This window comes from Mesorhizobium sp. B2-4-3 (assembly GCF_006442815.1).
GTDB lineage: Bacteria > Pseudomonadota > Alphaproteobacteria > Rhizobiales > Rhizobiaceae > Mesorhizobium.
This window is the reverse complement of sequence record NZ_VFVL01000004.1, coordinates 1-110,820: the sequence shown is the minus strand read 5'-3', so window position 1 is coordinate 110,820 and position 110,820 is coordinate 1. Positions and strand designations below refer to the sequence as shown.

Here is a 110,820-nt window from a genome sequence, read left to right as displayed (position 1 = left end):
TGGCGAATGTCAGCGCCTGATGTAGCGCCTTTTCCAGGCCTTGGGAGAAAGCCGGCATGTTACCTCACTTCTTCTCCATCACGCATTGCAGCGGATGCTGATTCTGTCGGGCGAAATCCATGACCTGGGACACTTTGGTCTCGGCCACCTCGAATGTGTAGACACCGCACTCGCCCACTCCATGATTGTGAACATGAAGCATGATGCGTGTGGCGGCCTCGCGGTCCTTTTGGAAAAACCGCTCCAGGACGTGAACGACGAACTCCATCGGCGTGTAGTCGTCGTTCAGAATGAGGACCCGGTAGAGACTGGGCTTCTTGGTCTTGGTTTTGGTGCGCGTGATGACAGCGGTGCCGCGACCGGGATCATTGCGGTCTCCGTCACTTTGCATTCGCACCACGTCTGCCGTGGCAGTCAAACCGATCGTCACGTAGTCCAGCCTTTTCGAATCCTCATGCGAGTTCAACATGTAGGTTCTCGATGAACGATTTTAAGCCCTTCTGTTTAGCTGACAATATGGCTAGGTGGGCAAACCTCAGCGAATTTCTCAATCGTGAATGCGGTAATGTGCATCGAGTTGCGATCGCGCATGAAAAAACCCGGCCGCGTTTCCGCGACCGGGCCTTTTCGACTGGCCGGCTGGCCGTGTCGGGTGTGATCGGGCGAAATTACTTCGCCTTGGCGACCACCGATTCGAAGGGCTTGTAAGCCTCCTTGGCGAGCTCGGCATAGAGATTGCCGATCTTGCTGGCCTCGGCCACGAAGCTCTCATAGCTCTGCTTGGCGTAATCGGTCTGGATCTCGACGGCCTTCTCGATCGACTTGGCCGCGAACAGCTTCTCGAAGGCGGCGCTGCCGGCTTCGAAGCTCTTCTTGGTGTATTCGCCGGCTTCGGTGGCGATCGCCTGCGCGCCCTTGGTGAGCGAGGCAAAGCTCTTCAGCCCGGTGTCGGCAAATTCCTTGCCGTATTTCGTGAAGTCCTCATGGGTCTGGGTCATTTCATGCTTCCCTTTGGTTGAAACGCCCTTTTTGGCCCCGGGCGCCCTTGTGCAATGCACCTCAATATATTGTGCGATGCACAAAAGTCAAGAATCCCCTTGGTAAGCAGGGGGTCCAGCGCCGGCGGCCGGTAAAATTCGATTAAAGAGAAGCTCGATTTGCCGAAAAATGGTGAACGCTACGGTTACCATAAACGGATTGGTAACGCTGAGCGCGATAGCTTGGCTGGAAGCGAGGCAGGCACTCCCTCAGCCGCCTCCGGGGCAACGAAAATTCAGGGTAAGTAACGGTGCGTCAGGCGTTGTCGGGCTTCGTCTCCAAATCTTCTCTCTCCTTCAAGGCGATCATGGTTGCCGCGCTCGCGGTGACGATTGTCGCCGCCGATGTCGCTTCGGCCCTTGCGGCAAGGTCCGCGGCCATCGTCGTCGACGCCAAGACCGGCAAGGTGCTTTATTCGGCCGATGCCAATGGCCGGCGCTATCCGGCTTCGCTCACCAAGATGATGACGCTCTACCTCACCTTCGAGGCATTGGCGAAAGGCAGGATCGGCAAGAACACGCCGGTGCCGTATTCGGCGCATGCCGCCGCCCAGCCGCCGACCAAGCTTGGCGTGCGCGCCGGCGGCTCGGTTCCGGTCGAGACCGCGATCCTGTCGATGGTGACGAAATCGGCCAACGACTCAGCCACCGCGCTTGGCGAGATGCTCGGCGGCAGCGAAGACAATTTCGCACGCATGATGACGGCCAAGGCGCGCCAGCTCGGCATGAACGGCACTGTCTTCCGCAACGCCAACGGCCTGCCCGATCCCGGCCAGTTCACCACGGCGCATGACATGGCGATGCTTGGCATCGCGCTGCGCGAGCACTACCCGCAATATTACGGCTATTTCTCGCAGCGCTCGTTCCTGTATGGCCGCCAACGCATCAACGGCCACAATCGCCTGCTTGGCCGCATCAAGGGCGTCGACGGCATCAAGACCGGCTACACCCGCGCCTCGGGCTACAACCTCGTCTCCTCTGTTGCCGATGGCGATCGCCGCCTCGTCGCCGTGGTGATGGGCGGCGCTTCCGGCCGCAGCCGCGACAACCAGATGGCGGCGCTGATCAACACTTACATGCCGCGCGCTTCGACGCGCGGCGGCGGCGATCTCATCGCCAAGGGCAATGACAATCCGATCAAGACGCTGGCCAAGGTCTTTTTGCCCAAGCATGACGCGCCGACTCCGGACGCCAAGCCGGCAACGGATGACACTGTCGTTGCCTCAGCCGACGATGACGTCCAGGACGACGCCCAGCAGGTCGCCGAGGAGACCAAGCCTGTCATCAAGGTCAAGAAGGTGAAGACGGTTGCCGTCGCCGCCATGGCGCCTGCCCCTAAATCCCAAGAGACCTCGCCCCAGGTCGTCACCGCCTATGCCGAACCCGCGCCGGCCGCGCCCGCGATCGATCCGGTCAAGACGTCGTCGGTGCCGTCCGGCTGGGTGGTTCAGGTCGCTTCCTCGCCCACCAAATCGGGAGCTCAGAGCCTGCTCGACCAGACCGCCAAGCAGGCGCCCAAGATCCTGGCCGACGCTTCGGGCTTCACCGTCGCCTTCGACAAGGACGGCACCACCTACTACCGCGCCCGCTTCGGCGGCTTCGGCTCGAAGGGCGCCGCCTGGAAGGCCTGCGATGCCCTGAAGCGCAAGAAAATCTCGTGCTACGCCGTCGAGCAATAGGCGGCTGTTGAATCTCCCGGAAGGTACCGGCGTCGAAGGAGACTAATCGTGATTGGAGAGCAAGACGTCCTTGGCTTCATTGATCCGCGCCGCCAGGACAGACGTGCCGCCGACATCGGCGTTCAGGCGCTGCATCAGGCGGCGGTGCGCCTTGCGGATATCCGCCGCGGCAGCCCCCGCTTCAAGACCAAGGACCTTGTAGGCCTCCTCCTTAGTCATGGCGCCCGCACCTGGCGCAACACCCAGCCCTTCGCCACCGTGAGGCTGCGCGTCCTTGCGCCAGACGGGAAAACGGCCGTCAAGATACGTCTCTAGGAGCTGGCGGCTCTCCGGATCGGGACTGAGCTCGCCATGAAGCTGGCGGAGATCCGTCAGCCCCATGGCTCCCAGCATCTTGCCTTCATAGCGCCCGGCCAGGACAAGCCCCTCGAGTTTGCCGCTGTCATGGTCGAGGTCCATTTCGAGCGCAGCGGTGCGCACCGTCGAATGCTGGGACGCGGCAGGGCGCGCCGGCGGCCGCCTCGTGCGTATCCAGCCGACCCAGGCCAGCGCCGCAAGCAAAAGCAGTCCGCCGATAAGGCTGCGGCCGAAAATCAGCATGGGCGCGCCGACCAGCCCCAGGAGGGCCGGTCCAAGCGATCTCAGGCTGTCGGCCATCCTCGCCGCATCCGTGCGCACAAAGAGCACCGCGGCGCCGAAAAGCACCACGAGCACCGCTGCCAAAGCAAGGATCACGCCCATCGATTAGCACCGCCATAGGGACGACCGAGCATAGAAATAGGATGGGACCAAGGTCCGGCGCTTGCAAGTCCCACACCGGGCGAGCCGAAGGGCCAGCGCCGCGGGCGATAAACAAAGCCGCGCTAGAGCAGACCGAGCTCGGCGAGTTCGAGCCTCAGCTTCGGCGGCATCTCGGCCAACGCCGCCCTGCCCTTGCCGAGATCGGCCGGCGCATCGGCGGGCTTGAGATAACGCCAGCCCTGGAAGGCGCGGCGCGGCTGCCAGTCGGTGCGCACGACCGCAGGATCGAGCATTAGATGACAGCGGCCGATACCTTCATCGTCAGTGAAGGGCCGGATCTCGGTGATCAGTTGCCGGCACTGCACGCTGCCCTTGATCACCCAATAGAGCGAGCCGCCATCGGTGATCTCGCTGCCGCGCGTCGGCACCATTCGGGTGGTGTGCCAGTGTTCGGCCGGCTCGCCGGCGCGTCGCCGCTCGTCGAGACGGAAGGCGATCCACTCCTCGAGGTCCTCGACGCTGTCGCAACCGACGCAGAGTTTTAGGAGATTGAGCATGGTCGCAATCTAGCGACGGCGTAGCGGGGGTTCAACGCCTCGGGCGGTTTTGCACAGGCAAGAAAGGCTGTCGGCTCAAGAGGCTTGCATCGCCGTCGCGAGGCCCTTCTCCCTGCAAATTTCGTGAAAGATCGCCAAAGATTTCGCCCCTTCGACGTAGAGCTGCTCGACATCCTGCGCATAGAAGTCGGCGCCCCCGGCAAGTCCGAGAAACTCGCCTCTCAACATCCCTATTTTAGGGTCGAACGCCACGGTAGCCTTATAACCGTCGATCTCAATGATGTTCTTCATCGTCTGACTCCATGGCTTTCCAGCCATTTTCTGATGGTTTCTTAGCATAGAAGGTGACGGATCGGATGATGGTTGCGCGGGTAGTCGGCCTTGGAGGTCAGCCGAAACACCCATCGCTCGTCATCCACGGGCAGAGCAAGGAGCGAAGCGACGCGCGCAGACCCGAGGATCCATGCCGTAACGCAGACCGTAGAACGCAGCGGTCGCGAATAGCTTTCGCCAGGCACCCTCGTCGAACTTCGAGTCTGCACCGTGGTGGCGCGTGCAGGTAACGGCATGGATTCCAGGGTCTGCGCGCGTCGCTTCGCTCCTTGCTCCGCCCTAGAATGACGACATTGGGAGCGACTTGACCAATCTCGAGCGTCTTCAAAGACGCAGGGAAACCGTGGGAAATCTTGGCTGCGAAGCCTGCTCAGCACTCCACCACATTGACCGCGAGGCCGCCGAGGCTGGTTTCCTTGTATTTCTCGTTCATGTCGAGGCCGGTCTGGCGCATGGTCTCGATCGCGGCGTCGAGCGGCACGAAATGCGTGCCGTCGCCCTTGATGGCCAGGGAAGCGGCCGTCACAGCCTTCACCGCGCCAAGCGCGTTGCGCTCGATGCAGGGCACCTGCACAAGGCCGCCGACCGGATCGCAGGTCATGCCGAGATGATGCTCGAGCGCGATCTCGGCGGCGTTCTCGACCTGCTCGGGCGTGCCGCCCATGACGGCGCACAGCCCGGCGGCGGCCATCGCCGAAGCGGAACCCACCTCGCCCTGGCAACCAACCTCGGCGCCCGAGATCGAGGCGTTGGACTTGATGATGCCACCGACAGCGGCGGCCGTCAGCAGGAAATCGCGGATGCTTGGCTGGTCGGCTTCGGGATGGAAATGCAGCCAGTAGCGCAGCACCGCCGGCAGCGTGCCGGCAGCGCCGTTGGTCGGCGCCGTCACCACGCGCCCGCCGGCGGCATTCTCCTCGTTGACCGCCATCGCATAGATCGACAGCCAGTCATTGGCGAGCAAGGGATTGGGCCTGTTCTGCTGCCACTGTTCCTGCAGCTTGTCGTGCAGCTGCCGCGCCCGGCGGCGCACCTTCAAACCGCCCGGCATGATGCCGTCCTGCGACAGGCCCCGATCGATGCAGCCCTTCATCGCTCCCCAGATCGCGTCGAGGCCTTCATCGAGCTCCTCGCGCGACATATGCTTTTCCTCGTTGGCGCGCTTCATCTCGGCGATCGAAAGCCCGCTCTTGGCCGCCATCGCCAGCATTTCGACGGCGTTCTTGAAGGGGTACGGCACGTTCTTGCCCTCGGTCGTCACCGAGCCCTTTGCCTTCATGCGCTGCAGCTCTTCCTCGGAGACGACGAAACCGCCGCCGATCGAATAATAGATGCGCTTGAGCAGCAGCCGGTCGGATGCGTCATAGGCATAGAAGGCCATGCCGTTGGCGTGGCCGGTCAGCGGCGTCTTGCGGTCGAGCACGAGGTCCCTGGCGGGATCGAAGCGGTATGCCGGATGCCCGGGCGGCGAGATGCGCTTCTCCGCGCCGATGCGGGCGACGATGCCGTCGGCCTCGTCCGGATCGACCGTCTGCGGCGTCTGGCCGGCCAGGCCCAGGATGACGGCGCGGTCCGAGCCATGGCCGATACCGGTATAGGCAAGCGAGCCGTGCAGGCTGGCGCCGATGCGGTCGACCTTGACGCCGGCGGGACGAGGCCAGTCACCGGCCAGGATCTCATCGAGGAACCGGCGCGCGGCCGTCATCGGCCCCATCGTGTGCGAGCTCGACGGGCCGATGCCGATCTTGAACAGGTCGAAAACCGAAAGGAACACTAGGGCGTTGTCTCCTGAGGACCGCTCAAACTTACATATAGGAATTCCCGGGATGTTTCCGCTCTTTTGCACGGCGCGGCCCGGCGACTGCCGACCTTGTTTGCTCCGCCAGCGACATCGCTTGCCGCCTGTCGAAGTGCCGGCACCCCTTGTGTTAAAAGCAATGGATGGGCGACTCGCTTCATCTTTCGGCGGCCGATCTGGCGGCGCTGGCCTTCTTCCTGGTCGTCTGGGTTGCGCACACGCTCGCCTCGGACGGCAAGCTGGTCCGTCGCATGTCGCTGACCACGGCGATGAATGCCCAGCGCGAGGCCTGGATGCGCAACATGGCCGAACGTGAGATCCGCATCGTCGACACCGCCATCATGGGCGGCCTGCAACAAGGCACCGCCTTCTTCGCTTCCTCGTCCCTGATCGCGCTCGGCGGCTGCTTTGCCCTGCTCGGCGCCTCCGACCGCGTGCTTCAAGTGTTGGCCGACTTGCCCTTCGGCGCGGCTCCGTCGCGCGAAGCCTTCCAGACCAAGGTGTTCGGCCTGGTGCTGATCCTCGCCTTCGCCTTCTTCAAATTCGGCTGGGCCTACCGCCTGTTCAACTATTGCTCGATCCTGATCGGCGCGGTGCCGACCCCGCATGGCCCGGCTTCGCGCAACCCGGTCAGCGAAACGGCGGTGTGGCGGGCGACGCGCATGAACGTGCTTGCCGGCAAGCACTTCAACTCAGGCCTGCGCGCCGTCTTCTTCTCGATCGGCTATCTCGGCTGGTTCGTCGACCCGGTGGTGTTCGTGGTGTCGACGCTGGTGCTGTTTGCCGTGCTGGTGCGCCGCCAGTTCTTCTCCGCGGCGCGGCAGGCGGTGATCGGTCAGCCGCCCGGCCCGGGGAAGAACTGATCGATCCTCCCGGACAGCCTGTAGGCGAAAAGACCGATCCACTCGCGCACCGCGATGGTGGTCGCCTGCACCGAATCGACGGGGTTGTCGCGGTAGAAGCCGACGCCTTCCCTGCCCGAGGTGCGATAGTCGACCGGCCACGGAATGGTCGCAAAACCTGCCTTGTCGAACAGCGCCTTGGCGCGCGGCATGTGGAAAGCCGAGGTTACCAACAGCCAGGTCTCGCCCGGCTTCGGCTCAACTAATTTTCGCGAGAGCACCGCGTTCTCATAAGTGTTGCGGGACTTGTCCTCGAGGATCAGGCGATCGGCCGAAACGCCGAGCGCCCCGAGCAGCCGCGGCGCCGTGTCGGCGTCGCCCTCGCCGTCGAGGAAAAGCGAGCCGTTGCCGCCGGACACGACGACCTTTGCTTGCGCAAAGCGCCTCGCCAGGATCGCGGTCTCCACCATGCGGTCGCCGCCGCTGTTCAGCTCATAGCCGCCGCGCGCCAGATTGATGGCGCCCTCAAAGCCGCCGCCAAGCACGACGATGCCGTCGACCTTTTCCGGTAGCGGCGGCTTGGGGAAGCGTTCTTCGAGCGGATTGAGCATCATCGCGCCGACCGACGTCCAGGCCGAAAGAACCAGGATCGCGATGCCCAGCACGCTGCCCGTCGCCGCCAGCCGGCACCGCCCGAGCAGCGCTGCCAAAAGGCCGGCGAGCAACAGGAAGATCGCGAGGTTGACCGGCTGGATGAAGAACCAGAGAATCTTGGAAAGATAGTAGAACATGCATCGCCCCTTGTCAGATGAGGGGCGACGCTACCACCACTTCTCCGGCTGGAATCTGCCCGCCGCCTGCTCGATCACATGCGCCGTCTGGAATAGCGTTTCCTCGTCGAACGGGCGGCCGATGAGCTGCAGGCCGAGCGGCAGGCCCTTGCCGTCGAGGCCGGCCGGCACGGAAATGCCGGGAAGGCCCGCCATGTTCACCGTCACGGTGAAGATGTCGTTGAGATACATCTTGACCGGATCGGAAGCCATGTCCTCGTCGGCGATGCCGAAGGCGGCCGACGGCGTGGCCGGCGTCAGGATGACGTCGACGCCGGCGGCAAAGACGTTCTCGAAGTCGCGCTTGATCAGGGTGCGCACCTTCTGCGCCTGCAGATAGTAGGCGTCGTAATAGCCGGCCGACAGCACATAGGTGCCGATCATGATCCGGCGTTTGACCTCGCGGCCGAAACCGGCGGCGCGGGTCTTCTCATACATTTCGACGATGTCCTTGCCGGGCACGCGCAGGCCGTAGCGCACGCCGTCGTAGCGGGCGAGGTTCGACGAAGCCTCGGCGGGCGCCACGATATAGTAGGCCGGCAAGGCGTATTTGGTGTGCGGCAGCGAGATGTCGACAATCTCGGCGCCGGCATCCTTCAGCCAGGCAATGCCCTTTTGCCAGAGCGCCTCGATGTCTTCCGGCATGCCGTCGACACGGTATTCCTTCGGAATGCCGACCTTCATGCCCTTGATCGGCTTGCCGATCGCCGCTTCATAGTCCGGCACCGGCCGGTCGACCGAGGTCGTGTCCTTCGGATCGACGGAGGCCATCGACTTCAACAGGATCGCGGCGTCGCGCACGTCGCGCGCGATCGGCCCGGCCTGGTCGAGCGAGGAAGCGAAGGCGACGATGCCCCAGCGCGAGCAGCGGCCGTAGGTCGGCTTGATGCCGACCGTGCCGGTCAAGGCGGCGGGCTGGCGGATCGAGCCGCCGGTGTCGGTGGCGGTGGCGCCCGCGCAGAGGAAGGCGGCCACGGACGATGCCGAGCCGCCGGACGAGCCGCCCGGCACCAACTGGGCATTGTCCAAGGTCCGCGCCGTCTTCGTGCCGCCGGCGGAAACAAAGCCGCCGTCGCCCTGATGCGTCGTCGGCATGACGACCGTATCGAGGCGCGAACGCCGCCACGGATTGATGACCGGGCCGTAATAGGAGGTCTCGTTCGACGAGCCCATGGCGAACTCGTCCATGTTGAGCTTGCCGAGCATCACCGCGCCGTCGGCCCACAGATTGGTGGTCACGGTCGACTCGTAGTGCGGCTTGAAGCCGTCCAGCACATGGCTGCAGGCCTGGGTGTGGATGCCTTGGGTGGCGAACAGGTCCTTGATGCCGAGCGGAATGCCTTCCAGCGCGCCGCCCTCGCCCGTGGCCAGCCTGGCATCGGAAGCATTGGCCATGTCGCGCGCCTTCTCGGCGGTGACAGCCACATAGGCATTGAGCACGGGATTGGCGCGCTCGATCGCCGCGAGATAGGCCTCGGTGATCTCGGCCGCGGTGATCTCTTTGCCGCGCAGCTTGGCGCGGGCCTCGGAAATGGTGAGATGTGTGAGTTCGCTCATCAGGCAAGGCTCTTTTCGTAAAACACCGACCACTCAGAATCGGGATAATCCAGCACCGGTCCGCAACGCGAGAATCCGGCGCGCTCATAGACGGTCCAGGCGGCGGGGTGCCGGTCGCCGGTTTCAAGGACCAGGCGCGTCAGCCCTTCCTGCCGGGCAAGCGCCTCGACCCGTCCGACGATCTCGGCGCCGATCTTTCTGCCGCGATGCGAAGGCCGCGTATACATGCGCTTGACCTCGCCAGTGGCATCGTCATGGCGCTTGAGCGCGCCGCAGCCGACGGCCAGGCCGTGGTCGCGGGCGATGAATACGGTCGTATCCTCGCCCGCCATCTGCTCGACGGTGAGATGATAGCAATGCTCAGGCGGCGTCAGCTCGAGCAACGCGGCGTTGAGCTCGGCGACCAGCACGCGCACGTCGTCCTGCAAAGGCGTCTCGACGGCGATCTCGACAGCCACAGCCTACTCCACCACCTTCGGAACGAGGAAGAAGTTCTCTTCCGTCGCCGGCGCGTTGGCGACGATGTCGGCCGCCTTGTTGCCGTCGGTGACGGCATCCTGGCGCTTCTTCATCTCCATCGGCGTGACCGAGGTCATCGGCTCGACGCCCGAGACATCGACTTCGTTCAATTGCTCGACGAAGCCGAGGATGGCGTTCAATTCGCCGGTCATGCGCTCGGCGTCCTCCTCGCTCACCGCTATGCGGGCAAGGTGCGCGACGCGCTTCACGGTCTGAAGATCAACGGACATGTTCTTTTCGCCTCGGGAAAACCAGTGCGGGCTATAGCGGCGCCGCGCTCAGCGCGCAACATGGATGATGCCGGAGCGGTCGGCACGCGGCCGCCCGCTCCGCTACTGAGGCAGCGCCACGCCTTCGCAATGATAGTAGCTGCCGCCGTTGCTGGACTGCTCGCCCTCATCGTCGACCGGCCGGCGCCGGCGTTGCCGCGACCGGCATCGAAACGCAAAGAGTCTATCTCAAGGCCATGGTTTCATTCCAGATTCCTGACGGAGCAACCTAGATCGTGATCGCCTTGCCTATTTCCGGCAACGCTACATTGACGCCTGAGCCCTCCATGCCCGCGACGAACTTGTCGGCGGTCTGGTCGATCATCGAGAAAGTGCCGAAATGGCAGGGAACGACTGTATCGAAGCCGAAGAAGCGGCGGCAGGCAAGCGCCGCCACCGCGCCGCCCATGGTGAAGCGGTCGCCGATCGGCACGATGCCGATCTTCGGCTCGTGCAGCTCGTTGATCAGCCCCATGTCGGAGAAGATGTCGGTGTCGCCCATGTGGTAGAGCGTCTTGTCCTCGGGGAAGTGCAGGACAAGCCCGCCCGGATTGCCAAGATAGGTGTTCGTGCCGCCTTCGCCGCCGAAGGAGGACGAGTGCAGCGCCTGGACGAAGGTCGTGGTGAAAGGGCCGCAATCGACGGTGCCGCCGATATTGCCCGGATTGATCTTGTCGCCGCTGACGCCCTGGCCGACGAGATACATGCAGATCTCGAAATTGGCGACCAGCATGGCGCCGCTTTTCTTCAGCACTTCGACCGCGCCGCTGACATGGTCGTTGTGGCCGTGGGTCAGGAGCACGTGGGTCGCGCCCTCCGCCGGTCCTTCCCAGCCGCCCGTCCAGGATGGATTGCCGACCAGATAGGGGTCGATGAGAATGGTGGCGTCCTTGGTCTCGACGCGGAACGCCGAATGTCCATACCAGGTCAGTTTCATGAATGCTTCCTCGATTTTTCCGTTGCCGGAAGATAGAACGCTGGCGCCAAATTGAAAGTAGCGCGGCGCTTCCCACCGTCAAAAGCATGTGTGACGCCCTTGAGCAGTTCCAGGAAAAGTGCGATCGGTTTTCCGTCCGGAACTGCGTAAAAACAAAGAGATAGAGCGGTTCACCGTTTCCGTGAAACGGTGCAATGCTCTAACGTCAGGAAAAGCCGTTGGGCATTATTTCAATCGAGGAGCTGCCGGAGCGGCTTGCCGTCGGCAAGACGCTCGCCGGGCTCGATCTCGGCGACAAGACGATCGGCGTGGCGGTTGCCGATCGCCGGCTGTCCTTCGCCCATCCGCGCCCGGTCATCCTGCGTAAGAAGTTTTCGCTCGATGCTGCCCAGTTGCTCGCTCAGCTCGAGAAGGACAATGTCGGCGCCGTCGTGCTCGGCCTGCCGGTCAACATGGACGGCTCGGAAGGACCGCGGGCCCAGAAATCGCGTGCCTTCGTCCGCAACATGGCGTCGCTGTCGGATCTGCCCTTCGTGCTGTGGGACGAGCGGCTGTCGACGGTCGCTGCTGAACGCACGCTGATCGAGATGGATTTCTCGCGCAAGAAGCGCGCCGGCAAGATCGATTCGGCGGCCGCCGCCTTTATTCTGCAGGGAGCGTTGGACCGGCTTCAGTCGCTGGGCCGAGCCGATCGGAGCTGATATCGCCGTGCCGGCGCTGCCTGATCCATTCGGCGATGTTGCGCCGGCGGCGGAAGGCCCAAAGCCCCATCAGCAGGAAAAAGTCGAAAACGCAGGTCCGCGCCACCATGCCGGGGATAATGGCCGGATCGATGCCGAGCATCTGGCCGTAGAGCTGGAAAGCGAAATCGTGCACCTGTCGGCTCAGCATCACATAGCCGAAATTCATGTCGTTGGCCGACAGGAAGAACCAACCCCAGAAGATGGCCATCGGAGCGGCCCAGAGAGCGAATATCGTGCGCATCAGCGGCTGCCTCCAGGCTTGCCTTCCGGGCGGCCGGATATGCGGGAAAGGAGCGAGCTGTGCGCGGCGCCCATCGCCATGCGCGAGGCGGCGCGAACATCGCCCTCCGGCAGATTCATCGCGGCGAAGGTGGAACGGCGTTCGGCCAGCACGGCGACGTAGGAAGCGAGCAGCGCCGTCATCTGGATGGCGACGATCATGAGCAGGCCGTCTATGCCTTGCGCCACGCCGACGATGAGGATCAGCGAGAGCAGGAAGGACGCCGAGATGAAGGCGATCCGCGCCACGCTCTCGCCCGCGTCCGGCCTTGCCGCCGCATTGAGCAACGTTTCGACGAAGGTCCAGCAGAACAGCACCGCGACGGTCAACAGCGCGACCGAAAGCGGCGCGACCACGACGGCATTTTCAAACTGCGGAAACCGGTTGCCCTGGACTGAGAGGCCGAGCACGCCAAGCGCCGCCGCTATGCCGCGGCTGCCGTCCAAGCAGATATAGGCAAGCAGGGCGAAAACCACCGCCCAATGCAAGGCCAGAACTGAGCTCAACACGTGCCGCATACGCTTCCCGCTGGCGGAGCTCGGGGGTCATGGTTAACCGATCCCTACTCCAGCAAAGCGGAGAGTGGGCTTTGCAGCGGTTCGCCGCAACGGAAACCATTTGTTAAGGTTAACAGCTATCCACAGATCGGCAATCTGCCGTTAATGCATATCCCCCAGAAGTTCACCTGCAGCTATCGAAGGGAAATGCCTGTCAGCACGGTGTCCTCACGAGGCCGTATCGATACTCCTTCGAAACATCCACGAGGGTGAGCACCCCCATACTCCGTAATGGGCCAAAGTTAGAAGTATCTAATATTGCCGCCGCCTAAACTTCAATATCAGTTGTTTTTAACATACCACTCTCTCTTTTGCTAAGTTATTTCGTTGCGCCACAAGTCGAATCCATCTACCAACACTGGAAATTAATGATTTTTTATTGGCTAAAGGCGAAACCTAAGTTTGTGACGCATGAAGTCGTCACGCATTGACATCGAACGCCTATGACGGCGGCAAATGTCTGGGGAGCCAAAGATGGTGTCTGTCAACGCGAGTGCGGCGACTGCGCTTGCCACGCTCAATCTGATCAAATCCCGCATCAATGTAAGCCAGGCTACGCAGTTGGCGGGTACACCGAGCATTGATCCGAAGACAAGCGTGCGGCTGTCGCCCGCTGTATCTGACGCGATCCTGAAGATCGGGCAGCTGGTACGGGGTTCACAGCTTTCGGACCTACCGGCCGAACATGCAGAGCGCCTGCGATCACTTGGAGCTGATAGTGCCACACGGGTGCAGAAACCGGTGGTCAGCGATGCAGAGTTCCAGAAGACCGTGATGTCCTACGTAAAGGATGCCTGGACCGGCCTCGACGGTTTCAATGAAGCGCTCGCCAGCGGCAACGTGAAGATACAAAGGGCCAGCGACGTCAAGGACCTCGGCTACGAGACGATTCAGTACGATCTGTACAAAGATGGCAGCCTGATTGGTGGTGCCGGCTGGGACACGATTAACCGGAGCTTCTATGACGCTCAGGCCGCGGCGGGTGTTCGTCAAGGCGTGGGGTCGATCGATGGTCTGGATTACTACGTGACCTGGTAGGCGGAGAACACACCTCTTCTGCTTTCTGAGGTGATTTTCTTGAGAGATTTTAGAGCCGGATCAGGTCACCGGCGGATAGAGCGTGTCGATGATCATGCGCGCGTCGTGGCGCGAATCGAGCATGCCGTAGGTGGTGCGCCACTGGCCGCCGAGCCGCGTTTCGACGAAAGCGTCGGCGATCCGCCCTGCCCCCAGCCTGCGAAGCTCCGCCGCGGCGGCCGAAAGCGCCAGCTGTTCGGTGAGCAGGCGCGCCGAACCCTGGTCGGTCGCGGCGACCTGCATGGCAGCTTTCAGCACGCCGATGGTGCCGCGCCCGCCGGTGCCGAGATCGCGGTCGATGCCGGTCAGCACCTCCTCGAACAGGCCGGGCGCGCGGCCAAGCACGCGCAGCACGTCGAGCGCCATGACATTGCCAGAGCCCTCCCAGATCGCATTGACCGGCGCCTCCCGGTAGTAGCGGGCAAGCGGCGCTTCCTCGACATAGCCGTTGCCGCCAAGGCATTCCATCGCCTCGTAAAGCAGCTGCGGCGCGATCTTGCAGACCCAGTATTTGACGACAGGCGTCATGGCGCGGGCAAAGGCCGCCTCGCCGCGATCGCTTGCCGCCTCGTCGAAAGAACGCGCCAGCCGGAACGACAGCGCCGTGGCCGCGGCGACATCGAGCGCCATGTCGGCCAGAACCCGCTGCATCAGCGGCTGGTCGATCAGGTTGGAACCGGACACCTGGCGATGACGCGTGTGATGGACGGCCTCGGCGAGGCCCGCCCGCATCAGCGCCGACGAAGCGACCGCGCAGTCGAGCCTGGTCAGCGTCACCATGTCCATGATCGTCTTGACGCCGGCGCCCGGGTCGCCGACCATCTCGCCGATCGCGTTGACGAACTCCACCTCCGACGACGCGTTCGAGCGGTTGCCGAGCTTGTCCTTCAGACGCTGGAAGCGGAAGCCGTTGCCGGAGCCGTCGCCCAGGATGCGCGGCACGAGAAAGCAGGACAGCCCCTCCGGCGCCTGACCGAGCACCAGGAAGGCATCCGACATCGGCGCCGACATGAACCATTTGTGGCCGGTCAACCGGTAGAAGCCGCTTCCCGTACGCTCCGCCCTGGTGGTGTTGGCGCGCACATCGGTGCCGCCCTGCTTCTCGGTCATGCCCATGCCGAGCGTCAGTCCGGTCTTTTGCACCGGAGGCTTCTGCGTCTGGTCGTATTTGCGCGTCGTCACGCGCGGCGCCCATTCGCGGAAAAGCTTCGGACTTGCCATCAAGGCCGCCAGCGAGGCGCTGGTCATGGTGATAGGGCAAAGATGCCCGGTCTCGAGCTCGGCGGTCAGATAAAAGCGCGCCGCCCTCACCTGATGGCGACGGCCGATCTCGGCATCGCCGTTTTCCCACACGGAAGAATGCAGCCCGCCGGCGACCGAGCGGCGCATCAAGGCGTGATAGGCCGGATGGTATTCGACCAGGTCGAGGCGGCGGCCCTGGCGGTCATGGGTCCGCAATTTCGGCGTGTCGGTGTTGGCGAGGCGGGCGAGCTCCTGCGCCTCCTGCGTCATGACGAACCGGCCAAGGCCGTCGAGATCCTTGCGTACGGGGTCGGAAAAACGCTCGGCAAGCTGGATGAGCAACGGATCGCCCCGCCATGCGTTGCCGCCCGTCAGCGGCGGCGGCTGGTTGATCACCTCGTCGGTCAAGCCCAATCCTTCGTTTGGCAGGGAGGTTCTTATCATTTTCAAGGCCGCGGTCGCGAATCCGAAGCCACGGGGCCTTATAGCCCAAGCCATGCAAGGCGCGCGACGAAAATACCGGGGAGAACGCTCGCAATGCAAAGCTGGCGCTTGCGGCAGGCCGGACCGCACCCTATAGCAGCGCCTTGAGATGACCGACGCTTCGTCCCTGCCGCTCTTTCCCCACCGCCATCTTCTGGGCATCCGCGATCTTTCCCCCGCCGATATCGAGCTGCTGCTCGATCGGGCGGACCAGGCCGTGGCGATCTCGCGGCAATCGGAAAAGAAGACCTCGACGCTGCGCGGCCGAACCCAGATCAACCTGTTCTATGAGGCGTCGACCCGCACACAATCGTCCTTCGAGCTGGCCGGGAAAAGGCTTGGCGCCGACGTCATGAACATGTCGGTGGCAAGCTCTTCGGTGAAGAAGGGCGAGACGCTGATCGATACGGCGATGACGCTCAACGCCATGCGGCCGGACATCCTGATCATCCGCCACCAGTCGGCCGGGGCGGCGGCGCTCTTGGCGCAGAAGGTCGGCTGCTCGGTGGTCAATGCCGGCGACGGCGCGCACGAGCATCCGACGCAGGCGCTGCTCGATGCGCTGACCATCCGCCGCGCCAAGGGGCCGTTGTCGAAGCTGATCGTGGCGATCTGCGGCGACATCCTGCATTCGCGCGTCGCCCGCTCCAACATCATGCTTCTGAACGCGCTTGGCGCGCAGGTGCGCGTCGTCGCGCCCTCGACATTGCTGCCGTCCGGCATCGACAGGATGGGCGTGATCGTCGCGCGCTCGATGGCCGAGGGCCTGAAGGATGCCGACGTCGTCATGATGCTGCGCCTGCAGCGCGAGCGCATGGAAGGCGCCTTCGTGCCCTCGATCCGCGAATATTTCCATTATTTCGGCCTGGATGCCGAAAAGCTGAAAGCCGCCAAGGACGATGCGCTGGTCATGCATCCCGGTCCGATGAACCGTGGCGTGGAAATCGCCTCCGAAATCGCCGATGGGCCGCAAAGCGTCATCCAGGAACAGGTGGAGATGGGGGTCGCCGTACGCATGGCGGTCATGGAAGCTCTGCTCGACCCGCGCCGCAACCACGAGGGGCGCGGCGCATGAGCGTGACCGTCTTCAGCAAGGCGCACATTGTCGACCCGTCGCGCGGCGTCGACGAGATCGGCAGCGTCATCGTCGACGGCCGCAGAATCGTCGCGGCCGGAAAGGCGGCATTGAACCAGGGCGTGCCGGAAGGCGCCACCGTCGTCGACTGCGCCGGCAAGACGATCATTCCGGGCCTTGTCGACGCGCGCGTCTTCATCGGCGAACCAGGCGGCGAGCATCGCGAGACCATCGCCTCGGCAAGCGTCGCGGCGGCGGCGGGCGGCGTCACCTCCATCGTCATGATGCCGGACACCGATCCGGTGATCGACAATGTGGCGCTGGTCGAATTCGTGCTGCGCACCGCGAGGGACACCGCAAGCGTCAACATCTTCCCGGCGGCCGCGATCACCAAGGGCCTCGAAGGCCGCGAGATGACCGAATTCGGCCTGCTGCGCGCAGCCGGCGCCGTTGCCTACACCGACGGCCGCCACACGATCGCCAATGCGCTGGTGATGCGCCGCGCGCTCACCTACGCCCGCGATTTCGGCGGTGTGATCGCCCACGAAACCCAGGATGCCGACCTCGCCTCGTCCGGCGTGATGAACGAAGGACTTTATGCAAGCTGGCTTGGCCTCTCTGGCATCCCGCGCGAGGCCGAGCTCATTCCTCTTGAACGCGACCTGGCACTGGCCCGGCTGACCGGTGGCGCCTATCACGCCGCAAAAATCTCGTCCGCGATGGCGGCCGGCGCGGTGAACAGGGCCAAGACCGACGGCGCCAATGTCACGGCCGGCGTCGCCATCCACAACCTGTCGCTCAACGAGAACGACGTCGGCGAATACCGCACCTTCTTCCGGCTGACCCCGCCCTTGCGTGCCGAGGACGACCGGCTGGCGATGATCGAGGCGATCAAGGACGGCACGATCGACATCATCGTCTCCTCGCACGACCCTCAGGACGTCGACACCAAGCGCCTGCCCTTTGCCGATGCCGCCGCCGGCGCCATCGGGCTGGAGACGCTGCTTGGCGTAGCACTTCGGCTCTACCACAATGCCGACGTGCCGTTGCTGAGGCTGATCGAGACGCTGTCCACGGCGCCGGCAAGACTGTTCGGCCTGCCGGGCGGCACCTTGAAGCCGGGCGCGCCGGCCGATCTCGCGCTTGTCGACGTCGACGAGCCGTGGATCGTCAGCGAAAGCGGTCTGCGCTCGCGCTCGAAGAACAGCTGTTTCGAAGGCGCGCGGCTGCAGGGCAAGGTCTTGCAAACGATGGTTGCGGGACGCACGGTGTTTTCCGCATAGACCACCCATCGCTTTGAGCCCTGCCTGGCCTGCCCCTGCACAGAGTTACTTGGCGAACCCTCCCGACTCTACCATTATGAATGACCAACTGATGCCTGAGCAGGCCTAGCTCTTGCAAACCATGGTTGCATAACGCACAGTACCTCAATCCTGGAGCGAGCAACCGGAACGACAGGAAATAAGGGGGAAACAATGGGTTACGCGGTCGCGCTCGTCTTCGGCTATCTGCTCGGTTCGATCCCGTTCGGCCTCCTGATCACCCGCGCGGCCGGGCTCGGCGACGTCCGCAAGATCGGCTCCGGCAATATCGGCGCGACCAATGTGCTGAGGACGGGCAATAAGGGGCTCGCTGCCGCCACGCTGCTGCTCGATGCGCTGAAAGGTACGGCCGCGGTGCTGGTCGCCGGGCATTTTTCGCCGGACTTCGGCCTGTTGGCCGGCTTCGGCGCTTTCCTCGGCCATCTTTTCCCGGTCTGGCTCGGCTTCAAGGGCGGCAAGGGCGTCGCCACCTATCTGGGCGTGCTGCTCGGCCTTGCCTGGCAAGGCATGCTCGTCTTCGCCGTCGTCTGGCTCGCTATGGCCTTCCTGTTTCGCTATTCCTCCCTGGCGGCGCTGGCGGCCGCGGTGGTCGTGCCGATCGCGCTCTATTTCATAAGCACGCCGCAGATCGCCGGCCTGTTCGCCGTGATGAGCCTGATCGTCATCGTCAAGCATCGTGCCAACATCTCGCGTCTGCTGGCCGGCACCGAGGGCAAGATCGGGGCGAACGGATGAGCGCGCCGGCCGCCGGCCCGCGCCTCAGCGACCGGCAGCGGCTTGCCTGGCTTCGCCTGATCCGCACGCCCAATGTCGGCCCTGCTTCGTTTCGCGAGTTGATCAACCGCTTCGGCTCGGCCGAAGCCGCGCTTGAAATGCTGCCCGAGCTGATGATCTCCGGCGGCGCCAACCGTATCGTCCGCATCCCTTCCGTCGCCGAGGCCGAAGCCGAGCTGGACGCAGCCCGGCGTGCCGGCGCCCGCTTCGTCGGTATCGGCGAAGCCGATTATCCACCCTTGCTGAGGATGCTGGACAACCCGCCGCCGCTGCTGGCGGTGAAAGGCGAAGGCGCGGTCTTCCGCTTGCCGGCGGTGGCGATCGTCGGCGCCCGCAACGCCTCGCTGGCCGGCATCAAGATGGCGCGCCTGCTGGCAGCCGATCTCGGCAGCGAAGGCTACGCCATCGTTTCCGGTCTGGCGCGCGGCATCGACACGGCCGCGCATAAGGGCAGTGTTTCGACCGGAACCGTCGGCGTACTGGCCGGCGGGCTCGATGTCCCCTACCCGCCCGAAAATGCCGGCCTTTGCGACGAGATCGCCGATCGCGGCGGCGCTATCGTTTCGGAAATGCCGTTCGGCTGGCAGCCTCGCGCCCAGGATTTCCCGCGCCGCAACCGCTTGGTCGCAGGCATGGCGCTTGGACTGGTGGTGGTCGAGGCCGCACAGCGCTCCGGCTCGCTGATCAGCGCGCGCCTCGCCAATGAAATGGGCCGGCTCGTCTTCGCCGTGCCGGGCTCGCCGCTCGATCCGCGCGCCGCCGGCTGCAACGCGCTGCTCAAGGACGGCGTCACGCTCGTCACCGAGGCCGCCGATGTGCTCGGTGCGCTGGCGCCGCTTGCCGGCACCCGGGCTCCAAGAACCGCGCCAGTTGCCGAGGCGCCCGACATATCCGCCATGCCGCCGCCCGGCGAAAACGACCGCGCCGATGTGCTGGAAGCGCTTGGGCCGACGCCGACAGGCATAGACGAGATCATCCGCCACACGGGATTGAGCGCCGCGCAGATCGCGATGGTGCTTCTAGAACTCGACCTCGCCGGCCGGCTCGAGCGCCACGCCGGCGGAAATGTGTCGCTGATCGCGTGACCCGGCGCGTCCGCTTGCAAGTCAGATTTCACTACCGGAACAGATATTTGGACACTTCCGGATTGCCGCGGCGCCACATCACGTTGTCGAGGAAATAATGGTGCACGTTGATGAAGATCAGCACGATGAAGAAGAACAGCGAGGAACCGAGGACCTGGCTGTCGTATGGGATCAGGGCGGTCAGCACGAAGGGGATCAGCCAGAAGCCGAGATAGCCCAGGGCGCCGCCCCCGATGATGAACCCCAGCACCCGCAACCGGTAGCGGGGCCCAAGCACGGATAGTATCTTCGGCTCCGGATCCCGCGCGGCGTCCGAGACGTCACGCTCGACATTGGTCTGATAGCGCCACACCACGGCCAGATATTGGAGCGAGTGAAGCGCCGGCACCACGAGAAGCCAGAGCGGGTTTATCCTGGCGATCAGGATCCAGAGATAGAGCGATGCGACATAGGCCACGATCCCGTTGTAAGGCAGTCCGCCGCCATTCCTTCGCCAGCGGTTGACCAGCATCAGGAGCGTGACCGCCGTCGATCCGACGGCCGCCAGCACGGCAATGTCGGTGATCCAGGACGGCGCCGCGAAGGTGTAATATTGAAGACCGTAATATTGCCCCTGCGTCACGGCCGTGTTCGTCTGCAGCCAGGCCAGGATCCACACCGCGTAGCTGTTGACGAGCAGCACCTTCTTGTCCCGGTCGTCGAAGAATTTGCGTTTCAGGACGGCGTCGACCATCAGCATGCCGTAGCCTTGCTTGACGTAGTGCCAGCCGACGAAGAAGAACATCGCGTTGGCCGCGAAGCCCAGCAGCCGCGTGTTCGACGTCGCCGCGCCATAGGCAAAGAACAGGGCCATGACCACTGGCACGACGACGCCGGCGAAAATATAGCGAAGCTGCAGGCTCCTGTCGTAGCCCTCGCCACGCGCCTTGCGGCCGAAATTGCGGTAGAAAATCTGGTAGGAATGGGCGAAGTGCGGATAATTCACCAGATAGGCCACGACGACCATCGTCGCGGCTAGCGGACCTTCATAGGCGCGCGGCACGAAGAACAGCACCGGCAGGATCAGAAACGCGCTGCCGCCCAGCATGAGGAAATCGGCGACCGGGCCGAAAAGATATTTGCCAGGCTTGGGCGCGGCCTTGGGAACCTGAGCGTCTACCGAAAGGTCGAGTGTCATCCTGGAGCCTCCTTCGGAGGCGCCGAGTTTAACCACGACCTTATCCAGGGACAAGGCAACGCGGCAGGATCACCCTTGTCTTGGGGAAAGTCACCCCGTCAGGCTGAGGCGGTCGAAGCGATATTCATCAGCCGCTTTCTGGCCTCCGCCACTCGCTTCTTCTCCGACCTTATGCGGTCGCACAGCACGAGATTGATCCCGACGCCGCATTCTTCATCCAGCATTTCTTTTGCATGATTGAGCGAAATCTCTGCGCGCTTTACGCTCTGCCTGGCCCTGGCCAGTTCCAAGTTCAGTACGTCCACTGTATCCGCATCCCGAATTGCAGTCCCTTCGGGAGGGAAACAGCCGCGCATAAGTTTTTGTTCCGATTGCCGGGGGAGCAGAGACTTGTGGGAGCGGATTGCCGGGCTTAATCGTCCCGGAAAGGTCCGCCTGTCAGCCTGAACAGGGTCTCGCTGTATGGCAGTCGCGCGACAATGTAGCCTTGGTTGACGATCCGTGCCGCCACCATGCCCCGGCATAGCAAAGACACCCCGCCCATAGTTCTGTTGCAGATCGCGTCTGGACTATCCACGAAGTTGGGGCCCTCAACGCCGGCGATGATTGCTGTCACGCCGTCAGGTATTGCGCCGATCGGTTGGATCACGATGATCCGAACGCCGCCAAGCCACACACCAAGCACCGCCACGCAGACCGCAAGGGCCGCCGCTATAGACCACTTCATCTTGTCCCCGGGCTCTACACTGCGTTGTGGCAGTAGCGGCAAATCTTCGCCTCGCTTTTGATGAGCTCGGCACACTGCGGACATTTCTTCATCCCGCTGGAGATGGCGCGGCCTTCAATTGCTCGTTGATCCGAGCGCATTATGAGCGCGTGCGGCAGCGCTACGATGAACAGTGCCGCCCCATAGATCCACCACAATACAAACGATCGGCCCTTCGAACTTGCGATTGCAGCCGGCAACAGCCCGATAAGAACTGCTACTATAAGAATTCCCATCACAACCCTCCACCCGTCGCCACAATTGCGCGGGCAAGGCGAGACAGTCAATCCAGGTATCCATCGGTCCACTCTTTTTTAGCCTACACCGCGCTCAGGAAAGTGGGCTTGCACATTAGCCAAATGCCCAACGCATTGATTTTGTTACGAGGGAACACGCAGCTTTTATTTGCGCAGAGAGGCGAAACGCATATCGGGTCCGGGTTATCATTTCTCCGCAAACTTCAACATCGGCGGAGACGCAACATAACCAACCGAACAACAGATGAGCGCATACAGGCTGCTGCGAGGGAATTCATGGCCGCGGCCAAGGAACATCTCATAGCGGCCGAGCTGTTTCCAGCCTGGCACAACCGCGGCCACGATGACGGCATAGACCTGTCGCTGCATTTCGGCGGCCCGATCCCTATACTCGGAATCGCGTGCGCCGTCGTTCCTCTCGAACAAGGCTGACATTTCGGGACAAGTTTCGTCAGGCGAGGCGTAGCCCCTACCCTCGCTTGTCGAAACCCTCTCGGAACCCCGTGCGAAAAGCAGCCGATTTCGTCAGCAGGGCTTTCCACTATCTATTTGATTTTACGGTGTTTTTTGGTGAGCGCGATGGGATTCGAACCCATGACCTACTGATTAAAAGTCAGTTGCTCTACCGGCTGAGCTACGCGCTCCCGTGGGCTCGGAACGCCGCCCTCGAAATTGCGCGGAACATAGGGAGAGTGCCGCGGCCGGTCAACCGGAAAAAGACAGGCTTCCAAGGTGGATTTTTTGAACAGATTTCGAGGGGCGCCGAGGGTGTTTGCGAGCGGCTTGCCCGCGCCAATGGCCCGTGTCCGTATTGCTTCAGAAAGCTCCACAACAAGGGGTTGATATTGAAACGGGAACAATTTGCAACCCGGACCCGTTTCGCAAAACAGGGACGTCGATCAACCTCTAGGAGAAGATTAATGAACAAGATCGCATCGGGACTGCTGGCAACCGCTCTCTCGGCGTCGTTCATCGCGGCCGAGATGGTGCCGGTCAACGCTCAGCCGGCCTATGTGCCGCAACCCCAGGGCCTGTCGTCAGATGTCCAGACCGTGCAGTATCGGGATTGGAGAAGGCACCGCGGCTTCAACCGCGATTTCTCGCGTCGCGGTGGCGGCGCCTACTGGAACGGCCATCGCGGCTATCGTGAATATCGCCGCGGCTATCGCCGTCATGGCGACTACTGGTTCCCGCTGGCTGCTTTCGCCACCGGCGCGCTGATCACCGGCGCCATCGTCAACAGCGAGAACAACCGCGTCTATCGCGGCAACTCGCATGTGCAGTGGTGCTACGACCGTTACCGCTCGTATCGCGCCTCGGACAACACCTTCCAGCCTTACAACGGCCCGCGTCAGCAGTGCATGTCGCCCTACTGACGGCCTCCAGTCAGTACCCAGGGTCGTTGACTGAGCCCGTGCCTCGAGAGGCACGGGCTCTCTCGTTTTCCACTATGCCTTACAGCGAAGGACCGTGTCAGGCCGCCCATCTTATAGTCTTGAGGACCAGATATAGCGCTCCGCCTTCACCCCGCGGGGAGCGGTAAGCTCCAAGCGCATTGCAAGCCCGAACCATCGCCGCCGTCAGCTCCCAGCCGAGTGCTTCCAGGTCGCCGCCCGTATCGTCCACATAGGCCCGGGCCAGGTCGTCCACGCCCTTTTCCTCACCGAAGGATCGCACCAGCTTCGCGTCGCTGAGGAGGTCGCCAGGCAAGTTCGAATTGGCCCACGCCCAGAGCCAATTGCCGGCCTTGGCGCTGGTGGAGCCCGCAATCTGGATTTCCGAAACGACCTTGACGCCACTCTGGTCGGAAAACACCAGCGTTCCGGCCGTCAAGTCGTAGTCATAACGCGACCAGCTGCCGAGGCGGAAATCCTTCTCCAGGCGCGCGTTCTTGGCCGTGAGCTGTTGGAAGGCCTCATCGCGCCAAGCAGGATACCAATCCGGCTGCATTTCCCCTCGCCCAATCCCGTAAATCGCTATCGCACGCTTAGCGTCCTGCGCACCGCTTCGCGCCATCCGGCCAGTTTCGCCGCGCGCGCGGCCGCATCCATCTGCGGCATGAAGCGCCGTTCAAGCGCCCAGCTCTCAGCAAATTCCTTTGCTTTCGGCCATACGCCGGCCTTCGAACCGGCGAGCCAGGCGGCGCCCAGCGCCGTCGTCTCCAGGATCGTCGGGCGGTCGACCGGCGCGTCGAGAATGTCGGCGAGCCGCTGCATGGTCCAGTCGGACGCCACCATGCCGCCGTCGACGCGAAGCACCGTCTTGGCGGAAGCGCCCTTCCAGTCCTTGCGCATGGCGTCGAGCAGGTCGCGGGTCTGGAAGGCGACCGATTCAAGTGCGGCGCGCGCGAGCTCGGCTGGGCCGGAGTTGCGCGTCAGGCCGAAGATGGCGCCGCGCGCGTCCGCGTCCCAATGTGGCGCGCCAAGCCCGACGAAGGCCGGCACCAGATAGACCTGCTGCGCCGGGTCCGCGGCCGCCGCCAAGGCGCCGCTTTGCTCGGCCTTGCCGATAACCTTGATGCCGTCGCGCAGCCACTGCACGGCGGCGCCCGCGATGAAGATCGAACCTTCCAGCGCATAGGTGGTTTTGCCGTTCAGCCGATAGGCGATCGTCGTGAGCAGGCGGTTCCTCGAGCGCACAAGGTCGGCGCCCGTGTTTAGCAGCGCGAAGCAGCCGGTGCCGTAGGTGGATTTCATCATGCCGGGTTCGAAGCAGGCCTGGCCGATGGTCGCCGCATGCTGGTCGCCGGCCACGCCGAGGATCCGCATCTCGGCCCCAAAGAGGCTCTTCTCGGTGACGCCGAAATCGTCGGCGCAATCCTTCACCCGCGGCAGGATCGCGGCCGGGATATTCAGAATCGAAAGCAGCTCGTCGTCCCAGACATTCTTCTCGATGTTGTAGACCAAAGTGCGCGAGGCGTTGGTCGCGTCGGTGGCGTGTACTTGGCCGCCGGTCAGCCGCCAGATCAGGAAACTGTCGATAGTGCCGGCGAGGAGTTCGCCCTTCTCGGCGCGCTTCCTGGCGCCTTTCACCTTGTCCAGCATCCAGGCGATCTTGGTGCCGGAGAAATAGGGATCGAGCAGCAGGCCGGTCTTCTTCGTGAATGTCTTCTCCAATCCCTGCTTCTTCAGCTTCTGGCAGAGCGGCGCCGTGCGCCTGTCCTGCCAGACGATCGCATTGTGGATCGGCTTGCCGGTCGCCTTGTCCCAGATAACGACCGTCTCGCGCTGGTTGGTGATGCCGATCGCGGCCACATCCGATGCCGTGCGGCCGGCGGCCTTGAGCGCGGCCTTCACCGTGGCGAGAACGCTGGCCCATATGTCTTCCGGATCATGCTCGACCCAGCCGGAGGCCGGATAATGCTGCGTGAATTCCTGCTGGCCAGTGCCGGCGACTTTCATCTTGTCGTCGAACAGGATCGCCCTGGTCGACGTCGTCCCCTGGTCGATGGCCAGCACAAAACCGCTCATTCCGCATCCTCCACGTCTCATGCAACAGGGGAGACGGCAAAGCCGCCTCCCCTGCACTTCCTACATGGGCAAACGCGCCCGCGTCATGCAGTTACTGCTGCTGCCAGCTCTTCACCAGTTCGTCGTAGTTGATGGTGATCGGCTTTTCCTTCTCGTTCTCGATCTTCAACTGAGGAGCGAGATTGCCTTTCTTGACCGCGTCGGCATTCCAGTAGGCAAGATCGTGCTCTTCGGCCATCTTCGGGCCAATATCGCCCTGGACGCCCGACTTCTCGATGCGGCTCATGACCTTTTCCTGCTCGGCGCAGAGCGAGTCCATTGCTTCCTGGGCCGACTTCGCGCCGGACGAGGCATCGCCGATCGCTTGCCACCAGAGCTGCGCCAGCTTCGGATAGTCAGGCACGTTGGTGCCGGTCGGCGACCACTGGACGCGGGCCGGCGAGCGATAGAACTCGATCAGCCCGCCGAGCTTCGGAGCGCGCTCGGTGAAGCTCTTGTCGTGGATCGTGCTCTCGCGGATGAAGGTCAAGCCGACATGGCTCTTCTTCACGTCGACCGTCTTCGAGGTGACGAACTGCGCGTAGAGCCAGGCGGCCTTGGCGCGATCGTCAGGCGTCGACTTCATCAGCGTCCAGGAACCCACGTCCTGGTAACCGAGCTTCATGCCGTCCTTCCAGTAGACGCCGTGCGGCGACGGCGCCATGCGCCACTTGGGCGTGCCGTCGTCGTTCAGCACCGCCTTGGCGCCGGCGTCGACCATCGAAGCGGTGAAGGCGGTGTACCAGAAGATCTGCTGCGCGACCGCGCCCTGCGCCGGCACCGGGCCGGATTCGGAGAAGGTCATGCCCTGGGCTTCCGCCGGAGCGTAGGCCTTCAGCCAGTCGAGATATTTCTGGATCGAGTAGACCGCCGCCGGGCCGTTGGTGTCGCCGCCACGCGCCGTGCAGGAGCCGACAGGACGCGAATTCTCGTCGACCTTGATGCCCCATTCGTCGACGGGCAGGCCGTTCGGAATGCCCTTGTCGCCATTGCCGGCCATGGACAGCCAGGCGTCGGTGAACCGCCAGCCGAGCGACGGGTCCTTCTTGCCGTAGTCCATATGGCCGTAGACCTTCTTGCCGTCGATCTCGCGGCCGGTAAAGAACTCGGCGATGTCCTCATAAGCCGACCAGTTGACGGGAACGCCGAGGTCGTAGCCGTACTTCGCCTTGAAGTCGGCCTTGTTCTTCTCGTCGTTGAACCAGTCGTAGCGGAACCAGTAGAGGTTCGCGAACTGCTGGTCGGGGAGCTGATAGAGCTTCTTGTCGGGCGCCGTCGTGAACGAGGTGCCAATGAAGTCCTTCAGGTCGAGGTTCGGATTGGTGACATCCTTGCCCTCGTTCGCCATCCAGTCGGTCAGGTTGCGCACCTGCTGGTAGCGCCAGTGCGTGCCGATCAGGTCGGAATCGTTCACCCAGCCGTCATAGAGGTTCTGGCCGGTCTGCATCTGGGTCTGGATCTTCTCGACGACGTCGCCTTCCTGGATGACGTCATGTGTGATCTTGATACCTGTGATGGCGGAAAAGGCCGGTGCCAGCACCTGTGACTCGTATTGGTGCGTGGCGATGGTTTCCGAAACGACCTTGATGTCCATGCCGGCGAACGGCTTGGCGGCGTCGATGAACCACTGCATTTCCTTTTCCTGGTCGGCGCGTGAAAGCGTCGACAGGTCGCCTATCTCCTTGTCGAGAAAGGCTTTTGCTTCGTCCATTCCGGCATAGGCATGGCCCGCTCCCAGCAAAAGGACAAGGGCGGTCGTCGATGTTAGAAATTGCCGTCGCATGTGTCTCCTCCAGTCTTAAGTTGCAAGTGCGATCCGGGCGGCCGCCAGCACGCGGCCGCTCCGGCTATTCCCCCTCTATACGTATCGGAACACGCCAACGGCGTAGACCACGGAGAGAGCGAGAGCCCACCACAGGTTGGGTCCAACCAGACCCAGCCAAGCGAGATGGATAAATGCGCTGCCAAGCAGCGACAGGAACAAACGATCGCCACGTGTCGTCTCGAAGCGCAGCACCCCGACGCGCGGATGACCGCCGGGCGAGGCATATTCCCAGACGCCCATGCCGAAGAGCATCAGCGCGATGACGATAAAGAAGGCGGCCGTAGGCCACGTCCACGCCATCCAGGAGAAGTCGAGGTTCATGGCTTAGACCCTCCCCAGGGCAAAGCCCTTGGCGATATAATTTCGCACGAACCAGATGACCAAGGCGCCGGGGATCAGCGTCAGCACGCCGGCGGCGGCGAGCAGGCCCCAATCCATTCCGGCCGCAGAGACCGTGCGGGTCATGGTGGCGGCGATCGGCTTGGCGTCGGTCGTGGTCAGCGTGCGGGCGATCAGGAGCTCCACCCACGAGAACATGAAGCAAAAGAAGCAGGCGACGCCGATGCCGCTCGCGATCAGCGGCATGAAAATCTTCAGAAAGAAGCGCGGGAAGGAATAGCCGTCGATATAGGCGGTCTCGTCGATCTCCTTCGGCACGCCGGACATGAAGCCTTCGAGGATCCACACCGCGAGCGGCACGTTGAACAGGCAGTGCGCCAGCGCCACGGCGATATGGGTATCGATCAGGCCGAACGCCGAATAGAGCTGGAAGAACGGCAGCGCGAACACCGCCGGCGGCGCCATGCGGTTGGTCAAAAGCCAGAAGAACAAATGCTTGTCGCCAAGGAAGCGGTAGCGCGAGAAGGCGTAGGCCGCCGGCAGCGCCACCGCCACCGATATCACCATGTTCATCACCACATAGGTGATCGAATTGATGTAGCCCGAATACCAGGACGGGTCGGTGAAGATGGTGCGATAGTTCGCCAGTGTCGGATTATGCGGGAACAGCGTCAGGGACGACACGATCTCCGCATTGGTCTTGAAGCTCATGTTGATGAGCCAGTAGATCGGCAGCAGGATAACGATGATGTAGACCGTCGGCACGATCCACCACCAGCGCGATTCCTCGCCGCGGCGGCGCATCAGCTTCGCCACCTCGTCCTGCGACAGCGTGCTTCCCACTTCGGTGACCGCCGTATCGCTCACGCGTGTCGTCTCGTTGGCGCCCGCCATCTCTCAGCGCTCCGCGTCGTAGTTGGTCATCACGGTGTAGAACACCCACGACAACAACAGGATGATCAGGAAGTAGACCAGCGACATTGCCGCCGCCGGACCGAGGTCGAACTGGCCGAGCGCAGTCTTGACCAGGTCGATCGACAGGAAAGTGGTCGAATTGCCGGGACCGCCGCCGGTGACGACGAAGGGCTCGGTATAGATCATGAAACTGTCCATGAAGCGCAACAGCACGGCGATCAGCAACACGCGCTGCATCTTGGGCAGCTGGATGTAGCGGAACACCGCCCAGCGCGACGCGCCGTCGATCTTGGCCGCCTGGTAGAAGGCATCGGGAATCGAGACCAGGCCAGCATAACAAAGCAGCACGACCAGGCTGGTCCAGTGCCAGACATCCATGATGATGACGGTGACCCAGGCATCGATCGGATCCTGGACGTAGTTGTAGTCGATGCCGAGCGCATTGACGTAATAGCCGAGCAGGCCGATGTCGTTGCGCCCGAAGACCTGCCAGATCGTGCCGACGACGTTCCACGGAACGAGCAGCGGCAGCGCCATCAGCACCAGGCAGACCGGCACCCCCCAGCCCTTCTTCGGCATGTTGAGCGCGATGAAGATGCCGAGCGGCACCTCGATCGCCAGGATGATGAAGGAGAAGATCAGGTTGCGCACCATCGCTTCCCAGAAGCGGTCGGAGTGCAGCAGCTCCTCGAACCATTCGGTGCCGGCCCAGAAGAAGACGTTGTTGCCGAACGTGTCCTGCACCGAATAGTTGACGACGGTCATCAGCGGGATGACGGCAGAGAACGCCACCAGCACCAGCACCGGCAGGACAAGGAACCAGGCCTTGTTGTTCCAGGTCTTGTCCATCTATGCCCCCATCTCGACGCGCCAGGAATCGGCATAGATGTTGATGCCAGCGGGATCGAAGCGGACTTTTGGTTCGGCAGGCACCTCGTCGTCCTCGCCGATCACCGCCGCAATTTCCTTGCCTTCCAGGTTGGCGCGCACGACCTTGTGGCGGCCGACGTCCTCGACCTTGGAGACCTGCACCGCCATGCCCTCGCGGCCGAGCCGCACATATTCGGGACGGATGCCGAGCTCGACGGCGCCGGCTTCGGCCTTGGGCACGCCGGGCAGTTCGATGCGCTGCGCGCCGAGCCTCGCCGTACTGCCTTCCAGCGCAACCGGCAGCACGTTCATGCCCGGCGAGCCGATGAAATAGCCGACGAAAGTGTGGCGCGGCCGCTCGAAAAGTTCGGCCGGCGTGCCGATCTGCACGATCTCGCCGTCATACATGACCACGACACGGTCGGCGAAAGTCAGCGCTTCGGTCTGGTCATGCGTGACGTAGACCATGGTGTAGCCGAAGCGGCGGTGCAGCTGCTTCAGCTGCGAGCGCAGCACCCACTTCATATGCGGGTCGATCACGGTGAGCGGCTCGTCGAACAGGATGGCGTTGACGTCGGAGCGCACCAGGCCGCGTCCAAGCGAGATCTTCTGCTTCTGGTCTGCGGTGAGCCGGCGCGCCTTCCTGTTCGCCATCGAAGCAAGATCGATCATGTCGAGCGTCTCGCGCACCTTGCGGTCGACGTCGGCTTCCGGCACGCGCCGGTTGCGCAGCGGGAAGGCCAGATTGTCGTAGACGGTCATGGTGTCGTAAATGACCGGAAACTGGAACACCTGCGCGATGTTGCGCTCCTGCGTCGACAGCCTGGTCACGTCCCGGCCGTTGAACAGCAATTTGCCGTGCGAGGGGTGCAGCAGTCCCGAGATGATGTTGAGCAAGGTGGTCTTGCCGCAGCCCGATGGCCCGAGCAGCGCATAAGCGCCGCCATCCTCGAAAGTGTGGTGGACTTCCTTCAGAGCGAAGTCGGAATCCTTCTGCGGATTGGACAGGTAGGAGTGGCGGATGTGGTTGACCTCGATGCGCGCCATCGTTTTCTCCTCAGGCCGCCAGCTTCGAAGCCGTCACGGCGCGGCCGTTATGGTCGAATACCATGATGTGGCGCGGGTCAATGAACACTTCGACCTCGTCGTCCGTCTCGAAATCGAGAATGCCATGCGCCAGCATGACCCAGCGCGCATCGGCGAAATCGAGATGGACGAAGCTCTCCGAGCCGGTGATCTCCGTGATGGTGACCTTGGCCCGCACCGGCACGGCGCTGGCGTTCGGCCGCTCCAGCGACAAATGATGCGGCTGGAAGCCGATCGTGTAGCTGGCATCCGCAATACCGGCGAGTTCGGTCGGCACCGGCAGCTTGACGCCGCCTTCGAGCAGGAAATCCGACCCCTTCTTGGAGAGCACGATGGTGTTGAGCGGCGGATCGGCGAAAGTCCGCGCCGTCACCAGATCGACCGGCTTGCGGAACACCTCGACCGTCGGGCCAAATTGCGTGACGCGGCCTTCCGAAAGCGTTGCCGTGTTGCCGCCGAGCAAAAGCGCCTCGTGCGGCTCGGTCGTCGCATAGACGAAGATGGTGCCGGCCGCGGCGAAGATCTTCGGCAATTCGGCGCGCAACTCCTCGCGCAGCTTGTAGTCGAGATTGGCCAAAGGCTCGTCGAGCAGCACCAGGCTGGCATTCTTGACGATGGCTCGGGCAAGCGCGGTGCGCTGCTGCTGGCCGCCGGACAGGCTGAGCGGCGTGCGGTCGAGATAGGGCGTGAGCTTCAAGAGCGCCGCCGCGTTGCGCACCTCCTTGTCGATCTTCGCCTGCTCGACACCGGCCACCCGCAGCGGCGAGGCGATGTTCTCGTAGACGGTCATCGCCGGGTAGTTGATGAACTGCTGGTAGACCATGGCGACGTTGCGCTTCTGCACCTTCTGTCCGGTGACGTCCTTGCCGTCGAACCAGACCGAGCCGGAAGTCGGCGCGTCGAGGCCTGCCATCAGCCGCATCAGGCTGGTCTTGCCGGAAAGCGTCGGCCCAAGCAGGACGTTCAACGAGCCGTGCTGAAGCGTCAGCGACACGTCGCGGATATGCTCCTGCGCGCCGACCGTCTTCGTCACGTTCCTCAGTTCCAGCATCACGCCTCCTCCCAGGCCTTGCGCATCAGCGGTCGATCCTCATTCCGCCGCAGCGACATGGCGGCTGCTCAGTCCGCGCATGAATTCTTCCAGTGCCGCCGTCTGCTCGCGGCTGAAATGCAGGCCGCGCTTGGTGCGGCGCCACAGCACGTCCTCGGCGGTGACCGCCCATTCGTTTTCGGCCAGATAGCGAACTTCCGCCTCGAAAAGGTCGGCGCCGAAATTGCGGCCGAGATCGGCATTCGACTTGGCGAGCCCGAGCAGCCTTTCCGCCCGCGTGCCATAAAGCCGGGTGAAGCGGCGCGCCAGCCGCTGGTCAAGGAACGGATAGGCGCTCTTCAGCCTGGCGACCTGGGCATCGAAGCCGGTCGCGGCGAAATCGCCGCCGGGCAGCGGCGCATCATGCGTCCATGCTCTGCCGCGCTTGCCGAGAAAACCTTCGATCTTCTCCAGCATCGATTCCGCCAGCCGGCGGAAGGTCGTGATCTTGCCGCCGAAGGCATTGACGAGCGGGGCGGCACCCTCCCCGCCATCGGCCTTCAGCACATAGTCGCGCGTTGCTTCCTGCGCCTTGGAGGCGCCGTCGTCATAGAGCGGGCGCACCGCCGAATAGGTCCAGACGATATCGGAGCGCTTCACCGGCTGCGCGAAATATTCGCTTGCCGCGGCGCACAGATAGTCGATCTCGGTGTCGGAGATCTTCACCTCACGCGGATCGCCGGGATAGTCGCGGTCGGTGGTGCCGATCAGCGTGAACTCTTCCTCGTAAGGAATAGCGAAGATGATGCGGCCGTCCTTGTTCTGGAAGAAATAGGCGCGCGGGTCGTCGAACTTCTTGTTGATGACGATGTGGCTGCCCTGCACGAGGCGGACATTGTGGACGTCGTTCTGGCCGACGGCGGTCGAGAGCACGTGATCGACCCAGGGGCCGGCGGCGTTGACGAGAAGCCGCGCGCGAACCTCTTCGATTTCACCGGTAAGCACATTCTGCACTTTCACGGTCCAAAGCGCACCGTTACGCCGCGCGCTGGCAACCCTGGTGCGGGTGCGGACAATGGCGCCCCGGTCGGCGGCGTCGCGGGCGTTCAGCACCACCAGGCGCGCGTCGTTGACCCAACCATCCGAATACTCGAAAGCCTTGCGGAACAATGGTTTGAGCGGTTTGCCTGCCGGATCGCGCGCCATATCCAGCGTCTTCGTCGCCGGCAGCAGCTTGCGCCCGCCGATATGATCGTAAAGGAACAATCCCAGCCGGATCAGCCAGGCGGGCCTGAGGCCCTCGGCATAAGGCAGCACGAAGCGCATCGGCCAGATGATGTGCGGCGCGTTCTTCCACAGAACCTCGCGCTCCATCAGCGCTTCGCGCACCAGCCGGAACTCATAAAATTCTAGATAGCGCAGGCCGCCATGGATGAGCTTGGTGGAGCCCGACGAGGTTCCGCTGGCGAGATCGTTCATCTCGGCAAGGTATACCGAAAATCCGCGGCCAACGGCGTCGCGGGCTATGCCGCAGCCATTGATGCCGCCGCCGATGACGAAAATGTCATGGATCGGAGATGCGTCCAAAGATTCCTCCAACGATTTCGCATTGCACCATTTTTGTGTTTTACGAAACCGCGGCGGAATTATTTCGAACTCAAAGCGAATGTCAAACGAAATATCATGGCCGCCTGAGTAAGCCGTGACACGCGCCTATTCGAACGCTGTCTCGATCAGCCGGACTTCGGTTTCCTCGCAAATCCGGCGGATTGACGGAATCTCGCAACGATCGGTGATGAAGGTATTCACCTGCGAAAGATGGCCGATCCGAACCGGCGCCGTGCGTTCGAATTTCGTCCGGTCGGAGACCAGAATGACGTGGCGGGCATTTGCGATGATGGCCTGCGCAACCTTCACCTCGCGGAAATCGAAGTCGAGCAGCGCGCCGTCATGGTCGATCGCCGAGGCACCGATGACGGCGTAATCAACCTTGAACTGGCGGATGAAATCGACGGCCGCCTCGCCGACAATGCCGCCGTCAGAACCGCGCACGACGCCGCCGGCGATCACCACCTCGATCGTCGGATAGATGCGCATCCTATTGGCAACGTTGATGTTATTGGTGATTACCATAAGCCCGTTATGGTCGAGCAGCGCTTTGCTGACGGCCTCGGTGGTGGTGCCGATATTGATGAACAGCGAGGCATTGTCAGGAATCAGCCGCGCCGCCGCGCGGCCGATCGCCTCCTTCTCATCGGCGGCAATCTTGCGCCGTGCCTCGTACTCCATGTTCTCGATACCGGACGGGAACAGCGCGCCGCCATGGATGCGGGTCAGCAGGCGCTGATCGCACAGATCGTTGAGGTCCTTGCGGATGGTCTGCGGCGTCACATTGAAATGCGTCGCCAGGTTGTCGACCAGCACCCGGCCATGGTCTTTCGCCATCTGGATGATCTCGGCATGGCGTGGCGAAAGAAACATCGCGCGTCCTCCATTTTCGTTTTTTCCGTGTATATCGGAAAACGAAAGCGAAGAAAAGGCATAAGCCGGCTAACGAAAATCACCTGATTGCAAAAGGCAAACCAGTGCGGAACACGCCTGCCGCCTCAGGATCGACGCCGGGCAATCTCGGTTATGACGTCGAACGCGGCGTCGACATCGGCCGCCGTCGACTCGAACTGCCCCGCCTGAAAGCGGATCGCCACGCGCCCATCGACCCGCGTTTGCGTAAGATAGATCCGGCCATCGGCATTGATGGCGTCGACCAGACGCAGATTGTGCTCGTCAGGATCGATGCCTGCCGCCGCGCGATGCCGGAACGAGAAAAGCGACAGCATCGGCTCGCTGCTGAGCTCGAAATCCGCTTCCCTGGCCAGCCGCGCGGCAAGCCCTTCGCTCCAAGCGACATGGTTGCGGATCATGGCGCGCAAGCCTTCGAGACCGTGGGCACGAAGCAGGAACCACAGTTTCAGCGCGCGGAAGCGGCGGCCGAGCGGCACCGACCATTCCGAGTAGTTGATGATGCCGTCATGGCCTCGGGTCTTCAGATAGTCCGGCTTGATCGCCAGCGTGCGCACCAGGTCTTCCGGCTGACGTACGAACTGGATCGAGCAGTCGAACTGCGCGCCCAGCCACTTATGCGGATTGAAGACGATGGAATCGGCGCCTTCGACGCCGGTCCAGAAATTCCGGTATTCCGGGCAAATCATCGCCGACCCGGCCCAGGCGGCGTCGACGTGCAGGTAGAGCCCGTGCCGCTTCGCGACAGCGGCTACCGCCGCGATGTCGTCAGTGCCGCCGGTGCTGGTGCCGCCGACGCAAGCGATGATGCCCACGGGCAGCAGCCCCGCTTCTCCATCGGCAACGATCGCCGCTTCGAGCGCCGCCGTGTCCATGGCGCGAAAACGTCCGCTGACCGGGATGCGGACGAGGTTTTCCTCGCCGATGCCGGAGACCCAGATGGCGCGATCGATCGAGGTATGGACCTGGTCGGAGGAATAGACGCGCAGCTTGCCCTGCCCGGCCAGCCCCTTTTTGTTGCCCTGCCAGTCGAGCGCGCGCTCTCGCATGGTCAGCACCGCTGCAAGCGTCGCCGACGAGGCCGAATCCTGGATGACGCCGGAAAAGCCCTCGGGCAGGCCGAGCGCCTGGCGCATCCAGTCGACGATGCGCGTCTCGAGCTCGGTCGCCGCCGGCGAGGTCTGCCACAGCATGCACTGCGCGGCCATCGCTGAGACCAGATACTCCGCCACGACCGACACCGGCGCCGCATTGGCCGGGAAATAGGCGAAGAAACGCGGGTGCTGCCAATGCGTCATGCCCGGCACGATCTTTTCTTCGAAGTCGGCGAAGATCTTGTCCATCGGCTCGGGCATTTCGGGCGGCGAGGCCTCGATGCTCCTGAAAATCTCGCCCGGCGCGATCGCCGGCCGCACCGGACGCTCGCGCAGGCCGGCGCGGTAATCGGCGCCCCAATCGGCTGCCCGCCGCGACCAGTCGCGGAATTCCTCATTGTCCATAATTCCCTCCCAGCAGCCGCCCATGTCGGCTAAACCGAACCGCCCTCAACGTTTGATTAACATGTTAAATATGTTGAGGCAACGGCTGGATCGAAAGGCCTCACCCCGGAAAATCCGGCAGGTTTGAAAAGGCCAATTTCAGCGCGCTGGACCAGCCATCCGAAATGGTGCGGTAGTAAGGATCGTCATGGCCGATCCGCCGGTTCAGCCCCACCTTGAACGCATCCTGTTCCATGAACAGAAGATCGAGCGGCAGCCCGACCGAAAGGTTGGATTTCAGCGTCGAGTCGAAGGATACCAGCAGCAGCTTCACCGTCTCCGCCAGGCTCATTGTCCGGTCATAGGCGCGGATGATGATCGGCTTGCCGTATTTCGTCTCGCCGATCTGGAAGAAGGGCGTGTCGTCGGTCGATTCGATGAAATTGCCTTCCGGATAGATCATGAACAGCCTGGGCGGGCTGCCCTTGATCTGGCCGCCGAGGATGAAGGAAGCATTGAAATAGGAGTCCGCCTTCTCGCCGTCGGGCGACGCATGCGCGATCGCTTCCTTGACCGTATCGCCGACCAGCCGCACCGTCTGGTACATGGACGGGGTCTCAAGCAGCTTCTCATGGCGGTCGCCGACCGCCTTGTTGCGCTCGTCGAGCAGGCTGACCACGGCCTGCGTCGTGGCAAGGTTGCCCGCCGACATCAGCACGATGACGCGCTCGCCGGGTTGTTCCCATACATGCATCTTCTTGAAGGTCGAGATCGAATCCATGCCGGCATTGGTGCGCGTGTCCGACATGAACACGAGCCCGCGATCGATCTTGAGGCCGACGCAATAGGTCATGATTGCTCTTCTGCTAACGATTCCGGCGCAGATTACTGCTCTACCGTGACTATCACGGCAAGCTTCTCTTGCGCCTGCCCCAGCAATATCCCCGACACCGGCGAGGCATCGCGATAGTCGCGCCCCGTCGCTACCCGCACATAGCGTTCGTCGGGAGAGATACCGTTCGCCGGGTCGAAGGCAACCCATCCGAGCCCGACGACATAGGCCTCGGCCCAGGCATGGCTTGCCGCCTGCTCGACGGCAGCATCCATCATCAGGTAGCCGCTGATATAGCGGGCGGGAAAACCAAGCGCGCCCGCCGCGGCGATGAAGATATGGCTGTGGTCCTGGCAGACGCCGGATTTCAACGCGAGCGCCTCCTCCGCCGGCGTCACGACGCTGGTGGTGCCCGGCCTGTAGGCGACGCGTTCGCTGATAGCGCCCATCAGCCGGTGCAGTCGCTCGATCTCGGTGCCCTGTCCGACCGCGCCGGCCAATTCGCGGATGCGCTCGCCGGCAGTGGTGAGCTGCGTCTGCTGACCGAACAGCCAGAGCGGCGCAAAGCCCTGATGCGGGCCCGTCACGCCCGCCGTGTCATGCGTGGTCACGTCTCCGGCGGCCTCGACGGTGATCGAGTTCTGGCCGCTCTCGGCGCTCACCAGCCGCGTGTCGTTGCCGAAATGGTCGGTGAACCGCACCTCCTCGCGCGCGCCTTCGACCTTGATCGCCCAGGAGCCGACGGTCTGCGTACGCCCGTTGGAAGGCAAAAGGCGCAGCCGTTGCAGCAGATACTGCACGGGCTGATCGTAGCGGTACTCGGTGCGATGGGTGATCTTGAGCCGCATAGCGCTCGCCCTCGGCTGTGCTCAATAGAACCGGTAGTCCTGGGCGATCTCGTCGCCCAGCCTGGTGTTGTCGCGAATGAACTCGGCCAGGAACTCGTGCAGGCCGTGGTCGAATATGTCCTTGATCGACCCTCTCTTGAGCAATGCCTGGATCTTCTCGGCCGTGCCATGGCAGGCATGGCGCTCGCCGTAATCATCGGCGAGGAATTTCAGATGCTCGCCGAGGAAGCGGTAGCAGAAGGTCAGCGAGCGCGGCATGCGCACGTTGAGGATCAGATAGTCGGCGATATTGGTCGGCTTATAGTCGGCTTCATAAACCCAGCGATAGGAGCGGTGCGCCGACACCGAGCGCAGGATCGACTCCCACTGATAGTTGTCCAGCGTCGAGCCGACCCAGGACAGCGACGGCAGCAACACATAATATTTCACGTCGAGGATGCGCGCCGTGTTGTCGGCGCGCTCGACATAGGTGCCGAGCTGCGAGAAGTCGAAAATCTCGTTGCGCAGCATCGTGCCGTAGAACGAACCGCGGATCAGCGCCGTCTCGCGCTTGATGGCGTCGAGCACCGTCGGCAGGTCGCGTTCGTCGATCGGTCTCGCCAGCATGCGCTTCAGCGACATCCAGGCTTCGTTGATGCTTTCCCAGGTCTCGCGCGTCAGCGCCGTGCGAACCATGCGGGCATTGTTGCGCGCCGTCTCGATCGACGACATCGTGCTCGACGGGTTCGAGGTGTCGCGCAGCAGGAAATCCGAGACGTTGGCGGCGGTGTAGTCCTGGTACTTCTGGCTGAAGGCGATGTCCGAGCCGGCGCTGAGCAGGACCGAGTTCCATTCCTCCGAAGCGCTCTGCGTGCGCGTCAGCGCCATGCGAAGACCGGCATCGACGAGGCGCGCCATGTTTTCGGCCCGCTCGATATAGCGGTTCATCCAGTAGAGACCGTTTGCGGTGCGGCCGAGAAGCATGTCAGGCCCTTCGGGTTAGCGAATAAGAAATAGTGAGTAGTGAGCAGTGAATTTTCGAACTTCGACCGAATGTGGCATTGCTCTTTCCCCTACTGACTACTGACTACTCACTACTCACTATTCCCTCACTCGTCTCAATCATCCAGCACCCACGTATCCTTCGTCCCGCCCCCCTGTGAGGAATTGACCACCAAGGATCCTTCCTTGAGCGCGACACGCGTCAGGCCGCCCGGCACGATCTGGATACGGTCGGAAACCAGCACGTAAGGCCTGAGATCGACATGGCGCGGCGCCAGGCCCTTCTCGGTCAGGATCGGGCAGGTCGACAGCGCGAGCGTCGGCTGGGCGATGTAGTTCGAGGGCTTCGTCTGCAGCTTCTTGGCAAACTCCTGGCATTCCTTCTTGGTCGCCGCCGGGCCGACCAGCATGCCGTAGCCACCGGAGCCGTGCACTTCCTTGATGACGAGCTCGCCAATGTGCTCGAGCACATATTTGAGGCTGTCCGGCTCCGAGCAGCGCCAGGTCGGAATGTTGCCGAGGATCGCCTTCCGGCCGGTGTAGAACTCGACGATCTCCGGCATGTAGGAATAGATCGCCTTGTCGTCGGCGATGCCGGTTCCCGGAGCGTTGGCGATGGTGATGTTGCCGGCGCGGTAGACATCCATGATGCCGGGCACGCCGAGCGCGGAATCCGGCCGGAAGGTCAGCGGATCGAGGAAGTTGTCGTCGACGCGCCGGTAGAGCACGTCGATCTGCTTGTAGCCCTCGGTCGTGCGCATCGCCACATGGCCGTCGACGACGCGCAGATCCTGCCCTTCGACGAGTTGCACGCCCATCTGGTCGGCGAGGAAGGCGTGTTCGAAATAGGCCGAGTTGTAGGAGCCAGGCGTCAGCACCGCGATGGTCGGCGCGCCCTTGCTGCTTTGCGGCCGCACCGCTGCGAGCGACTGGCGCAAAAGCTGTGGGTAGTTTTCGACCGGCCGCACCTTGATCTTCTGGAACAGCTCCGGAAAGAGCTGCATCATCGTCTCGCGGTTCTCCAGCATGTAGGAGACGCCGGACGGCGTGCGGGCATTGTCCTCCAGCACATAGAACTCGTTCTCCGAGATGCGGACGATGTCGACGCCGATGATGTGGGTGTAGACGCCGGCCGGCGGCCTCACCCCGATCATCTCAGGCAGGAAGGCCTCATTCTTCGCGACAAGCTCCCTCGGCACGCGCCCGGCGCGCAGGATCTCCTGGCGGTGGTAGATGTCGTCGAGAAAGGCGTTCAGCGCCTGCACGCGCTGTTCGATGCCTTGCGTCAGCCGGCGCCATTCCTGGCCCGAGAGGATGCGCGGGACGATGTCGAAAGGGATCAGCCGCTCGGAAGCTTCCTGCTCGCCATAGACGGCAAAGGTGATGCCGGTCTTGCGGAAGACGCGCTCGGCGTCCTGCATTTTCTGGGTAAGCCTGGCCGGGTCCTGCTCCTTCAGCCAGCGATCGTAAGCCTCATAAGGTCTTCTCAATCCGGAGACTTCCGGAAGCATTTCGTCGAACGCTGCCAATCGCGTACTCCCCTCTGGACCATTTCACTGGCCTCGCCGGAGAAAATCAAGCGCAATCGGTGATTTAAGACGCGATGGTGGCCGCTCTATGCGAATTGCCTAAATTTAAGGCATGAGCGGCAAGGCCGGGTCAGTTGCTGCTTCCCGGCGGGGCATCGCCAGGTCCGTCAAAACGCCCGGAAGGTCACGATCGTGAAGGTGTCCTTGATTCCAGGCAGAATCTGCACCCGCTCGTTGACGAAGTGGCCAACGTCTTCCTCGTCGTCGATATAGAATTTGGCGAGCAGGTCGTAATTGCCGGCGGTCGAGTAGATTTCCGAGGCGATCTCGGCATCGGCAAGCGCGCTGGCGACCTCATAGGACTTGCCCAGGTCGCACTTGATCTGCACGAAAAATGCCTTCATTGCCCGGTCCTGCCAGCCTGCTGCACGATTAAGCGGCCCTTGTGGCAGACTGCCGCCCGGCTTTCAAGCATCAGCCGGCGCGCGCCGTGGCGACGGCTTGCCGCAATTCGGCAACCGGCATGCCGCGCCGGTAGAGCTTGCCGCCGATAACGAGCGCGGGCGTGCCTCTCAATTCGAAAGCGCTGGCCTGCGCCTGGGTGCGGGCAAGAAGCGCGCCGAGCTTCGGCTCGCGGCCCGCCAATTCGGCTCGCAACCCGGCCGAATTGGCGCCGGCGGCGTCGAGGATGGCGTCGGTTCGGTGCGGCGAGAGCGCTCTTCGGTTGGCCATCAGCGCGTCCACCGCCGCCGCGTAGCGCGAGCCCGAGGACAGCGCCATCAACGCCGCGTCGCGCGAAGCATCGCCGAATATCGGCCAGTCCTTCATCACCAGGCGGATGCCCCTGTCCTCGGCCATCAGTTTCCGGAGTTCGATGAAGACGAGCTTGCAGACCGGACACTGGTAATCGACGAACTCGGCGATGGTGACGTCGCCGTTCGGATTGCCGAGCGCCGGAATGGCCGGATCGAAGGTGACTTCCTTTATGGAGGGTGCGGCGAAGGCCGGGCCTAGGTTGGCGACCATCACCGCGAGGCTGGCGGCACCCTTCATGAGCACGCGGCGATCGATTGGACGTCCGAACATTTCCATTCCCCGGAAGATGCGCCCTGCCCGCCATCACGATGCGCGTTCCTTCTTAACGACTGCCTAAAGGCCGATCGGGCGTCGAAACGGCGAAATCTTGCGAATGGATGAAACCGCCGGGCATCGAAGCGCGTATGTTAGACTGCATTCGCCAAGCGAGTTCCGGGAGGCAGGCCATGCGCCGCGCATTGTTCGCACTAGCTCTTGTTCCGATGTTGATAGCCTCGCTTGCCTTTGCCGGCGATGCCGAGATCAAGACCGCGCAGGCAGTCATCGACAGCCAGTTGAAAGCCTTCATCGCCGATGACGGCGCCACCGCCTACAGCTTCGCCGCGCCGAATGTGAAGCAGATCTTTCCGACCGTGGATACCTTCATGAACATGGTGACGAACGGCTACGCGCCGGTGCGCAAGCCCCAGTCCTATTCCTTCGGCAAGGTCGAGCAGACCGGGCCGGGTTCGATCGTCCAGCAGGTGCTGATCGTCGGGCCCGACGGCAAGGATTATGAGGCGGTCTATACGCTGCAGCAGCAGGCGGACGGCAGCTTCAAGATCACCGGCTGCAGCCTGCGCGCCTCGACTTCGGTCAGCACCTGAGCAATCAAGGAAAAGCGCGCGACGTCCGGAATTTCGACCGGGCCCGCACTCAATCCCGGCGCTGATACAGGGTCCAGCCCAGGCCTGAAAGACCCCAGCTCGTCGAGGCGTCGACACGCTCATAGGTCGACATGCAATCCGGCACGGCATCGACATATTGCGGCTGCCGATCGATGGCGCCTTCGAGGATCAGCCAGGACGGACGTTCGTCACATATTTTGTCCTCCGCGACAAACGATGCCTGGCGCCCCAGGCGTTTGGCAAAATAGTCGACGATCATGACGGTCCGGAATTCCTGGTTGGTGGCGTAGTCCGCCGGGCCGTCACGCGTCATTTTGTCGACCATCGTGGCGTAGGATCCCCGTCCATATTCGTAGAATGGCAGCAGAAGCGTCGTCGTGCCGGCAAGGATTGCCACCATCGCGGCCGCCGCCAACACTCGATACTTGCCCCCAGCGGCGAAACCACGCCCAAGCAACTCGCCCGCCCACAGCAACATAAATGTTGCAGGAACGAGGAAGTAACGCTGGAATTCGGCATTGGGCAGTCGTGCCGCAGCCATGACAATGGGCAGCCCGACGATCCCGATGACATAGAGGCTGGCCCGACGGTCGCGCCATATGGCGGCGCAGACGCAAACGAGGCCGCATGCGGTGGCAATGCAGACCCAGTCGCCGATCCAATCCGGCACGCCGAACAGATAGCGGATCATTCCGCCATAGCCCTGCGCGAAGGCCTGAAGCGAGAATGGCAAGGCGCCGCCGATCCTGAAGCCAAACAGCAGTCTGCCAATGAGCATGCAGGCGGCGATCGGCAGGACGGCCAGGAAGGCAGGCGCGAAAATCTGGCCGAGCTCGACATTGATCCGATCGAAGCTGCCGGTGCGTCGCCAGATGAGCCAGGCGGTCCAGGCCACCAGGACAGCCACGGTTTCCACCATGATGAGATGAGACAGAAAACCGAGGAGGACGATCGCCCCGAACGCGACGCCCGAACCCCGTTTGTCGAGCCAGCGCTCCAGGAACACGACGGCAAGAAGCGTGAACAACACCAGGCCGGCATAACCTCTCGCTTCCGAGCCGTAGTGAACCATCGGATAGCTGATGGCGAACAGCAGGCTTGTGGCGACAGCGGCCCACCGGCCGCGAGCAGCAGCCCCTGCGGCAACGACAGCGCCGGCACCAAGCGCTATCGACAGCCCGCGCTGAAGCAATGGCGAAGCATCCGGGCCGATCAGGTAGAGGTAGATCGAATTGAGGAAATGATTGTTGTCGTGATTTATGCGCCAGAATATCTGGTCGATCGAGGTGAGCGGTTCAAGCAGCACCAAGCTCCAGATCTCGTCCATCCAGAGATCGCCACGCGCGCCGAGCAGCCGCAGGACGAGGCCGGCCACCCCGATGGCGGCGACAGCCAGCAATACCGCTCCTGTCCACTGTTGGACGGCAGCAACAGGCTCAGAAGAGCCACTTTTGCGGTTGGTTTGTGCCTCGCCTGACGCTGCGGCTTGTCCCGAGATGAGCAAGGTCTCCGCCTTTGCCTGATATCATCCCGGCAATCTGTACAGTCGCAGTCGTTTCAAAATAGTTCGTACATGCTCAGCGGAGGCCTGCAGCCACTCAGCGGGCGGGGATATCGCCCCTCGCCCAGCCTTCAGCGATCTCGGCGGCCCGCGCTTCAAAGGCCTGCGCCTCGATGGCCGCCCGGATGTCCTGCATCAGCTTCTGATAATAGGACAGGTTGTTCCAGGTCAGCAGCATGGCGCCGAGCGCTTCCTGCGAGCGCACGAGGTGATGCAGGTAGGCGCGCGAATAATCGCGCGCGGCCGGGCAGTCGCTTTCCTCGTCGAGCGGCCGCGGATCGTCGGCATGGCGGGCGTTCCTGAGATTGACCTTGCCGCGGCGCGTGTAGGCGAGGCCGTGGCGGCCGGCCCGCGTCGGCATCACGCAGTCGAACATGTCGATGCCGCGCGCCACCGATTTCAGGATATCGTCCGGCGTGCCGACGCCCATCAGGTAGCGCGGTCTGTCGGCCGGCAGCTCCGGGCAGGTGATGTCGAGCATCTCCAGCATCACCGGCTGCGGCTCCCCGACCGCCAGCCCGCCGACCGCATAGCCTTTCAGATCCATCGCCTTCAGCGCCTGGGCGGAGCGCACGCGCAAGGCCGCGCTGTCGCCGCCCTGGACGATGCCGAACATCGCCTTGCCCGGCTGGTCCCCAAACGCCGTCTTGCACCGCTCAGCCCAGCGCAGCGACAATTCCATCGCGCGCTCGATCTCCCTGGGCTTGGCCGGAAGTGCGGTGCATTCGTCGAGCTGCATCTGGATGTCGGAATCGAGCAGCCCCTGGATCTCGATCGACCGTTCCGGCGACATCTCGTAAGGCGCGCCGTCGATATGCGAGCGGAAGGTGACGCCCTGTTCGGTCAGCTTCCGGAGCTTCGATAGCGACATCACCTGGAAGCCGCCGCTGTCGGTCAGGATCGGATATGGCCAGCGCGCGAACTCATGCAGCCCGCCGAGCCTGGCCACGCGCTCGGCGCCCGGCCGCAGCATCAGATGGTAGGTGTTGCCGAGGATGATGTCGGCGCCGACGCCGCGCACCTGGTCCATATACATGGTCTTGACCGTGCCGCCGGTGCCGACCGGCATGAAGGCCGGCGTGCGGATCGCGCCGCGCGGCATCGAAACCAGGCCGCGCCGCGCCTTGCCGTCGCTGGCAAGCACCTCGAATGAAAAAGTCTCAGCCATTGAATTCCTTGTCGTGCACCGGCGCGCCGGGCGCCTGCTCGTCGAGCGACTGCCGGTAGCGGATGCAGCCGCGCATGAATTTGGGCCATGGCGGCACGGCGATCGACGGCTCGGTCTTTTCCGGCAAAAGGTCCCATAGGTCAGGGTGATGCCAGCACAGATCATGTCCGGTCGTGTCGCGATGCGCGCGGATGCCGGCGCGCAACTTCTTCACTTCCGCGATCAGCACATCGCGGTCCATGCCGTCGAGGTCATCGTCCATCGCTCGTCTCCGCTCGAGAAAGCAGGCTTGCGTCTCCATAGGAGTAGAACCTGTAACGGTTCTCGATGGCGTGCGCATAGGCCGAACGCATCGTCTCCAGCCCGCTGAAGGCCGAGACCAGCATGAACAGCGTCGAGCGCGGCAGATGGAAATTGGTCATCAGCATATCGGCCGTGCGAAAGCGATGGCCGGGCGTGATGAAGATGTCTGTAGGTCCGGACCAGGGCTCGATTCTGCCGTCGCTGTGCGCAGCACTTTCCAAAAGCCGCAGCGATGTCGTGCCGACGCAGATGATCCGCCCTCCCCGAGCCTTCGCCGCGTTGAGCGCAGTCGCCGTCTCCGGGCTCACCGAGCCGGTCTCGGCATGCATCTTGTGATCGGCCGTGTCGTCCGCTTTCACTGGCAAGAAGGTGCCGGCGCCGACATGCAGCGTGACGAAGCGGCGCTCGATGCCCTTGGCGTCCAGCGCCGCAAACAATTCCGGCGTGAAATGCAGGCCGGCGGTGGGGGCAGCGACCGCGCCCTCTTCCCGGGCATAGATGGTCTGGTAGTCGGCGCGGTCGCGCTCGTCGTCGTCGCGCTTCGACGCGATATAGGGAGGCAGCGGAATGTGGCCGACAGCGTGCAGCGCCTCGTCGAGGAACGGCCCGGAAAGATCGAAGCCGAGCAGCGCCTCGCCCGCCTCGCCCTTTTCGAGCACCGTGGCGTCGAGCTGACCGAGGAAGCAGGAATTGCCGTCATGGCCGAAATGGATGCGGTCGCCGGCGGCGATGCGTTTTCCCGGCCGCATGAAGGCCTGCCAGCGGTCCGGCGCCACCCGCATATGCAGCGTCGCCTCGACCTGCGCCACCGCCTCGCCGCGCTTGCGCATGCCCTTGAGCTGCGCCGGAATAACCTTGGTGTCGTTGAACACCAGCACGTCGCCTTCGCGAAGCAGCGACGGCAGATCGGAGACGACGCGGTCCTGCAATGGTTCGCCCGGTTTGACGACCAGCAGCCGGGCGCTGTCGCGCGGCTCTGCCGGGCGAAGCGCGATGCGCTCTTCCGGCAAGTCGAAGTCGAACAGGTCGACGCGCATCAATAGAGCCGGATGAGCAGCGCCCCGGCAAGCAGAAGCACGGCGCCGGCGACGCGGCCAAGCGAGATTTCGCGCACCGCCACGCCAAGGAAGCCGGCGCGGTCGATCAGCATGCCGGCGATCAGCTGGCCGGCGACCAGGAAGGCCATCAGCGCCGCGGCGCCGATACGTGGCGTGAGGATCGTCGACAGCGTCACATAGAAGCCGCCGAGCATGCCGCCGGCGATGAACAGCCAGGGCGCCGGCGCTTTCCAGTCGAGCGAGATGCCCTGCAGCTTCACCACCGAAATCGAGATGATGCCGAGCACGATGGCACCGGACAGGAAGGAAAAGGCGGCCGCCGCGACCGGAAGGCCGAGGCCCTTAGCCAATTGCGAATTGATCGGCGCCTGGATGGCGATGAAGGCGCCGGACAGGATGCCGAGCAGGGACCAGACAGCGCCCATCATCATCCCGCCTTTACTTGACGTCTGCCGCGACTTTCAGCGACACGATCTTGTCGGGATCCTGCACCGGCTCGCCGCGCTTGATCTTGTCGACATTCTCCATGCCTTCGATGACCTGGCCCCAAACCGTGTACTGGCGGTTGAGGAAGGCCGCGTCGTCGAAGCAGATGAAGAACTGCGAATTCGCCGAATTCGGGTTCTGGGCCCTGGCCATCGAGCAGGCGCCGCGGCCGTGATTGGCGTTGGAGAACTCGGCCTTGAGGTCCGGCTTGTCGGAGCCGCCCATGCCAGCGCGCGACGGCGCATAGGTGGGCTTCGAGGAATTGCCGAACTTGACGTCGCCGGTCTGCGCCATGAAGCCGTCGATGACGCGGTGGAACACCACGCCGTCATAGGCGCCTTCGCGCGCCAGCTCCTTGATGCGGGCAACGTGCCCGGGCGCCAATTCAGGGTACATTTCGATGACGACCTGTCCCTTGGTCGTTTCCATGATGAGCGCGTTCTCGCGGTCCTTGATCTCAGCCATGTCACAAAATCCTTTTGAAAATGAGGAGGTTATTTGCCGTCGGCGGCGATGCGAACCTTGATCATGCGGTCGGGGTCGGCGACCGTGCCGTTGTCGGCCTCGTCGCCCTTCTTGATCTTGTCGACGAGGTCCATGCCGCCGACGACCTTGCCGACGATGGTGTACTGGCCGTCGAGGTTCGGCGCCGGCGCGAACATGATGAAGAATTGCGAGTTCGCCGAGTTCGGATCCTGCGAGCGGGCCATGCCGATCACACCGCGCGCGAACTGCTCGCTCTTCGAGAACTCGGCCGGCAGATCGGGCAGATCGGAACCGCCGGTGCCGACGGCTTCGGGATTGAAGCCCTTCTTCATATTGCCGAATTTGACGTCACCGGTCTGCGCCATGAAGCCGTCGATGACACGGTGGAAGGCGACGTTGTCATAGGCGCCGTCGCGCGCCAGCTTCTTGATCTGCGCGACGTGCTTGGGCGCCAGATCGGGACGCAGCGCGATGGTCACGTCGCCGTCCTTGAGCGTGATGATCATGGTGTTTTCCTTGTCGGCGGCGACGGCAGGCAAGGACGCCGCGAAAAGGCCGGCAAGCACGACAAGGAACGAAGCGAGCTTCTTCAGCTGCATGGGTATCTCCGGGAAAGCCTATTTGGTGAACTTGGCGGTGAGCGCGCCGGCAACGGCCGTAGGCACGAATGGGCGGATGTCGCCGCCCATCGAGGCAATCTGGCGCACAAGTGTGGCGGTAATGGTGCGCACCGAAGGGCTGGCGGGCAGAAAAACCGTCTGCAATTCCGGCGCCATCGTCTCGTTCATGCCGGCCATCTGCATTTCATAATCGAGGTCGGTGCCGTCGCGCAGCCCCCGGATCATGATCGAGGCGCTGTGCTTGCGGGCCGCGTCGATGACCAGCCCGTCGAAGGAGACGACCTTGATACGATCGCTGTCGCGTCCGAATTCGGCCTTGGTTGCGGCCTCGATCAACTCAACGCGTTCCTCGAAGGAAAACAACGGCTTCTTGCCCGGGTGAATACCGATCGCCGCATAGACGATGTCGGCCACCGCCAGCGACGCTTTCAGCACATCGAGATGGCCGTTGGTCAGCGGGTCGAAGGAGCCGGCATAAAGGGCGGTGCGTTCGGTCATGGCAGGCTTCTAGCGGGCGGGCGGGCGGAAGGCAAATCCGATTGATGAGGCGTGCGTGAACCTTTTCGCGCCGATGAACGACAGATGAATGCGACGATCACGAACGTTTCACGCAGCGTTCACTAGGTTGACGCTTCAAGGGATGAAACCAAATCCCCATGTCACCGTTGTAAGTGCAGGAGAACACGCAAATGCTGATCTACATGCTCGCCACTGCAATGACCATCGTGATGATGATCGCGACCGCATTCGGGTTGCATCAGGAAGCAGCGCGGGTGCGCGTCAAGGCCAACACCAAGCGGCTCGATGGTTTTGCCCATCGCAACGTCTACCGCCGCCACTGATCCCCACCATGACCGAGCCGGCCCAAAGGGCCGGTTAAGCCGGACGAAAGACTATTCGCTCCCGCCCGTGTCGTCCGCGCCAGTCTCGCTCGAAGACACGTCCTCGACCTCATCGTCGGCCTGCGGCTCCGAAATCCGCTCCACCGACACGACCTTCTCGCCTTCGGCCGTGTTGAAGATCGTCACGCCCTTGGTGGCGCGGCTGGCGAAGCGTATGCCGTTGACCGGCACGCGGATGACAGTGCCGCCGTCCGAAACCAGCATGATCTGATCGTCGTTGCCGACCGGGAAGGTCGCGACCAGGCGGCCGATCTCGGCAACTTTCGACACGTCGGTGGCGCGGATGCCTTTGCCGCCGCGGCCAGTGAGTCGGAAATCGTAGGAAGACGAGCGCTTGCCGTAGCCATATTCGGTCACCGTCAGCACAAGCTTTTCATGCGCCCTGAGGAACTCGTAGCGCTCCTCGGAAAGCTCGGCTTCCTCGCCGATTTCCTCATTGGTGAGCGCGATCTCCTCCTCCTCGGCCGCGCCGCCGACGGCAAGCCGGCGCTCGGCTGCGGCGCGCTTCAGATAGGCCGCGCGCTCGGCGGGCGACGCATCGACATTCTCGATGATGGACATCGAGATGATCCGGTCCGTCTCGGCCATGGTTATGCCGCGCACGCCGACGGAATTGCGGCTCTGGAAGACACGCACGTCGGAGACCCGGAAACGGATGCACTGGCCGGAATTCGCGGTCAGAAGCACATCGTCATTGTCGGTGCAGGTCTCGACGCCGAGGATCTCGTCGCCCTCTTCCTCCAGCTTCATGGCGATCTTGCCGTTGCGGTTGACCTGGACGAAGTCGGACAGCTTGTTGCGGCGCACGGTGCCGCGCGTGGTCGCGAACATCACGTCGAGCTCGCCCCAGCTGGTTTCGTCCTCCGGCAGCGGCATGATGGTCGTGATGCGCTCGCCCTGCTCGAGCGGCAGCATGTTGATCAGCGCCTTGCCGCGCGATTGCGGGTTGCCGATCGGCAGCCGCCAGACCTTTTCCTTGTAGACGATGCCGCGCGAGGAGAAGAACAGCACCGGCGTATGCGTGTTGGCGACGAACAGCCGGGTGACGAAATCCTCTTCCTTGGTCGACATGCCGGAGCGGCCCTTGCCGCCGCGGCGCTGCGCCCGGTAGAGCGAGAGCGGCACGCGCTTGATGTAGCCGGAATGGCTGACGGTGACGACCATGTCCTCGCGCTGGATCAGGTCCTCGTCTTCCATATCCGAACCGCCGTCGGTCAGCTCGGTGCGGCGCGGCGTGCCGAACTCGTCGCGGACCGCGACCAGCTCGTCCTTGACGATCTGCTGGATGCGCGCGCGCGACGACAAAATATCAAGGAAATCAACGATTTCAACGCCGATCTGATTCAACTCATCGGCGATCTCGTCGCGGCCGAGCGCGGTCAGGCGCTGCAGGCGCAGGTCAAGGATGGCGCGCGCCTGTTCCTCGGACAGATTATAGGTGCCGTCCTCGTTGATGCGGTGGCGCGGATCGTCGATCAGCTGGATCAGCGGAGCAACGTCGTGCGACGGCCAGCGCCGCTCCATCAACTGCTCGCGCGCCGTCTGCGGATCCGGCGCGGTGCGGATCAGCTTGATCACCTCGTCGATATTGGCGACGGCAATCGCCAGACCGACCAACACATGCGCCCGCTCGCGCGCCTTGCGCAGCAGATACTTCGTGCGACGGCTGACGACTTCCTCGCGGAAGCCGACAAAGGCCTTCAGCATGTCGATCAGCGTCAGCACTTCCGGCTTGCCGCCGTTGAGCGCTACCATATTGGCGCCGAACGAGGTTTGCAGCGGCGTGAAGCGGTAGAGCTGGTTGAGGACGACGTCGGCCACGGCGTCGCGCTTCAACTCCACGACGACGCGGTAGCCCTGGCGGTCGCTCTCGTCGCGGATGTCGGAAATGCCCTCGATGCGCTTGTCGCGCACCAGCTCGGCCATCTTCTCGATCATCGAGGCCTTGTTCACCTGATAGGGAATCTCGGTGACGATGATGGATTCGCGGTCATTGCCACGCTGCTCTATCTCGACGCGGCCGCGCATGACGATCGAGCCGCGGCCTGTCGAATAGGCGTTGTAGATGCCCGAACGGCCGAGCACGATGCCGCCGGTCGGGAAATCCGGGCCGGGCACGATCTCCATCAGCGCCGTCAGGTCGATCGCCGGATTGTCGATGAGAGCGATGGCGCCGTTGCAGACTTCGACGAGATTGTGCGGTGGAATGTTGGTGGCCATGCCGACGGCGATGCCGCCGGAGCCGTTGACCAGAAGGTTTGGGAAACGGGCCGGCAGCACCTTGGGCTCGCTGCCGGACGCGTCGTAAGTATCCTGGAAATCGACGGTTTCCTTGTCGATGTCCTCCAAGAGCTCATGCGCGACCTTGGTGAGCCTGGACTCGGTGTAGCGCATCGCCGCCGGCGGATCGCCGTCGATCGAGCCGAAATTGCCCTGACCGTCGATCAGCGGCACGCGCAGCGACCAGTCCTGCGCCATGCGCACCAGCGCATCATAGATCGAGGCGTCGCCATGCGGATGGTATTTACCCATCACGTCGGCGACCGGGCGGGCCGACTTCACATATTTGCGATTCCAGTGGTAGCCGCTCTCATGCGAGGCATAGAGGATGCGGCGATGCACCGGCTTCAGGCCGTCGCGCACGTCGGGCAGCGCGCGGCTGACGATCACGCTCATGGCGTAATCGAGATAGGAGCGCTGCATCTCCTCGATGATCGAAATCGGCTCGATGCCGGTGGGGCCGCCGTCCGGCCCGCGCGGTGTCTTCTGGTCGGTCAAATCAGGTCACAATCCAGTCGGGAATCACTGGCTGCTTATATAGGAAGCCGGGGCGAAACTCCAATGCCGACGCCACTTTTCCAGAGACAATTTTTGCGGCAATTTCAAGTGGATACCGCTGATTGCGACGATATGGCCACAGGACTTATCGTGCTTGCTTGACAAGGCCCGTCAGAACACCACCCGGACCGCTGTCAGCGCCGGCCTGCGCGTCTAGCGCGATAAACGCCGGGCGCATCTCCCATTTCGCGCCGGAAACGGCGGTTGAAGGTCGACAGATCGTTGAAGCCGGCGTCGAAGGCGATCGCCGAGATTGCCTCGGTTGACGTGCGCAGTCGCACCGCTGCCCGGTGCAGTCTGGTTCGCAGCAGGAACTGGTATGGCGTCATCCCGGCGACCCGCCGGAATGTGCGCAGGAAATGATACGGGCTAGTTGCGGTCTCGCCGGCCAGTTCGGGCAGCGAAAGCGGCCGGTCCGCATTGAGTTCGATGAGGCGCACCGCCTCGGCAACGCGTTTCTGGTCGCGGCGGCTGGGCGCCCGATCGGTCTTTGTTGAGCCGGAGGCAGTGGCAACCACCGCGCCGGCAATGCGCAGGCTGAGTTCCTCGAAAGCATCGCCATCATCGGTCTCGCGCGCGGCTTCCGCTTCGGCCAGCAGCGGCGCCAGCACCGGTAGAGGCGGCAGGCGAGCCGCGCCAAAGCCGAGACGCCTGGCGCCCGGCACGTCGGCAACGACGCGTTCCATGTAGTTCGGGGCAAAATGGAAGGAGAGGCAGCGGTCGCCGGCACCGTGCTCATGGCCGCATTCATAGCAGGCGCCGGGATTGCCGAGCAAAATGGCGCCGGGCGACAGCACCGCCGTGCCTTGGCGGGTGCGGTAGCGGAACGTGCCGCTGGTCACGGCGGCGACGCAGAAGCTGCGATGCTCTTCCTCGAACGGCCGGTCGCCGGCGCGGGCCGTGCACACCACGTCAGCCACTTGCCAGCCTTGCCCCGAGGCCAGGATCCTTGCGGTCGTCGTCATGGCCCAAAGGATAGCAATTTTTCCCAAGCGCAGAACCCTGCCTTGGGCCTATCGCTCCACTCTCCTGACAGATGAGGCAGCACCATGACCGATCCCTTTGCCGACGCCCTGCGTAGCGAAGGCCCCAATCCTGACCTTGCCGAAAAGCTGAACCTCTACGGCCGTTTTGTCGGCGCCTGGACATTCGACGCCACGCGCCACCTCGAGGACGGCGCGATGCTGACCGGCCGCGGCGAGGTGCATTTCGGTTGGGTGCTGGAAGGCAATGCGGTGCAGGACGTTTGGATCCTGCCCGCGCGCGATGCCGGCCCCTCGCCTTCCCTCGGCCCATGGACCTTCTACGGCACGACGCTGCGCGTCTACGACCCCGGCATCGATGCCTGGCACATTTTCTGGAGCGATCCGCGCAGCCGTTATTTCAGCAGCCAGCTCGGCCGCGCCGAGGGCGACATGATCGTCCAGCAAGGCGTCGATGACAGCGGCGCGTCGGTGCGCTGGAGCTTTTCGCGCATCACCAACGATTCCTTCCGCTGGCTCGGCGAGCGCTCGCACGACAATGGCGAGACATGGCGGCTCGAAGTCGAGTTCCTGGCGCGCCGCATGAATGACGGCTAGAGAGATTCCGGGAAAGTGCGAACGTCTTCAACGCGTGAAGTCGGCGTTTTTTAGGCGGCTTTCAACCATTCCGCGGATTGGTCAATCGTAGCGGCGGCGCATCGTGTCCGCTCTGACATCCGACGGTGTGGCACCGTATCGCCGCTGGAAACCACGGTTGAAAGTGGAAATATCGCGAAAGCCGCAATCGTAGGCCAGGGCCGAAATCGTGCTTTCACCCGACGTCGATTGTCGTAGCAGGCGAAAGGCCATATCCAATCTGCTGGCTCGCAGGAATTCGGAGAAGGTGACGCCTTCGGCCTCAAACAGGCGTTGAATGTAGCGCGGCGTGATCCCTTGTCGTCTCGCCGCGGCGTCGATACCGAAATCCGGATCCTGCAAATGGCGTAGAACCTCCTTCTTGATCAGATCCAGCCGGACCGCCCGAATGCCAACTTCATTACGGGCGGCCCCGCCATTGACAAAGCCATCAAGGACGAGCGCGGCGAGATCGTGAAGATGGTTGGCAGCGATCTGGCGTGCTTGTTCTCCCTGTGGTGGGTTTTCGCGCAGAATATCCGCATAACCTGTGAGGAGCGGCATGCCCGGCGCGACTACGGGAATGTGATGGAACGCTTCGACCTCGATGCGCGGCACCAGCCTCGCTAGTCGCGAGCGCTTCAATGAAACGACCTTCACGGCGGTTTCGGGCAGTTGGAAATTCGAGCAGATCGCTTCGTTGATGAGCATCAGATTGCCAGCAGGCACCGTCATTGGCTTACGGCCATCGACCGAAACTTCATGCTCACGGGTATGGATGGTCAGCAGATAGTTGTCGCGGCCGTCGTTCAGCAGTTCACGCGTGCGCGCTCCGTAAATCGGCGAGTAGCTGCCGGTTGCAACCGTGACCTGATCGGGCAGGCCGAAAGCCGCTATCTCCACTCGAATTTCCGCTCTGCTGACGGCTGTGAATGCCCTGCCGGCAATGTGGCGAGCAACGACATCATGAAACAATGCCATGCGGTCGCGTGCCGGGATGTCATCGGTCGAAAAATACTCCATGTCACTTGACCAGACCGGCTGCGGGATCCCACTTCGCCCGTTCACGGCGCTGAAATGGGAGCGTTCCCGCTTGTCCTATCACCGCCAAGGCAGATTTGCAGCACAGTGAACATTTTTGTTGGTCCCGCTGTGCCCATCGCAGGACTCATCCCAGTGGGTAGCTTCTCTGGCTGGAGGCGGCTTTCCACTACCTTGGATGATCTTCGCGAACAAAGGCAAACGCGCATGTTCGGCCGACGGGGGTTTCGCACTGCCAAAAAATCATTCTCAGCATGTGAACATCCGCGCCTGGTTTTGCAGCATAAGGCCTCCACCGACGCCTCTTCGCAATAGCTGGGCGGCCTGGCCGGCCGGCCCGGCCAGCCCGGCTATGACGCTGCTCGCCGTGGCCAGGCCTTGTTGGGCACGGAGCGATTGGTAGACCTGCTCCCTGCACGCCCGGCCGCGTGCGACCGCGTCGGCATAAAGTTTGGCGGAAGCCGGATTTTTCGGAACGCCGGAGCCTTCGCCGAACGTCTGGTCTCCAAAATCCGGCTGTGCGCCCGCGGCGACAGCAGCGGCCTCGCCCGCCGCCGGCACTGCTGCCCTGCTCTCGGGCGCACTTGTCGTCGTCTGGCTGCACCCGGCCACCAGAACGCTTACCATCAAAAACATTATTTTCTTCACGTTTGCCCTTCCGCTTCGACATTTTGCTCGCGGCCCGGACCGGCAATCGCGTCGGAGATCGCGTCCAAATGCGTCTACGATGCTGGTGTTCTTCCGTCTCGGCGCTGAGCGAACTGGTTCCGCTTGGCACGAACTGCCATGGCATTGCCCGGAATTAACGTGCAGTGGTGTGAGCCAGCGCTACTCAATTGCAGGATTGAGGCGACCGAATTCCCCGCATCCCGCACGGTTTCCATTGGACCTGCTTTGCTCTACCAATGTGCCTGTTAGGGAACGCGGAGGTGCGGGCTTCGCCCGGCGGGAGGGGACCAGCGATGCCGAGTTTCGACAGCCTGTTCAACGCCTTCGTCACCATCCTGGTGACCATCGACCCGCCGGGGCTGGCGCCGCTCTTCCTCGCCGTGACGCGCGGCATGAACCGCGAGGAGCGTCAGCAGGTCTCGGTGCGCGCTTCGGTGATTGGCTTCCTGGTCATGGCGCTGTTTGCGATCGCCGGCGCCTCGATCCTGTCGGTGTTCGGCATCACGCTGCCGGCCTTCCGCGTCGCCGGCGGTTTTCTCTTGTTCTTCATCGCCTTCGAGATGGTTTTCGAGCGCCGCCAGGACCGCAAGGAAAAGATCGGCGACGTCGCCATCACCAAGGACATGATCCACAACATCGCCGCCTTCCCGCTGGCGATCCCGCTGATCGCCGGCCCCGGCGCCATTTCGGCAACCGTGCTGCTGTCGGGCTCCTTCCAGGGTTTTGGCGCTCAGGCGGCGCTGGTCGGCATCATAGCGATCTGCCTGGTGATCACCTTTCTGGTTTTCGTGCTGTCCGAGCGCATCGACCGCATCCTCGGCCAGACCGGCCGCTCGATCCTGACCAGGCTGCTCGGCGTGATCCTCGCGGCACTCGCGGTGCAGTTCGTCGCCGATGGCATCAAGGCGCTGATGGCCGCTTGAACAGTATGCCTACTGCCTACTGCCTACTGCCTACTGCCTACTGCCTACTGCCTACTTCGCCGCCGTATCCACCACCTCGAAATCATGCGTGATGGTCGCCGTCCTGGCCATCATGGCGCTGGCCGAGCAGTATTTCTCAATCGACAGGTCGATCGCCCGTTTCACCTTGTCGTGCGACAGCGCGCGGCCCGTGACGGTGAAATGCATGTGGATGCGGGTGAAGACTTTTGGGTCGGTCTCGGCCCGGTCGGCGTCGAGCTCGACCACGCAATCCTCGACCGCCTCGCGGCCCTTCTCGAGGATATGGACGACGTCATAGGCCGAGCAGCCGCCGGTGCCAATCAGCACGAGCTCCATCGGGCTCGGTCCCGGCGTCTTGCCATCCGGCCCGTGCGCTGTGCCCAGCACCACTTTGTGGCCGCTGCCGGATTCGCCGACGAAGGTACGTTCCTCGACCCATTTGATGCGTGCTTTCACGTTGATCTTCCTTACGAGGTTCCTGCAGCCCTACTGGCCGAACACGACGGCGTGCATGATCCGGCCAGGCAGCAGCGTGAAGATGCCGGCGCCGACCAGCGCGAACAAATAGAGCTTGATCATGGCGCCGCGATGCGCGGTCACCTTATGCGTGTGCGCATACCAAGCCGCCAGCGGCACGGTGACCAGCACCAGGATCGACAACAGATGGATCGGACTGAACGGGCCGATGAGCCGGATTTGCTGGATCCAGAAACTCGATATGGCGATGACCAGCATCAGCGTCACCCAGGCATAACCCATCACCCGGTGCCGCGTATTGCCCTTGGGCAGCGCCAGCTGGGCGCCGCCCACGGCGAGCGCGGCGAAGGCCGCGAATGCATGCCATGGAATGGGAGGAGGCGCCGACAGAAGCGGGCCGAGCGACATCGCGCCTTCCCTTCAGACGACCGTTTCGAGACGCTTAGAACGGGATCTCGTCGTCCAGCTCGCGCGACGAGCCGCCGCCGCCGCCCCTGGAACCGCCACTGCCGCCACGGCCTTCATTCGGACCGGACTGGCCGAAATCCGAGCCACGGCTGCTGCTGCCGCCGGAATAGCTGCCGACCTGGCCGCCGCCGCCCTCGCCGCGCGCGTCGAGCATTTGCAACTCGCCCCGGAATTTCTGCAGCACGACCTCGGTCGTGTATTTGTCGGCACCGGTCTGGTCTTGCCATTTGCGGGTTTGCAACTGGCCCTCGACATAGACCTTCATGCCCTTCTTCAGATACTGCTCGGCCACCTTGGCGAGCTGGTCGTTGAAAATGACGACGTTATGCCACTCGGTCTTTTCCTTGCGCTCGCCCGAGTTCTTGTCGCGCCAGCTTTCCGACGTGGCGATGCGAATGTTGACGACCGGATCACCGGAATTCAGGCGGCGGATTTCAGGATCCGCTCCGAGATTGCCGACCAGAATGACCTTGTTGACGCTACCCGCCATCTTACTTCTCCGCGCTCATCCGAAACAAATTTCAAGTCGCTCACCTTACAGCCTGCGGGTCGCCGCCGCCCGCAAAGGCTGGCTTTTCCCACAAGGTTTTTGTTCTCTTTTCGTTCTAGTCATAGCTGCACTTTCTGTCAAGGAATGTCAGCAAAGCCAGGGTCGAACGTGCATTTTGATATGGCGATCAAATAGAAGCTTGCCAAATCAATAAGTATCGACTTATGCTTCTATCATGATCGAAGCAGAGATTTTCCGCGCTCTGGCCGACCCGACGCGACGCGCCGTCTACGAGCGGCTGACCGCCGGCGAGATGAGCGTGAGCGAGTTGCGCGCCGGCATGAGCGTGTCGCAGCCGGCGGTCTCCCAGCACCTTGCCGTGTTGCGCGGCGCCGGCCTGGTGGTCGAGCGGCGCGCCGGTCGCAACGCCTATTACCGTGCCGATCCGCAAGGGCTCGACCCGCTGCTCGGCTGGATCGAACGCTACCGCGCCTTCTGGCCGGAACGCATCGAGAAATTGAAGACGGTTCTGAAGGGAATGGACCAATGACCAAACCAGAGAAGCCGACAGCGACCGAGGCGCCGCTCAGCTTCGAATGCGATCTTCCCGAGCCGCCGGAAAAAGTCTGGCGGGCGCTGACCGAGCCGGAGCTGCTCGCTGCCTGGATGATGCCGAACGACATGAAGGCGGAAGCCGGCAGTCGCTTCGCCTTTGCCGGACCGGATGCGCCGATCGAATGCGAGGTGCTCGAGGCCGAGCCCGGCAAGCTGCTGCGCTATTCCTGGCGCGAGCGGCCCGGCGCGGGCGATGGCGAACTCCCGGCCTTCGACAGCATCGTCACCTTCACGCTGGCACGCACCGCTTCCGGCGGCACGCATCTTAGCATCGTCCATGACGGCTTCGCGCAGGCAGCGCAGCCTCTCGTCGCCGTCTCGGGCGCCGGCTGCGGGCTTTCGCTCGATGCGCGCAAAAATCCAATCGCCGCCAATGCGCCCTGCATGATGCTGCGCGCGGCCTGATCAAAAGAGAACCAAGGAAACCCATTATGAGCATTGCCAATCTGGTGCCGATGGTCATCGAACAGTCGAGCCGCGGCGAGCGTTCCTTCGATATTTTTTCGCGGCTGCTGCGCGAGCGCATCGTCTTCATCAATGGCGAGATCAACGACAACGTCTCGGCGCTGGTCTGCGCGCAGTTGCTGTCGCTGGAATCCGACCATCCCGAGAAGGAGATCTCGCTCTACATCAACTCGCCCGGCGGCATGGTGACCAGCGGCTTCGCCATCTACGACACCATGCAATACATTTCCTGCCCGGTGTCGACGGTGTGCATGGGTTTTGCCGCCTCGATGGGCTCCTTCCTTTTGATGGCCGGCAACCCGGGACGGCGCATCGCGCTGCCCAACACCCGCATCGTGCTGCATCAGCCGCTTGGCGGCTTCCAGGGCCAGGCTTCCGACATCCAGCGCCATGCCGAGGACATCGTGCGCACCAAGCAGCACATGACCGAGCTCTATGCCAGGCATTGCGGCCGGACCTATGAGGAGGTCGAGCGCACCCTCGACCGCGACTATTTCATGAGCGCCGCGGAAGCCAAGGACTGGGGTCTCGTCGACCACGTCTACGACACGCGCAAGAAAGCTGCCTGATATCGCAGCCGGATGCGCGGCAAATTGATCGCCCTGCGTCTGGCATCGCTCCAGCCGCGCCTCTATAGTTTGGGCATGCTCAAGCTGCTGCAAACCAGACATTTGTGCGTTGCCGCCGCCGCGCTTGCCGGCGCGCTCGTGGCCGGCAGCGCGCTTGCTGACGACAGCACGGCGCAGAAGCTGCCCGGCGTCAGCGGCGACTACCGTATCGCCAAGCCGGCGCCTCTACCGGAACCGGACGACGCCTTGCCGGCCGGCAACGACGGCTCCTTCAGGATCGGCAATACCGATGTCAGGATCGGCGGCAGCATAACGATCGACATGGCCACGGGCAGCAACAAGATTCCGAACCACTGATAATCCTGTCGGCACAGATCGACGACTTGGCGATCAGCTGAAGCGCTTTTCGTTCGTCATTCTATGGCGAAGCAAGGAGCGAAGCGACGCGGCGTAGACCATAGAATCCATGCCGTTACGCCAATGCGATGCGACGGTGCAGAATTCTGCTCCGCTGCATTCCTCGGCTGAGGTAACGGCATGGATCCCTGGGTCTTCGCTCCGCTTCGCGTCGCTACGCCCAAGGATGACGAAGTTGGGCCCGGCCAACTGCGAACCTGGGATGATCGCAAAAAAGGATGATCGCAAAAATGTAAGCCCCATCCCTGCTGTGCAGATGGATGGGGCTTCATGGATCTGAAATCCAACTTTAGCCGGGAGTGGACTGCCGGCGTTCTGTTTCGGATGCAACGCGGCGTTCAGCCGACGATCCGACTATCGTCTCTGATTGTTGGGAATCGGCAAGTCACGGTTTGTCGGGCTGGCGTTTCAAGTCTGCCCTGGCACTTATGCCCGCCGCGGCTCCATCTCCGTGTGGAGCCTCAAGGGACTGTCCGGTGGCGTCATGCTCCGCTCCTGGGTCCGTTGCGACAATGTCGTTCGAAGCGCTAATCGCTATCGCCTGCGGCGTCTCGCAGGCCGCCAGTTGGGCGGCGAGGCCATCGAAAGACGGCCGGCTTCGTTGACGTTTTCGAGACTGCTCCCCTCGGTCCGACACGTCAACCGTTGAATAGCCGGTTACCGAAAAATGTGATCGGCGGGAGGTTACGTCCAGGTAAGTCGAGCGCCTTCGTGAACCGGTTCGGACGCGGCGCAGGCGCTCTTTGTTTCCACAATTTTGTCAGGAGCGTGTTCGGCCTTTGTTCTTTCCGCTTGCCCGCTCGCGCGAAAGGCGGTTAAACGCTTGTTGTCGAGATGTGTGGCGTCTCTCGACGCGGCGGCAAAACCACCTACATAAGGGATGGCCGGGGACAACCCTGCCCAATCCACCACATTCCAGACTTGAGGCGGCGACCGGCGATGGCCGACCATAAATACCTTTCCATTCGCGGGGCGCGCGAACACAATCTCAAGAACGTCGATCTCGACCTGCCGCGCGACAGCCTGATCGTGATGACCGGACTGTCGGGCTCCGGCAAGTCGTCGCTCGCCTTCGACACCATCTATGCCGAGGGCCAGCGTCGCTATGTCGAAAGCCTGTCGGCTTATGCCCGCCAGTTCCTGGAGATGATGCAGAAGCCGGACGTCGACCAGATCGACGGCCTGTCGCCCGCCATCTCGATCGAGCAGAAGACCACCTCGAAGAACCCGCGCTCGACGGTCGGCACCGTCACCGAGATCTACGACTACATGCGCCTTTTGTTCGCGCGTGTCGGCATCCCCTATTCGCCGGCCACCGGCCTGCCAATCGAGAGCCAGACGGTCAGCCAGATGGTCGACCGGGTGCTCGCGCTCGACGAAGGCACGCGTTTGTTCCTGCTCGCGCCGATCGTGCGCGGCCGCAAGGGCGAGTACCGCAAGGAACTGCTTGAGCTGCAGAAGAAGGGCTTCCAGCGCGTCAAGGTCGACGGCGTCTTCTACGAGATCGCCGACGTGCCGGCGCTTGACAAGAAGTACAAGCACGACATCGACGTTGTCGTCGATCGCATCGTCGTGCGCGGCGATCTGGCAACCCGGCTCGCGGATTCGATGGAGACCGCGCTGAAGCTTGCCGAGGGCCTTGCCGTCGCCGAGTTCGCCGACCGGCCGCTTGACGCCAGCCTGACCGGCGAGGATTCCGTCAACAAGTCGAAGAACGAGACGCATGAGCGCATCCTGTTCTCGGAGAAGTTTGCCTGTCCGGTGTCCGGCTTCACCATTCCGGAGATCGAGCCGAGGCTGTTCTCCTTCAACAACCCGTTCGGCGCCTGCCCGACCTGCGATGGCCTCGGCAGCCAGCGCGCCATCGATCCCAACCTCGTGGTGCCGGACGAGAATGTTTCGTTGCGCGACGGCGCCATCAGCCCGTGGGCGAAGTCGACCTCGCCCTATTACGCGCAGACGCTGGAAGCGCTGGGCAAGGCTTATGGCTTCAAGCTCGGCGACAAGTTCAAGGACCTGAGCACCGAGGCGCAGGAAGCCGTGCTGCGCGGCACGGGCGAGCACGAGATCACCTTCCAGTATGATGACGGGTTGCGCTCCTATAAGACCACCAAGACCTTCGAGGGCGTCATCCCCAATCTCGACCGGCGCTGGAAGGAAACGGAATCGGCCTGGATGCGCGAGGAGATCGAGCGCTTCATGTCGGCCACCCCCTGCCCGGCCTGCAACGGCTACCGGCTGAAGCCTGAAGCGCTGGCGGTGAAGATCGGCGGCAAGCATATCGGCGAGGTCACCGAACAGTCGATCCGCAAGGCCGACCAGTGGTTCACCGACCTGCCGGGAGAGCTCAACGACAAGCAGAACGAGATCGCGGTCCGCGTGCTCAAGGAAATCCGCGAGCGGCTGCGTTTCCTCAACGACGTCGGCCTCGACTATCTGACGCTGTCGCGCAACTCCGGCACGCTGTCGGGCGGCGAGAGCCAGCGCATCCGGCTGGCCTCGCAGATCGGCTCTGGCCTGACAGGCGTGCTCTATGTGCTGGACGAGCCGTCGATCGGCCTGCACCAGCGCGACAATTCACGCTTGCTCGAAACGCTGAAGCATCTGCGCGATATCGGCAATACGGTGATCGTGGTCGAGCATGACGAGGACGCCATCCTGCATGCCGACTACGTCGTAGACATGGGCCCCGCCGCCGGCATCCATGGCGGCGAGATCATCGCTCAGGGAACTCCGCAGCAGGTGATGGCCAATCCCAATTCGATCACCGGCAAATATCTGTCGGGTGCGCTCGAAGTGGCGACGCCTGGCGTGCGGCGCGAGGCGAAGAAAAACCGGCGCATCAAGGTTGTCGGCGCGCGCGGCAACAATCTGAAGAATGTGACGGCGGAGATCCCGCTCGGCACCTTCACGGCGGTCACCGGCGTGTCGGGCGGCGGCAAGTCGACCTTCCTGATCGAGACGCTGTTCAAGGCGGCCTCGCGCCGCATCATGGGCTCGCGCGAGCATCCGGCCGAGCACGACCGCATCGAGGGGCTGGAATTCCTCGACAAGGTCATCGACATCGACCAGTCGCCGATCGGCCGCACGCCGCGTTCCAACCCGGCCACCTATACCGGCGCCTTCACCCCGATCCGCGACTGGTTCGCGGGCCTTCCCGAAGCCAAGGCGCGCGGCTACCAGCCTGGCCGTTTCTCCTTCAACGTCAAGGGCGGCCGCTGCGAGGCCTGCCAGGGCGACGGCGTCATCAAGATCGAGATGCACTTCCTGCCTGATGTCTACGTCACTTGCGATGTCTGCCACGGCAAGCGCTACAACCGCGAGACGCTGGACGTCCTGTTCAAGGGCAAGTCGATCGCCGACGTGCTCGACATGACGGTCGAGGAAGGCGTCGACTTCTTCTCGGCGGTGCCGGGCGTGCGCGACAAGCTGGAGACGCTGAAGCAGGTCGGCCTCGGCTACATCCATATCGGCCAGCAGGCGACGACTTTGTCGGGCGGTGAGGCGCAGCGGATAAAACTCGCCAAGGAACTGTCGCGCAAGGCGACCGGCAAGACGCTCTACATCCTCGACGAGCCGACGACAGGCCTGCATTTCCACGATGTAGCCAAGCTGCTCGAAGTGCTGCACGAGCTGGTCGACCAGGGCAACACGGTGGTGGTGATCGAGCACAATCTCGAGGTGATCAAGACCGCCGACTGGGTGCTCGATCTCGGCCCCGAAGGCGGCGACGGCGGCGGCGAGCTGGTGGCGTCGGGCACGCCGGAAGCGATCGTGCGCGAAAAGCGCAGCTACACCGGCCAGTTCCTGAAGGAGCTCCTGGAGCGGCGCCCCGGAGGCAAACGCGAAGCGGCAGAGTGATGGCAGGTAACGGCCTTGTCTCCATCGAAAGCCGCTTCGGCGTCACCGAGACGATCGATCGGCTGGTCGAGACGGTCACCGGCGCAGGATTGCGCGTCTTCGCGCGCATCGACCATACCGCCGGCGCGCGTGAAGTCGGCGCGCTGCTGCGACCGACGGAATTGCTGATCTTCGGCCATCCGAAGGGCGGCACGCCTTTGATGCAGGACCGGCAGCTTGCCGGCATCGACCTGCCGATCAAGGCGCTGGCCTGGGAGGACGAGCAACGCAAGGTCTGGCTGTCCTATAACGACGCGCAGTGGCTTGCGGAGCGCCATGGCCTCGGCGACGCCAGCCGCAACGCCGTCGCCGCGATTGCGGCAGGCATGCAGAAGGTTGTCGCCGCCGCTGCCGGAGTAGACCAATCATGAGACCGGCCCGCCCCGAAGACCTCGCTGCAATCGTCGCGCTGACCACGGATGCCTATGCGCCTTACACGCCCATCTTCGGCGGACCGCCTATCCCGGTCACCGAGGATTACGCGCCGCGGATCGGGCGCGGCGAGGTCTGGCTGCTGGAAGAAGACTCAAAGCTCGCCGGGTTGATCGTCATCGAACGGCATCCCGACCATGCCATGATCTTCAGCGTCGCCGTCGCGCCGGCCTTTCAGGGCAGGAAGCTCGGCATCGCGCTGCTCGACTTCGCCAGCGAGCAGGCGCGGTCGTGGGGCGTGCCGGAAGTGCGGCTCTACACCAATTCGCGCATGGAGCGGAATATCGCGCTCTATGCTGCCTATGGCTATCGCGAAACGGGTCGCCGGGCCAACCCGTACCGGCCAGGATGGACGCTGGTCGACATGGTGAAGCCGGTCGACAGGGCCGCCTGACCAAGTTTCAACGGAGGAGGAAGACGATGAGCCAAGGAAAGATCCGCTCCGGCATGGGCGGCTGGACTTTCGAGCCTTGGGATACCTCCTTCTATCCGGAGAAGCTCGCCAAGGCCAAGCAGCTGCACTATGCCAGCCGCCAGGTGCCGAGCATCGAGGTCAACGGCACATACTATTCCAGCTTCAAGGAACCGACTTTCGTCAAGTGGGCCAACGACGCGCCGGACGGCTTCGTCTTCTCGCTCAAGGGCAACCGCTTCGTCACCAACCGCCGCGTGCTTGGCGAGGCGGGAGAGTCGATGATGCGCTTCCTCGGCTCCGGCGTCGCCGCGCTCGGCGAGAAGCTCGGCCCGATTCTCTGGCAGTTCGCGCCGACCAAGAAGTTCGACGCCGACGATTTCGAAGCTTTTCTCAATCTTCTGCCCGAGAAGCAGGACGGCGTGCCTTTGCGCCACGCGCTGGAGGTGCGCCACGACAGTTTTGTTGTGCCCGAATTCCCGGCGCTTGCACGCAAATACAACGCCGCGATCGTCTATGCCGACCACGCAAAATATCCAGCGATCGCCGATGTCACCGGCGATTTCGTCTATGCGCGGCTGCAGACCGGCAGCGACGACAACCCCGACTGCTACACGCCGAAAGGCCTGGACGAATGGGCGGGGCGGGTGAAGGCATGGGCGCAAGGCAAGCAACCCGCCGACCTGCCGCGCGCCGATCCGAAGACCGATGCGCCGGTCAAGCCGCGCGACGTGTTCGCCTACTTCATCACCGAAGGCAAGGTGCGCGCGCCTTTCGGCGCGATCGCGCTGATGAAGCGCGTGGCCGATTGAAGGGGCGAGCTCCGTCGGAACTTACGAGGCATCTTGACCGTTTTGCCTTTCTCGCCGGGAGCCGGTTTTCACAGCGGTTGAGCTTTCGCGGAACAAGGGCCCAGGCTCCGGTATCGGGGGAGCCCGAAGAAAGCGAGGTGATATGGCTGTCATCCTCATCGGGGCATTGCTCATTGTCGCCGGCATTGTGTACATGGCCGGTGCGGTCCTCAGGCGCGGGAAACTTAGCGATCCGGCACCTGCAGCCTCGGATCGCCCGATGCCAAACCTGGCAACGCCTGGCCCCACGCTCGAGCCGCGCCGGCGCGGACTCGGTTTCCTCGGCCTGTCGCAGAATTGGCCGGGTCTGGTGATGATGGGGGTCGGCATCATCCTGCTGTTGTCGGTGGCGGTCCTCTGACGCCGCGGAATTATGGCATCTTCACCGCTATCGTAACGTAATCGATACTTCCTTGCTGCACTAATGCATCTACGCCAGGTTGCAGAGGCCCGGCGCCGGCAAGGACGCGTGCATGCTGCTCGACTACAATTCATTGCTGCTTGCCGTCGGCTTTTCCGCCGCTTGCCTCAGCCTCACGCTGTTCGGAACATGGCTGACCGCGCGTTCCGACAAGTTCCTGCTGACCTGGGCAATCAGCGTGCTGGTCGTGGTGGCCGAGGTCTTTGCCTACGAGGCCTATATCGAGAGACCCGGAACGGCCCTCGGCGTGCTCACGCTGGCGCTGCTGCTGCTCGGCTTCTCCGTCATGCTCGGCGCTGCCCATCAATTCAGGACAAGACGCTCCCCCTTGCCGCTCATCGCGCTTAGCGTCGGCATTTCCTATGCTCTCGCCCTGCCGCCCATGGCGCTCGGCTATGACGGCCTGGGCTTCATGCTGGAAAACGCTCTGGCCGCGCTGCTTTTGTTCGGCACCGCATATCAATATTGGCGGAGTCGCGCAGAGGCGCCCGTCCATCTCATCGGCGTGGCGCTGCTCTATTCGCTGACCGCCGCATCCTTCGTGCTGTGCGCGGCCGTGCTGGCATGGGACGGCAAGCTCGTCCTCGGCCATGCGCCTAGCAATTGGGCGGAGGATCTGAGCCTTGTCATCGTCATCGCCTCCATGACCGGCATCGGCGCCTTGTCGCTGGCGCTCAACCAGGGGCGGCTAGCCCGCCATCATCAGCGCGAGGCGCAGACCGATGCCTTGACCGGGTTGCTCAACCGCCGCGCGTTGTTCGACCTTCACGGCAAGACACCCGTCGGCGCTTTCACGGCTGTGGTGGTGTTTGACCTCGACGGCTTCAAGGCGGTCAACGACCAGTTCGGTCACGCCGCGGGAGACGAGGTGCTGAAGGTCTTTGCCGAGGTGCTCTCCGCCGATCTGCGCCCGAGCGACTCGGTCGCCCGCATGGGTGGAGAGGAATTCGCCATGGTGTTGAGGCGCACTTTGCCCGAGACAGCCGAGGCGACGGCCGAACGTGTCAGGGCCACCTTCGCCGCGCGCACGGTGGAGACAGAGACCGAGCCATTGCGCTGCACGGTCAGCGCCGGATTCGCCTTCGGCAGCACGGACGGCATGAGCTTCGACAAAGTGCTCAGCGCCGCCGACAAGGCGCTCTATGCCGCCAAGCGCGGCGGCCGCAACCGCGTCCTGGATTTCCGCCGTGCCGGTTGAGTTTTACCGCCGTGTGCGAGCTCTCAATGGTGTGAGATCACTTCGTTGAAGGCGTCGAGATCGACGTAGAAAACCTTGGTGATCTCATCCAGGAGATGATCCTCGTCATAGCCTTGCGACATCAGGATGTTGATCGCGGTCATGATATCGACGCGCTCGGTGAGACGCCGCTTTTGGTAGTCCTCGACAAAACGTTCCATCGCCGTCCCCTGGCAAGATTCTTTTTGGACGCGTTGACCGACAATCACTGCGGGGAAAGCTAAGCAGGCTTGCTTGCGTGGAACTTGCGGGCGGTGTCCGCGCGCCTTCCCCCTCATTCGCGACTGATACGGAAAGCGGCCGACTCACCAAGGCCAAGAAAAGACTAGCATGAAGTGTTCGACGCGCCAGAGCCGTCGAACACTTCGTCATCCTTGGGCGTAGCGACGCGAAGCGGAGCGAAGACCCAAGGATCCATGCCGTTACTTCGAAGCGTCACTAACGGTGCAGAATCTGGAATTGTCGGGACGCGGGAAGAACAGATTCTGTTCTGCGCCGCCGGACCACTCGGCAGACGCAACGGCATGGATCCTTGGGTCTGCGCGCGTCGCTGCGCTCCTTGCTTCGCCCAAGGATGACGACGCGAGAGATGCTTCGGCTAATCTCCGAAGTTTGCCACCGGCAGCCAGGAGGGTCGCTAGGCCTCACCTCGATTACACTGTCAGGAACTTCCGCACATCCGACCGGTCGAGGTCCTCGGCCGGACCGGTATGCACGATCTGGCCGCGATCCATGATGTTGACCTCGTCGGCAAGCTCGCGGCAGAAGTCGAGATATTGCTCGACCAGAAGCACCGCGATCCCCGCCTGGTCGCGTAGATAGCGGATGGCGCGGCCGATATCCTTGATGATCGACGGCTGGATGCCTTCGGTCGGCTCGTCGAGCACCAGGAGCTTGGGCCGCATCACCAGCGCCCGGCCTATGGCGAGTTGCTGCTGCTGCCCGCCGGAAAGGTCGCCGCCGCGGCGCGACAGCATCTGCTTCAAGACCGGGAACAGCTCGAAGACGTATGCCGGAACATTGCGGTCCGCGCGCCTGAGCGGCGCGAAACCGGATTCCAGGTTCTCGCGCACCGTCAGCAGCGGAAAAACCTCCCTGCCCTGCGGCACGAATGCGATGCCCGACCGGGCGCGATCATACGCCGCGCTCCGGTCGAGCGCCTTCCCCTCGAAGGCAACGCTTCCGCTCGTCAGCCGGTGATGGCCGACGATCGATCTCATCAAACTGGTCTTGCCGACGCCGTTGCGGCCGAGCACGCAGGTGATCTTGCCGGCACCGGCCTTCAGCGAAACGCCACGCAGCGCCTGGGCGGCGCCGTAATGCAGCGTGGCATTGGAGACTTCGAGCATGGTTCAGCCCCTTCTCCAGCGCTTCAAAAAAGCGAAATCGAAACGATGGAACGGAACCCGCCAGATCATGCTTCACCGCCCCAGATAGACTTCGACGACGCGCTCGTCCGCCGAGACGAAATCGAGCGTGCCTTCCGACAGCACCGAGCCTTCATGCAGGCAGGTGACCTTGACGCCGAGCTCGCGCACGAAATGCATGTCGTGCTCGACGACCACCACCGAATGGTCGCGGGCGATATCCTTGAGCAGGCGAGCGGTCTCCTCGGTCTCGGCGTCGGTCATGCCGGCGACCGGTTCATCGACGAGCAGCAGCTTCGGGTCCTGCGCAAGCAGCATGCCGATCTCCAGCCATTGCTTCTGGCCGTGGCTCAGATTGGCGGCGAGCTCGTCGCGTTTGTCGCCGAGACGGATGATGCCGAGTATGTCGTCGACGCGCCGTCTCTCGGCTGTCGAGCGGCGATGGAACAGCGCCGGGAAGATCGAGCGCGGCCCCTTCAGCGCCAGCATGAGGTTGTCCTCGACGCTGTGGCTTTCGAAGACGGTCGGCTTCTGGAATTTGCGGCCGATGCCCATCATGGCGATCTCGGCCTCGTCATGCCGGGTGAGATCCACCTCACCGTCGAAGAACACTTCGCCTTCGTCGGGCCGTGTCTTGCCGGTGACGATGTCCATCATCGTCGTCTTGCCGGCGCCGTTGGGTCCGATGATGGCGCGCATCTCGCCCTTGTCGAGCACCAGCGACAGATTGTTGATGGCGCGGAAACCGTCGAAGGAAACCGAGACGCCGTCGAGATAGAGGATGGTGTTGGACTTGCTCATAGATCGCTCACTCCGCTGGCTGCGGCTCGGAGCCGGTGGTCGGCCAGGCGCCCGGTGTGGTCGCCGCAGAGCGCACGATCATCGGCTCCGGCGCCTGCGGATCGGCGCCGGCTTCGGCTGCAAGCGAAGCCGCACGCAGCGCCTTCGCCCTGCCGCGCCAGCCGTCCCACATGCCGACGATGCCCCTGGGCAAAAGCAGCGTGACGGCGACAAACAGCCCGCCCAGGGCGAACAGCCAGAATTCCGGTATCACGCCGGTGAACCAGGATTTGCCGGCGTTGACCAGCAGCGCGCCGATGATCGGGCCGACGATGGTGCCGCGCCCGCCGACGGCGGTCCAGATCACCACCTCGATCGAGTTGGACGGCTCGAACTCGCCGGGATTGATGATGCCGACCTGCGGCACGTAGAGCGCGCCGGCGATGCCGGCCATGATGGCGGAAACGACGAAGGCGAACAGCTTGACGTTCTCGGCCCGCCAGCCAAGGAAGCGGGTGCGGCTTTCGGCATCGCGCACCGCCATCAGCAGCTTGCCGTATTTCGAGCGGACGATCGCCGAGGTGACGAAGACGGCGAGCGCCAGCGTGACGGCGCTTGCCGCGAACAGCGCCGAACGCGTCGCATCGGCCTGCACGTTGAAGCCCAGAATGTCCTTGAAATCGGTCAGTCCGTTATTGCCGCCGAAGCCCATGTCGTTGCGGAAGAAGGCGAGCAGCAGCGCATAGGTCATCGCCTGCGTGATGATCGACAGGTAGACGCCAGTGACGCGGCTGCGAAAGGCGAACCAGCCGAAGACGAAGGCGAGCAGGCCCGGCACGGCGAGCACCATGAGCGCCGCGAACCAGAAATGGTCGAAGCCGTGCCAGAACCACGGCAGTTCCTTGTAGTTCAGGAACACCATGAAATCCGGCAGGATCGGATTGCCATAGACGCCGCGCGAACCGATCTGGCGCATCAGGTACATGCCCATCGCATAACCGCCGAGCGCGAAGAAGGCACCGTGGCCGAGCGAAAGGATGCCGCAATAGCCCCAGACCAGGTCGAGCGCGAGCGCCAGCAGCGCGTAGCAGAGATATTTGCCGACCAGCGCCACGATATAGGGCGGGATGTAGAAGGCGCTTTGCGGCGAGACCGCCAGGTTGAGCAGCGGCACGATGATGGCTGCTGCGAGCAGCGCGAGGATCGTGACGGCGATGCGGCGGTCGGCCGAAAAGAAGCGCTGCGCGATCATGCTTCCACCGCCCTGCCCTTCAGCGCGAACAGGCCGCGCGGGCGTTTCTGGATGAACAGGATGATCAGCACCAGGACGACGATCTTGCCGAGCACCGCGCCGGCATAGGGCTCGAGGAACTTGTTGACGATGCCGAGCGAGAAGGCGCCGACCAGCGTGCCCCACAGATTGCCGACGCCGCCGAAGACCACGACCATGAAACTGTCGATGATGTAGCCGCGGCCGAGATTGGGCGAGACATTGTCGATCTGGCTGAGCGCCACGCCGGCAATGCCTGCGATGCCGGAGCCCAGCGCAAAGGTCAGCGCGTCGACCCATGGCGTCTTGATGCCCATCGAGGCGGCCATGCGGCGGTTGGCGGTGACGGCGCGCATCTGCAGCCCCCAGGACGTGCGCTTCATGACGTAGAGCAGCACGCCGAACACGGCGAGCGCGAACACCAGGATCCACAGCCGGTTCCAGGTGATCGCCAACTGGCCGATATCGAACGAACCCGACATCCAGGACGGATTGCCGACCTCCTGGTTGGTCGGGCCGAAGATGGTGCGCACCGCCTGCTGCAAGATCAGCGAGACGCCCCAGGTGGCCAAAAGCGTTTCCAGCGGCCGGCCGTAGAGGAAGCGGATGATGCCGCGCTCGATGGCGAGGCCGACCAGCGCGGCGACGAGAAAGGCGAGCGGCAGCGCGATCACCAGCGACCAGTCGAACAGGCCGGGGAACGAGGTGCGGATCACCTGCTGGACGACGAAGGTGGTGTAGGCGCCGAGCATCACCATCTCGCCATGCGCCATGTTGATGACGCCCATGACGCCGAAGGTGATGGCGAGCCCGATCGCGGCCAAGAGCAGCACCGATCCGAGCGAGATGCCATACCAGATGTTCTGGCCGGCATCCCACAGCGTCAGCGTCGAATTGATCTTGCCGATAGCGGCCGTCGCCGCATCCTTGACCGCGCCCTGGGAGCTCGCCTCGACGGAGGTGAGCAGCGAGAGCGCGTCGCGGTCGCCGCGGGTCGCGATCACCGAGATCGCCGCGAGCTTGTCCGCCTCCGGCTTGTCCGAGACCAGGATGGACGCGGCGCGCGCTTCATCGAACATCGTCTTGACGGCGGGGTCGGTCTCGGCGGCGATCGCGGCATCGAGCGGTTCGATGTTCGCCGCATCGGGCGTCTTGAACATGGTCGCGGCGGCGGCGAGGCGCACGCTCGCGTCCTTGGCCCGCAGCGTCAGCGTGCCCAGCGCATCGCGGATCGTGCGGCGCAATCCGTTGTTGACTTTGATCTTGGTGAGGTCGGCCTTGGCGGCGTCGGCCGCTTTTTCGCCGCTTAGGGGATCGAGCAATTCGATGCCGTCTCCCGCTTCCTTGCCGACGAAGACCTGGGCGTCGCTCTTGCGAATGTAGAGATTGCCGTCGGCCAGCGCCGAAAGCGGCCGTTCGACGGCCGGATCGCCGCTCGCGGCAAGCTCGTGCACGACGGCCTCGGTAGCCGAGAAGCCGGTTGCAGCCGCGAATTTGGCGATCGTCGCACGAAGGTCGGCCTCGGCCGCCTTCGACGGCAGCAAGCTTGCCATCGTCAGCAGCAACATCAGACCAATTGCGCGCAGCAGCAGCATCGTCGTCTTCAAGCGGCTTTCTCAAGCAATTCCAGGAAAAGTGTGAAGCGGTTTTTCCGTCCGGAATTGCACAAAACTAGGTTTTGGGGGTCTTGCCCGGGCGGGTCAGAAACCTGCCCGGGCTGCGGTCGGATCGCGGGGCCACTCCGCGATCCGACAGAACCTTGGACGGATCAGTTGGTGCCCTTGCCGCCGCACTTTCCGGTGGCGACGTTGAAGTTGCCGCAGGACAGAGGCGCGCGCCAATCCGAGATCAGGTCCTTGGAATCCGGCAGGTAATCGGACCATTCGTCGCCCATGACGAGGCCGGGCGTTTGCGAGACGGTCTCGAACTGGCCGTCGGCCTGGATCTCGCCGATCAGCACCGGCTTGGTGATGTGGTGGTTGGGCATCATCGTCGAATAGCCGCCGGTCAGGTTCGGCACCGACACGCCGACCATGGCGTCGATGACCTTGTCCGGATCGGTGGTGCCGGCCTTCTCGACCGCCTTCACCCACATGTTGAAGCCGATATAGTGGGCTTCCATCGGGTCGTTGGTGGTGCGCTTGTCGTTCTTGATGAACTTGTGCCAGTCGTCGATGAACTTCTTGTTCGCCGGCGTGTCGATGCTTTCGAAATAGTTCCAGGCTGCGAGGTGACCGACCAGCGGCCCGGTGTCGAGACCGGCCAATTCTTCCTCGCCGACCGAGAAGGCCATGACCGGAATGTCCTCGGCCTTGATGCCCTGGTTGCCGAGCTCCTTGTAGAACGGCACGTTGGCGTCGCCGTTGACGGTCGACACCACGGCCGTCTTCTTGCCGGCTGAGCCGAATTTCTTGATCGCCGAGACCTCGGTCTGCCAGTCGGAGAAGCCGAATGGCGTGTAGTTGACCATGATGTCCTCGGCCGGCACGCCCTTCGCTTTCAGATAGGCTTCGAGGATTTTGTTGGTCGTGCGCGGATAGACGTAGTCGGTGCCTTCGAGCACCCAGCGCTTCACCGAACCGCCATCGGCGCTCATCAGGTAATCGACGGCCGGGATGGCTTGCTGGTTCGGCGCCGCACCCGTGTAGAAGACGTTGCGCTCGCTCTCCTCGCCCTCATACTGGACGGGATAGAAGAGGATGTTGTCGAGTTCCGAGAACACCGGCAGCACCGACTTGCGCGACACCGAGGTCCAGCAGCCGAACACGGCCGCCACCTTGTCCTTGGAAATCAGCTCGCGCGCCTTTTCGGCGAAGAGCGGCCAGTTGGACGCCGGATCGACGACCACCGCTTCCAGTTTCTTGCCGAGCAGGCCGCCCTTGGCGTTTTGCTCGTCGATAAGCATCAGCATGACGTCTTTCAGCGTCGTCTCCGAAATCGCCATGGTCCCCGACAGCGAATGGAGGATACCGACCTTGATCGTATCTTCAGCCGCCTTGGCGGAAGCCGACGCCAGCAGACCGGCCGCGACGACGCCCGCCGACAGGATTTTTGTTATTCTCGCGAAGTTACCCCTCATATGACACACTCCCAAGCGTGATTGTTTGCATCGCAGCATAGACTGTGCAAGCGACGTGCCAGACGGGAATGCGCTCAACGGAATTTCAGGATAACGAAGAGATTACATGCGGTTATACAGTAGCCGGAAAACTTTTCACATCCGCTGCAATGCAGCGGGTTGAGAAAAGTTTACGCAACGCTGCCTAGATTTTGCCCAAATTGTAAAAATGCCTAAACTTTCACCACACAGGCAAAGCCAGCCTGATCAGCCCTGTTGCGGGCCTATGGCAAAATGGGGCAAGGTCGCCGCGCAAACGAGCAACGTCATGGCCCTGCGCACGATCCTGAGTTTCCTGCTTCTTGTCTCCGCCGCCGGCGGCGCCCGCGCCGATTTTGCCGACGGCAAGTTACCGGACGGCGCCTATCACTGCGAGGTCTACCTGCTTGGCCTGTTCCTCAACCTGGGCGACATCACCATCAAGGGCAATGTCTATAGTGGCCCCGTGACCTTTGGCGCTTCGGGAACGTATAACTACCAGATGAATCCCAATGGCGAGATCACCTGGCTTGGCCCGCTCGGCGGCTACACCAGCGGCGGCAATTCGATCTCGATGACGCAGGCGACGCTCGATGGCCAAAGCAGCCCGTCCTTCGACATCATCATGAAGCAGCAGGACGGCGCCTTCACGGCCTCGACCTGCACCAGAAGATAGCCCGCATAAAAAAGGCGCGGAACCCTCACGGGTCCCGCGCCAGCAGGCAGTCGGGAGGTCAAATAGTCTTTGCCGACATCTGGGCAGCGATGTAGTCGGCCTGGCGGATCGCCAGCGTCACGATGGTCAGCGTCGGGTTCTCCGCCGCACCGCTGGTGAACTGGCTGCCGTCGGAAACGAACAGGTTCTTGATGTCGTGCGACTGGCCGTGCTCGTTGACGACGCCGTCCTCTGGCTTCTCGCTCATCCGGTTGGTGCCGAGATTATGGGTGGACGGATAAGGTGGCGTCGGGAACGTCCTGGTCGCGCCGACGGCGGCATAGAGCGCCTGGCCCTGTTGGTAGGCATGATTGCGCATGGCCTCGTCGTTCGGATGATCGTCGAAATGGACGTCGGCGATCGGCATGCCGTGCTCATCCTTTTCGTCCTTGTGCAGCGTGATGCGGTTCTCCTCGCGCGGCATGTCCTCGCCGACGATCCACAGGCCCGCCATATGGTCATAATGGTCGAGCGCCGTCGTGAAGGAACGGCCCCAGCCGCCGGGGTTGAGGAAGGCCGCCATGAACGGCAGGCCGAGCGACAAGGTCTCCATCTCATAGCCGCCGACGAAGCCGCGCGAGGGGTCGTGGCGCGCCTCGTCGCGGATGATGCCGGCCATGGTTGTGCCGCGATACATGTGCACCGGCTTGTCGAAGATCGCATAGACCGAACCGGTGGTGTGGCGCATGTAGTTCTTGCCCACCTGCCCGGATGAGTTGGCGAGCCCATGCGGGAATTTGGACGATTCCGAATTGAGCAGCAGGCGCGGGCTCTCGATCGAATTGCCGGCGACCGCGACGATGCGGGCTTTCTGCTCCTGCAGCTTGCCGTCCTTGTCGGCATAGACGACGCCGGTCACCTTGCCTGAAGCGTCATGGTTGATCTTGATCGCCATCGCGTTCGGCCGGACTTCCAGATGCCCGGTCGCCTCGCCCTTCGGGATTTCGGTGTAGAGCGTCGACCATTTGGCACCCCATTTGCAGCCCTGGAAGCAGAAGCCGGTCTGCTGGCAGGAGTTGCGGTCGTCGCGCTCCACCGAATTGATGGCCATGTTACCGGTATGGCACTCCTTGTAGCCGAGCTTGTCGGCGCCGGCCTTGAGCACCTTGAAGTTGTTGTTGCCGGGCAGCCGCGGCCAGTTGTTGGTGCCCGTCACGCCCATCTTGGCTTCGGCCTTGGCGTAGTAGGGCTCCATCTCGGCCAGCGTCACCGGCCAGTCGAGAAGGTTCGCGCCCTTGACCTTGCCGTAGGTCGTGGCCGCCTTGAACTCATGTTCCTGGAAGCGCAGCGAGGCGCCCGCCCAGTGCGTCGTCGAGCCGCCGACCGACTTGACGATCCAGGCCGGCAGGTTCGGGAAATCCTTGGCGACCCGCCAGTCGCCCGAAGTGGTGCGCTTGTCCTTCCAGGCAAGCTGGGCAAAGGAATCCCACTCGTCATTGACGAAGTCCTCATATTCGTGGCGGGCGCCCGCCTCGAGGATGACGACGTCGATGCCTTTCTGCGCGAGCTCGTTGCCGAGCGTGCCGCCGCCGGCGCCGGAGCCGATGATGACGATCACGCCGTCGTTCTTGAGATCAAATGATGCTGCCATGGTTTCCTCCCATGAAATCTATCGAAATGCGGTTCGGGACAGAGCGGCTCAGAGCCACTCGATGTCGTTGAAGCCACGCGCGATATAGCCGCCCTTGGAATAGGACTCGCCCTCGTAGCCGAAGATCGGCCACACCTCCTTCTGGTTGTAGAGGCTGACGACGAGGCCGCCGCGCACCGCCTGGAAGAACGGCGTCTTCTCGATGCCGGTGAGCAGCGCGACCCGCTCCTCTTCCCAGCCAAGCCCGCGATAGCCGCCGTTGCCGGCCTTCTTGTCGAGCTCGGCGATGCCCTTCTCGATCAGGTCCTTATGGGCCGGGTCCTTGGCTGCAGTCTCGTCGTGGCCCTTGACGGCAATGGCGTAGTATTTGTCCGGCACCTGGTCGTGCGGATAGATGTCGCGCGCCACCTGGATCAGCGTCGCCATCGTCTCGGGCTTCAGCGCCGAGGTTTCGAGCCCCCAGGCGTGTTCAGGGCTGATGACGGCGCTGCCGGAGATGATGAGCAGCGCGCTCGCGCCGCCGCGCTTCAGAAGCTCGCGCCGCGAAAGCCCGGCTTTCTTCTCGTAGCCAGGTTTCTTCTCGTAGACTGTAACCATGATTTCCTCCCTGCTTGCTGTTCGCACCCCCTGAGAGAGTGCCGTTGCTGGCGCCGCGCCCCTCCGCGGCGAATATCCCCTATTGGAAGCGCCCTCCCCGCTGCAGGACCTCGATCTTGTAGCCGTCGGGATCCTCGATGAAGAAGAAGCGGGCGATCAGCGCTCCGTCGCGGTTGAACTCGACGATCTTCTTAGGATTGAGGCCGAGCGCGCCGATCCGGTCGTGCTCGCTGTCGAGATCGGCGACCGAGACAGCGAGATGGCCGTAGCCGTCGCCGAGCGCATAGGGTTCGGTGCGCCCCTTGTTCACGGTCAGCTCCACCTCGAACGGCGAGTCGCCATTGCTGAGATAGATGAGCGTGAAGGTCTCGAAATCGAGCCGCTGCGCGACCTCGAGGCCGAAGGCCTTGTTGTAGAAATCGACGGACCGCGCCTCGTCGAGAACCCGGATCATGGAATGGATCGCCTTCGCCAAATCGGTCTCCGCAGCTTCTGGTGCTTACGGAAACGATTATGCGCTCCGGCGAAAAAAGGTGGTGGCAGCCGATTACCACGCACGGAGCTGGAAAACGGCTAGTGTCGCTCCAGTTTTGGCTGCATGCCGCCCAAAACCTGCCGCGGTTTTGGGGACCGCCATGCAGCGAACCAAAGGCCTGAAGCGCGGCGCGCTTTAAGGACGAAAGTCCGATTGCCGTTGCCGGCCATCGGATCGAAAATGACAAACGCAGGCAGTGTTCAAAAAGGCGCCAGCAACTCAATCGGCGCCCAAGACAAACAAGAACGGGAGGTACCGATGTGCAGAGTCTTTGCCGGACAGGATCCGGAAGGCTACCGGCAGATCAACAGGTCGATCCGTATCGACGGTCATTCGACCAGCATCCAGCTCGAGGCGACATTCTGGGGTCTTCTTGACGAGATCGCCGACAGCCAGGGACTGACGACGCCGAAATTCATCTCGAAGCTCTATGACGAGGCGATCGAGATCAACGGCCAGATTCCGAACTTCGCTTCCATGCTGCGCACCACCTGCGCGCTCTATCTGCGGGGCCACCGCCCCAACGCCGAGGAGCAGGCTGCGTTGAAGCAGGAAGCCGCCTGACCAGCGACGCGGGTAAATTCTGCTGGACAAGCACAGGGTGCGGAACAATCTGCGCCGATGTATTATTGCGTCTACCTAAAACACAGGCACAACGGACAACGACCGCAGGCCCAACTGACGGTTGACGATTGGCTTGACGGGCAGTCTATCTTTCCGCAGGCTGTCAACAAATCGAGCTATGCGGCTTAAACTTTACGGCTTCTATCATCTTTAACTTGGGCGCAACTTCCCGAGCCGGGCATCTTTATTTTCGAGGGACCTAATATGAGCCATCGCTATCCTATCCGGATAAACCGGCGTCTTTTCCTCTCCTCCGTCGCCATGCTCACGGTCATCGCCCCGGCGGTGAGCCGGGCACGAACGATCTCGGGCGCCCTGCCGTGGGAGCCCATGGCTTCGGATCCGCCGACACAGGTGGTGCCGGGAGGGTGGCAGTTCTTCACCCCGCAGGAAGCGGCTTTGGTCGAGGCCATCGTCGACAGGCTCGTCCCTCACGATGATCTCAGCATCGGCGGCAAGGAAGCCGGCTGCGCCGTCTACATCGACCGGCAGTTGACGGGCGCTTTCGGGACATCGAGCCGGCTCTACACGCAAGGACCGTTCAAGCCGGGATTGCCGACACAGGGCTACCAGGGCGAAGCCAACCCGGCACAGCGCTATCGCGCCGGACTGGCGGCCATGGACGCCTTCCTGAAACAGCGCGACGGCAAGACGTTCGTCGAGTTCAAGCCGGAGGAACAGGACGCTTTCCTCACCGAGATGGAAGCCGGCAAGGTCGAGCTTCCGAATGGCGTCGGGGCCGCCGGCTTCTTCGCGCTGCTTTTGCAAAACACGATGGAAGGCTTCTTCGCCGATCCGGTCTATGGCGGCAACAAGGACATGGCGTCCTGGCGCATGCTCGGTTTCCCGGGCGCCCGCTACGACTACCGCGATCATGTCGCCAAGCACAATCAGCCCTATCCGCTGCCGCCGGTGTCGATCACCGGCCGCCCGGAATGGCTGGGGAAGGGAGCTTGAGCCATGACCAAGATTTTGCCGCGCAAGGATGTCGTCATCGTCGGTCTCGGCTGGACCGGGGCCATTCTTGCCAATGAACTGACCGACCAGGGCCTCGACGTGCTCGCCATCGAGCGCGGCCCTTGGCGGGACACCGCGACCGACTTCAACATCGGCTACATGCAGGACGAGTTGCGCTATGCGGTTCGTCGCGACCTCTTCCTGCAGCCGGTTGTCGAAACCATGACGATGCGCAACGACCCCTCGCAGACGGCGCTGCCTATGCGCGATTTCGGCTCCTTCCTGCCTGGCAATGGCGTCGGCGGCGCCGGCGTCCACTGGAACGGCCACACCTGGCGGTTCTGGGATTCCGACTTCAAGACCAGGACCAATCTGACGAACAGATACGGCGCGGCGCGGATCGCCGATCTCCAGGTCGAGGACTGGGGCGTCACCGGCGCCGAAATGGAGCCCTATTACGACCAGTTCGAATATCTGGCCGGCATCTCGGGCAAGGCCGGCAATATCAAGGGGCAGCTTCAGGAAGGCGGCAACCCGTTCGAGGATTCGCGGGCGCGCGACTACCCGAACCCGCCGATGCAGATGACCTACGCGCCGACGCTCTTTGCCGAGACCGGCCGGTCGATGGGGCTGCATCCATTCCCGACGCCGTCGGCGAACATGTCGCGCGCTTACACCAATCCGCTCGGCGTCACGCTCGGCCAATGCACGTTCTGCGGCTTTTGCGAACGCTTTGGCTGCGCCAACTATTCCAAGTCGAGCGCCCAGACGACCGTCCTGCCGGTGCTGATGAAGAAGGCCAATTTCGAGGTCCGCACCGACAGCGAGGTGCTGCATGTCGATCTTGCCGCCGGCGGCAAGTCCGCGCGGGGAGTCACCTATGTCGACTCTTCCGGCGAGGCATATTTCCAGCCGGCCGACCTGGTGCTGCTTTGCGCCTACGGCCTGCACAATGTCCGGCTGATGATGCTGTCGGGCATCGGCGGGATCTATGACCCCAACACCGGCGAGGGAACGGTCGGGCGCAACTACTGCTACCAGACCAATGTCGGCACCCAGGTCTTTTTCGACGACAAGAACTTCAACCCGTTTATCGCCGCCGGCGCGCTCGGCCAGACCATCGACGATTACAATGGCGATGCCTTCGATCACGGCGGGCTCGATTTCGTCGGCGGCGCCGGCATCAACTGCATCCCGACCAACGGGCGCCCGATCGGCACGCGTCCGACGCCGCCCGGCACGCCAAAATGGGGCAGCGCCTGGAAGAAGGCCACCGTCCAGGGCTACAAGAGCACGCTTGGCTTTTCCACGCAGGGAAGCAGCTATGCGACCCGCGCCAACTATCTCGACCTCGATCCGACCTACAAGGACCGCTTCGGCCGGCCGCTGATGCGCATGACCTTCGACTTCCCGGAGAACGACGTGCGCATGTCGAACTACCTGTCCGATCGCATGGAGGAAATCGCCAAGAAGCTCGGCGGCAGGCAATACAATGTCGGCCGGCTCAAGAAGGGCTGGAACAGCGTGCCCTATCAAAGCACGCACAACACGGGCGGCGCGATCATGGGCGCCGACCCCAAGCGAAGCGCCGTCAACGTCTTCCTGCAGAGCTGGGACGTGCCGAACGTCTTCGTCATCGGCGCCTCGGCCTTCCCGCAGAATGCCGGCAAGAATCCGACCGGAACGGTCGGCGCGCTGGCTTTCCGTGCCGCCGACGCCATCCGCAACCACTATCTGCGCAATCCGGGCGCGCCTCTGGTGCAGGCATGAAGACGCTCGCTCTCACCCTCGCCGCGGGTTTTGCCGGCCTGGCCCTTGGCCCCGCCATCGCCGCCGACCAGGCTGACCAGATCATTCGCGGTCAATACCAGGCCGTGCTCGGCGACTGCGCAGGCTGTCACACGAAGCCCGGCGGCAAGCCGCTGGCCGGGGGGCTGCCGCTCGAAACGCCGTTCGGCGCGCTAATCCCGCCCAACATCACGCCCGACACGGAGACCGGCATCGGCAATTGGAGCGAGGCCGATTTCCGCGACATGATGAAGACCGGCGTCGGCCATAACGGCGTGCGGCTTTATCCGGCGATGCCCTACCCGGCCTACACCAGGATGACCGGTCAGGACATTTCCGATCTCTGGGCTTATCTCACCACGGTCGATCCCGTCTCGAACAAGGTGGAAGCCAACCAGCTGCCGTTCCCGCTCAACATCCGGCTGTCGATGTGGGGGTGGAACCTGCTCAATTTCAGCGAAACGCCTTTCACGCCGGATCCATCCAAGCCGGCGGAATGGAACCGCGGCGCCTATATCGTTCAAGGCGCTGGACATTGCGGCACCTGCCACACGCCGAAATCCTTCCTCGGCGCCGACAAGGACAGCGTCTTCCTGCAGGGCGCGTCGCTGCAGGGCTGGTTCGCGCCGGACATCACCAACAATGCGCAGTCGGGTCTGGGGAAATGGTCCGAGGACGAGCTGGTTCAGTACCTCAAGACCGGCGTCAACGCGCATTCGATCGCATCGGGCCCGATGGCCGAAGCGGTCGAGAACTCGACCTCCAAGATGACCGACGCTGATCTGAAAGCCGTCGCCGTCTATCTGAAGAGCCTTGGTTCGGATACCGGCGTCGCCCAACCGGCAAAACCCGATCGGGCAAGGATGGTGACGGGCGAGGCCATCTACCGCGACAATTGCTCAGCCTGCCACGGCGGTGACGGCGCTGGTGCCGGCGCCCTCTTCCCGGCGCTCAGCAACAACTCGATCGTTGCCCAGGGCAATACGGAGACACTGGCCCAGCTGGTCCTGGCGGGAAGCCAAGCCGTGCACACGGAGCATGCGCGCACGACCCCGGCGATGCCATCCCTGGCCTGGCGGTTGAGCGACCAGGAAGTCGCCGATGTCCTCACCTATGTGCGCAACAGCTGGGGCAACGCCGCTCCGATGGTTTCGTCTGGCGATGTAGCTGCCGTGCGGAAGGAATTGACGCAGTAGGATTAGCTCTCTGCCGCGATTTCGAGCGCCAGCCGGGTCATGTCGGTGAACAAAGCCTGGCGCTCCGAATAATCGGTCAACTCGCCGGTGGCGATATGATCGACAACGGTGAGCAGTGACAGCGCTCTCGCGCCGAACTGCGTCGCAATCCGATAGAGCGCGCTGGTTTCCATATCGACGGCCAACGCGCCGAGCGCCATCGGCTCGTCAAACCGGGCGCGTCCATCGGGATGATGAAACACGTCGCTGCAGATCGTCAGTCCGGTGCTGCAGGCGATGCCGAGGTCGGCGGCGCGTCGCAGCGCCAGCGCATGCAGCGCCGGGTCCGGCCCCGCCGGCTGGTAAAGCCCGAACACCTGCCCGCTGATTGCACTCTCGGCCCGCACTTGGCTGGAGACGACGACGCCGCGCAAAGGCACGTCTTCCGACAAGCCGCCGCAGGTGCCGGTGCGGATCAGCGTTTTGACGCCATAGTAGTCGAGCAATTCATGGGCATAGATCAGGAAGGACGAGACGCCGATGCCGGTCGCCTGGATGCTGACCGGCTTGCCGCGGAACCGGCCGGTGAAGCCCAGCGCGCCCCTTCGAAGGTTCACTGAGCGCGGTTCGTCCAGGAAAGTTTCCGCCATCCATTGCGCGCGCTCGGGATCGCCCGGCAACAGCACCGTTTCGGCATAGTCCCCCCGGCCCGCCTCGATATGCGGCGTCACGCGCTACCACCCCTGATAGACCCATCCGGCGACCATCATGGCAGGACTGCCGCAATGCGCAAGCGCTGGCTTATTTAGAGCAATTCCAGGGAAGCGCTGAACGCCTTAGGACTCCAGCACGTCCTTGACGATCGTCGCCAGTTGCTTGAGCGAGAACGGTTTCGGCAGGAAGCCGAAATGCGCCTCGGCCGGCAGGTTCTTCGCAAACGCGTCCTCGGCATAGCCCGAAACGAATACGAACTTGATGTCCGGCTGGCGTTTGCGCAGCTCGCCGAGCAATGTCGGCCCGTCCATCTCCGGCATCACCACGTCGGATACGACGATGTCGACCTTGCCGCCGAGCGCCTCGAACACTTCCAGCGCCTCGACGCCGGAAGACGCCTCGTGCACGGTGTAGCCGCGCGAGATCAGCGCCCTGACGCCGCCCATGCGCACGGCGTCCTCGTCCTCGACCAGAAGCACGGTGGCCGAGCCGGAAAGATCCTTGGCCGTATCGGCCGGCTTGGTAGGGGCCGCCGCCACGGCCGGCGCCTCGCCGGGCTCTGCCTGCTTCTTCACCTCGGCGATGTGGCGCGGCAGGAAGATACGGAACACCGTGCCCTTGCCGACTTCGGAATCGCAGAAGATGAAGCCGCCGGTCTGCTTGATGATGCCGTAGACCATCGACAGGCCGAGGCCGGTGCCCTTGCCCACTTCCTTGGTCGTGAAGAACGGCTCGAAGATCTTCTTCAGCACGTCGGGCGCGATGCCGCTGCCGGTGTCCTCGACGTCGACGAGCACATAGTCGGCCGGCGTCAATTCGCGATAGGCGAAGGATTTGCACTCGTCGGCGGTGACGTTGCGGGTGCGCACGGTGAGGTCGCCGCCGCTCGGCATGGCGTCGCGCGCATTGACGGCGAGATTGACCACCACCTGCTCGAACTGGCCGATATCGACCTTGACCGGCCACAGGTCGCGGCCGTGGTCGATCTTCAGCTTGATGTCGTTGCCGACGAGGCGCGCGAGCAGCATCCTGAGATCGGCCAGAACATCGGTCAGGTTGAGCACTTCCGGCCGCAGCGTCTGCTTGCGCGAGAAGGCCAGCAATTGCCGCACGAGCGAGGCCGCCCGGTTGGCGTTCTGCTTGATGTTCATGATGTCGGGGAAGGACGGGTCCGACGGCCGGTGGTTGGTCAAGAGAAGGTCGGACGCCATGATGATGGCGGTCAGCACGTTGTTGAAATCGTGCGCGATACCGCCGGCGAGCTGGCCGACCGCCTGCATCTTCTGGCTCTGCGCCATCTGGCCCTCGAGCGCCTTCTGCTCGGTGGTCTCGACCGCATAGACGATCGCCGCCTCCTCGGCGCCTTCGCTGCCCGCGCTGTCGGCGACTGCATTGACGTAGAAGCGGATGTGGCGCTCCTCGTTGCCGGGCAGGACGGAGTCGATCGGTTCGATATTGGCCTGCCGCTGCCGGGCCTTCTCGAAAGCGCCGCCGAATGCCGGCCGGTCGCGTTCGTGAACGATCGTTTCGAAGCGTACCCGCCGGTCGACGGCGTCGCGGTCGACCACCGATGAAAACAGCTGCAGGAACGGCGCGTTGGTGCGCAGGATGCGTCCGCTCGCATCGACGCCGGCAATGGCCATCGGCGTCGAGTTGAAGAAGCGGGTGAAGCGAACCTCGGAAGCTCTGAGTTCCGCGGAAGCGTCCTCACCCTGGGTGCGGTTGAGCACGATCGTGCGGGTCGGGCCGTTCACGCCTTCGCGGCTGGCCGAAACCCGGTGCATGAAGCGCACCGGCAGCGCCTGGCCGCTCATCGTGGTGAGATCGAGGTCGATGACGGCGTTGCGGGTGGTACCGGGGTCGGCCTTGACCGAGCGGACCAGCGCCATGCCGTCGCCGGCGATGATTTCCGGCAGCGTGATGGCGCCCGGCGTGAAGGAGGCAAGGTCGATGCCCAGCCACTCGGCCAGCGTGGCGTTGATATAGGTGACGCGGCCTTCCTGGTCGGCCGAGAAGAAACCGGCCGGCGCATGGTCGAGATGGTCGATGGCTTTCTGCAGGTCGAGGAAGAAACGCTCCTGCTCCGCCCGTTCCTGCGAAATGTCGGCGAGCTGCCAGGCCAGCATCGGCAGCCTTTGCCCGGGCATGCTGAAGGCGCGGGCGCGGGCGCGGTACCAGCGCGCGCCGGGCTCGGCGCCCGGCTTGATCGACTGGGCCAGCCGGAACTCGCCGTCGCCAGCCTGGCCGTCGCGCAGGCCCGACGCCAGCCGGTAGATCGTCATCGAGGCCTCGGGGACATCCGACAACAGCCCCTCGACGGTCTTGAGATCGGCGGCCGAGGCAGCGCCCGTCATGTCGGCATAGGCGCGGTTGGCGTAGACGACGCGGCCCTTGGTGTCGGTGACCAGCAGGCCCTGCGACATGGAGTCGACGAAGGCTTTCGACAATTCGTCGCCGGTCGAACGCGGTGCGATCTGCACGAAGCCGATCGCTGTCGCGAACAGGAAGCCGACGCCGATCATGGCGAGCACGCCGAGCATGCCAAGCAGGAAAGGATCGCCGAGGCGCTCGCGGAAAAGTCCGAAGACGATCGCGGCGCCGGTCAGCACGACGATGAAGACGATGAGCCTGGTGACGGCGCCCGGACGCGTGTTCTGGTCGACGATCGGTACCGGATAGAAATCGCCGCGCGCTTCCTTGGCCATGTTCCCCCTGCTCGTGATTCCGGTGTCCGACGGGCGCGGACGGCCGGTTGAATCACATTCTCCTGTAGCGGAAAAGGCCCCGGCGGCAAATGTCCGATAAAATCAACGATTCATGTTTCAAACTGTTCACGATGGGTGATGTGAACTTGCGGTCGCTGGTCCCAACGGTCTAGTGTCCCCTGACTTCAAAGATGGCGATTGGGGTGCACCGATGCAGTGGCTAGATAATGTAGCGGGCCCGGGTTATGTCGCTGCAATCCTGTGGACGGTAGCGGCCCTCATCATGCTGGTTGTCGTCCTGCTCGCCATCAAGGTGGTCCGCAACCTGACGTTCGGCACCTTCGTCGCCGGCGGCAGGAACCGTAAGACGCGGCTTGCCGTGATGGATGCCACCGCCGTCGACAGCCATCGCCGGCTTGTCCTGGTGCGCCGCGACGACATCGAGCATCTGATCCTAATCGGCGGGCCGACCGATGTCGTCGTCGAGCGCGACATCAGGCTGGCGGCGCTGCGCCGCCCGGCATTGACGGGCGACGCCGGTCAGCAGCAGACAGGAGTTGCGCAACGCCCGCGCGCGCCGCAACCGGCACCCGCACCCGCCCCCACCAGGCCGGCGCCGCCGCCTGCTGCCCAGCCAGCTGCCGTCGCACGTCCGCGCGCGCCGGCGTCCGCACCCGCGCCCAAGCCGGCGGCGCCGAGCCAGCCGACGGCGAAGGTCATGCCGCTGCCGGGCTACGGAACGACGAACGGCAGCACCCGATATGCACCGCCGCCGCCCTCAAACGATTCCATCGACGACACTCTGATGCACGAGCTCGAGACCTCTCTCGACGAGACGCACTCCCAGCCGGCACCCAGCAAGCCCGCGGCCAAGCCTTCGCTCGATGACGAGATGACCAAGCTGCTTGGCGAGTTGGGCAGCCACAAGCGCTGACCTGATGACGGCAACATGCCGGCAGAGGCGAGCCTTTCTGCGCCTTGAGCACCGGAAACGAAAATGGCCGGGAATCCGGCCATTTTCTACGTTTTCTTGCCTATTCGGGTCGCGTCAGTCGTCGCGATAGACCTTCTCGCGGCGTTCATGGCGCTCCTGCGCCTCGATCGACAAGGTCGCGATCGGACGCGCGTCGAGCCGCTTCAGCGCGATCGGTTCCCCGGTCTCCTCGCAATAGCCGTAGGTACCCTCGTCGATGCGCTGGAGCGCGGAGTCGATTTTCGAGATGAGCTTGCGTTGGCGATCGCGGGCGCGCAATTCGATGGCGCGGTCGGTTTCGGATGAGGCGCGATCGGCTAGGTCGGGGTGGTTGGCGTTTTCCTGCTGCAGGATTTCGAGGGTTTCGCGCGCTTCGCGGAGAATGTCGTTCTTCCAGGTGATAAGCTTTTGACGGAAGTACGATTTTTGCCGTTCGTTCATGAACGGCTCGTCTTCGGAGGGTACGTAATTGGCGGTTACGATATCGTTCATTCGACTCACCCAACAACCCCAAATTTGGCGCCTATATATTCGGGGACAAGAGCCTGCACAAGCGCTATCGGCGATGGTTTCACGCAATTGTTAGTTTCGCATCGGGGAGCCGCGCGATGACTTTGTTTCAACGGCACAAAACGAATTCGCGCATGATTCGTTGCAGTTGCTGGCGCCGACCATTGTGCAAGACTTGGTTCTGGTGACTAATCGCGCTTTGCCGGGAAAGCAGCGCCATGGGGGTCCGGTTGAGCAGACTTTATCTGTTGCGGCATGCCAAAGCCGGCTGGGCGCTGCCCGGCATGCGCGATTTCGACCGCCCGCTCGACGAATCGGGCATGGCCGATGCCGAAGCGATGGGAGAGGCCATGCGGGCCCGCAACTACGTGCCGGACGTCACCCTTTGCTCCAACGCCAAGCGGGCCAGGCAGACGCTGGAAGGCCTGGCGGGGCGCACCGACACCGGCCGGGTCCTGTTCTTCGACACGCTCTACAGCGAGGATGCGGCCGGCTATCTGGACATCATCCGCAAAAATGGGGACGCCGGCCAGCTTCTGGTGATCGGCCACAACCCCATGACCGAAGATCTGGCCATGGCGGTGTCCGGAGATGGCGAGCAGGCGGCGCGCGGGATGATGAACCATGGTTTTCCGACCTCCGGCCTTGCCGTGGTGCGCTTTCCCGGCAACCTTGCCGAAGCGGCCCAGGGCAACGGCTATCTCGAAGCCTTTCTCACGCCGGCCGACCTCTGAGGCCATTTCAAACGCGCGGTCCAGGGCCTATATCGGGCGCTGACGCGCAACCAGAGGCCTGATTTGGCATCATCGCTGACCAATTTTACCGACGAGGCGAGGATTGCGCTCGACACGTTGTCGGGCCGCGCCGCCGGGCTCTTCTCTCCGTCAATGCGCCTTGGCGTCACCGGCCTGTCGCGCGCCGGCAAGACGGTGTTCATCTCCGCCCTCGTCCACAACCTCATCCATGGCGGTCGCCTGCCGCTGTTCGAGGCGCAGAAATCGGGCCGTATCGCCCGCGCCTTCCTTGAGGAGCAGCCGGACGATGCCGTTCCGCGTTTCCAATATGAAGATCATGTCGCGGCTTTGGTGAACGAGCGCGTCTGGCCGGACTCCACGCGCGCCATCTCCGAACTCAGGCTCACCATCGAATATGAGTCGGCCTCCGGCTGGAATCGTCTGTTTTCCGCCGGAAAACTATCTGTCGACATCGTCGATTATCCCGGTGAATGGCTGCTCGACCTGCCGCTGCTCGGCAAATCCTTCGCCGATTTTTCGCGCGAGGCGGTCGAGCTGGCCGCCCTGCCCGTCCGCTCCGACCTGTCGCAGGCCTGGCGCGAGCTGGCCTCCACCATCGATCCCGATGCCGACGCTGACGAAATGACCGCCCGGCGATTGGCCGAAAGCTTTGCCGCCTATCTCAAAGCGTGCAAGCTCGACGAACGAGCGCTGTCGACGTTGCCGCCAGGCCGTTTCCTGATGCCGGGCGATCTTGAAGGCTCGCCGGCGCTTACCTTCGCGCCGCTGATGACGCTGTCGCAAGGCCGGCCGCGCTCCGGATCGCTGCGGGCGATGATGGAGCGCCGCTACGAGGCCTATAAGACGCATGTCGTCAAACCGTTCTTTCGCGAGCACATCGCCCGCCTCGACCGGCAGATCGTGCTGATCGACGCCATGCAGGCGCTCAATGCCGGCCCGGCCGCCATGGCGGATCTGGAGCGCGCGGTGACCGAGATCCTGTCCTGCTTCCGGCCCGGACGCGGCAATTTCCTCACCGACTTCTTCTCGCGCCGCATCGACCGCATCCTGGTGGCTGCGACCAAGGCGGACCATTTGCACCATGAAAGCCATGACCGGCTTCAGGCGATCGTGCGCCGGCTGACCGACCGGGCCGTTGCACGAGCGAATTTCAGCGGCGCCGCCGTCGATGTCGTCGCCATGGCCGCCGTTCGCTCGACCCGCGAAGGCACGGTGAAGCAGGGACGAGAGACGTTGCCCGTCATCATCGGCACGCCGCTGAAAGGCGAGAAGATCAACGGCGAGACATTCGACGGAAAGACCGAAACCGCCATATTCCCGGGCGATTTGCCGGAAAAGGTCGATGCGGTGTTCGAGGTTTCGGGATCGCTGGTGGACAGCGCCGAACCGGCGATCCGCTTCGTGCGTTTCCGCCCGCCGAAGCTCGAACGCACCGCCGAAGGCGTCACGCTGTCCTTGCCGCATATCCGGCTCGACCGCGCGCTGCAGTTCCTGATCGGAGATCACCTGGCATGACCGCGCCCCGCAAACCGGCGGCCTTCCGCATCGAGCCTGAGACCGAGGCGCCGCCGCAACCACAGCGAAATAGCGCGGCCGAGGAGCCGCCGGCGCGCAGGCCACGTGCCGCGAGGGCCGATGTGGCGGTCGTGATCCCCTCGGAAGTCGACGTCTTCGACGAGCCGGATATCGAGGCCGCGGTCCCGCCGCCGGCGACGGCGCCGAGAAAGCGTTCGCTGTTTTCCCGGCTGCTCTTCGGCGCCCTCGGCGTGCTCGTCTCGCTGGCGGTCGGCCTGTGGGCCGATCAGTTGATCCGCGACCTGTTCGCGCGTGCCGAATGGCTTGGCTGGCTGGCGGCCGGCATGGCGGCGATCGCGCTGCTCTCGCTGCTCGTCATCCTGTTCCGCGAATTCCTCGCCATCGCCCGCCTTGCCGAAGTCGAAAAGATGCAGAAACGGGCCCTGGATGCCGTGGCGCGCGACGACCCCAGGGCGGCGCGCGCCTTGGTCGACGAACTCTCGGCTTTCGTCGCCGCAAAACCCGAGACCGCCGCCGGCCGCCGCTCGCTCGCCGAATTGCGCGGCGAGATCATCGACGGCGCCAATCTGGTGCGGCTTGCCGAGACCGAGATCCTGTCGCCTCTCGATGCCCGCGCCAAGATCATGATCCTCGAGGCTACGAAACGGGTGTCGCTCATAACGGCGGTCAGCCCGCGCGCGCTGGTCGACATCGCCTATGTCGTGTTCGAAGCCGGGCGGCTGATCCGGCGCCTGTCCGAACTTTACGGCGGCCGCCCAGGCACGCTCGGCTTCTTCCGGCTGGCGCGCGGCGTGCTTGCGCATCTGGCGGTGACCGGCTCGATCGCGGTGGGCGACAGTTTCGTGCAGCAGATCGTCGGCCACGGGCTTGCCGCGAAACTCTCGGCAAAACTCGGCGAAGGCGTCGTCAACGGCATGATGACGGCGCGCATCGGCATCGCGGCGATGGAAACGGCCCGCCCATTGCCGTTCATCGCCGCGAAGCGCCCGGGCCTCGGCGATTTCCTCTCGGCGCTGACATCGTTCGCGGCACGAAAGAACAGCCAGGACGACCGATAAGGTAAACGCGTGACCCACCGCGGGTGACGAAGCATTAACCAATCTTCTGCATGGTCGGTCCGGTCCCAAGAATAGACTCTTTCGTGCCGGGTGTCGTCGATGAGAAGCGTGATCCTGTCCTGCGTCCTGCCTGCCGCCATTGCGATTGCCGCGCCGCTCGGCCTCGTCGAAAAGGCCTTTGGCGCGGAGCCGGATAAGCAGTTCTTCCGCTCCGTCGAAGGCAGATGGATCGGCCCTGGCGAGATCATCGCCGGCAAGTACAAAGGCACCAAATTCACCTGCGATTTCAATGGCTCGACGCCCGCCAGCAAGCTCGGCATGACGCTTGACGGAGGCTGCAGGGTCGGCGTGTTCACGCAAAAGATGTCGGCCAGCGTCGAGCGCAAGGGCCGCGATGGTTACAGGGGCACCTTCATGGGCGGCTCGACCGAAAGCGGCATGGACATTGTCGGCGGCAATGTCGTCGATGCCCAGAAGGTCGTCTTCACCATCAACCGCAAGCAGTTGAATGGCGTCATGCAGGCGCGTGTGCCTGACGGCAATTCGATGACCGTGACGGTGGCGGTGCGCGTCAACAATCAGCTGGTGCCGGTGATCGGCATGAGCCTGAAGCGGGTCGACTCGGTCGAAGTCGGCGCCATCGCCAAGAACTGATCCCTTCTGACAACCGCCGCCACCCGCAAAGAAGGCGGTTCAGGTTAAAGTCGGGAAGTGGCAGGCCGCTTTGCGGCCGGGACGATATTCCTTCAATTCCGGCCGCTCCGAGCGGCAGCGTTCCGCCGCGATCGGGCATCGGGGATGGAAGCGGCATCCGGATGGAGGCTTGAGCGGGCTCGGCACGTCGCCGGTGAGGATGATGCGCTTGCGCGCACCCGCAGGCGTCGTCTCGACGACCGGCACCGCCGAGATCAGAGCCTGGCTGTAAGGATGGGCTGGCGTCGCAAACACCTCCTCCGCCGGCCCTTCCTCGGCGATCGAGCCCAGATACATGACGGCGATGCGGGTCGAGACCTGGCGTACCACGGAGAGATCGTGGGCAATGAAGATATAGGTGAGCTTCAGCTTCTCCTGCAGATCGGCGAGCAGGTTGACGATCTGGGCCTGCACCGACACATCGAGCGCGGAGACGGGCTCGTCCAGCACGACAAGGTCGGGGTTCAACGCGATCGCCCGCGCGATCCCGACGCGCTGGCGCTGCCCGCCGGAGAATTCGTGCGGATAGCGCATCACATGGTCCGGCAACAGGCCGACCAGCTCGAACAGCTCCGCCACGCGCGCGGTGATCTCACGTGCCGAAAGCTTGCCGTGGATGCGTAGCGGCTCGGCCACAAGGTCGCCGACGCGCCGGCGCGGATTGAGCGAGGCCGAGGGATCCTGGAAGACCATTTGCAGGCGCCGCCGCAGCGGCCTGAGCTCGGACAGCGATTTCGAGGTGATGTCGTCGCCTTCGAACAGAAGCTTGCCGTCGGTGATGTCGTAGAGCCGAACCAGGCAGCGTGCCAGCGTGGACTTGCCGCATCCGGATTCGCCGACCAGCCCGACCGTCTCGCCGCGCCGCACGCTCAGCGAGACGTTGTCGACCGCATGGACGGTCCGCCTGCCCTCGGCGGAAAAGCGGGTGCCTATCGAAAAGCGTTTCGCCAACGAACGCGTCTCGAGGATCGGGCGATCTGTGTCTGTCATCGGCTCGCTCATGCCTGTGCCACCCGAAAGCACGCGGCGGCGTGCGCGCTCGCGCCGAGACCCGGCTTGCCGGCCTCGCAAGGCTCGTAGCGGACCGGACAGCGCGGGCCGAAGGCGCAGCCTTGCGGCAGCCGCAGCAAGGACGGCGGCGAGCCTGGGATCGCCGGCAGGCGGCGCGGTTTCTGGCCGGTCAGCGGCGGGATCGAGCCGAGCAGCGCGCGCGTGTAAGGGTGTCGCGGATCGGAAAACAGCTCCGTGCGTGTGCCGCGCTCCACCACGCGGCCGGCATACATGACCATGACGCGGTCGGCGAGTTCGGAGACCACGCCCATGTCATGCGTGATGAAGACCACGGCCGATTTATGTTTGGCGCGCAGCTTGCGCACGAGATCGAGGATGCCGGCCTGCACGGTGACGTCGAGCGCGGTGGTCGGCTCGTCGGCAACCAGCAGCGCCGGATCGCATGATAAGGCCATTGCGATCACGGCGCGCTGCCGCATGCCGCCGGAAAGCTGATGCGGATAGCGCGACATCGCCTCGTGCGGGTTGGGGAAATTCACCTCCGCCAGCAACTCTTCCACGCGCTCCATCGCCTTGGATTTGCTTAACCCGCGATGCGCGCGGATCTGCTCGGCGATCTGCCAACCGATCGTGTAGACCGGCGTCAGCGCCGTCATCGGATCCTGGAAGATCATCGCGATCTCGTTGCCGCGCAGGCGCCTCAGCTCCCGCGGCGGCAGTCCCACCAGTTCGCGGCCCTTGTAGCGGATCGACCCTTCGATGGTGGCGTTTGGGTCGGTGATGAGGCCCATCACGGCGAGCAGCGACACCGTCTTGCCGGAGCCGGATTCGCCGACGACGCCGAGGATCTCGCTTTCCTCGAGGTCGAAGGAAACGCCGTCGATGGCGCGCACCGGCCCGTCATGGGTGCGGAAGGAGACTTTGAGATCGCGCACCGACAATATCATGATGCCCTCAGGCGCGGATCGAGAAGGATATAGACGAAATCGACCACCGCGTTGGCGATCACCACGAACATCGAAGCATACATGACCGTCGCCATGATCATCGGCAGATCGAGATTCTGCAGCGCGTCGTAGGTCAGCTTGCCGATGCCGTGCAGGCCGAACACGACCTCGGTCAGCAAGGCCGAGCCGCCCACCAGCGCGCCGAAGTCGAGACCGAACAGGGTGACGAAGGCGATCAGCGACGTGCGCAGCGCATGGCGAAACAGGATGCGGGTCTCCGACAGGCCCTTGGCGCGGGCGGTGCGGATATAATCTTCCTGCATGGATTCGATGATGGCCGCGCGCAGCACGCGCCCGTAAATGCCGATATAGAGGATGGCCAGCGTGATCCATGGGATGACCAGCGTCAGGAACCAGCCCTTGGGATCGTCGGAAAAGTTCTTGTAGCCGAGCGGCGGCACCCAGGAGAACGCCCAGCTTTCGTGATAACGGCTCTGGGTCATCAGGTTCATCACCTCGCCCAGCCAGTAGACCGGCATGGAAATGCCGAGCAGGCCCAAAGCCATCAGGAGCTTGTCCAGCCAGCTGTCTCGGGTGGCCGCGGCGACGACGCCGATGATGATGGAGACGACCACCCACAGGACCGCGGCGCCGAACACCAGCGAAAGCGTCACCGGGATCGAATCCATGACGGCCGGCACAACCTTCCAGCCGCGGTTGACGAAGGAGGTCAGGTCGCCGGTGACGAAGATCTTCTCCATCATGCGCGTGTATTGCACGTAAAGCGGCTGGTCGAAGCCGAAGCTGTGGCGCACCGCGGCCAGCACTTCCGGAGAAGCGTTGCGGCCGGCGATGCGCGCGGCGGGATCGGCGCCGGGCGTGGCGAAGAAGATCAGGAAGACGATGACCGAGATGCCGAACATCACGAACAGCATCTGACCGAAGCGGCGAAGGATGGCATAAAACATCAGTCGCGCCCCAGCCGGACTTTGGAGCGCGGGTCGAGCGCATCGCGGAGGCCGTCGCCGAAGACGTTGAGCGCCATGACGGAAACGGCGATCGCCAGCCCAGGCACCAGCGCCACCAGGGGCCGTGTATAAAGCAGCGCCTGCCCGTCCTGGATGATGGTACCCCAGCTCGCGGCCGGCGGCTGCACGCCGATCGACAGGAACGACAGCGCCGATTCCGTCAGCATGTTCAGCGCCATCATCAACGGCACGAAAACGATGAGAGTGGTGGTGATGTTGGGCAGGATGTCGCGCCACAGGATGCGCCAGCCCGGCACGCCGAGATTGATCGCGGCGAACACGAACTCGCTGTGGCGCAGCGCCAGAACCTGACCGCGGATCGGCCGCGCGACATAGGGTATATAGACAATGCCTATGATGATGATCGGCAGCCATAGACTGCCAGATTGGATCTCGATCGGTCCGATCGCGATGCCTTGCGCGATGGTGACGATGGAAAGCGAGATCGCCAGCAGATAGATCGGAAACGCCCAGAGCACGTCGAGCAAGCGCGACAGCACCGTGTCGGTGATGCCGCCGAAATAACCCGCGATCAGTCCCGCCATCGTGCCGACGATCAGCGTGAAGATGGTAGCTGCGCCGGAGATCAAAAGCGAGTTCAGGCCGCCATAGAGCAACCTTGCCATGACGTCGCGGCCCTGGCTGTCGGCACCGAGGAAATAATTGCCAAGCCGCCAGGTCGGACCGATCGGCGTGTAGCCAAGCCCCAGTCCCTCGGTCGACTGCTCCATTACCGGCACGTCAGCGCCGTCGATCTGGATGACGGCGTCGAGCGTCGAGGCGAACGGGTCCGTGCCCGCCCATTTTGCATAAAGCGGCGCGCTGAAACAGGCGAGAACGAGGATGAGGAACACGGCCAGGGACGCCATGGCGGCCCTGTCCGTTGCCAGCCTCGCAAACGCGACGGCCCAAGGCCCTCGCGTCTTGCGCGGCATGGCGGCGACTTGGCTGGACACGATGTGTGATTCCGCGGTTCGTTACTGGACCCAGGCCCCTTACTGCACCCAGGCCCCTTACTGCACCCAGGACTGGGTGATAATCCAGTTGAACTGCGGGTTGAACTTGAAATTGCCGATGCGCTTGCTGACGAAATCAAGCCGCTTCGGCGTGAACAGCCCGACCGCCGGTGCCTTGTCGGTGACCTGCTTGTCGATTGCCGCCCACAATTTGTCGGCCGCCTTCTGATCAGTCACGCCGAGGTCCAGCGCCTTCTGCATCTGGGCGTCGATATCCTTGTCGCAGAAGCCGGAAATGTTGATCGAGGCGTCCGAGCCTTCGCGATAGGAGGCGCAGCTGAACAGGATGTTCAGGAAGTCCGACGCCGCGGGATAGTCCTTGTACCACTGGGTGACGGACATCTGCACTTTGTTGTTGGTGTTCTGGATATAGGTGAACTGCAGGTTGGACGAGATCGGCTTGACGTCAGCGACGTAGCCAATGTTGGTCAGCACGCTCTGCAGATAGACGCCGATCGACCGCGAGATGGCCGTATCCTCGACTATGATGGTCACCTTCTGGCCCTTGGTGCCCGATTGCTCGACGAGCTGCTTGGCCTTCTCGACATCCGGGGCCGACCATTTGGCGCCCGGATTCTTGGTGAAGGGGCAATAGTCCTCATGTCCGGGGAAGTCCGGCGGCAGGACCTGGCAGACCGGCGAAGCCAGCACCTTGCCGCCGAACAGCTTGACCAGCGTGTTGCGGTCGACCGCATAGGCGACGGCCTGGCGGGCCTTTTCATTGTCGAATGGCGCCATGCGGGTGTTCAGCGGCGCGTACCACCAGGCCGAAAGCGGCGAGATATGCAGCTGGTCCATGGACTTGCTGCCGAGCTCGCCAAGGCGGTCGCTGGGCAGCGCGTCGAACATCCAGTCCGCCTCGCCGTTCTGGATCGCCGTGACGGCGGCCTCTTCCGACAGGCCGAAATCATACTGCACGACATCGGGATAGCCGTCCGGCTGGGCTTCCTCGCTCCACTGCTTGAAATTGGGGTTGCGGGAAACCGTCATGCCCTTGTTCGGATCGAAGGCCGAGATCATGTACGGGCCGGTGCTGGGGATCGGCTTGGAGCCCATATCCTCCGCCGGCGTGTCGGCCGGCAGGATCACGGCGTGCGGCAAGGCAAGCTTGTAGAGGATCTCGGCGTCCGGCTTGGTGAGATTGAGGGTGATCGTGCCGGCCGCCTCGTCGGCGACAACGCCGCCTTCCAGCGTGCAGCTCTTTGTGTCGGCCAGGCATTTGTCGGCGCCGACAATGCCGGCATAGAAGGTGCCCGAAGTCGGCCCGGAAATCTTGAAGATGCGCTGGAAGGAGGCGACGACGTCCTTCACGCCAAGATCCTGGCCGTTGGAGAACTTGATGCCCTTGCGCAGCTTGAAGGTGAAGGTCTTGCCGTCATTGCTGACCGTGGGCAGGGCCTCGGCCAGATCGGGAACGATGGAAAAGCCGTCGGCGCCCTCGGCTTTGCGGAAGGCGACCAGGCCGTCATAGATCGGCTGGTACATTTGCCAGCCCTGGTCCGTGTAGTTGATATGCGGATCGAGGGTTCCTGCCGCCGATCGGGCGAGAAGGCGAATGGTGCCGCCGCGGTGTTCCTTGAGATATTCGGCCTGCGCCGGAGCCAGCCACGAGCCGGCCAGCAATGCGGCGGCCGACGCTGCCAAAAGCAGTTTCTTCATGTCGTCATTCCCCTTTTCTGTTGTCGTTGTCGTCCAGGAAGTCTCCCACCACACGCATGCAGAGCTCCTGCTCCTCGACATGCGGCATGTGGCTGGAATGCTCGAATATCTGCCAGCGCGATCGCTTGATGCCGTCCTTGAAGGGCTGCACGGTCGCGGGTGTGGCTTCGTCGTGCCGGCCGGAGATGAGGAGTGTCGGAACCTCGATGGCCGGCAGGCGGTCGATGACGCTCCAGCTCTTCAGCGTGCCGATGACGTGGAATTCGTTCGGGCCGTTCATCACATTGTAGACGGTCGGATTGCGCACGATCTGGGCGAAGGTCTCTGTCACCTCGGGCGGGAACGGCACGGCCCGGCAGACATGCCGTTCGTAGAACCGCATCGTCGCTTCCTGGTAGGCCGGATCGTCCGTCGTGCCGGCCTGCTCGTGCTTCGTCAGCGTCTCCTGGACTTCCCTGGGCAGACCGGCGCGCAGCCGGTTGGCTTCCTCGACCCAAAGCTTCATGGACGCCGGCGAGTTGGCGATGGTCAGCGACTTGAGGCCCTTCGGCCTGGTCACGCCGTATTCGGCGCCCAGCATGCCGCCCCAACTTTGCCCCAGCACATGGAAGCCGCCGCGGATGCCGAGATGGTCGACGAGGTTTTCCAGTTCGTCGATGAAGAGTTGGGGCGTCCAGAAATCGGCACCTTTTTCCGGCAGCAAGGTGGAATTGCCGCAGCCCAACTGGTCGTAGTGGATGACGGCACGGCCGCCCCGGGCAAGAAGCTTATAGGCATCGACGTAATTATGGGCAGCACCCGGTCCGCCATGCAGGATCACGACCGGGGCCTTGCCGGCATCGAGCGCGCCGCTGATCCGGTACCAGGTCTCATAGGCGCCGAAGCCGGCCCGCCCTTCCTTGCTGACGATCTCGGACGGCATCCCGGCTCCCTCAGTGGTTGAAGACATCTCGTTGCCGCCTAGTTCGCCGTCCGGCCGGACTGCACCCACTCTTCCAGCATCTGCACGCCGAAGGCCGTGGCGCCTTCCCGGCCCAGCGGTCGATCCTTGTCGGCCATTTCCTTGCCGGCTATGTCGAGATGAACCCACGGGCGGTCCTCGGTGAAATTGCGCAGGAAGGCCGCCGCATAGGGCGCATCGCCGTCTTCCATGTCCTTGGCGTGGTGACGGATGTCGGCGAAGGGCGATTGCAGCCCCTCGTCATAGGCCCGGTCGAGCGGCAGTTGCCAGAACCGCTCGCCGACCTTTTCCCCCGCCGCGATCATGCGCGAGGCGATGGTATCGTCGGTGCTGAAAAGTCCGGCGAAGACCGAGCCGAGGCCCCGCATCACCGAATAGGTCAGCGTCGCCAGATCGACGATCACCGAGGGATTGAAGCGCGAAGCGGCATAATAGAGGCAGTCGGCCAGGATCAGCCGGCCTTCCGCATCCGTGTCGAACACTTCCACGGTCTGGCCCGACGCCGTCGTGATGATGTCGCGCGGCTTGAGCGCGGTGCCGGACGGTATGTTCTCGGCAATGCCGAGCACGCCGACGGCATGCACCGGGCTGCCTTGCCGGGCGAGCGCGATCAGCAGCCCGACAACGGCGGCCGCGCCGCCCATGTCGGCCTTCATATCGAACATCTGCTCGCCGCGCTTTATGCACAGACCACCGGAATCGAAGCAGACGCCCTTGCCGACGAAAGCCAGCGGCTGCGCGGGAGCGCCCTTGCCGCGATAGCGCAGGACCGCGACGCGCGGCGGTCGCGCCGAGCCGGAGCCGACGGCCAGGATCGCATTCATGCCGAGCTCCTTCAGCCGCGCCGTGTCGAGGATCTCGACATCGATGCCGGCCTCGCGCAGCGGCTCCAGATGATCGTGGAAATTGTCGGGGTGAAGATGGTTCGGCGGCAGGTTGACCAGCGTGCGCGCATATTCGACGCCGTCCGCGATGGCATTGACCCGCGCCAGCGCCGCCTTCAGCTCCGGGCCGGCCGCGCCGATCAATTGCACCCGCAAAGTGCGGTCGGCGCCTGCTCCCTGACGCCGGTTGCGCAGGTCGAAACGATAGCGCCGCAGCCGCATTCCGAGCGCGACTCGCGCCAGGACTTCCGCTGCGGGAAGGTCGACACCTGCGAGCGGGTCCAGCATCAGGGTGGCCGCGCATTCGCCCTTGCCTTCCAGATGCGCCGCAAGCAAACCGCCGGCCCGCGCCAGCGAAAGCGAGGTTACGGCCTCGGCCTTGCCCAAGGCCAGCACCACCACGCGGCGGGTCGACATCGCCTTGGGGGCGATGACATCGACACAAGTCCCGGATTGCGAGAGGGCGGCCGGGTCGGAGCAAGCGCGGGACAAAATCCCGTTCATTTCAGCATCGAGCGCCACTGCCCGGGGGCCAAAACCGGTTTGAGCGGTTTGCAGGATCACGACGACCGAGGTTTCCGCGGAAATCTCCTCCGCCGCTTCAAAGACCGGCGCCGGCGACTGAGGCATAGAAGCTCATTCTCCCATTCTGGGGCGCCCCGCCGAGGCTCAGCTGGCGTCATACGCAAAGCTTCGCCGGTCCCCGGTGGAAGCCGGTCATACCGGTTTCCGCCGCTGGTGGAATGGCATCGGAGTGCCCAAACAATCGTTTTCGGATGGCGACTTGGTCGCTCTTGCCTTTTGGGTATCCCTGAACCGGCCAGGCGATCAAACGCCAATTTTGCCCAAGTCGATTGACAAAAACTCAACTCACATTTCATGATCGGGCAATGGCCCTGCCCTCACTCAATGGCATGCGCGCTTTCGAGGCCGCCGCGCGCCTCGGCAGCATCAAGGATGCAGCGGAAGAGCTGCATTTGACGCCCTCGGCCGTCAGCCGCCACATCCGCGCGCTCGAGAAGAACCTTGGCCAGGAGCTGTTCGAGCGCGGCTTTCGCCAGATCACACCGACCATCAGGGGCTCATATTATGCGCGCGGCCTCTCCGAAGCATTCGAGGCTATCTGGCGCGCCACCGACGATGTCAGCTTCGTCCATGGTCACGGCAGGACCCAGCGGGTCAGGGTTCTCTGCGTGCCGGCGGTTTTGAACCTTTGGCTGGCGGACCGGCTGCCGAATTTCCGCAAGCTGCATCCGTCCGTGAACCTGGAGATCTCGACGTCGGGCAAGCGCGCCAACTTCGATTTGGCCATTGTCGACGAGTTCGTCTACAAGGCCGGCCCGGCCTTGACCCTGCTGATCCCGCTGGTCCTGACACCGGTCTGCGCGCCCTCGCTGCTGGAAGGGCCGGTGCCGCTGCGCACGCCTGCCGATCTCGTCAATCACCACCTGATCCACGAATGCGAGAGCATGCGCTGGCGGCGTTGGCTGGAACAGGAAGGCGTTGTGGACGCCACGCCCAAGTCCAGCACGACGCTCGACGACTGCACCTTGATCATGCGCGAGGTGATAAACGGCGCGGGGATCGCTTTGGCCGACACCATGATGGCGCAGGACCTTCTGCAGCAAGGCAGGCTTGTCGCCCCGTTCAGCGCCCGCCATACCTATCCCGCCGGAATCTACCTGCACCAGCGCCGCAGCATCGGAAACAAGCCGGGCACCGGCCTGTTCCAGGACTGGCTGCTCGCCGAGATCGTCGACCATAAGCGAACGATGGGTATCGCGTAGCGCGTCTCATCCGGAGCGCCGCGCAAGAAAAAGGCGGCGGCCAAGTGGCCACCGCCTTCGCATTGTCGACGGCTGGGCTCAACCCTTGATGGTGGCGGTCAGCTCGTCATAGGCCTTGCAGGCTTCGTCGAGCGTCGTCGCGCCCTGGTACTTCGTCGTCACGGCCTGCACCTTGGCGGTCAGATCGGCCGCCTTGCTCGGATCCTTGGTGATGGCTGCCTGGAGCGCCGCAGCCATGTCCTGCGCCTTCTTGGCGGCGATTTCCTGCGTGCACTCCGGCCCCTTGGAGCAAGCCGAACCAGCCAACGCCGCAACACCCACGGCAACGAGCAAAAACTTCTTCATATCAATCATCTCCTCAAAAAAGGCAGCCGCCCATCGCCGCTGCCTCCACTGGCCGAAGCCGAACGTGCCATAACCTCCGATTGTGGCGTGACGCAACGACCGGGCCGCATAAACTTGTGTAACCACGCTGCAATGTCGCGGCGATCCGGATATAGGCTGCTCAGGTCAGCCGGAGCACGGTTCAGTGGCCGCGAGGCTGTAGGAGTGCCAGCACGGCTGTCGCCACGGCAAGGACGGCGGTAAGGGTCAAAGGTCCCGTGGCGCCATGGGTATCCACGACATAGCCGCCGACAACCGCGCCGATGGTGATGGCAACCTGGAAGGAGACGACCATCAGACTACCCGCAGCTTCCAGCGCATCAGGTGCCGCGCGGGACAGATTGGTCGGCAGCACCACCGGCGCCATGCCGAAGGCCAAGCCCCAAAGCGTAACGAATGCGAAGGCGACGCCAATGTGCACGCCCCAAAGCACCAATGCCAGCGCCGCAAACGCCATCAATGCGGCGTTGCCCGCGAGCGCCATGCGGATATTGGCGTCGGCCATGCGGCCGCCGGCAATATTGCCGATCACAGCGGCGATGCCAAATCCGAGCAGGGCCAGGGCAATTGGCCCGGTGGCGAGGAGCGTCACGTATTCGAGGAAGGGGCGCACATAAACAGAGCCGGCAAAATGCCCCGTCATCAGCAAAAGAATGGCAAGCATGCCGAGTTGGATGCCGCGCCGCCGTGTCAGCCGAAATACGTCAGCCAGACTATTGCTGGCCGTCGCAGGCAAGGTCGGCAGGCTCAGCAATTGCAGCAGCATGGCAATCACGGCCAGCCCCGCTGTCATGGCCATGGCGCTGCGCCAACCCAGCCAGTCGCTGATCAACGCCCCCATTGACGGGGCGGCGATGGTGGCCAGCGAAACGCCGAGGGTGACGATGCCCATGCCCCGACCTGTCGCATTGGCGCCGACCAGCCTCGCCACGACCGCAACCGAAAGTGCCCAGAAGGCGCTGATAGCGATCCCGAGCCCGGCCCGGCCCAACAGCAACAGCCAGAAATTTGGCGCCAGCGCCGCAAGGATATTGGAACCGACCGCCAAGGCGCTGAGGCCAACCAGCACCGCCTTGCGGTTCAATCGGCCAATGACAACATTGCTCAACACGGCGGTCACGGCACCGACGGAAGCGGTGGCAGTGACGACCTGTCCGGCCGTTCCCTCACTGATACCGAGATCGCGTGCCATTGGCGTCAGCAGACCAGCTGGCAGGAATTCGGCCGAGACCAGGGCAAAGCTGGTGGCCGCCAATGAAATGACCGCGAACCAGGTGGCTGCGCTCCACGCGGCCGGCGCGGCGGCATCGAGGTCTATCGTCTCGTCTTCAAGCTGTAATGTTGTGTCTGTCACTGAAGGATCTCCAAAGTTTGGAGGTCTTCATAGACGAGTCCTTTCGGATGGAATGTGTCCTAAAATCCGAAATTCATATCCATTCGTCCGGGAATTGTGCGACGCACAACGCCAGGAGAAACATTGGTGATGCGCTTGAACGCGCGCGCGAAGGATGCTTCGGAATCATAGCCCAAACGGGTAGCGACCTCGGCAACCGACAGGCCATTTTGCCCCAGCAACTCGCGGGCAAGCTGCATACGCAGACGGGCGAGATAGTGTGCCGCACCCTCTCCTAATACGGCGCTGAAGCGCTCGGCGAAAATCGAGCGCGATTGGCCTGCCAGACCGGCGAGTCTTTCCAGCGTCCAGTTGTGGCCGGGATCTCGATGCATGGCTGCCAAAGCGCGGCCGATATGGGGGTCGCGGATGGCTGCAAGCCAACCGGTGGTCGAAGCTCCAGTGCAATTGACCCAGCAGCGGATAAGCCGGGCCGTCAGCAAGTCCGCCATACGGGACAAGATGGTGGCGCTGCCCATCTGTGGTTGCGCGGCCTCCGCCGTCATAGCCGCGAGCAATGGACCAATGACCGGGTCGTTGCCGGCCACGTCGCATCCTTTGATGATCGGCGGCATCAATGTGATCAATGGGTTAAGCGCACAGACGCCCAAGGCCATGGAGCCGCAGAAAAGGGTGCTCGCCGCGCCCGTTCCTTCCCGTACCACTTCGCAGACGTTGCTCCCCAATTTGGTCACCTGGCAGCCCTCGAGCGAGTCGCCTGCAACGTCCGGCGCGCTGGCCAGCCGGTGGGCGATGCCTTGCGGCAACAGCACCAGATCGCCATCGCGCAGCTCCCGCCAGCCTTCCGCCTCGGTATGGATCCAGCAGGGACCCTGGCCGACGAAGTAAAAGCGAAGCAGCTTTTGCTGCGGAAAGGCTATGCTCCATGGATGTCGGAGCTCGCAGCGACCATAGTTGACGCCACTCAAGCGAAAATCTTGCAGGACTTCGCTGAGCGCGTCCATCGGGATATGTGGTGCTGAAGACGGTCGGGACGAAAAGTCAGACATCTAACAATTATAGATACTAAACGTCCGGCAGGCAAGCAAGGACCGCTTCAACGGCACCCTGCTCTTTATGGCAGGACTCCCGCCCTTGCTTCGCACGCGTACAGCATGCAAGGAGTGCATCGAGACAAGGATGACAGGCATGGCAGCTGAAGCGTCAAGCAGCGATCTGGTGCAGGTGGTAGCGCTGCTCGCCGCGGGCGTCGTCGCCGTGCCAATCTTCAAACGCATGGGGCTGGGCTCGATCCTCGGCTACCTCGCCGCGGGCGTGGTCATCGGTCCGTTCGGCCTGCGCATCTTTTCAGAATCGGAAGCGATCCTCCATGTCGCCGAGCTCGGCGTCGTCATGTTCCTGTTCATCATCGGCCTGGAGATGCAGCCGTCGCGGCTCTGGGGGCTGCGTCGCGAGATTTTCGGCCTGGGTGCCTTGCAGGTTGGCGTCTGCGCCGTGCTTCTGACCCTGGTCGGACTGGCCGGAGGCTTTCCGATCGCGCAGTCCTTCGTCGCCGGCGCCGGCTTCGTGCTGACCTCGACGGCGATCGTCATGCAGCTGCTCGAGGAGCGCGGCGAGATCGCCACGCCGAAAGGCCAGCGCATCGTCTCGATCCTGCTGCTCGAAGACCTGACAATCGTGCCGCTGCTGGCGCTTATTGCATTTCTCGCGCCCGGCGGCGCCGAAACTAGTCTTTCGGAACGGCTGACCGAAGTCGGTATCGGCATCGCCGCGATCGTCGGGCTGGTCGTGGCCGGCCGTTACCTGCTCAATCCGCTCTTCCGCATCCTGGCCGACGCCCGCGCCCGGGAAGTCATGACCGCCGCCGCGCTGCTGGTGGTGCTGGGATCGGCCCTGGCCATGCAACTCTCCGGCCTGTCGATGGCGATGGGCGCCTTCCTCGCCGGCGTGCTGTTGTCGGAATCGACCTTCCGCCACCAGCTCGAAGCCGATATCGAGCCGTTCCGCGGCATCCTGCTCGGCCTGTTCTTCCTCGCCGTCGGCATGTCGCTCGACCTCGGCGTCGTCGCCCAGAACTGGCGGCTCGTCGCCGTCTATGTCGTCGCCTACATGGTCATGAAGGCAGTCGGCATCTACGCCGTCGCGCGCATTCTGAAGAGCAGCCACCGCGAGGCGCTCGAACGCGCCGTCTTCATGGCGCAGGGCGGCGAGTTCGCCTTCGTGCTCTATTCGTCCGCCGCCGCGGTCGGCATCATCGACGGCCAGGCCAACGCCACGTTGACCGCCATCGTCATCATCTCCATGGTGCTGACGCCCTTGGCGATCATAGCGCTGCGCTACCTGACCCCGCGCGACGAACAGTCCCTCGACGGCGTCGACATCGCCGACGGCCTCACCGGCAGCGTGCTGATCATCGGCTTCGGCCGCTTCGGCCAGATCGCCAGCCAGCCGCTTCTGCTGCGCGGGATGGACGTCTCGATCATCGACAACGAGGTGGAGATGATCCAGGCGGCGGCCGATTTCGGCTTCAAGGTCTATTACGGCGACGGCACGAGGCTTGACATCCTGCATGCGGCCGGTGCCGGGCGGGCCCGTGCGGTGCTGATCTGCGTCGACAAGCCGGATGCCGCCGTGCGCATCGTCCAGCTGATCAAGGCCGAATTCCCTTTGGTCACCATCCTGGCGCGCGCCTTCGACCGCGGCACCGCGCTGCAGCTCGTGCGCGCCGGTGTCGACTATCAGCTGCGCGAGACCTTCGAATCGGCGCTGGTCTTCGGCGGTTCCGCGCTGGAGGCGCTTGGCGTCGATCCGGAAGAAGTCGCCGAAGTCATCGAGGATGTGCGGCGCCGCGACGAAGCGCGCTTCGAGACGCAACTGGCCGAGGGCGTGCGCGCCGGCCAGCGTTTCCTCAAGGGCAATATCGGCACGCCGATCCCGACGCCGCTCACCCAGCCGCGCCGCGCCGGCCGCGCGTTGAACCAGGAAACGGCCGTCGTGCTGAACCAGGCAGAGACCAAGAACTGAGGGCCAACGCATGGCAGAGCTCGATCCGCGGGCGCTTTCGGTCACCCAATTCTGGCGCGATGCCGGCGAGGATGCATGGTTCGAGAAGAACGACGCCTTCGACGCGGATTTCCGCAATCGCTTTCTGGAGCTGCATTACGCCGCCGCGCGGCGCGAATGCGATGATTGGAGCGTGCATGCCGAAGGATCGCTGGCGCTGATGATCCTGCTCGATCAGTTCCCGCGCAACTGCTTCCGCGGCACCGGCCACATGTACGCCACCGATCCGCTTGCCAGATACTTCGCCAGCAGGGCAATCGCCGCCGGTCAGGACCTGGAGCTGGAAGAATTGCTTCGCGTCTTCCTCTATCTGCCCTTCGAGCATTCCGAATTGCTGGCGGATCAGGAACGGTCGGTCGAGCTAACGGTCGCCAAGGCGCCCGACTATCTGAAATATGCCGATGAGCATCTGGAGATCATCCGGCGCTTCGGACGCTTCCCGCATCGCAACCCCATGCTTGGTCGCGCGACGACGGCCGAGGAGCAGGCATTCTTGGACGGCGGCGGTTTTTCCGGCTGACCAGCCGGCTTTGGAGCAATTCCAGGAAAAGTGTGAGCGGTTTTCCGTCCGGAATTGCGACAATCCAAAATCAGCCCAGCCACCATTCGCGGCCGGACGGCAGCCGCTCGATGCCGGAAATATCGACGGCGCCGAGCCTTTCCGACACGCTCCTGCCGCCGATCGAAAGCCCCGGCGCGATCTCGGCCAGCGGCGCCAGCACGAAGGCGCGCTCCAGCATGCGCGGATGCGGCACTTCGAGCCCGGTCTCGTGGATCACGCGGTCACCGAACACCAATATGTCGATATCGATCAGGCGGGGGCCCCAGCGCTCCTCGCGCACGCGCTTCAACCGCCTCTCGACGTCGAGGCAAAGGTCGAGCAGCGCGCGCGGCGAAAGCGCCGTCTCGATCGCAGCGGCGGCGTTGAGGAAATCGGGCTGGTCGAGCTTGCCCCAGGGCGGCGTGCGATAAAGCGAGGAGACGGCGATGACGCGCGTCGCGGCGTCGCCGTCCAGTATGCGCAATGCCGCGCCCATGGACTTCGCCGGCTCGCCGAGATTGCCGCCGAGACTGAGATAGACGGCGCTATTCTGGCCAGACAACGGTCACCTCGACATAATCGAGCACGCCGGGCACCGGCGCGTTCGGTTTGCGCACGGTGATCTCGGCCTTCCTGATCTGAGAGAACCGCGCCGTCAGCGCCTTCCCGACCTCCAGCGCCAGCGCCTCGATCAGGAAGCGGCGGTGTCCGGTCACGATCTTCTCGATGACCGCGAAAGCGACGCCGTAATTGACGGTATCCTCGATGGAATCCTCCGTCAGCGGACGGCTGGGCTCGACCGTCAGCTCGGCATCGACATAGAAACGCTGGCCAAGCGTCTCCTCCTCGTCCAGCACGCCGTGGCGGGCGAAGAAGGCGCAGTTCTTCATACGAATGACGTACATGATCAGTGTCCGGGAGGAAGCTCGGTTTCGCGTTGAAGCATAGCATCGGTCACCGCCAGCGCATCCACGTTGATTGCGACATCGTGGACGCGAAACAGGTCGGCTCCCTTCAAGCGCAGGATGACGCTGGTGGCAGCCGTGCCGGCTGCCCGTTCGGCGGGCTCGCGCCCGGTCGCGGCACCGATGAAGCGCTTGCGCGAGGTTCCGGCCATCAACGGGTAGCCGAGCGCCCGGAGCTCGGAAAATCGCGCCATCAGGTCGAGGTTTTCCTCCGCCGTTTCCTTGGCGAAGCCGAAGCCGGCATCGAGCACGATCTGGCTGTCGGTGACATTGCCGGCGCGCGCGATCTCGAGCGACTTGCGCAGGAACAGGAACTGGTCCTCGATCACGTCGGGCAGCTTCTGCCGTTCGCGCCCGGTATGCATGATGACGAGCCCGGCGCCGGTCTCGGCGGCGACGCGCGCGATGCCCGGCTCGCGCTGCAGCCCCCAGACGTCGTTGACGATATGGGCGCCGGCGGCGACGCCAAGCCGCGCGGCGTCCTCGCGATAGGTGTCGATCGAGATCAGCGCGTCGCCGGAAGCGGCGAGCGCCGCGATGACGGGCAACACGCGCGCCTGCTCCTCCTCGGCGGTAATCGGGGCAAAACCCGGCCGGGTCGATTCCCCGCCGACATCGATGATCGCCGCGCCCTCCTTCACCATGCGGCGCGCCTGCTCCAGCGCCTCTTCAGGCGCGATGAACAGGCCGCCGTCCGAAAAGCTGTCGGGCGTCACGTTGAGGATGCCGACGACGACCGCCTTCGGACCGAGGTCGAGATAGCGTCCATGCGCCAACTGCCATCGCCTTGTCGTCATCATCCATCAACCATGCGTGATCCGCGCGAAATCAATTCCGTTGCGCTGGCGACGGCCCTAAAGCAAGGTGCGTGAAGAGGCAATATGATGAACCCATCCCTGCTCTGCGCCCTGATGCTCGCTTTGACCGCCATGCCGGCGGGCGCGGCCAATCTGGTCAAGACCTACAGCTATTTCAGCGTCGGCGGCCGCACGCTCGACGATATCCAGAACCAGCTGTCGAGAAACGGCCCCGAGGTGAAGAGCACCGGCTCGCGGCATCCAGGCGCCACGCAGATGGCCTTCACCACCCGCATCAGCTACGCGCAGAGCGCAGACTCTTGCCGCATCACCGATGCCGCCGTCACCGTGAAGGTCAAGGTGATCCTTCCCGAATGGCGGCGTCCGCGCAAAGCCGATCCCGACGTCAGGCTGTTCTGGGACACGCTGTCGGCCGACATCAAGCGGCATGAGGAGCGCCATGTCGAGATCGCCAAGAACCATGCGCGCGCGCTCGAGGATGCGCTGAAGGCCGCCCCCGGGCAGAAGACTTGCGAACAGGCGAAGGCAAGGGCCGCCGCGATCCAGGCAGCCGAGCTCGCCAGACACGATCAAGACCAGTTGCGCTTCGACCGCGTCGAGAGCGTCAATTTCGAAAGCCGTATCCTTCGGCTGATGCGCTACCGCATGGAGCGCGTCGGAGCCGGCCAACTGCCGCCGCCTTGACTTGGGGAGCCAGCCTTATCCCGGGCCAATTTCGTCCAAGCATGGTGCCAGACCGGAAAAACTTTCGAGCGGTGGTCGAAATCGGCCTATATCGCACGACATATAGCGGGTTCGAAGCAGCCCTCGGGGCCTCGAACAGTGAAGAGAAATGACAGACGCCAGGCACGACGGGTCGGCCGCAGCCGTTTTGGCGCACTGAGCATCAGCCTTTGAAAGAATGACGCATGGACCAGACCGTCGAGAACCAGGCGATGGCGCCGAAAGCCGCGCCGATGATGAGCGAGAGCGAGAAAAATGCCATCATCGGCGGCGTGCTGTTGTCGATGTTGCTGGCAGCCCTTGATCAGACCATCGTAGCCCCTGCCCTGCCGACGATCGCGCGCGCGCTCGGCCATGCCGAGTATCTGCCGTGGATCGTCACCGGCTATCTCTTGACCGCGACCGCGATGGCGCCGCTCTACGGCAAGATTTCCGACGTCTACGGACGCCGCCCCGTCATCTACGCCGCCATCCTCGTCTTCCTGCTCGGGTCGCTGGTTAGCGCGCTCGCGCCCAACATGCTGGTGCTGGTCATCGGCCGCGCTATCCAAGGCGCCGGCGGCGGCGGTCTCTTCGCTCTGGCCCAAACGGTCATCGGCGATCTCGTGCCGCCGCGCGAGCGAGCGCGCTATGCGGCATGGATCGCCGGAACCTGGGCGGTCGCCAGCGTCGCCGGCCCGCTGCTCGGCGGCGTGTTTGCCGAGCATCTGCACTGGTCGCTGATCTTCTGGATCAACCTGCCGATCGGCTTCCTGGCCATGGCCATCATCAACAACCCGCTGAGGAAGCTGCCGATCGCGGCCAAGAACCACCGCATCGACGGCCTGGGTGCGGTGCTGCTGGTTGTCGCCACGTCGCTGCTGCTCCTGGCGCTCAATTGGGGCGGCAGCGCCTATCCCTGGTTCTCCCGCGAAATCCTTGGGCTGGTCGCCTGCTCGGTCGTATTCTGGGCCTTCTTCGCTCTGAGGCTCCTAAGGGCGGCCGAGCCGCTGATCTCGCTCGAAGTCCTGAGCAACCCGATCGTGCTCGCCGGCACACTGTCGATGTTCCTGCTGCAGGCCGCCAACATCGGCGCGTCGGTCTACCTGCCGGTCTATCTGCAATCGGTCGTCGGGCTTTCGGTCAGCGAATCCGGCACCGCGATGCTCGGCCTCTTGCTGGGCACGGTCGCCGGCGCGACCTTCAGCGGCCGCACGATCCCGCGCTTCGTCCACTACAAGCGCATCGCCATGATCGGCGTCGGCCTGGCCATCGTCTGCATCGGCGTGCTCAGTGCCATTGCGGAACACGCCTCGCTGCTCGAGGTGGAAATCCTGACCACTCTGATCGGCCTGGGCAGCGGAACGACATTCCCGGTCGCCACCGTCTCGGTCCAGAATGCCGTCGATCGCGCGCATCTGGGGGTCGCGACAGGCGTGCTGACCTTCCTGCGCACGCTGGGCGGCGCGCTGGGCGTCGCCATGCTTGGCGCCGTCGCGCTCGGCTACGGACTGCCGCTCTCCGCCGAAGGCTCGCAGACGCATATCCAACCGGCATCGGCGTTGCCGTTCGCGATGATCTTCGTCGCCGCCGGAGCAACGCTCGTTCTGGCGCTAATCACGCTGGCCCTGATGCCCGAGAAGGAACTGCGCGGCCACGACGAGCACGCGGCCCCCGTGCTTGCGGAATAAATCTCTCCGAGGTGTGTTGAGATTCAGGTCAGGCCGAGTCGAGAATGGCGGCTCACGAGAACCGGAGCGGAGCGTACTTAAGGTACGTGAGCACCGGAAGCGCAGGGAGCTGCCGTTCGCAGGCCGGCATCACCTGAATATCGACATACCTCAGTCGTGGACGCCGAGCTTCTTCTGCAAGCTCGTCGACGAGGTCGTGTACTGGAAGACGATGCGCTCGCCCGGGCTGACGATGCGCTTGGCGGCCTGCGCCATCAGCGCCACCTCATGGAAGCCTGACAGGATCAGCTTGAGCTTGCCGGGATACCAGTTGATGTCGCCGACAGCGAAGATACCCGGGATCGACGTCTGAAACTTCTCGGTGTCCACCGGGATCAGGTTCTCGTGCAGGTTAAGGCCCCATTCGGCGATCGGCCCGAGCTTCATGGTGAGGCCGAAGAACGGGAGCATGCGGGTGCACGGCACCTCGACGTCGCCGTCCGGGCCGCCCTTGATGGTTGCCGATGCAAGCTGGCCGTCGGCGCCGGCAAGGCCGCTGACCTGCCCGACGAGAAATTGCAGGTGCTTCATCTCCTGCATGGCATACATCTTGTTGACGCTGTCGGGCGCGGCCCGGAATTCCGGGCGGCGATGCACCAGCGTCACGCTTTTGGCGATCGGCTGCAGGTTCAGCGTCCAGTCGAGCGCCGAATCGCCGCCGCCGACGATGACGAGGTCGTGCCCGCGAAAATCCTCCATGCGCCGGACGGAATAGAAGACGCTCTTGCCTTCATAGGCCTCGATGCCCGGAATGGGCGGACGCTTGGGCTGGAACGAGCCGCCGCCGGCGGCGATCACCACCACCTTGGCTTCGAACATCTCGCCTTCGTCGGTCGCGACGCGAAAGGTTCCGTCCTCGAGCTTTTCCAGGCTCGACACCATGCGATTGAAGGTGAAGTCCGGCTTGAACGGATGGATCTGCTCCATGAGCTTGTCGACCAGGCCTTGGGCGGAGATCGTCGGCCAGCCGGGAATGTCGTAGATCGGCTTCTCCGGGTAGAGTTCTGCGCATTGCCCACCGGGACGATCGAGAATGTCGATCAGATGGCATTTCATGTCGAGCAGGCCGAGCTCGAACACGGCAAACAGGCCGATCGGCCCTGCCCCGACAACGAGAACGTCCGTTTTGATGGTATCGGTCATGCGCTGCGCCCCCTTTTGGGAATGGAGCGAGACTGCATGAGCCGTGGCCTGCTGCCAAGCAGCCAGCGTGAAAGAATGTTGGGAAGCCACCTAAGGTGTGTCGAGATTCAGGTCAGGCCGAGTCGAAAATGGTAGCTTCCGAGGACCGGAGCGGAGCGTACTTAAAGTACGTGAGCACCGGAAGCGCAGGAAGCTGCCATTTGCAGGCCGGCATCACCTGAATATCGGCGCACCTTAGCCCTGGCGCTCGGGGACCCGAACGACCAGCCCGTCCAGCGCGTCGCGCACCTTGATCTGGCAGGAGAGGCGCGAGTTCGGCTGGACCTCGTAGGCGAAGTCCAGCATGTCCTCCTCCATCGCCTCGGGCTCGCCGACCTCCGCCGTCCATGCTTCGTCGACATAGACATGGCAGGTCGCGCAGGCACAGGCGCCGCCGCATTCGGCTTCGATGCCCGGAACCGCGTTGCGGATCGCGTTTTCCATGACCGTCGAGCCGTTTTCGGCTTCCACGTCAAATCGGGTCCCGTCATGGGCGATGTAGGTCAGCTTGGTCATTAAGTCACCTGAGGAGTCGCAGCCGAGATAATCACTCTACCGGACAAGTCAACTGCGGCGCGAAAGCGCCACGAAATGACGTTTTTCAGAAAAGTCGAGCTACCGGCTGATGCCGGCGATGAAGTCGCGCACTTCCTCGATCAGCGTGCCGAGCCTCTTGAGCGCCCGGACGTCTTCCGGCTGGCTTTCGATGATCGCCGCGCAATCGGCCACCGCAAAGGCGCCGATGCCACGCGCCGAGCCTTTCAGGCCATGCGCCAGAAGCACCCTTTGCCTGGCGTCGGCATCCGCGATCTGGTCGCGGACGGACAGCGACTGGTGCACGAACAGCGCCAGCACTTCCCGTTCGAGGTCACGGTCGCCCATCGTCTGGCGCGCCAGATGGCCGAGGTCCACCGGTCGGGCTCCGGCCGTTCCGGAGGCATCTCCCCCCGGCATGGAAAACGCAATACCACTTTCGCCACGCATACGCACTGCAACTCCATCAAGCGGGCAGACGGGCCCACGAAAATAGGCGCTTCCGGTCGCCAACGGGTTAACGATTGCAGGGGAAAAATGTTGTCATCGAGGCAGCCGGATCACGCCTCCGTTAACCTTATATTTAAAGTTTTACGTATCGCCCGGAATGCATGTTTTCTTTACCCCTGTGTGTCATTACGATACGAAGGTCCATTTTTCAGCCTCCTGCTCGGGATAGACAAGCCAGAATCGGGCCAGAATCAGGCCAAAATCATAAGTCCCGCGGCAGCTAGTACAGGGTAGCGAAGGCATGGCTAAGAAACCAACGACGACCAAGTCTCTCGAGAATGACGTAGCCGCGGAACTGGAAAAGGCGCTTGACCTTGACCTTAACGGCGACGAAGGCGGCCTCGATATGGCGGCGTCGATGGAGGATCTCGAAGCGCAGATTTCGGCGGCGGCCGATGAACTGGCGCGCGAAGGCCGCAGCCAGAGGACGGAGCCGGCAAACAATCCCCAGCCTGCCACCCCCAAGCCTGCCAC

The 110,820-nt window shown here is 63.4% G+C and carries 117 protein-coding genes and 1 tRNA gene (1 of these 118 only partly in view); 39 read left to right on the top strand and 79 right to left on the bottom strand.

All coding sequences use genetic code 11. The features are described from left to right. The 3 genes from clpA to FJ956_RS06140 form a co-directional block, all read right to left on the bottom strand. A protein-coding gene (gene clpA, locus FJ956_RS06150; RefSeq protein WP_140672858.1) for an ATP-dependent Clp protease ATP-binding subunit ClpA crosses the window boundary here: on the bottom strand, positions 1–58 show its beginning. It extends 2,420 nt beyond the left edge of the window; only the first 58 of its 2,478 coding nucleotides appear in the window; the start codon lies at positions 56–58; its stop codon lies off the left edge, out of view. 6 nt (positions 59–64) lie between these two features. Beyond that, positions 65–391: an ATP-dependent Clp protease adapter ClpS gene (clpS, locus tag FJ956_RS06145; RefSeq protein ID WP_040972327.1), complete on the bottom strand. Its 327-nt coding sequence runs from the start codon at positions 389–391 to the stop codon at positions 65–67. 277 nt (positions 392–668) lie between these two features. Further along, on the bottom strand, positions 669–998 hold the full coding sequence (locus tag FJ956_RS06140) for a phasin family protein (RefSeq protein WP_140672857.1): 330 nt from the start codon (positions 996–998) through the stop codon (positions 669–671). Positions 999–1,288: 290 nt separating this feature from the next. On the opposite strand from FJ956_RS06140, the gene FJ956_RS06135 reads away from it, so the two are divergent. After that, positions 1,289–2,716 (top strand): D-alanyl-D-alanine carboxypeptidase, encoded by a 1,428-nt coding sequence (locus tag FJ956_RS06135; RefSeq protein WP_140672856.1) that lies wholly within the window; start codon positions 1,289–1,291, stop codon positions 2,714–2,716. A gap of 42 nt (positions 2,717–2,758) precedes the next feature. On the opposite strand, the gene FJ956_RS06130 is transcribed toward FJ956_RS06135, so the two are convergent. The 4 genes from FJ956_RS06130 to FJ956_RS06115 form a co-directional block, all read right to left on the bottom strand. After that, the gene (locus FJ956_RS06130; protein WP_140672855.1) at positions 2,759–3,457 is read right to left on the bottom strand and encodes a molecular chaperone DnaJ; all 699 of its coding nucleotides are present in this window, start codon (positions 3,455–3,457) and stop codon (positions 2,759–2,761) included. A 122-nt stretch (positions 3,458–3,579) separates the two neighbouring features. Continuing rightward, positions 3,580–4,014: a DUF1489 family protein gene (locus FJ956_RS06125; RefSeq protein WP_140672854.1), complete on the bottom strand. Its 435-nt coding sequence runs from the start codon at positions 4,012–4,014 to the stop codon at positions 3,580–3,582. 75 nt (positions 4,015–4,089) lie between these two features. Then, entirely contained in the window at positions 4,090–4,305 is a 216-nt protein-coding gene (locus FJ956_RS30825) for a type II toxin-antitoxin system HicB family antitoxin (RefSeq protein ID WP_140672853.1), read from the bottom strand. A gap of 412 nt (positions 4,306–4,717) precedes the next feature. After that, complete coding sequence (locus FJ956_RS06115; protein ID WP_140672852.1) at positions 4,718–6,121, bottom strand: L-serine ammonia-lyase; 1,404 nt, start codon at positions 6,119–6,121, stop codon at positions 4,718–4,720. A 167-nt stretch (positions 6,122–6,288) separates the two neighbouring features. On the opposite strand from FJ956_RS06115, the gene FJ956_RS06110 reads away from it, so the two are divergent. Continuing rightward, positions 6,289–7,008 carry a DUF599 domain-containing protein gene (locus FJ956_RS06110; RefSeq protein WP_140672851.1) on the top strand — a complete coding sequence of 240 codons (720 nt, stop codon included), beginning with the start codon at positions 6,289–6,291 and terminating at the stop codon, positions 7,006–7,008. On the opposite strand, the gene FJ956_RS06105 is transcribed toward FJ956_RS06110, so the two are convergent. From FJ956_RS06105 to FJ956_RS06085, 5 genes are all read right to left on the bottom strand, one after another. Continuing rightward, entirely contained in the window at positions 6,981–7,778 is a 798-nt protein-coding gene (locus tag FJ956_RS06105; RefSeq protein ID WP_140672850.1) for a YdcF family protein, read from the bottom strand. The two genes, FJ956_RS06110 and FJ956_RS06105, sit on opposite strands and share 28 nt — an antisense overlap. Positions 7,779–7,808: 30 nt before the next feature. Further along, positions 7,809–9,374: an amidase family protein gene (locus tag FJ956_RS06100; protein ID WP_140672849.1), complete on the bottom strand. Its 1,566-nt coding sequence runs from the start codon at positions 9,372–9,374 to the stop codon at positions 7,809–7,811. Then, complete coding sequence (locus tag FJ956_RS06095) at positions 9,374–9,832, bottom strand: GNAT family N-acetyltransferase (protein ID WP_140672848.1); 459 nt, start codon at positions 9,830–9,832, stop codon at positions 9,374–9,376. The genes FJ956_RS06100 and FJ956_RS06095 overlap by 1 nt, the downstream gene beginning before the upstream one ends. Positions 9,833–9,835: 3 nt before the next feature. After that, a complete protein-coding gene (gene gatC / locus FJ956_RS06090; protein ID WP_140545764.1) occupies positions 9,836–10,123 on the bottom strand; it encodes an Asp-tRNA(Asn)/Glu-tRNA(Gln) amidotransferase subunit GatC in 288 nt (95 codons plus the stop codon). Between the two features lie 268 nt (positions 10,124–10,391). Continuing rightward, positions 10,392–11,099, bottom strand: coding sequence for a metal-dependent hydrolase (locus tag FJ956_RS06085; RefSeq protein ID WP_140672847.1), 708 nt, complete (start codon positions 11,097–11,099; stop codon positions 10,392–10,394). A gap of 218 nt (positions 11,100–11,317) precedes the next feature. Here FJ956_RS06085 and ruvX point away from each other — a divergent pair, with 218 nt between their 5' ends. Further along, entirely contained in the window at positions 11,318–11,800 is a 483-nt protein-coding gene (gene ruvX / locus FJ956_RS06080) for a Holliday junction resolvase RuvX (protein ID WP_140672846.1), read from the top strand. Here the strand turns inward: ruvX and FJ956_RS06075 are convergent. Both FJ956_RS06075 and FJ956_RS06070 read right to left on the bottom strand, forming a co-directional pair. Continuing rightward, positions 11,742–12,083 (bottom strand): DUF6105 family protein, encoded by a 342-nt coding sequence (locus FJ956_RS06075; RefSeq protein WP_140672845.1) that lies wholly within the window; start codon positions 12,081–12,083, stop codon positions 11,742–11,744. The two genes, ruvX and FJ956_RS06075, sit on opposite strands and share 59 nt — an antisense overlap. Continuing rightward, a complete protein-coding gene (locus FJ956_RS06070; protein WP_140672844.1) occupies positions 12,083–12,640 on the bottom strand; it encodes a hypothetical protein in 558 nt (185 codons plus the stop codon). The genes FJ956_RS06075 and FJ956_RS06070 overlap by 1 nt, the downstream gene beginning before the upstream one ends. A 513-nt stretch (positions 12,641–13,153) precedes the next feature. Here FJ956_RS06070 and FJ956_RS06065 point away from each other — a divergent pair. After that, positions 13,154–13,717 (top strand): hypothetical protein, encoded by a 564-nt coding sequence (locus FJ956_RS06065; RefSeq protein WP_140672843.1) that lies wholly within the window; start codon positions 13,154–13,156, stop codon positions 13,715–13,717. A 60-nt stretch (positions 13,718–13,777) separates the two neighbouring features. On the opposite strand, the gene FJ956_RS06060 is transcribed toward FJ956_RS06065, so the two are convergent. Further along, positions 13,778–15,406, bottom strand: coding sequence for a DNA alkylation response protein (locus FJ956_RS06060; RefSeq protein ID WP_140672842.1), 1,629 nt, complete (start codon positions 15,404–15,406; stop codon positions 13,778–13,780). A 184-nt stretch (positions 15,407–15,590) separates the two neighbouring features. Between FJ956_RS06060 and FJ956_RS06055 the strand changes: the two genes are divergently transcribed. From FJ956_RS06055 to dprA, 4 genes are all read left to right on the top strand, one after another. Next, on the top strand, positions 15,591–16,556 hold the full coding sequence (locus FJ956_RS06055) for an aspartate carbamoyltransferase catalytic subunit (protein ID WP_140642779.1): 966 nt from the start codon (positions 15,591–15,593) through the stop codon (positions 16,554–16,556). Further along, positions 16,553–17,839 carry a dihydroorotase gene (locus FJ956_RS06050; RefSeq protein WP_140672841.1) on the top strand — a complete coding sequence of 429 codons (1,287 nt, stop codon included), beginning with the start codon at positions 16,553–16,555 and terminating at the stop codon, positions 17,837–17,839. Before FJ956_RS06055 ends, FJ956_RS06050 begins: the two co-directional genes overlap by 4 nt. Positions 17,840–18,031: 192 nt before the next feature. After that, entirely contained in the window at positions 18,032–18,613 is a 582-nt protein-coding gene (gene plsY, locus FJ956_RS06045; protein ID WP_140672840.1) for a glycerol-3-phosphate 1-O-acyltransferase PlsY, read from the top strand. Continuing rightward, a complete protein-coding gene (gene dprA, locus FJ956_RS06040; RefSeq protein ID WP_140672839.1) occupies positions 18,610–19,737 on the top strand; it encodes a DNA-processing protein DprA in 1,128 nt (375 codons plus the stop codon). The genes plsY and dprA overlap by 4 nt, the downstream gene beginning before the upstream one ends. A gap of 31 nt (positions 19,738–19,768) precedes the next feature. On the opposite strand, the gene FJ956_RS06035 is transcribed toward dprA, so the two are convergent. Both FJ956_RS06035 and FJ956_RS06030 read right to left on the bottom strand, forming a co-directional pair. Then, positions 19,769–20,914 (bottom strand): hypothetical protein, encoded by a 1,146-nt coding sequence (locus FJ956_RS06035; protein ID WP_140672838.1) that lies wholly within the window; start codon positions 20,912–20,914, stop codon positions 19,769–19,771. Positions 20,915–21,012: 98 nt separating this feature from the next. Beyond that, positions 21,013–21,219 (bottom strand): hypothetical protein, encoded by a 207-nt coding sequence (locus FJ956_RS06030; RefSeq protein WP_246671964.1) that lies wholly within the window; start codon positions 21,217–21,219, stop codon positions 21,013–21,015. A 994-nt stretch (positions 21,220–22,213) separates the two neighbouring features. Between FJ956_RS06030 and FJ956_RS30440 the strand changes: the two genes are divergently transcribed. Continuing rightward, complete coding sequence (locus tag FJ956_RS30440; RefSeq protein WP_181170072.1) at positions 22,214–22,369, top strand: hypothetical protein; 156 nt, start codon at positions 22,214–22,216, stop codon at positions 22,367–22,369. A 136-nt stretch (positions 22,370–22,505) separates the two neighbouring features. Here FJ956_RS30440 and FJ956_RS06015 read toward each other — a convergent pair. Beyond that, a tRNA-Lys gene (locus FJ956_RS06015) sits at positions 22,506–22,581 on the bottom strand. A gap of 276 nt (positions 22,582–22,857) precedes the next feature. Between FJ956_RS06015 and FJ956_RS06010 the strand changes: the two genes are divergently transcribed. Next, complete coding sequence (locus FJ956_RS06010; RefSeq protein ID WP_140672834.1) at positions 22,858–23,313, top strand: BA14K family protein; 456 nt, start codon at positions 22,858–22,860, stop codon at positions 23,311–23,313. Positions 23,314–23,410: 97 nt separating this feature from the next. Here the strand turns inward: FJ956_RS06010 and FJ956_RS06005 are convergent, their stop codons facing one another. From FJ956_RS06005 to FJ956_RS05925, 17 genes are all read right to left on the bottom strand, one after another. After that, on the bottom strand, positions 23,411–23,887 hold the full coding sequence (locus FJ956_RS06005) for a DUF6882 domain-containing protein (protein ID WP_140672833.1): 477 nt from the start codon (positions 23,885–23,887) through the stop codon (positions 23,411–23,413). A gap of 26 nt (positions 23,888–23,913) precedes the next feature. Then, positions 23,914–25,407, bottom strand: a complete 1,494-nt coding sequence (gene glpK, locus FJ956_RS06000; RefSeq protein WP_140672832.1) for a glycerol kinase GlpK — start codon at positions 25,405–25,407, stop codon at positions 23,914–23,916. 91 nt (positions 25,408–25,498) lie between these two features. Continuing rightward, positions 25,499–27,229: an ABC transporter substrate-binding protein gene (locus FJ956_RS05995; RefSeq protein ID WP_140672831.1), complete on the bottom strand. Its 1,731-nt coding sequence runs from the start codon at positions 27,227–27,229 to the stop codon at positions 25,499–25,501. Between the two features lie 75 nt (positions 27,230–27,304). Beyond that, positions 27,305–27,592, bottom strand: a complete 288-nt coding sequence (locus FJ956_RS05990) for a DUF2160 domain-containing protein (protein WP_140672830.1) — start codon at positions 27,590–27,592, stop codon at positions 27,305–27,307. Positions 27,593–27,595: 3 nt separating this feature from the next. Next, complete coding sequence (locus FJ956_RS05985) at positions 27,596–28,504, bottom strand: carbohydrate ABC transporter permease (protein WP_140672829.1); 909 nt, start codon at positions 28,502–28,504, stop codon at positions 27,596–27,598. Between the two features lie 3 nt (positions 28,505–28,507). Further along, positions 28,508–29,374: a sugar ABC transporter permease gene (locus FJ956_RS05980; RefSeq protein ID WP_140653038.1), complete on the bottom strand. Its 867-nt coding sequence runs from the start codon at positions 29,372–29,374 to the stop codon at positions 28,508–28,510. Beyond that, on the bottom strand, positions 29,375–30,442 hold the full coding sequence (locus tag FJ956_RS05975) for an ABC transporter ATP-binding protein (RefSeq protein WP_140672828.1): 1,068 nt from the start codon (positions 30,440–30,442) through the stop codon (positions 29,375–29,377). It abuts the gene before it with no gap. 10 nt (positions 30,443–30,452) lie between these two features. Continuing rightward, a complete protein-coding gene (locus FJ956_RS05970) occupies positions 30,453–31,532 on the bottom strand; it encodes an ABC transporter ATP-binding protein (protein ID WP_140672827.1) in 1,080 nt (359 codons plus the stop codon). Between the two features lie 39 nt (positions 31,533–31,571). Continuing rightward, positions 31,572–33,098, bottom strand: coding sequence for a glycerol-3-phosphate dehydrogenase (gene glpD, locus FJ956_RS05965; RefSeq protein ID WP_140672826.1), 1,527 nt, complete (start codon positions 33,096–33,098; stop codon positions 31,572–31,574). A gap of 126 nt (positions 33,099–33,224) precedes the next feature. After that, a complete protein-coding gene (locus tag FJ956_RS05960; protein WP_140672825.1) occupies positions 33,225–33,992 on the bottom strand; it encodes a DeoR/GlpR family DNA-binding transcription regulator in 768 nt (255 codons plus the stop codon). 125 nt (positions 33,993–34,117) lie between these two features. Beyond that, entirely contained in the window at positions 34,118–35,530 is a 1,413-nt protein-coding gene (locus FJ956_RS05955) for an aspartate aminotransferase family protein (protein ID WP_140672824.1), read from the bottom strand. 100 nt (positions 35,531–35,630) lie between these two features. Beyond that, positions 35,631–36,362, bottom strand: coding sequence for a peptidase (locus FJ956_RS05950; protein WP_140672823.1), 732 nt, complete (start codon positions 36,360–36,362; stop codon positions 35,631–35,633). Between the two features lie 32 nt (positions 36,363–36,394). Further along, positions 36,395–37,189, bottom strand: a complete 795-nt coding sequence (locus tag FJ956_RS05945; protein ID WP_140672822.1) for a transglutaminase family protein — start codon at positions 37,187–37,189, stop codon at positions 36,395–36,397. Positions 37,190–37,210: 21 nt separating this feature from the next. Next, positions 37,211–38,152, bottom strand: coding sequence for an alpha-E domain-containing protein (locus FJ956_RS05940; protein WP_095765309.1), 942 nt, complete (start codon positions 38,150–38,152; stop codon positions 37,211–37,213). 134 nt (positions 38,153–38,286) lie between these two features. Next, on the bottom strand, positions 38,287–39,699 hold the full coding sequence (locus FJ956_RS05935) for a circularly permuted type 2 ATP-grasp protein (RefSeq protein WP_181170071.1): 1,413 nt from the start codon (positions 39,697–39,699) through the stop codon (positions 38,287–38,289). A 167-nt stretch (positions 39,700–39,866) separates the two neighbouring features. After that, positions 39,867–40,103 carry an Lrp/AsnC family transcriptional regulator gene (locus tag FJ956_RS05930; RefSeq protein WP_040995065.1) on the bottom strand — a complete coding sequence of 79 codons (237 nt, stop codon included), beginning with the start codon at positions 40,101–40,103 and terminating at the stop codon, positions 39,867–39,869. A 70-nt stretch (positions 40,104–40,173) separates the two neighbouring features. Further along, positions 40,174–40,785, bottom strand: coding sequence for a thioredoxin domain-containing protein (locus FJ956_RS05925; protein WP_181170070.1), 612 nt, complete (start codon positions 40,783–40,785; stop codon positions 40,174–40,176). Positions 40,786–40,961: 176 nt separating this feature from the next. Between FJ956_RS05925 and FJ956_RS05920 the strand changes: the two genes are divergently transcribed. Next, complete coding sequence (locus FJ956_RS05920; protein WP_140672820.1) at positions 40,962–41,381, top strand: DUF4864 domain-containing protein; 420 nt, start codon at positions 40,962–40,964, stop codon at positions 41,379–41,381. Between the two features lie 49 nt (positions 41,382–41,430). On the opposite strand, the gene FJ956_RS05915 is transcribed toward FJ956_RS05920, so the two are convergent. The 8 genes from FJ956_RS05915 to coaD all read right to left on the bottom strand — a co-directional run bounded on the left by FJ956_RS05915 (position 41,431) and on the right by coaD (position 47,582). Continuing rightward, entirely contained in the window at positions 41,431–42,906 is a 1,476-nt protein-coding gene (locus FJ956_RS05915) for a hypothetical protein (RefSeq protein ID WP_140672819.1), read from the bottom strand. Positions 42,907–43,000: 94 nt separating this feature from the next. Beyond that, complete coding sequence (gene tgt, locus FJ956_RS05910; RefSeq protein ID WP_140672818.1) at positions 43,001–44,131, bottom strand: tRNA guanosine(34) transglycosylase Tgt; 1,131 nt, start codon at positions 44,129–44,131, stop codon at positions 43,001–43,003. After that, the gene (locus FJ956_RS05905) at positions 44,124–44,393 is read right to left on the bottom strand and encodes a hypothetical protein (RefSeq protein WP_140672817.1); all 270 of its coding nucleotides are present in this window, start codon (positions 44,391–44,393) and stop codon (positions 44,124–44,126) included. Before FJ956_RS05905 ends, tgt begins: the two co-directional genes overlap by 8 nt. Further along, positions 44,383–45,471, bottom strand: coding sequence for a tRNA preQ1(34) S-adenosylmethionine ribosyltransferase-isomerase QueA (queA, locus tag FJ956_RS05900; protein ID WP_140672816.1), 1,089 nt, complete (start codon positions 45,469–45,471; stop codon positions 44,383–44,385). The genes FJ956_RS05905 and queA overlap by 11 nt, the downstream gene beginning before the upstream one ends. After that, positions 45,471–45,920 (bottom strand): DMT family transporter, encoded by a 450-nt coding sequence (locus tag FJ956_RS05895; RefSeq protein WP_027166292.1) that lies wholly within the window; start codon positions 45,918–45,920, stop codon positions 45,471–45,473. Before FJ956_RS05895 ends, queA begins: the two co-directional genes overlap by 1 nt. Positions 45,921–45,930: 10 nt before the next feature. Next, complete coding sequence (locus tag FJ956_RS05890; RefSeq protein WP_040987166.1) at positions 45,931–46,443, bottom strand: peptidylprolyl isomerase; 513 nt, start codon at positions 46,441–46,443, stop codon at positions 45,931–45,933. A gap of 29 nt (positions 46,444–46,472) precedes the next feature. Then, positions 46,473–46,970 carry a peptidylprolyl isomerase gene (locus FJ956_RS05885; RefSeq protein WP_246671970.1) on the bottom strand — a complete coding sequence of 166 codons (498 nt, stop codon included), beginning with the start codon at positions 46,968–46,970 and terminating at the stop codon, positions 46,473–46,475. Between the two features lie 111 nt (positions 46,971–47,081). Further along, the gene (gene coaD / locus FJ956_RS05880; RefSeq protein WP_140672814.1) at positions 47,082–47,582 is read right to left on the bottom strand and encodes a pantetheine-phosphate adenylyltransferase; all 501 of its coding nucleotides are present in this window, start codon (positions 47,580–47,582) and stop codon (positions 47,082–47,084) included. A gap of 191 nt (positions 47,583–47,773) precedes the next feature. Here coaD and FJ956_RS05875 point away from each other — a divergent pair, with 191 nt between their 5' ends. After that, on the top strand, positions 47,774–47,926 hold the full coding sequence (locus tag FJ956_RS05875) for a hypothetical protein (protein WP_140672813.1): 153 nt from the start codon (positions 47,774–47,776) through the stop codon (positions 47,924–47,926). Positions 47,927–47,977: 51 nt separating this feature from the next. Here FJ956_RS05875 and gyrA read toward each other — a convergent pair whose 3' ends face one another. Continuing rightward, the gene (gyrA, locus tag FJ956_RS05870) at positions 47,978–50,764 is read right to left on the bottom strand and encodes a DNA gyrase subunit A (protein WP_140672812.1); all 2,787 of its coding nucleotides are present in this window, start codon (positions 50,762–50,764) and stop codon (positions 47,978–47,980) included. 194 nt (positions 50,765–50,958) lie between these two features. Then, the gene (locus FJ956_RS05865) at positions 50,959–51,789 is read right to left on the bottom strand and encodes an AraC family transcriptional regulator (protein ID WP_140672811.1); all 831 of its coding nucleotides are present in this window, start codon (positions 51,787–51,789) and stop codon (positions 50,959–50,961) included. An 84-nt stretch (positions 51,790–51,873) separates the two neighbouring features. Here FJ956_RS05865 and FJ956_RS05860 point away from each other — a divergent pair, with 84 nt between their 5' ends. Beyond that, the gene (locus tag FJ956_RS05860) at positions 51,874–52,404 is read left to right on the top strand and encodes a hypothetical protein (RefSeq protein ID WP_140672810.1); all 531 of its coding nucleotides are present in this window, start codon (positions 51,874–51,876) and stop codon (positions 52,402–52,404) included. An 81-nt stretch (positions 52,405–52,485) separates the two neighbouring features. Here the strand turns inward: FJ956_RS05860 and FJ956_RS05855 are convergent, their stop codons facing one another. Both FJ956_RS05855 and FJ956_RS05850 read right to left on the bottom strand, forming a co-directional pair. Beyond that, positions 52,486–53,445 carry a helix-turn-helix transcriptional regulator gene (locus FJ956_RS05855; RefSeq protein ID WP_140672809.1) on the bottom strand — a complete coding sequence of 320 codons (960 nt, stop codon included), beginning with the start codon at positions 53,443–53,445 and terminating at the stop codon, positions 52,486–52,488. A gap of 267 nt (positions 53,446–53,712) precedes the next feature. Further along, positions 53,713–54,111, bottom strand: coding sequence for a hypothetical protein (locus FJ956_RS05850; protein WP_181170069.1), 399 nt, complete (start codon positions 54,109–54,111; stop codon positions 53,713–53,715). A 314-nt stretch (positions 54,112–54,425) separates the two neighbouring features. Here FJ956_RS05850 and FJ956_RS05845 point away from each other — a divergent pair, with 314 nt between their 5' ends. Further along, positions 54,426–55,055 carry a MarC family protein gene (locus FJ956_RS05845; protein WP_140672807.1) on the top strand — a complete coding sequence of 210 codons (630 nt, stop codon included), beginning with the start codon at positions 54,426–54,428 and terminating at the stop codon, positions 55,053–55,055. A gap of 51 nt (positions 55,056–55,106) precedes the next feature. On the opposite strand, the gene FJ956_RS05840 is transcribed toward FJ956_RS05845, so the two are convergent. From FJ956_RS05840 to FJ956_RS05830, 3 genes are read right to left on the bottom strand one after another with little or no spacing between them, the layout of a single operon-like run. Beyond that, positions 55,107–55,532, bottom strand: a complete 426-nt coding sequence (locus tag FJ956_RS05840; RefSeq protein WP_140672806.1) for an OsmC family protein — start codon at positions 55,530–55,532, stop codon at positions 55,107–55,109. 30 nt (positions 55,533–55,562) lie between these two features. Beyond that, on the bottom strand, positions 55,563–55,961 hold the full coding sequence (locus FJ956_RS05835) for a DUF2306 domain-containing protein (protein ID WP_140642877.1): 399 nt from the start codon (positions 55,959–55,961) through the stop codon (positions 55,563–55,565). A 34-nt stretch (positions 55,962–55,995) separates the two neighbouring features. Next, positions 55,996–56,511 (bottom strand): single-stranded DNA-binding protein, encoded by a 516-nt coding sequence (locus FJ956_RS05830; RefSeq protein WP_140672805.1) that lies wholly within the window; start codon positions 56,509–56,511, stop codon positions 55,996–55,998. Positions 56,512–56,746: 235 nt separating this feature from the next. On the opposite strand from FJ956_RS05830, the gene FJ956_RS05825 reads away from it, so the two are divergent. The 10 genes from FJ956_RS05825 (at position 56,747) to FJ956_RS05780 (ending at position 65,791) form a co-directional block, all read left to right on the top strand. Further along, on the top strand, positions 56,747–57,061 hold the full coding sequence (locus tag FJ956_RS05825) for a metalloregulator ArsR/SmtB family transcription factor (RefSeq protein WP_140642883.1): 315 nt from the start codon (positions 56,747–56,749) through the stop codon (positions 57,059–57,061). Continuing rightward, positions 57,058–57,531, top strand: a complete 474-nt coding sequence (locus tag FJ956_RS05820; protein ID WP_140672804.1) for an SRPBCC domain-containing protein — start codon at positions 57,058–57,060, stop codon at positions 57,529–57,531. The genes FJ956_RS05825 and FJ956_RS05820 overlap by 4 nt, the downstream gene beginning before the upstream one ends. A 23-nt stretch (positions 57,532–57,554) precedes the next feature. Next, entirely contained in the window at positions 57,555–58,160 is a 606-nt protein-coding gene (locus FJ956_RS05815; RefSeq protein ID WP_140672803.1) for an ATP-dependent Clp protease proteolytic subunit, read from the top strand. Between the two features lie 75 nt (positions 58,161–58,235). Continuing rightward, complete coding sequence (locus FJ956_RS05810; RefSeq protein WP_140673017.1) at positions 58,236–58,517, top strand: hypothetical protein; 282 nt, start codon at positions 58,236–58,238, stop codon at positions 58,515–58,517. 999 nt (positions 58,518–59,516) lie between these two features. Then, positions 59,517–62,438 (top strand): excinuclease ABC subunit UvrA, encoded by a 2,922-nt coding sequence (uvrA, locus tag FJ956_RS05805; protein ID WP_140672802.1) that lies wholly within the window; start codon positions 59,517–59,519, stop codon positions 62,436–62,438. Then, on the top strand, positions 62,438–62,848 hold the full coding sequence (locus FJ956_RS05800; protein ID WP_181170068.1) for a DUF302 domain-containing protein: 411 nt from the start codon (positions 62,438–62,440) through the stop codon (positions 62,846–62,848). The genes uvrA and FJ956_RS05800 overlap by 1 nt, the downstream gene beginning before the upstream one ends. Continuing rightward, positions 62,845–63,303: a GNAT family N-acetyltransferase gene (locus FJ956_RS05795; RefSeq protein ID WP_140672800.1), complete on the top strand. Its 459-nt coding sequence runs from the start codon at positions 62,845–62,847 to the stop codon at positions 63,301–63,303. The genes FJ956_RS05800 and FJ956_RS05795 overlap by 4 nt, the downstream gene beginning before the upstream one ends. 26 nt (positions 63,304–63,329) lie before the next feature. Further along, positions 63,330–64,133 carry a DUF72 domain-containing protein gene (locus FJ956_RS05790; protein ID WP_140672799.1) on the top strand — a complete coding sequence of 268 codons (804 nt, stop codon included), beginning with the start codon at positions 63,330–63,332 and terminating at the stop codon, positions 64,131–64,133. A 142-nt stretch (positions 64,134–64,275) separates the two neighbouring features. Then, complete coding sequence (locus tag FJ956_RS05785) at positions 64,276–64,533, top strand: hypothetical protein (protein ID WP_140672798.1); 258 nt, start codon at positions 64,276–64,278, stop codon at positions 64,531–64,533. 112 nt (positions 64,534–64,645) lie between these two features. After that, a complete protein-coding gene (locus FJ956_RS05780) occupies positions 64,646–65,791 on the top strand; it encodes a GGDEF domain-containing protein (RefSeq protein WP_140672797.1) in 1,146 nt (381 codons plus the stop codon). A gap of 23 nt (positions 65,792–65,814) precedes the next feature. Here the strand turns inward: FJ956_RS05780 and FJ956_RS05775 are convergent, their stop codons facing one another. From FJ956_RS05775 to urtA, 6 genes are all read right to left on the bottom strand, one after another. Continuing rightward, a complete protein-coding gene (locus FJ956_RS05775) occupies positions 65,815–65,991 on the bottom strand; it encodes a hypothetical protein (RefSeq protein WP_095765283.1) in 177 nt (58 codons plus the stop codon). A gap of 492 nt (positions 65,992–66,483) precedes the next feature. Beyond that, positions 66,484–67,179, bottom strand: a complete 696-nt coding sequence (gene urtE / locus FJ956_RS05770; RefSeq protein WP_140672796.1) for an urea ABC transporter ATP-binding subunit UrtE — start codon at positions 67,177–67,179, stop codon at positions 66,484–66,486. Between the two features lie 72 nt (positions 67,180–67,251). Further along, the gene (gene urtD / locus FJ956_RS05765) at positions 67,252–67,998 is read right to left on the bottom strand and encodes an urea ABC transporter ATP-binding protein UrtD (RefSeq protein WP_140672795.1); all 747 of its coding nucleotides are present in this window, start codon (positions 67,996–67,998) and stop codon (positions 67,252–67,254) included. A 7-nt stretch (positions 67,999–68,005) separates the two neighbouring features. Beyond that, entirely contained in the window at positions 68,006–69,229 is a 1,224-nt protein-coding gene (gene urtC / locus FJ956_RS05760) for an urea ABC transporter permease subunit UrtC (RefSeq protein WP_140672794.1), read from the bottom strand. Next, positions 69,226–70,842 (bottom strand): urea ABC transporter permease subunit UrtB, encoded by a 1,617-nt coding sequence (gene urtB, locus FJ956_RS05755; protein WP_140672793.1) that lies wholly within the window; start codon positions 70,840–70,842, stop codon positions 69,226–69,228. Before urtB ends, urtC begins: the two co-directional genes overlap by 4 nt. Before the next feature lie 173 nt (positions 70,843–71,015). Continuing rightward, the gene (gene urtA / locus FJ956_RS05750; RefSeq protein ID WP_140672792.1) at positions 71,016–72,326 is read right to left on the bottom strand and encodes an urea ABC transporter substrate-binding protein; all 1,311 of its coding nucleotides are present in this window, start codon (positions 72,324–72,326) and stop codon (positions 71,016–71,018) included. 307 nt (positions 72,327–72,633) lie between these two features. On the opposite strand from urtA, the gene FJ956_RS05745 reads away from it, so the two are divergent. Next, on the top strand, positions 72,634–73,020 hold the full coding sequence (locus tag FJ956_RS05745) for a hypothetical protein (RefSeq protein ID WP_140672791.1): 387 nt from the start codon (positions 72,634–72,636) through the stop codon (positions 73,018–73,020). Between the two features lie 58 nt (positions 73,021–73,078). On the opposite strand, the gene FJ956_RS05740 is transcribed toward FJ956_RS05745, so the two are convergent. The 3 genes from FJ956_RS05740 to FJ956_RS05730 all read right to left on the bottom strand — a co-directional run bounded on the left by FJ956_RS05740 (position 73,079) and on the right by FJ956_RS05730 (position 75,722). Then, complete coding sequence (locus FJ956_RS05740) at positions 73,079–74,650, bottom strand: GMC family oxidoreductase (RefSeq protein WP_140672790.1); 1,572 nt, start codon at positions 74,648–74,650, stop codon at positions 73,079–73,081. 48 nt (positions 74,651–74,698) lie between these two features. Continuing rightward, on the bottom strand, positions 74,699–75,247 hold the full coding sequence (locus FJ956_RS05735; RefSeq protein ID WP_140672789.1) for a gluconate 2-dehydrogenase subunit 3 family protein: 549 nt from the start codon (positions 75,245–75,247) through the stop codon (positions 74,699–74,701). 79 nt (positions 75,248–75,326) lie between these two features. Beyond that, a complete protein-coding gene (locus FJ956_RS05730; RefSeq protein WP_140672788.1) occupies positions 75,327–75,722 on the bottom strand; it encodes a VOC family protein in 396 nt (131 codons plus the stop codon). A gap of 318 nt (positions 75,723–76,040) precedes the next feature. On the opposite strand from FJ956_RS05730, the gene FJ956_RS05725 reads away from it, so the two are divergent. The 4 genes from FJ956_RS05725 (at position 76,041) to FJ956_RS05710 (ending at position 80,347) form a co-directional block, all read left to right on the top strand. Further along, positions 76,041–76,346 (top strand): ribbon-helix-helix domain-containing protein, encoded by a 306-nt coding sequence (locus FJ956_RS05725; protein ID WP_140652977.1) that lies wholly within the window; start codon positions 76,041–76,043, stop codon positions 76,344–76,346. Positions 76,347–76,610: 264 nt separating this feature from the next. Then, positions 76,611–77,363, top strand: coding sequence for a gluconate 2-dehydrogenase subunit 3 family protein (locus tag FJ956_RS05720; RefSeq protein ID WP_181170067.1), 753 nt, complete (start codon positions 76,611–76,613; stop codon positions 77,361–77,363). A 3-nt stretch (positions 77,364–77,366) separates the two neighbouring features. After that, positions 77,367–79,133, top strand: a complete 1,767-nt coding sequence (locus FJ956_RS05715) for a GMC family oxidoreductase (protein ID WP_140672787.1) — start codon at positions 77,367–77,369, stop codon at positions 79,131–79,133. Beyond that, on the top strand, positions 79,130–80,347 hold the full coding sequence (locus FJ956_RS05710; protein WP_140672786.1) for a cytochrome c: 1,218 nt from the start codon (positions 79,130–79,132) through the stop codon (positions 80,345–80,347). The genes FJ956_RS05715 and FJ956_RS05710 overlap by 4 nt, the downstream gene beginning before the upstream one ends. Before the next feature lie 2 nt (positions 80,348–80,349). Here FJ956_RS05710 and FJ956_RS05705 read toward each other — a convergent pair whose 3' ends face one another. Continuing rightward, positions 80,350–81,057 (bottom strand): DeoD-type purine-nucleoside phosphorylase, encoded by a 708-nt coding sequence (locus tag FJ956_RS05705; protein WP_140672785.1) that lies wholly within the window; start codon positions 81,055–81,057, stop codon positions 80,350–80,352. A 105-nt stretch (positions 81,058–81,162) separates the two neighbouring features. Then, a complete protein-coding gene (locus FJ956_RS05700; RefSeq protein ID WP_140672784.1) occupies positions 81,163–83,745 on the bottom strand; it encodes an ATP-binding protein in 2,583 nt (860 codons plus the stop codon). Positions 83,746–83,956: 211 nt separating this feature from the next. Here FJ956_RS05700 and FJ956_RS05695 point away from each other — a divergent pair, with 211 nt between their 5' ends. After that, positions 83,957–84,679, top strand: coding sequence for a flagellar biosynthetic protein FliO (locus FJ956_RS05695; protein ID WP_140672783.1), 723 nt, complete (start codon positions 83,957–83,959; stop codon positions 84,677–84,679). A gap of 114 nt (positions 84,680–84,793) precedes the next feature. On the opposite strand, the gene dksA is transcribed toward FJ956_RS05695, so the two are convergent. After that, positions 84,794–85,210 carry an RNA polymerase-binding protein DksA gene (dksA, locus tag FJ956_RS05690; protein ID WP_095765270.1) on the bottom strand — a complete coding sequence of 139 codons (417 nt, stop codon included), beginning with the start codon at positions 85,208–85,210 and terminating at the stop codon, positions 84,794–84,796. A gap of 248 nt (positions 85,211–85,458) precedes the next feature. Here dksA and FJ956_RS05685 point away from each other — a divergent pair, with 248 nt between their 5' ends. The 4 genes from FJ956_RS05685 (at position 85,459) to FJ956_RS05670 (ending at position 89,231) form a co-directional block, all read left to right on the top strand. After that, positions 85,459–85,962, top strand: a complete 504-nt coding sequence (locus FJ956_RS05685) for a histidine phosphatase family protein (protein ID WP_140672782.1) — start codon at positions 85,459–85,461, stop codon at positions 85,960–85,962. 63 nt (positions 85,963–86,025) lie between these two features. Beyond that, positions 86,026–87,498, top strand: coding sequence for a YcjX family protein (locus FJ956_RS05680; protein ID WP_140672781.1), 1,473 nt, complete (start codon positions 86,026–86,028; stop codon positions 87,496–87,498). Beyond that, positions 87,495–88,577: a TIGR01620 family protein gene (locus tag FJ956_RS05675; RefSeq protein WP_140672780.1), complete on the top strand. Its 1,083-nt coding sequence runs from the start codon at positions 87,495–87,497 to the stop codon at positions 88,575–88,577. Before FJ956_RS05680 ends, FJ956_RS05675 begins: the two co-directional genes overlap by 4 nt. 99 nt (positions 88,578–88,676) lie before the next feature. Continuing rightward, entirely contained in the window at positions 88,677–89,231 is a 555-nt protein-coding gene (locus FJ956_RS05670) for a hypothetical protein (protein WP_181170066.1), read from the top strand. 39 nt (positions 89,232–89,270) lie between these two features. On the opposite strand, the gene FJ956_RS05665 is transcribed toward FJ956_RS05670, so the two are convergent. From FJ956_RS05665 to FJ956_RS05635, 7 genes are read right to left on the bottom strand one after another with little or no spacing between them, the layout of a single operon-like run. Further along, positions 89,271–90,260, bottom strand: a complete 990-nt coding sequence (locus FJ956_RS05665) for a dipeptide ABC transporter ATP-binding protein (protein ID WP_140672778.1) — start codon at positions 90,258–90,260, stop codon at positions 89,271–89,273. Positions 90,261–90,268: 8 nt separating this feature from the next. Next, positions 90,269–91,228, bottom strand: coding sequence for an ABC transporter ATP-binding protein (locus tag FJ956_RS05660; protein ID WP_140672777.1), 960 nt, complete (start codon positions 91,226–91,228; stop codon positions 90,269–90,271). Next, entirely contained in the window at positions 91,225–92,196 is a 972-nt protein-coding gene (locus FJ956_RS05655) for an ABC transporter permease (protein WP_140672776.1), read from the bottom strand. Before FJ956_RS05655 ends, FJ956_RS05660 begins: the two co-directional genes overlap by 4 nt. Beyond that, positions 92,196–93,212, bottom strand: coding sequence for an ABC transporter permease (locus FJ956_RS05650; protein WP_140672775.1), 1,017 nt, complete (start codon positions 93,210–93,212; stop codon positions 92,196–92,198). Before FJ956_RS05650 ends, FJ956_RS05655 begins: the two co-directional genes overlap by 1 nt. A 57-nt stretch (positions 93,213–93,269) precedes the next feature. Further along, complete coding sequence (locus FJ956_RS05645) at positions 93,270–94,931, bottom strand: ABC transporter substrate-binding protein (protein WP_140672774.1); 1,662 nt, start codon at positions 94,929–94,931, stop codon at positions 93,270–93,272. Between the two features lie 4 nt (positions 94,932–94,935). Further along, positions 94,936–95,853, bottom strand: a complete 918-nt coding sequence (locus FJ956_RS05640; protein WP_140672773.1) for a proline iminopeptidase-family hydrolase — start codon at positions 95,851–95,853, stop codon at positions 94,936–94,938. A 38-nt stretch (positions 95,854–95,891) separates the two neighbouring features. Beyond that, positions 95,892–97,406 carry a leucyl aminopeptidase gene (locus FJ956_RS05635; protein ID WP_140672772.1) on the bottom strand — a complete coding sequence of 505 codons (1,515 nt, stop codon included), beginning with the start codon at positions 97,404–97,406 and terminating at the stop codon, positions 95,892–95,894. A gap of 260 nt (positions 97,407–97,666) precedes the next feature. Here FJ956_RS05635 and FJ956_RS05630 point away from each other — a divergent pair, with 260 nt between their 5' ends. After that, positions 97,667–98,563, top strand: a complete 897-nt coding sequence (locus FJ956_RS05630) for a LysR substrate-binding domain-containing protein (protein WP_140672771.1) — start codon at positions 97,667–97,669, stop codon at positions 98,561–98,563. 78 nt (positions 98,564–98,641) lie between these two features. Here the strand turns inward: FJ956_RS05630 and FJ956_RS05625 are convergent, their stop codons facing one another. The 3 genes from FJ956_RS05625 to FJ956_RS05615 all read right to left on the bottom strand — a co-directional run bounded on the left by FJ956_RS05625 (position 98,642) and on the right by FJ956_RS05615 (position 101,350). Then, positions 98,642–98,908 (bottom strand): hypothetical protein, encoded by a 267-nt coding sequence (locus FJ956_RS05625; protein ID WP_140672770.1) that lies wholly within the window; start codon positions 98,906–98,908, stop codon positions 98,642–98,644. Between the two features lie 181 nt (positions 98,909–99,089). Next, positions 99,090–100,301, bottom strand: coding sequence for an MFS transporter (locus FJ956_RS05620; protein ID WP_140672769.1), 1,212 nt, complete (start codon positions 100,299–100,301; stop codon positions 99,090–99,092). A 59-nt stretch (positions 100,302–100,360) separates the two neighbouring features. Continuing rightward, positions 100,361–101,350, bottom strand: a complete 990-nt coding sequence (locus FJ956_RS05615) for an AraC family transcriptional regulator (protein WP_140672768.1) — start codon at positions 101,348–101,350, stop codon at positions 100,361–100,363. A 139-nt stretch (positions 101,351–101,489) separates the two neighbouring features. Here FJ956_RS05615 and FJ956_RS05610 point away from each other — a divergent pair, with 139 nt between their 5' ends. Together FJ956_RS05610 and FJ956_RS05605 are read left to right on the top strand one after the other, a co-directional pair. Next, complete coding sequence (locus tag FJ956_RS05610) at positions 101,490–103,325, top strand: monovalent cation:proton antiporter-2 (CPA2) family protein (RefSeq protein WP_140672767.1); 1,836 nt, start codon at positions 101,490–101,492, stop codon at positions 103,323–103,325. Between the two features lie 10 nt (positions 103,326–103,335). Further along, positions 103,336–103,884, top strand: a complete 549-nt coding sequence (locus FJ956_RS05605; protein WP_140672766.1) for a DUF924 family protein — start codon at positions 103,336–103,338, stop codon at positions 103,882–103,884. A gap of 70 nt (positions 103,885–103,954) precedes the next feature. Here FJ956_RS05605 and folK read toward each other — a convergent pair whose 3' ends face one another. From folK to folP, 3 genes are read right to left on the bottom strand one after another with little or no spacing between them, the layout of a single operon-like run. Further along, positions 103,955–104,467: a 2-amino-4-hydroxy-6-hydroxymethyldihydropteridine diphosphokinase gene (folK, locus tag FJ956_RS05600; RefSeq protein WP_140672765.1), complete on the bottom strand. Its 513-nt coding sequence runs from the start codon at positions 104,465–104,467 to the stop codon at positions 103,955–103,957. Then, a complete protein-coding gene (gene folB, locus FJ956_RS05595; RefSeq protein WP_140672764.1) occupies positions 104,451–104,810 on the bottom strand; it encodes a dihydroneopterin aldolase in 360 nt (119 codons plus the stop codon). Before folB ends, folK begins: the two co-directional genes overlap by 17 nt. 2 nt (positions 104,811–104,812) lie before the next feature. Next, positions 104,813–105,667 carry a dihydropteroate synthase gene (gene folP, locus FJ956_RS05590; protein ID WP_140673015.1) on the bottom strand — a complete coding sequence of 285 codons (855 nt, stop codon included), beginning with the start codon at positions 105,665–105,667 and terminating at the stop codon, positions 104,813–104,815. 84 nt (positions 105,668–105,751) lie between these two features. Between folP and FJ956_RS05585 the strand changes: the two genes are divergently transcribed. Both FJ956_RS05585 and FJ956_RS05580 read left to right on the top strand, forming a co-directional pair. Continuing rightward, positions 105,752–106,372 (top strand): DUF922 domain-containing protein, encoded by a 621-nt coding sequence (locus FJ956_RS05585; RefSeq protein WP_140672763.1) that lies wholly within the window; start codon positions 105,752–105,754, stop codon positions 106,370–106,372. Between the two features lie 224 nt (positions 106,373–106,596). Then, the gene (locus FJ956_RS05580) at positions 106,597–108,081 is read left to right on the top strand and encodes an MDR family MFS transporter (protein ID WP_140672762.1); all 1,485 of its coding nucleotides are present in this window, start codon (positions 106,597–106,599) and stop codon (positions 108,079–108,081) included. A 150-nt stretch (positions 108,082–108,231) separates the two neighbouring features. Here FJ956_RS05580 and FJ956_RS05575 read toward each other — a convergent pair whose 3' ends face one another. The 4 genes from FJ956_RS05575 to FJ956_RS30690 form a co-directional block, all read right to left on the bottom strand. After that, positions 108,232–109,263, bottom strand: coding sequence for an NAD(P)/FAD-dependent oxidoreductase (locus tag FJ956_RS05575; protein ID WP_140672761.1), 1,032 nt, complete (start codon positions 109,261–109,263; stop codon positions 108,232–108,234). 234 nt (positions 109,264–109,497) lie between these two features. Then, entirely contained in the window at positions 109,498–109,818 is a 321-nt protein-coding gene (locus tag FJ956_RS05570) for a 2Fe-2S iron-sulfur cluster-binding protein (RefSeq protein ID WP_140672760.1), read from the bottom strand. Positions 109,819–109,917: 99 nt separating this feature from the next. Beyond that, positions 109,918–110,286 (bottom strand): Hpt domain-containing protein, encoded by a 369-nt coding sequence (locus FJ956_RS05565; protein WP_140672759.1) that lies wholly within the window; start codon positions 110,284–110,286, stop codon positions 109,918–109,920. A 280-nt stretch (positions 110,287–110,566) separates the two neighbouring features. Next, positions 110,567–110,820: hypothetical protein (locus tag FJ956_RS30690; protein WP_210243606.1), on the bottom strand; the 254-nt coding region annotated here is incomplete at its 5' end.

What these genes read in the sequence shown, in the direction of transcription:
- FJ956_RS05830 (WP_140672805.1), bottom strand. Translation starts at nt 56,511, where the DNA reads ATGGCGGGTAGCGTCAACAAGGTCATTCTGGTCGGCAATCTCGGAGCG.
- folB (WP_140672764.1), bottom strand. Translation starts at nt 104,810, where the DNA reads ATGTACGTCATTCGTATGAAGAACTGCGCCTTCTTCGCCCGCCACGGC.
- FJ956_RS05955 (WP_140672824.1), bottom strand. Translation starts at nt 35,530, where the DNA reads ATGGACAATGAGGAATTCCGCGACTGGTCGCGGCGGGCAGCCGATTGG.
- FJ956_RS05665 (WP_140672778.1), bottom strand. Translation starts at nt 90,260, where the DNA reads ATGACAGACACAGATCGCCCGATCCTCGAGACGCGTTCGTTGGCGAAA.
- FJ956_RS06050 (WP_140672841.1), top strand. Translation starts at nt 16,553, where the DNA reads ATGAGCGTGACCGTCTTCAGCAAGGCGCACATTGTCGACCCGTCGCGC.
- FJ956_RS05835 (WP_140642877.1), bottom strand. Translation starts at nt 55,961, where the DNA reads ATGTCGCTCGGCCCGCTTCTGTCGGCGCCTCCTCCCATTCCATGGCAT.
- FJ956_RS06055 (WP_140642779.1), top strand. Translation starts at nt 15,591, where the DNA reads ATGACCGACGCTTCGTCCCTGCCGCTCTTTCCCCACCGCCATCTTCTG.
- FJ956_RS05930 (WP_040995065.1), bottom strand. Translation starts at nt 40,103, where the DNA reads ATGAAGGCATTTTTCGTGCAGATCAAGTGCGACCTGGGCAAGTCCTAT.
- FJ956_RS05715 (WP_140672787.1), top strand. Translation starts at nt 77,367, where the DNA reads ATGACCAAGATTTTGCCGCGCAAGGATGTCGTCATCGTCGGTCTCGGC.
- FJ956_RS05575 (WP_140672761.1), bottom strand. Translation starts at nt 109,263, where the DNA reads ATGACCGATACCATCAAAACGGACGTTCTCGTTGTCGGGGCAGGGCCG.
- clpS (WP_040972327.1), bottom strand. Translation starts at nt 391, where the DNA reads ATGCAAAGTGACGGAGACCGCAATGATCCCGGTCGCGGCACCGCTGTC.
- urtC (WP_140672794.1), bottom strand. Translation starts at nt 69,229, where the DNA reads ATGATCGCGCAGCGCTTCTTTTCGGCCGACCGCCGCATCGCCGTCACG.
- urtD (WP_140672795.1), bottom strand. Translation starts at nt 67,998, where the DNA reads ATGAGCAAGTCCAACACCATCCTCTATCTCGACGGCGTCTCGGTTTCC.
- FJ956_RS06035 (WP_140672838.1), bottom strand. Translation starts at nt 20,914, where the DNA reads ATGACACTCGACCTTTCGGTAGACGCTCAGGTTCCCAAGGCCGCGCCC.
- FJ956_RS05605 (WP_140672766.1), top strand. Translation starts at nt 103,336, where the DNA reads ATGGCAGAGCTCGATCCGCGGGCGCTTTCGGTCACCCAATTCTGGCGC.
- FJ956_RS05845 (WP_140672807.1), top strand. Translation starts at nt 54,426, where the DNA reads ATGCCGAGTTTCGACAGCCTGTTCAACGCCTTCGTCACCATCCTGGTG.
- FJ956_RS05640 (WP_140672773.1), bottom strand. Translation starts at nt 95,853, where the DNA reads ATGCCGTCCGAGATCGTCAGCAAGGAAGGGCGGGCCGGCTTCGGCGCC.
- coaD (WP_140672814.1), bottom strand. Translation starts at nt 47,582, where the DNA reads ATGACCGAACGCACCGCCCTTTATGCCGGCTCCTTCGACCCGCTGACC.
- FJ956_RS05790 (WP_140672799.1), top strand. Translation starts at nt 63,330, where the DNA reads ATGAGCCAAGGAAAGATCCGCTCCGGCATGGGCGGCTGGACTTTCGAG.
- FJ956_RS05615 (WP_140672768.1), bottom strand. Translation starts at nt 101,350, where the DNA reads ATGTCTGACTTTTCGTCCCGACCGTCTTCAGCACCACATATCCCGATG.
- FJ956_RS05570 (WP_140672760.1), bottom strand. Translation starts at nt 109,818, where the DNA reads ATGACCAAGCTGACCTACATCGCCCATGACGGGACCCGATTTGACGTG.
- FJ956_RS05970 (WP_140672827.1), bottom strand. Translation starts at nt 31,532, where the DNA reads ATGCTGGAACTGAGGAACGTGACGAAGACGGTCGGCGCGCAGGAGCAT.
- FJ956_RS05810 (WP_140673017.1), top strand. Translation starts at nt 58,236, where the DNA reads ATGCTCAAGCTGCTGCAAACCAGACATTTGTGCGTTGCCGCCGCCGCG.
- FJ956_RS05895 (WP_027166292.1), bottom strand. Translation starts at nt 45,920, where the DNA reads ATGATGGGCGCTGTCTGGTCCCTGCTCGGCATCCTGTCCGGCGCCTTC.
- FJ956_RS05725 (WP_140652977.1), top strand. Translation starts at nt 76,041, where the DNA reads ATGTGCAGAGTCTTTGCCGGACAGGATCCGGAAGGCTACCGGCAGATC.
- FJ956_RS06130 (WP_140672855.1), bottom strand. Translation starts at nt 3,457, where the DNA reads ATGGGCGTGATCCTTGCTTTGGCAGCGGTGCTCGTGGTGCTTTTCGGC.
- folP (WP_140673015.1), bottom strand. Translation starts at nt 105,667, where the DNA reads ATGACGACAAGGCGATGGCAGTTGGCGCATGGACGCTATCTCGACCTC.
- FJ956_RS06110 (WP_140672851.1), top strand. Translation starts at nt 6,289, where the DNA reads ATGGGCGACTCGCTTCATCTTTCGGCGGCCGATCTGGCGGCGCTGGCC.
- FJ956_RS05795 (WP_140672800.1), top strand. Translation starts at nt 62,845, where the DNA reads ATGAGACCGGCCCGCCCCGAAGACCTCGCTGCAATCGTCGCGCTGACC.
- FJ956_RS06085 (WP_140672847.1), bottom strand. Translation starts at nt 11,099, where the DNA reads ATGAAACTGACCTGGTATGGACATTCGGCGTTCCGCGTCGAGACCAAG.
- gatC (WP_140545764.1), bottom strand. Translation starts at nt 10,123, where the DNA reads ATGTCCGTTGATCTTCAGACCGTGAAGCGCGTCGCGCACCTTGCCCGC.
- FJ956_RS05980 (WP_140653038.1), bottom strand. Translation starts at nt 29,374, where the DNA reads ATGGACAAGACCTGGAACAACAAGGCCTGGTTCCTTGTCCTGCCGGTG.
- FJ956_RS05800 (WP_181170068.1), top strand. Translation starts at nt 62,438, where the DNA reads ATGGCAGGTAACGGCCTTGTCTCCATCGAAAGCCGCTTCGGCGTCACC.
- FJ956_RS05710 (WP_140672786.1), top strand. Translation starts at nt 79,130, where the DNA reads ATGAAGACGCTCGCTCTCACCCTCGCCGCGGGTTTTGCCGGCCTGGCC.
- FJ956_RS30440 (WP_181170072.1), top strand. Translation starts at nt 22,214, where the DNA reads ATGGCCGCGGCCAAGGAACATCTCATAGCGGCCGAGCTGTTTCCAGCC.
- FJ956_RS05740 (WP_140672790.1), bottom strand. Translation starts at nt 74,650, where the DNA reads ATGGCAGCATCATTTGATCTCAAGAACGACGGCGTGATCGTCATCATC.
- urtB (WP_140672793.1), bottom strand. Translation starts at nt 70,842, where the DNA reads ATGCTGCTGCTGCGCGCAATTGGTCTGATGTTGCTGCTGACGATGGCA.
- FJ956_RS05735 (WP_140672789.1), bottom strand. Translation starts at nt 75,247, where the DNA reads ATGGTTACAGTCTACGAGAAGAAACCTGGCTACGAGAAGAAAGCCGGG.
- FJ956_RS05580 (WP_140672762.1), top strand. Translation starts at nt 106,597, where the DNA reads ATGGACCAGACCGTCGAGAACCAGGCGATGGCGCCGAAAGCCGCGCCG.
- FJ956_RS05860 (WP_140672810.1), top strand. Translation starts at nt 51,874, where the DNA reads ATGACCGATCCCTTTGCCGACGCCCTGCGTAGCGAAGGCCCCAATCCT.
- urtA (WP_140672792.1), bottom strand. Translation starts at nt 72,326, where the DNA reads ATGAGGGGTAACTTCGCGAGAATAACAAAAATCCTGTCGGCGGGCGTC.
- FJ956_RS05855 (WP_140672809.1), bottom strand. Translation starts at nt 53,445, where the DNA reads ATGGAGTATTTTTCGACCGATGACATCCCGGCACGCGACCGCATGGCA.
- FJ956_RS05940 (WP_095765309.1), bottom strand. Translation starts at nt 38,152, where the DNA reads ATGCTTCTCGGCCGCACCGCAAACGGTCTCTACTGGATGAACCGCTAT.
- FJ956_RS05920 (WP_140672820.1), top strand. Translation starts at nt 40,962, where the DNA reads ATGCGCCGCGCATTGTTCGCACTAGCTCTTGTTCCGATGTTGATAGCC.
- FJ956_RS06070 (WP_140672844.1), bottom strand. Translation starts at nt 12,640, where the DNA reads ATGCGGCACGTGTTGAGCTCAGTTCTGGCCTTGCATTGGGCGGTGGTT.
- FJ956_RS05885 (WP_246671970.1), bottom strand. Translation starts at nt 46,970, where the DNA reads ATGATCATCACGCTCAAGGACGGCGACGTGACCATCGCGCTGCGTCCC.
- FJ956_RS05675 (WP_140672780.1), top strand. Translation starts at nt 87,495, where the DNA reads ATGACCGCGCCCCGCAAACCGGCGGCCTTCCGCATCGAGCCTGAGACC.
- FJ956_RS05950 (WP_140672823.1), bottom strand. Translation starts at nt 36,362, where the DNA reads ATGACCTATTGCGTCGGCCTCAAGATCGATCGCGGGCTCGTGTTCATG.
- dprA (WP_140672839.1), top strand. Translation starts at nt 18,610, where the DNA reads ATGAGCGCGCCGGCCGCCGGCCCGCGCCTCAGCGACCGGCAGCGGCTT.
- FJ956_RS05825 (WP_140642883.1), top strand. Translation starts at nt 56,747, where the DNA reads ATGATCGAAGCAGAGATTTTCCGCGCTCTGGCCGACCCGACGCGACGC.
- FJ956_RS05975 (WP_140672828.1), bottom strand. Translation starts at nt 30,442, where the DNA reads ATGGCGCGCATCGAGGTCAACCACATCCGCCACTCCTACCTGTCCAAT.
- FJ956_RS05780 (WP_140672797.1), top strand. Translation starts at nt 64,646, where the DNA reads ATGCTGCTCGACTACAATTCATTGCTGCTTGCCGTCGGCTTTTCCGCC.
- FJ956_RS05785 (WP_140672798.1), top strand. Translation starts at nt 64,276, where the DNA reads ATGGCTGTCATCCTCATCGGGGCATTGCTCATTGTCGCCGGCATTGTG.
- FJ956_RS05565 (WP_140672759.1), bottom strand. Translation starts at nt 110,286, where the DNA reads ATGCGTGGCGAAAGTGGTATTGCGTTTTCCATGCCGGGGGGAGATGCC.
- FJ956_RS05700 (WP_140672784.1), bottom strand. Translation starts at nt 83,745, where the DNA reads ATGGCCAAGGAAGCGCGCGGCGATTTCTATCCGGTACCGATCGTCGAC.
- FJ956_RS05960 (WP_140672825.1), bottom strand. Translation starts at nt 33,992, where the DNA reads ATGTTTCTTTCGCCACGCCATGCCGAGATCATCCAGATGGCGAAAGAC.
- FJ956_RS05820 (WP_140672804.1), top strand. Translation starts at nt 57,058, where the DNA reads ATGACCAAACCAGAGAAGCCGACAGCGACCGAGGCGCCGCTCAGCTTC.
- FJ956_RS05775 (WP_095765283.1), bottom strand. Translation starts at nt 65,991, where the DNA reads ATGGAACGTTTTGTCGAGGACTACCAAAAGCGGCGTCTCACCGAGCGC.
- FJ956_RS05925 (WP_181170070.1), bottom strand. Translation starts at nt 40,785, where the DNA reads ATGTTCGGACGTCCAATCGATCGCCGCGTGCTCATGAAGGGTGCCGCC.
- FJ956_RS06100 (WP_140672849.1), bottom strand. Translation starts at nt 9,374, where the DNA reads ATGAGCGAACTCACACATCTCACCATTTCCGAGGCCCGCGCCAAGCTG.
- FJ956_RS05660 (WP_140672777.1), bottom strand. Translation starts at nt 91,228, where the DNA reads ATGATATTGTCGGTGCGCGATCTCAAAGTCTCCTTCCGCACCCATGAC.
- FJ956_RS06105 (WP_140672850.1), bottom strand. Translation starts at nt 7,778, where the DNA reads ATGTTCTACTATCTTTCCAAGATTCTCTGGTTCTTCATCCAGCCGGTC.
- FJ956_RS05945 (WP_140672822.1), bottom strand. Translation starts at nt 37,189, where the DNA reads ATGCGGCTCAAGATCACCCATCGCACCGAGTACCGCTACGATCAGCCC.
- plsY (WP_140672840.1), top strand. Translation starts at nt 18,032, where the DNA reads ATGGGTTACGCGGTCGCGCTCGTCTTCGGCTATCTGCTCGGTTCGATC.
- FJ956_RS05645 (WP_140672774.1), bottom strand. Translation starts at nt 94,931, where the DNA reads ATGAAGAAACTGCTTTTGGCAGCGTCGGCCGCCGCATTGCTGGCCGGC.
- FJ956_RS06065 (WP_140672843.1), top strand. Translation starts at nt 13,154, where the DNA reads ATGGTGTCTGTCAACGCGAGTGCGGCGACTGCGCTTGCCACGCTCAAT.
- FJ956_RS05865 (WP_140672811.1), bottom strand. Translation starts at nt 51,789, where the DNA reads ATGACGACGACCGCAAGGATCCTGGCCTCGGGGCAAGGCTGGCAAGTG.
- FJ956_RS05635 (WP_140672772.1), bottom strand. Translation starts at nt 97,406, where the DNA reads ATGCCTCAGTCGCCGGCGCCGGTCTTTGAAGCGGCGGAGGAGATTTCC.
- FJ956_RS05890 (WP_040987166.1), bottom strand. Translation starts at nt 46,443, where the DNA reads ATGGCTGAGATCAAGGACCGCGAGAACGCGCTCATCATGGAAACGACC.
- uvrA (WP_140672802.1), top strand. Translation starts at nt 59,517, where the DNA reads ATGGCCGACCATAAATACCTTTCCATTCGCGGGGCGCGCGAACACAAT.
- FJ956_RS05625 (WP_140672770.1), bottom strand. Translation starts at nt 98,908, where the DNA reads ATGAAGAAGTTTTTGCTCGTTGCCGTGGGTGTTGCGGCGTTGGCTGGT.
- FJ956_RS30825 (WP_140672853.1), bottom strand. Translation starts at nt 4,305, where the DNA reads ATGAAGAACATCATTGAGATCGACGGTTATAAGGCTACCGTGGCGTTC.
- FJ956_RS05655 (WP_140672776.1), bottom strand. Translation starts at nt 92,196, where the DNA reads ATGTTTTATGCCATCCTTCGCCGCTTCGGTCAGATGCTGTTCGTGATG.
- FJ956_RS05990 (WP_140672830.1), bottom strand. Translation starts at nt 27,592, where the DNA reads ATGAACCTCGACTTCTCCTGGATGGCGTGGACGTGGCCTACGGCCGCC.
- FJ956_RS05670 (WP_181170066.1), top strand. Translation starts at nt 88,677, where the DNA reads ATGAGAAGCGTGATCCTGTCCTGCGTCCTGCCTGCCGCCATTGCGATT.
- FJ956_RS05720 (WP_181170067.1), top strand. Translation starts at nt 76,611, where the DNA reads ATGAGCCATCGCTATCCTATCCGGATAAACCGGCGTCTTTTCCTCTCC.
- FJ956_RS05630 (WP_140672771.1), top strand. Translation starts at nt 97,667, where the DNA reads ATGGCCCTGCCCTCACTCAATGGCATGCGCGCTTTCGAGGCCGCCGCG.
- FJ956_RS05995 (WP_140672831.1), bottom strand. Translation starts at nt 27,229, where the DNA reads ATGCGACGGCAATTTCTAACATCGACGACCGCCCTTGTCCTTTTGCTG.
- dksA (WP_095765270.1), bottom strand. Translation starts at nt 85,210, where the DNA reads ATGAACGATATCGTAACCGCCAATTACGTACCCTCCGAAGACGAGCCG.
- queA (WP_140672816.1), bottom strand. Translation starts at nt 45,471, where the DNA reads ATGCGCGTCGACCTGTTCGACTTCGACTTGCCGGAAGAGCGCATCGCG.
- FJ956_RS05985 (WP_140672829.1), bottom strand. Translation starts at nt 28,504, where the DNA reads ATGGCGGGCGCCAACGAGACGACACGCGTGAGCGATACGGCGGTCACC.
- FJ956_RS06005 (WP_140672833.1), bottom strand. Translation starts at nt 23,887, where the DNA reads ATGCAGCCGGATTGGTATCCTGCTTGGCGCGATGAGGCCTTCCAACAG.
- glpK (WP_140672832.1), bottom strand. Translation starts at nt 25,407, where the DNA reads ATGAGCGGTTTTGTGCTGGCCATCGACCAGGGGACGACGTCGACCAGG.
- FJ956_RS05585 (WP_140672763.1), top strand. Translation starts at nt 105,752, where the DNA reads ATGATGAACCCATCCCTGCTCTGCGCCCTGATGCTCGCTTTGACCGCC.
- FJ956_RS06010 (WP_140672834.1), top strand. Translation starts at nt 22,858, where the DNA reads ATGAACAAGATCGCATCGGGACTGCTGGCAACCGCTCTCTCGGCGTCG.
- FJ956_RS06125 (WP_140672854.1), bottom strand. Translation starts at nt 4,014, where the DNA reads ATGCTCAATCTCCTAAAACTCTGCGTCGGTTGCGACAGCGTCGAGGAC.
- FJ956_RS05745 (WP_140672791.1), top strand. Translation starts at nt 72,634, where the DNA reads ATGGCCCTGCGCACGATCCTGAGTTTCCTGCTTCTTGTCTCCGCCGCC.
- FJ956_RS05610 (WP_140672767.1), top strand. Translation starts at nt 101,490, where the DNA reads ATGGCAGCTGAAGCGTCAAGCAGCGATCTGGTGCAGGTGGTAGCGCTG.
- FJ956_RS05695 (WP_140672783.1), top strand. Translation starts at nt 83,957, where the DNA reads ATGCAGTGGCTAGATAATGTAGCGGGCCCGGGTTATGTCGCTGCAATC.
- tgt (WP_140672818.1), bottom strand. Translation starts at nt 44,131, where the DNA reads ATGGCTGAGACTTTTTCATTCGAGGTGCTTGCCAGCGACGGCAAGGCG.
- urtE (WP_140672796.1), bottom strand. Translation starts at nt 67,179, where the DNA reads ATGCTCGAAGTCTCCAATGCCACGCTGCATTACGGCGCCGCCCAGGCG.
- FJ956_RS05905 (WP_140672817.1), bottom strand. Translation starts at nt 44,393, where the DNA reads ATGGACGATGACCTCGACGGCATGGACCGCGATGTGCTGATCGCGGAA.
- FJ956_RS06075 (WP_140672845.1), bottom strand. Translation starts at nt 12,083, where the DNA reads ATGCGCACGATATTCGCTCTCTGGGCCGCTCCGATGGCCATCTTCTGG.
- FJ956_RS05875 (WP_140672813.1), top strand. Translation starts at nt 47,774, where the DNA reads ATGCTGATCTACATGCTCGCCACTGCAATGACCATCGTGATGATGATC.
- FJ956_RS06140 (WP_140672857.1), bottom strand. Translation starts at nt 998, where the DNA reads ATGACCCAGACCCATGAGGACTTCACGAAATACGGCAAGGAATTTGCC.